Origin of the sequence: Oceanobacillus jordanicus, from assembly GCF_022095695.1 — a bacterium.
Classification (GTDB): domain Bacteria; phylum Bacillota; class Bacilli; order Bacillales; family Amphibacillaceae; genus Oceanobacillus_B; species Oceanobacillus_B jordanicus.
The window spans coordinates 57672-138878 of record NZ_JAIFZM010000011.1 but is presented as its reverse complement, the minus strand read 5'-3'; the positions used below and the strand labels follow the sequence as shown (position 1 = coordinate 138878).

Genomic DNA, 81207 nt, shown 5'->3' with positions numbered 1-81207 from the left:
GTGGAGCTGACGGATACTAATAGATCGAGGACTTAACTAACATTTTTCTTGATTCGTTGTTTACTCTTATTTAGTTTTTAGGGTATAAGTACACCTAAAGATTCGGTTTCAAACCGAGGTCTGGTAGCAATTGCGGAGAGGTCACACCTGTTCTCATGCCGAACACAGAAGTTAAGTTCTCCAGCGCCGATGGTAGTTGGGGCTTTGCCCCTGCAAGAGTAGGACGCCGCCAGGCAAATGGAAAAAGGTTATGCATTTTGTATGCATAACCTTTTTTGTATAGAAATAATAAACATGCCATAATGGCACGTTTATTATTAGCTCATTCCATACGGACCGAGCTGTTCCGTATTCTCTCCGTCCTGTATTTTGCTATTTCCACTCATCTGAGTAACCAATGGGACCATTTTTTCTATGGTTTGATTGAAGTTTTGGTTATTCTTCGTCATCGTATAATACGTTGCAGCTCCTACTCCGACGGAAGCTAATATAGGTAACCACATTCCATTTTTCTGCATGTCTAACCATCCTTTCCTTGAAGCAGATTTTTTGTCAGACATGCTTAGGTTGAACGTAATACAGTAAGTCATACAAGGTAGCTAATACCAATAATATTAATCTGCAGCATTACTTCCCGCAAGTCTTCCTGTTACTAATGCTGAGGTAATATTATACCCACCAGTATAACCATGAATATCTAATATTTCTCCACAAAAGAATAACCCATTCATTAACTTAGATTGCATAGTATTAGGGATAATCTCTTTAATGGAGACACCACCTCCTGTAACAAATGCTTTTTCAAGGGGCAAGGATCCCTGTACATTAAATGTAAAGTTTTTCATGTCGGCTATAATACTGCGAATTCCGTCATGAGATATATTTGCTCCATTTTGTTCAGGTGAAATCCCGTTAGCTTGTAAAAGATAATCCAAAAAGCGTTCTGGCACTAACCCTTTTAAAATTGTTTTTATAGAACGCTTTGGATGTTCTTTCATTGCCTTCAACGTTTCCTCTAATAAAACATGCTCTTTAGTGGAAGGAATGGCGTCCAAGTGCATTGCCACTTGATCATGACCCTTCATGAGTTCTTTTACAACAAATTGAGAACAACGAAGAACAGCAGGTCCCGAAACACCAAAATGGGTGAAAAGCATGTCCATCTGGTGTGTTATAATTGGCTTGCTTTTTTTGTTAAGTACAGAGAGCGATATATCCCGCAGCGACAAACCTTGCAAAGCTTTCTCTTGGATAAATCTTTCATTTGAAGTTAAAGCAACTTCTGTTGGATAAAGCTCTGTAATGGTATGTCCAGCTTTTTTTGCCCAGGCATAACCGTCGCCTGTCGAGCCTGTATGGGGCACTGCTTTTCCTCCAACTGCAATTACAACAGAACTTGTTGGAAAAGCTTGTTTGTCTTTCAAAATAACTTGATGTGGTTCTTCATAAGAAAAATGCACTGCTTCGACTTCAGTTTCTAACTTAACGTTTACCTTTAATTCATCTAGCTTATTTATTAATGCATTTACAACTGTTTTTGCAGAATTGGAAACAGGAAACATTCGACCATGGTCTTCTTCCTTGAGTTCTACTCCTAGTTCTTCAAAAAAAGAGATAATATCATAATTATTAAAGACAGAAAATGCACTATATAAAAACCTACCGTTACCGGGGATGTGCTTAATGACTTCATCTTCTGGCAGACGATTTGTCACATTGCAACGTCCTCCACCAGAAATTGCTAATTTTTTACCTAATTTATTTCCTTTTTCAATAAGCATGGTCTTGGCACCCTTTTCAGCAGCCGCTATCGCAGCCATTAAACCTGAAGGGCCTCCACCAATTACAATTACATCATATTTCAATTTCTTCATTCCTTTCCTATGTATCATACCACTGGTATAATGTGATCTCAACGTTCAAGGGGGCGTCTAAAAGGTATTTCAATTGATGACTTCTTGAAATTCTTGAAGGAATAAAAATTATCGTTATTAGAAACCTGTCTATTTATGATAAAATAGCAGATAGAATAGAAATTAGATGCAGGTGAAAAAATGTCGAATATAATCAGAGGCACCATGTTATTAACAGGTGCTTCCTTTTTATCAAAACTCCTTGGCATGCTTTATGTTATTCCATTTAATGCCTTGGTCGGAGAGACGGGAGGCGCGCTTTTTCAATTTGCGTACATTCCCTATAGTATATTTATTAGTATTTCAACTATTGGCGTCCCTTTAGCCGTTTCAAAGTTTGTGGCGAAGTATAATTCTGTAGGTGACTACGAAACAGGAATGAGGATGTTTAAAACAGGTATGACTATGATGGCGGTGACAGGACTGCTCTCTTTCCTGGCACTGTTTTTTAGTGCGGAATTACTTGCCGAACAAATGATTACCAGTAAGGATCCAGGAAGTATTTCCGTAGCTGATGTAACATTTGTAATTCGTATGGTGAGTGTAGCGTTGATCGTAATACCTGCAATGAGTATAGTGAGAGGGTTCTTTCAGGGGAATAATTCTATGGGCCCTACTGCGATCTCCCAGGTAGTTGAACAAATCGTTCGTATTGTCGTTTTGCTAGGTGGCGCGTTTGTAATTATGAAATTTTTAAATGGCTCCATTACGACAGCGGTTGGTTTTGCGACATTCGCTGCCTTTATTGGGGCTATAGCGTCCTGTATTGTTTTATATATATACTGGCGAAAACGAAAGTCACACTTTACAAGGCAAATGGAACAGCAGAAGTTTACGTACGATATATCGACAAAAAAACTATTAGCGGAGTTGTTTCGTTATGCAGGGCCGTTTGTGCTAGTTGGTTTAGCTATTCCATTGTATCAACTAGTTGACTCCTTTACCTTTGAACGGGCTATGGTTGCATCGGGGAGGCAAGATATATGGGAATTTTCTTTTGCTGTTATTAGCAATTATGGCCATAAACTTGTCATTATCCCGATAACATTGGCAACAGGGTTATCGCTTGCGATTATTCCTGCAATGACCAAGTCATTCACGCAAGGAAATACAGAGTTGCTTACAAAACAGATTAATCAAACCCTACAAATCGTATTGGTGCTTGTTGTTCCAGCTATTATTGGACTATCCTTGCTATCCGGCGAAGCTTATGGTTCTTTATTTGGTGCAATGAAACGGATTGATGTATCTGGCCCCTTGTTAGGGCTTTATGCACCTGTTGCTTTGTTTTTTGCATTGTACAGTGTATCTTCTGCTATATTGCAAAGTGTAAATCAACAGAATTATGCTGTAATCAGTTTGCTTATAGGGTTACTAGTGAAAATCCTGTTTAATATTCAGCTTATTCATATGTTTGGTGCTAAAGGAGCAATTATCGGTACAGCACTTGCTGCAATAATTGCAGTTGCACTTAATTTATATCGAATTAAAACATCCATCAATTTTTCCTTTAAACAAACATTCAAGCGAACGTTGCTTATTCTAATATTTGTCATCTTTATGGCAATCACGATATGGATAACCAAGTTTGTAGGAGGAATGTTTATACCTTATGAGGAAACGCGGACAGGTGCTACGATTATGCTAGCCTTAGCTGTCCTAACTGGTGGTACTGTTTATATGTGGTTTGCTTACCACTCTACATTACTTGAACGCGTGCTGGGAAACCGGATTCGTTTCCTGGATCGAATTTTTAGTAGATAGGAGAGACAAGGATGCGAGTTGATAAGTTACTGGCGAATAGTGGTTATGGCAGTCGTAAAGAAGTGAAAAGTCTATTAAAAGGGAAACAAATAACACTCAACGGCATAGTCATAAAAGATGGAAGCACCCATGTAAATCCAGATACTGACAATGTTGGAGTGAATAACAAGAAAGTAAGTTACGAAAAATATATCTATCTTATGATGAACAAGCCACAGGGATGCCTTTCTGCTACAAAGGATGCTCGGGATAAAACGGTGATAGACCTATTGGGTGACGAAGAAAAGACCTACCAGCCTTTCCCCGTAGGGCGTCTCGATAAAGACACAGAAGGGTTGCTGCTTCTTACGAATGATGGACAGCTAGCACATGAGCTGACTTCTCCAAAAAAGGATGTTAAAAAGCGCTACTATGCCAAAATTAATGGGGAAGTCCTTAATAGCCATGTAAAACTGTTCCAAGAAGGGCTCGTGTTAAAGGATGGGTACCATGCAAAGCCGGCTTGGTTGGAAATAATACAGTCAGGGAATACATCAGAGATAATCGTTACCGTAACAGAAGGAAAATATCATCAAGTGAAGCGTATGTTTGAAGCAGTAGATCGAAAGGTTCTCTACTTGAAACGTTTAGAAATGGGAGAGTTACAATTGGACAAGTCCCTTTCACTTGGTGCGTATCGACCACTTACAGAACAGGAAAAAGCGTATTGTTTCTCCATTAAACGTAAATAGAGGTGTTAACATGGGTAATCATTATTTTATCGCTGTTCCATTACCTGATCGTATCAAACAGGATTTATCGCAACTTCAGGAAAAACTAAAGAGAAATCTTACGTATAAGCAATGGCCAATCGCGGAAGATTTTCATATAACATTAAAGTTCTTTGGTGATTTACCCGATAATAAAGTACATCAACTAAAGGAACGCTTGCCTGAGATTCAAGAACAATTGGTATTTTCATTAAATGTTGGGAATATAGGTTTTTTTGGCGATTTAAGAAGACCACGGGTACTATGGGCAGGAGTAGAAAAAACGGAACACCTTCAGAGTCTTTATTCATCTGTAGAAGATATCGCTTCAGATTGCGGCATTGTTAGAGAGAATAGACCATATCGTCCTCATATCACCATAGCTAAAAACTGGATAGGTGAAGCAAAGAGAGAACAAATAGTACAACTGGATCACATGCACAATGAACAACAAACAATGAAGGTGGATAGAATAGTGCTCTATCAAATTTTTCCACAAAAGCGACCGAAGTACCATCCGGTTGCCACTTTTGAACTAAAGGGAGATGGTGATACTGGCTCAGCTGATTAAGTTACAGGATTATATAACGCGTTATGAGTGGGATACATATCGATATCCCAGTCAATATATAAGATTAAAGCAGGATAATTGGAAAAAATTATATGATCGTTGGTTAAACCCAACTGAAGAGCCCGAAAACTCGGTACTTGAGGACACGGATAGTTCTAGAATATCCAAATTAAAATCCTTTCTAAAAAAGGATGCTATCACATCAGAAGAAGTAGAACCAGAACCAGAAGAGATACTTCCCAATACTGAGGCTGAGCTCAAGCAATATTTTTTAGATCAGCTATTTGATTTTCAGCTGAAATGGGCGACATCTACAGTGACGGAGCGTTCTGTCATGCACAAGAAATATCAAGACGACTCGTTATTGAAATTCTTCCTGCAACGTTTTCCAGACTCTTATTTGCTCCTTTACTTTCCAATATTTTCAATAAAAAAAGCCCCTGTGGATGGCGAGATTCTTCTCATTGGACCATTAGGGATTGAGATAATATATATAGCAGAAACGGAAGAAGGAGCATCCTTTATTGCTGGTGAAGAAAGGACTTGGACGATCCAGGGAGAAAAAGAAAGTAGAAAGATGCTAAATCCGTTGATTGCATTAAAACGAACGGAACAAATCGTCCGAAGTATTTTACGCACGAAAGACATAGAGTTCCCAGTGCATAAAACAGTTCTTTCCAGAACCAACTTAATTATTAACCATTATGAGCCCTATCAAACAAGGATGATTGATAAACGTTCCTTCGAAGAATGGTTCCAAGAGAAACGTAGCTCTTCTTCCCCACTGAAGAGTAGTCAACTTAAGGCTGCGGGCACATTATTAATACATTGTCAGACCACTTCTGTAAAACGACCTGAATGGGATGAAGAAGCGATAACCTTTACATTTGCTGATGATGAAAAGAAATAAAATTTTAAAGTTGTATTTTTAATTCAATCCCTATAAAATAAGTAGTTGAATGCTATTTTTTGAAAGATGTGAGGAATATATGGTGAACTGGCTGAAGCAAGTTCTAGGAAAAGGCTGGGAAGTAACTCCAGCTGGTGGGCTAACTGGCGATGCATATTTAGCAACAAAAGAAAACAGGCGGTTGTTTCTTAAGCGAAACTCTTCACCTTTTTTAGCTGTACTATCAGCAGAAGGGATCGTCCCAAAATTGATTTGGACCAAGCGTATGGAGAACGGTGATGTCATCACAGCCCAGGAATGGCTGGATGGGAGAGAATTAAAACCTGCTGAGATGCAGCGTTACCAGGTAGCTGAGTTACTACGTAAGATACATGATTCCTCTGAATTACTCCATATGTTAATGCGGATTGGTAAAAAACCCGTCACTTCTGATGAAGGGTTTCTTTATATAACTGGTAGACTGCAACAGTTGGGAATTGCTGAAAAGCATGCTTCCGTTGCTACAGCAATGTCATATTTGGAACAAATGCTCCCTGTTACGAGACATCAACAGCAGGTTGTTTGTCATGGGGACTTAAATCACAACAATATTCTTTTAACCAACGAAGGTCATCTGTATTTAATCGATTGGGATAACGCAATGATTGCCGATCCTGTAATAGATTATGGGATGGTACTTAAATGGTATATTCCTCAGGCAGAGTGGGATGACTGGCTATACCAGTATGGTATATCAATGGACAAAGAGCTTGTAGAGAGAATGTTTTGGTATTTGCTTGTTGATGCATTACATTACGTATGTTGGCATAGTGAGCGAAACGAGTTCGACAAAGTTACAGAAAGACTGCGCAATCTTGATGAATTAAATAGCTATATTAAAACATCTATCTTGCTGTGAATTGATTAATTGCACCAATCCATTGTTCAATATTGTCTCGATTCGCAGTGATATGCTCAGGAACGTTAGGTGTATTTTCACCCTGCGCGCCATAATTATATATATCGGGTAAAAGTTGAACTAGTTGGGTATCTGTAATACGATTATCTGATAGCATTGACTGGACAAGTCTCTTTATTTGCTGATATTCTGATACATTTCCGCAACATTCTCCTGATTGCTCATCCAGTAAATCCAATAGAAGTACTAATTGATGATTGGTTGTTAAAGACATGTTCGATCACCTCTTATCTTATTTTCAGCATTTTTATTAATAATATACACACATTATAAACAGAGAAAGGTGCTATATATGCGTCAACGACACAAACCGTGGGCAGATACATTTTTACAAGAGAATAATCATCTAGTTGTACCACAAGCACAGCAATATAAAGGGAGATGGAAAGAACTATTTGGTAACAATAACCCTGTGCATGTTGAAATTGGCACGGGAAAAGGACAATTTCTAGTTGGGATGGCTCAGCAGCATCCTGATATCAATTTTATCGGGATAGAATTAGCTAAAAGTATAGTGGTAACAGCAGCACAAAAGGTATTGGATGCCGAGCACAAGAATATTCTATTACTAAATGAAAATGCTGCTGATTTCCGGGAAATTTTTGCTGATGGAGAAATTGCCTGTATTTATCTCAATTTTTCTGATCCATGGCCAAAAAACCGCCATGCTAAAAGAAGATTGACATATCAAAGTTTTTTAGAGCAATATCAAGAAGTTCTTGCAAGTAAGGGAGAAATCATTTTTAAAACAGATAATCGTGGTCTCTTTGAATATTCCCTTGTTAGTTTCTCCCAATTTGGTATGCTATTAAATGAAGTGAATCTTGATTTACATGCCATAGATGACCCTTTGAATGTGATGACAGAGTACGAAGAAAAGTTTTCAGCAAAAGGGCAACCAATATATCGATGCCGGGCGTTTTTCCCAGGCACTTAAGAACCTCCTAGTAGGTTCTTTTTAAATGAATAAAAATGGTAACGCTTGCAGTAATTTCGAAGCTTTTGCTACACTAAATACAGTATGGAAAGGGGAAAGGGTTATGGAGAAATTACAAGTAGGTAGAGCCACATTGACCTGGTTACGGGGCGGTGTTACGTATATGGACGGTGGAGCAATGTTCGGAGTTGTACCAAAGGCGTTATGGAGTAAAAAGTATCCAGTTAATGACAATAATCAGATAGAGCTGCGAACAGATCCAATTTTACTGCAAATTGACGATAAAAACCTTTTAATTGATAGTGGGGTTGGCATTGGAAAATTTACAGATAAGCAAAAACGAAACTATGGGGTGCTTGAAGAATCTTTCATAGAACAGTCTCTTGAAGAACTCGGCTTAACCGTTGCGGACATCGATGGGGTTCTCATGACACATATGCACTTTGATCATGCCTGTGGATTAACAGTAAAAGAAGGGGACACCTATCAATCTGTTTTTAAAAATGCAGTTATTTATACGACTGAAACAGAGTGGGCAGAAATGCGTAATCCTAATATTAGGTCTGTTAACACGTATTGGAAACAAAACTGGGAGGCCATCAAAGAACAAGTTCAGCCTTTCTCTAAACAAATGGAAATTGTGGATGGGTTACGTATGATACATACAGGTGGACATAGTGACGGTCATGCAATTGTGTATTTCCAAGACGGGGATGACAGCTTTTTACACATGGCAGATATTATGCCGACTCATGCACATCAAAACAAGCTCTGGGCACTTGCCTATGATGACTATCCTGTCACAAGTGTACATGAAAAAGAGAAATGGATGGCTACTGGGTATGCCAATAGGACGTGGTACACGTTCTATCATGATGCATTCTACAGAGCAATAAAGTATAACGAAGACGGCGAAAAGATTGATAGTGTAGAGAAACAACAATATACAGAGATTTAAATAAAAAAACCAGACTTAGTAAAGTGTCTGGTTTTTTTATTGTTTTTAGGCAGTTTGCGTGGCGCCTAGAACAGCTCCAGTATCGACGTCAACATGGAATTCATATTGCTTATTTTCTCCGTCAATGGTACGTGTTACCCCACCACGGTAAGCATTATAAAGCAATCCATCTTTTTCTATTTCCTCTGGTTTCATGTAAATCCAGGATCCGCTTATAGGTCCTTGCTTCTTAAATGTTTCTTTTGCATGTTTCAGTGCTTTTTCAGGTGTGACACTTTGATAGTTATCGAATTGTTGTTTCGCCATATAGCCGACTACTGCACCGATTCCGGCGGCAAAGACTACTCGTTTTATACTCATTCTTCATCACCTCATGCTAAATTTTGTTTGTTAATCTCGTATATTATTTTCACTTAATAGTATAACTTATCCAATTAAAAATAGAAAATAATAAAATTCATTAAGTGAAAACTTCACTAAATAGCGATTTTTTTAACCCAAGCGTAAGGATAACTAACGGCCAATCACAGAACCCATGTATCTTGGTCGTTTTCTTCCCTGCTTCCCTTCTTATTTTTGCTCCAATTTCTTGTTCCGTAAGAACTATTAGTAGTTTTACGGTGGATAAAAGTGAATAGTGGAAAGAGAACGACACTTTCCGGTATACTAATAATATTACATACTTGAAGGTGGGATAAGATGAAGCAGGATACATTGGAGCTTTTTAGAAACTTGACTGAATTACAAGGGGCACCAGGAAATGAGCATGCCGTAAGGTCTTTTATGAAACAAGAGCTAACAAAATATGCGGATGAAATTATACAAGACAACCTTGGTGGTGTCTTTGGTGTGAAAAAGGGAGACGAAAACGGACCTAAAGTAATGGTAGCAGGTCACATGGACGAAGTTGGTTTCATGGTTACACAGATTACGAAAAACGGTATGATACGGTTCCAAACACTTGGTGGCTGGTGGAGCCAGGTTCTTCTTGCACAACGGGTGCAAGTGATGACAGAAAATGGCCCAGTTGTGGGTGTGATTGGATCCATTCCGCCACATAATTTAACTGATGCGCAACGTCAAAAGCCGATGGAAATTAAAAACATGCTTATTGATATTGGAGCAGATGATAGGGAAGATGCCGAGAAAATAGGGATAAAGCCAGGACAGCAAATTGTTCCATTAACCCCGTTTACTCCTATGGCAAATGAAAAGAAGATACTGGCCAAGGCTTGGGATAATCGTTATGGTTGCGGGCTATCTATTGAATTATTAAAAGAACTGCAAGGTGAAAAACTACCGAACCAACTTTTCTCAGGGGCTACCGTTCAAGAAGAAGTTGGACTGCGTGGTGCACAAGTAGCTGCTAATATGATTAAGCCAGACATTTTTTACGCATTGGACGCGTCACCTGCAAACGATGCTTCTGGTGATAAAGAGGAATTTGGTCAGCTTGGTCAAGGGGCGCTCTTACGCATTTTTGATCGTTCTATGATTACCCACCAAGGAATGAAAGACTTTGTTCTTGATACAGCAGAATCTAATAATATACCTTATCAGTATTTCATTTCCCAAGGGGGAACAGATGCTGGACGTGTTCATCTATCCAATAATGGAGTCCCTTCGGCAGTCGTAGGGATATGCTCTCGTTATATTCATACATCTGCTTCCATTATCCACGTAGATGATTACGCAGCAGCAAAAGAATTGATTGTAAAATTAGTAAAACAAACAGATGCTAATATGGTAGAACAGATCAGAAAGGCTTAATTTTTCAATGTGCTTGATCTGATAAAGTATATCTAGTCTAATAAAATTCTTTGTTCCAGACTTTTTTGCAGACATGCTATGATATGTTGCGAGAAAGTCTGGAGTTTTTATTTTTAGAAGAGGTGAAAAGATGAATATAGTAGTAGGGTCCAAAAATCCAACAAAAGTAGAAGCGGCTCGAGCAGTGTTTACTTCCGATAGCATTGTCTCATTTGATGCTCCTTCTAATGTTTCCCCACAACCAATAACAGACGAAGAAACGAGAGAAGGGGCAATAAACAGGGCGAAACAATGTGCAAGCAATGATGAAGCAGACCTCGGCATTGGTCTTGAAGGCGGCGTGATGGAAGTGGATGGGGAGCTCTTCTTATGTAATTGGGGTGCGCTTGTCACAAAAGATGAAAAGATCTATACAGCTAGCGGTGCCCGTATCGCTTTACCAAGAGAGTTCGCTAAAGAACTTCATTCTGGCAAGGAACTAGGAAGTTTAATGGATGTTTATGCTCAAAGAGAAGGGGTCAGTAAAAAAGAAGGTGCTGTAGGTATTTTTACAAATGATCTTGTAAGTCGACAGGCGATGTTTGAACATGTATTAACATTACTAAAAGGCCAGTGGAGATTTTGGAACAAATAAAAAGCAGCGGAGTCGCTGCTTTTTTCTATGCATAGATATAGACTAGTACTTCTAGTGCTTGATCAATTGTCTCAACGGTTACGTTTGCTTTATTACTTAACTCTTTTAATGGGTGTATTAAGGAATCTGGTCTCACAATAATGGTGGGTTTGTTTAGTGCTATAGCAGTGCTTGCATCCATAGCTGTATTCCATTGCTTGTATTGCTCTCCAAATAAAGCAATGACAACATCTGCTCTATTCATTAACACTTCTGTCCGCAGATTATTGACACTTGAAGCAGCATCGTCCTTGTATAGATTACTAGGTTGTTTACCGAGAATTTGTTCCCCTATGTTGTCTGAATGCTCATGGCTTGTTTGCGGGGAGACAAAATGGAGGGGGAGCTTCTTTTCCTCCGCTTTTTGTTTTAGTTCGTTTCGCCAGTCATCGTGGATTTGTCCTGCTAAATAAACGGTTAGTTCCATCATATTCCTCCTCTATCCTTTTTTATCCCGGAGCAATCGTCCGTATGTCTCCCACTTCAAAACATGAAGTGAAACCGTTAGTTTTTAGTGGAGTAAACGGACGCTAACACCCCGATTCGTTCAACTAACAATCAGCGGGGAAGAACGAAGAACACCACTGATTGAAGCTTCACTTTATATCGTATCGAAAATGACAGCACTTGCAAAGAAATTAGACTTCCGTAGTAAAAGACACTACACTTTTGTTCCATTCGTTTTCATAGTACAATATTTTGGATTGTACATGACATAGTAGGAGTAAGATAATAGAAATTTGTTTAAGCAAGGATAGCCTTGATAATTGAATCTAACACAAAAGAAAGATATGATATGAAAGGGAGTTGATACAAATGAAAAATCTTGAAACAATTGAACAATTTAATGAATGGAAAAATAATGAAAATGTTATAATGTATTTTACTGCAGGCTGGTGTCCCGATTGTGTTGTTATTGAGCCGGTACTGCCAGAAATAGAGGAAGAATTTCCATCCTTTACGTTTATAAAAATAAACCGAGACAATTTTATTGAAATCTGCCAAGAACATGATGTATATGGAATACCAAGCTTTCTTGCATTTTCGAATGGCAAGGAAACAGGGAGATTTGTCAGCAAGGATCGAAAAACGAAAGAAGAGATAGTGGAATTTATACAGGGACTTTCGTAGTCAATATAAAATCATTCCCTGTCCTTTATGAATGAAGTATGGACTAAGGAGGATGTAAGATGAAAATGACATCATTAAAATTAAAGCAAATTTTGCAGGAACGCTTGTCAGATACACGATATCACACGTCCTACAATCGAGATAAGGACACATTTCGTGTGGAGTGGAAAGAATCAAGACAAGGTATAACCATAACATTACCTAACGTTGTTGCGAAATATAATCAGCGAGGCCAAGAAGCAATAGAAGAGCTCGTTGAACATATTACAGAGGCACTGCGGATTATGAACGAAGAACACCAATTGGCTGGAATGGAGAAAAACATTTTCCCTGTTATAAGGGCAACCTCTTTTCCTAATAAAACAAAGGCCAATAAAGAATTAATTAACAGGGAACATACTGCAGAAACCCGGGTCTACTATGCTTTGGATCTAGGAAAATCCTACCGATTAATCGACAAGGATTTGCTTGAAAGTGAAGGATGGACCGAAGATAGGATTAATGAAATTGCAACGTTTAATTTACGTTCACTCGATTGTGATTATAATAAAGATACGGTAGCGGGCAATGATTTTTATTTTATTGCTAAACAAGATGGTTATGATGCAAGCAGAATACTTAATGAAGCATTTCTAGAAGAAATGAAAGCAAATATGAAGGGTGAAATGGCCGTAGCTGTACCTCACCAAGATGTTTTTATTATTGCTGATATCCAAAATAAGACCGGCTACGATATTTTGGCACAGATGAATATGAAATTCTTTGCAGAGGGAAGAATACCGATCACATCTCTACCCTTTATTTACGAAGACAAGCAGCTGGAACCAGTATTTATTCTTGCAAAAAATAAACCAGAGAACAATTAGGGAAGGAAGAGTTAAATGGATGTATTTTATAACCCAGATGGTATTGGTGATGTACTTATCATTCCACTTAAAACCGGGGATCGTTACGAGCTAAAACATGATAAAGTAGGAGATATTACAAGAATTACGGATTCAGATGGAGCAATATTAGGCTACAACATATTTCAGGCTTCAAAACATTTCACAAAGCTAACAAATGGAAAAAATACCATGACAGAAGCGTTGCTTGATGAGATGAAGGAGTTATTTGCAGCAGAAAGCGTAATGGATTCATTAGACTTTGACCTATCACCTAAATTTGTTGTAGGTCATGTTTTAAGTAAAGAACCTCATGAAAATGCAGATAAATTAAGTGTCTGCCAAGTAGATGTAGGAAGTGAGACATTACAGATTGTCTGTGGTGCACCTAATATTGATGAAGATCAGTATGTTGTTGTTGCAAAGGTTGGCGCAACGATGCCAAGTGGTCTACAGATCAAACCGACAGAATTACGAGGTGTTCCTTCGAATGGTATGATATGTTCGCAAAAAGAGTTGGGACTACCAAATGCACCGAAGGAAAAAGGGATATATGTCTTAGAGGAATCTTATACACCTGGGGATACGTTCACATTTTAATGGGAGCCAAAGTGTAATTACTATGGTAAGCCAAGCGAGAACAACCTTTGTTAATACATGGGTTGTTTTTATTTTGAGATCTACAATCCATATAAAACCTGTTAGAATGGTAATACACGACTTATGTATGAAATGAGTGATTAAACATGTGGGATCAATGGAAGAAAAAGATAAAAACCCTCTTTGTTGAAGAGGAAGAGCAAGAACAACCAGAATTAAAACAACAACACAAACAAACACAGGATCTGCAGGCAAAGATGATGTACCAATACCCGAAAAAACCAGCTTTTCGGTTTCCTGTTATCCCAGATCAGCATGCAGATAATACTGATCCTTCAACTCCTGGGGAACGACCAAGAGAAGTTCATGTAAAACCAAAACGAACAGTTAACAAAGAAGAAAAAAACTTTCCAAGTTACGGTAATAAAATTTACAAGAAAGAAATAGATACACCATTTAAACGTACAGAGGTGCCATCCCCTATATATGGGTTCCAGCAACGGAAAAAGAATAGTCATATCGAGGATGTTCCAGCGTTCAAGCGGAAAGAGGAGAGACTTACAAACGAACTACCGATCCTGGATGAACGACAGGAAGTGGGGGATGTAACCAATACATCAAACCTTGTACATAAGGAGACCAGTGTTGAGAAAATGGCCGCTACTATCGAAGAGACACAGCCTGTGGTTAACGAACAAAGGGAGGAACCAGTAAAAGAACCGGTAGAGCAATCCTTTGCAAAAACGCACACAGAGACCAATGAAGAGCCTCAGGTAGGAACAAAAGAATCTTCGTCATATGAGAGAGAAAAGAGTAGCAGAAGCAATAGTACTGGTTCTGGAAACAGGACATCCGGCCAAGGCCCATTCAATGTCATTATGACACCAAGGGACAAGAAACAATTGTTTGAGAAACAAAAACAGCAAGAAAAGCACGTGCAAACAAGCAGTTCGCATAATAATTCTTCTATTGTGACGAGACAAGCCGAAGAAGAGATTGTAGGAAACACAAAATCAATTCCAAATCATCTCCTAAATGATCCTGTTCAAAAGGATAATGCTGATCATTTGTGGATAGAAGAACAGCAAGAATTACTGGAACAGACGTTAAAGCACTTTAATGTCCGGGCGAAAGTGGTTAACGCAACACAAGGCCCTTCTGTAACACGATTTGAAGTCCAGCCTGAGCTAGGCGTAAAGGTTAGTAAGGTGAAGAATCTAAGTGATGACTTGAAATTAAATATGGCTGCAAAAGATATTCGAATCGAAGCACCAATTCCTGGTAAAAATACCATTGGAATTGAAATCCCGAACCCTAACCCGCAAATGGTTGGTTTACAGGGGATATTTGAGTCAGAAGCTTTTAAAGGCAGTCTCTCCCCTTTAACGATTGCACTAGGATTAAGTATTGAAGGACAACCATTAATCACTAACATTCAAAAAATGCCACACGGGCTGATTGCAGGTGCGACTGGTTCTGGTAAAAGTGTTTGTATTAACACCATCTTAATCAGTCTTTTGTATAAAGCTAGTCATGAGGATGTTAAGTTTCTACTCATTGACCCGAAAATGGTTGAACTCGCACCATATAACGGTATTCCTCATCTTGTATCTCCTGTTATTACAGATGTAAAAGCAGCTACTGCTGCTCTGAAATGGGCGGTTAGTGAAATGGAATCCCGGTATGAGCGATTTGTTCAAGAGGGGGTCCGAGACCTTGAACGGTTTAACCAAAAGATATTAAAACAAGGTAGACCATCCGAAAAAATGCCATATATTGTCATCGTTATTGATGAACTGGCAGATCTAATGATGATGTCACCACAGGATGTGGAAGAAGCAATTAGCCGTATTGCACAAAAGGCAAGGGCTTGTGGAATCCACCTTCTTCTAGCGACACAACGACCTTCAGTAGATGTTATAACGGGTTTAATTAAAGCAAATATTCCCACCCGGATTGCATTCAGTGTATCCTCACAAGTAGATTCAAGGACCATTTTGGACACTGGAGGCGCTGATAAACTACTCGGTAAGGGAGATATGTTGTTTATCGAAAATGGAGCAGGTAAGAGTATCCGACTACAGGGGCCATTTGTTTCTGACGAAGAGATAGAGCGGGTTACGAGCTATGCCAGAGGGATTGCTGAGCCGAATTATTTGTTTGAGCAAGAACAGTTGCTCGAACAGATAGCAACAGATGACGAAGAGGACGAATTAATGGATGACGCCATTGAATTTGTGTTGCATCAGAACAGTGCAAGCACTTCTCTTCTGCAACGACATTTTAAAATTGGTTATAATCGTGCAGCCCGCCTAATAGATGCACTTGAAATGAAAGGAATTATTTCGGGGCAAAATGGGAGCAAGCCACGAGATGTTTTAGCAACGAAGGCACAAATAGAGGAATGGCAGCTGAACGATTAGCCTTGTTTCCCATATCTTTTTTCTATATGATAAGAGAAACAGATTATTAGATGTAAGGAGAAACAAATAATGAAGGAAATCTCACAAAAATTAGAAGGGAAAATCAACCGGTTAACGAATAAGACATTTAAATTCGATGAACGTATTAGAGAAGGTTGGTTTTCCGCAGTATATTTTTTAAAAACAAAGGAAATAGCAGAAAACAAATTACCTGATAATAGTGTTACCATGCAATTTTTTCAGAAAGAGAGTGCTGTTTTATGTGGCACAGATGAAGCTATCGCATTGCTACACACTTTTGCCAAAAATCCAGAAACTCTAGAAATCCATTCGCTTAAAGATGGCGACAAAATTAGTCCTTTCGAGTCTGTATTAACAGTGACTGGAGCCTATCAGCAGTTTGGTTTCTTAGAGGGGATAATTGATGGAATATTGGCAAGAAGAACATCTGTCGCTACAAATGTATACAATGTCGTAAAAGCAGGCAGAACCTCCGGAAAGCAAAAGCCCGTCATCTTTATGGGGGATAGGGATGATCACTATACACAGCAGGCTGGAGATGGCTATGCTGCATTCATTGGCGGATCAACTGCACAGGCTACACACGCTATGAATGAATGGTGGGGGAAAGCAGGAATGGGAACAATGCCTCATGCCATGATCCAGATGTTCCGCGGTGACCTTGTTGCAGCTTCAAGAGCCTATCATGAAATGTACCCTGATGATGACCTTGTAGCACTTGTTGATTACAATAATGATGTTATAACAGATTCCTTAAAAGTTGCACATGAATTCGGCAGGGATTTAAAAGGTGTACGCCTGGATACTTCGCGAACGCTTGTTGATAAGTACTTCTTAAGGAATCATCACGTAATGGGAACCTTTGACCCTCGTGGCGTAAACCCTGAACTTATTTTTGCACTTAGAAAGGCATTGGATGATGAAGGCTTTGATTATGTAAAAATAATGGTTAGCGGTGGTTTCACCGAAGAACGAATTACCTCTTTTGAAAAAATCGGAGTGCCTGTTGATATGTATGGTGTTGGTGGTAGCTTACTTAAGATTAACATAGGGTTTACCGGTGACAACGTATTACTAAACGGTACACCTGAAGCAAAAGAAGGTAGGCGCTATCGACCGAATCCCCGACTTGAGAAGGTAGACTTTCTAAAATTGTAAGCTCAAGCTCACGGCGCAACTTATTATTTAAATCCTTCTCTCATTTTGCTATAATAATAAAATAGGTGTAAAAATTTATCAGCTAATAGTTAAATAATCCTTTTTACGCACAATTTGGAGGTTCTTTTTATGACAACTTACCATTTTATTGGTATAAAGGGGACGGGAATGAGTGCTCTAGCTCAGATTCTTCACGATTCAGGTGAAAGAGTACAGGGCTCCGATGTGGAAAAACACTTTTTTACACAGGAAGCATTGGAGGAAAAGAACATTCCGATTCTCCCTTTTTCAGAAACAAACATTAAAGAAAATTTCACAATAATTGCAGGCAATGCTTTTTCTGATGACCATTCAGAAATCAAAGAAGCAAAAAGACAAGGTCTAACATTTTACAGGTACCATGAATTTCTTGGAGAATGGCTAAAACAGTATACGAGTATCGCAGTCACGGGTGCACATGGCAAAACGTCGACTACAGGACTATTGGCACATGTCTTAAATGAAACGTACCCTATATCCTATCTAATAGGCGATGGAACGGGCAAAGGACATGTTGACAGCCGCTATTTTGTTTTTGAAGCATGTGAATATCGCAGGCATTTTCTCAGTTATGAACCGGATTATGCAATTATGACAAACATTGATTTTGATCATCCGGATTATTTCACAAGCATTGATGATGTGTTTGAAGCCTTTCAATCTATGGCAGATCAAGTGAAAAAAGGAATTATAGCCTGTGGAGATGACGAAGAGCTTCAGAAAATCCAGGCGAAAGTACCGGTGGTTTATTATGGCTTCGCTGCTACTAATGATTTCCAAGCCCAGAATGTAGTGGAAAATGAAGCAGGCACAACTTTTGATGTTTTTGTGCGAAACACATACTATGATACATTTACTATTCCAATGTACGGTAATCATAATGTCTTAAATGCGCTATCTGTTATCGCAATTTGTCATTATGAAGAGGTTAAGGCACAGGATATTAAAAAGATGGTAACTTTCGAAGGTGTGAAACGTAGGTTTACCGAGAAAACGGTAGCCAATCAGGTATTAATTGATGATTATGCACACCATCCAAAAGAAATTACTGCTACGATTGACTCAGCAAGAAAGAAATATCCAAGTAAAGAGGTTGTCGCTATTTTTCAACCTCATACATTTACAAGAACGAAAACATTTCTTGATGAATTTGCAGAAAGTCTTTCATTGGCCGATCACGTCTATTTATGTGATATATTCGGATCTGCAAGAGAAGAAGCGGGCAAGCTGACAGTGAATGACTTGCAACAGCGGATCGATGGAAGTGAAGTGTTACAGCTTGACCATACGGATGTTTTAATGGAGTATGATGATGCTGTGCTTGTTTTCATGGGTGCAGGAGACATTCAAAAATTTCAAGAGGCTTATGAAGAAAAGAAAAACGTACGAAACTAAACAAGTAGAAAAGAATCTGTTATCAGGTTCTTTTTTGCTTTTGGGAAAATTGCTCACCGTAATGTTTTATTCCTAGGGACACATGTTAGCCCTACCACAAACCGAAATGGTGTGGTGCAACCGCGATGTAAACGGCATTCATCGCTTTTGCAAATAATATTTAAAGGGATTTTTACATATATGTCGAATTAATAATAATAGAGGTAGTTTCACGAGCATGTTTAGTTCTTTTGTGTTAGGGTATTTATAAAAAAGGATTATTGTTGGTATAATTAATACGTATAAATTATACTTAAATGACTTAATGGTTTGTCCTTTTTCATGCAAACAATGTCTAGTAGCCATACTATTGACAACAGAAGGAGTGATACTACAAAATGGAAATAATGCTTTATATTGCTGCATTGATTGTTGCGGTAGCGTTTGCAGTACTTGTTGTGTACGCAATTATGACCTTGAAAGCAACAAAACAAACAATGGACAATGTTAAAGACTCACTGGATGGTTTGAACACTCAAATGAAGGGAATAACGGATGAGACCACCCAGCTTTTAACGAAAACAAACAGACTTGCTGATGATGTACAACAGAAGTCTTCGAAACTTAATGGTGTATTTGATGGAGCGAAGGGATTAGGAGAGACAGTGAGAGATTTTAATAACTCTTTAAAACAGCTGTCTGGCAGTATATCTCGCACAGCAAATCAAAATCCTGAGAAAGCAACACAGGCAGTTAAGTGGGCCTCAACCCTAATGGAAGTATGGAAAAAGAAAAGTAAATAATAATAGTAAACATACAAGGAGGATATCGCATGGCTGAAAATAACAACATAAATACAAAAGATTTTATTATTGGTACACTGATTGGAAGTATGGTGGGTGCAGCAGCGGCATTATTGCTTGCTCCTAAATCTGGTAAGGAATTAAGAAGTGATATTAACCAGGGAGCAGGGCAAGTAAAAGACCGTGCCAATGAATGGAAAGACACTGCCCAAGAGAAAAGTGTTGACTGGAAGGATAAAGCGTATACTACTGGTGCTGAACTTAGACAAAAAGCAATGGACACAACTTCTCAGTTATCCAAAAGCGCGTCAACAAAAACGAAAGAAATGACCAGCACAGTAAAGTCAAAGCTAAATCGGAAAAAATCTAAAGAAGATCAGGCACAACAGGCAGCTAATGATGTGGCCGAAGCAATAGAAGAGGCTACAGAAGAGTTAGAAGCAGCTAAGAACCAAGGATAGTCATCATATTATGTAAATTGAGAAATATTTAAAAGTGAAATAATAATAAGTATGCCGAGCATTTATTCAAACCTTTTCGTTTGAATGATCGCTCGGCATTTTTTATGACACCTAAGATATAAGGTAAACCATTACCAGGTAATCCGAAGCTGGTCACCATGTTGAATCTCTGCGTCAAAGGAAGCTGGCATATCATTTATATATAGTTTGAAATCCCCACTTACTTTACTAATATCTATATCAATGTACCGAAAGATATCTTGAAAAATAAAGGGCTCAACTTCTTTTGCTTTCATGCTTAAGTAGTCCAGATTATTCAATTCAGTTTCTTGCCGAACTGTCTCTCCATCTCGTTTTATGGAATAACAAGACTGTTCTAATTCAATGTACTGCCCATTAAAGTAAACGGCGATGGTGTTTACAGCCTTTTTACCTAGCACAGTAAATAAATCAGATACAAGCGGGGTGCTAGCAGGTTCTATCGTCAGTTGATCGTTGTTATGAAGCACCTTGTCATCATTTGCTTGATTATTGTTAACAAAAATTCTAGTTTCTCCTATAGGGAGCTTTACTTCCTCGTCATTTACATAAACCGAGAAAGAATTAATCTGAAGTGATCCCTCTTTGTCAACATATGGCAAGAAATCTTTTACAGTTGTTTCATTTTCAAAGATAATGTTGTCTCGGTCTTTAACAACATAGGCTTTAACTTGTTTCTTTCCGTTTACGAAATAATTGGCATAACGTTTAATAGGTTGATTATTAAAATAGATTACTTTGGATGGAAGATCACCAATAAGCTCTTCTAAAGTAATTAGAGCAGGGGAGCCATCCTCGCCTTTCTCTACCTCTACATTATCGTTATTCAGTATGGATTGTTCCACCGTAGTCTTAATGCCGTTCACAGACAGTTGAGGTGCCTGACCAAATTGCCCTGGTATTGTGATTTCCTTTCCATTCACGGTCACCATTACAGCGGATCCCGGGCGACCATACATTTTTTGAATATCTAGACCAGCCTGAATGAGGGCATCTCCAACGGTTAGTTGTTTCATTTCAAACATACGAACCTTTTGCTTATTTACATTAACAGTAACATAATGAACTGGATTTTGTTTTGCGGCAATTGCGATACCAATAGGTGTCACAAAATCGGGGCCTTTTGGTAAAGCCTCTGATGACACTAAGTTTTGAATCGCGTCAATTCCTCTAACTGCTACGCGGTTCTCTGGTAATCTTAGTTTATCCGCTAGAATTTTTGTGATCTCAGGTGTTAAACTACCACCGCCTACCAACATGACGGCTTTCGGAGGATTCGCGTTTAAAAGAAGGATTTCTTCAGCTACCTTAGAAGCAAGGTACTCTACTTTAGAGCGTATTTCTCCTACTAATGCATCATAGGTAATGGTTGTTTCGAATCCGAGAATATCAGCAACCATGGCTTCTCCATCATTGACAATATCTCGTTTTGTCTGTTCAGCCAAAGGGAAGTCAAGGAGATATGCATCACTAATGGCTTCTGTAATTTCATCTCCTGCCACTGGAACCATTCCGTAGGCAGCAACTGTGCCCGCATTGGTGATGGCGATATCACTAGTTCCAGCCCCAATATCAACTAAGGCTACATTAAGCCTTCTCATTGACTCAGGAACAAGGACGTGGATAGCCGCTATTGGCTCTAAGGTAAGAGCGTCCATTTCAAGTGCTGCTCGTCCTAAGGCAGCCAACAGAGATTCCACTACGATCTTAGGGAGAAAGGTGGCAATAATTTCTACAGAAGCTTTCTCCCCACTCTGATCAATCAGAGATCCAATTCTTTCCTCATCAATTTGATAGTGTAAAATCGAGTAGCCAACACAATAATAATTATGATAATCTTCTGTTTGCTCCTCTTGAGCAAGCTTGATTTGGGCAGCTTGTACGGCACTTAACTCTAAGTGCTTGATTGTTTCCTCTTCTACAATTGGCTGTTGATTCAGCTCGATCGTAGAGGTTGCCTGAGTTGTTTTCAATGCTCTCCCGGCTGCAGCCACACAAACCTTATGTAAGCTTCCGTGTGTGTGTTCAAGCTTTTCTTTAACCTCACGAATAATATCCGATACGGCTACCACATTATGTATTTGACCATCTCGCATTGATCTTTCTGTATGTTCCTTTGTATAATAATCTATCACCTTAAATTTCGTTTCTTCTTTTTCTAAGATAATCCCTGTTACGGAGCGTGTTCCGATGTCTAAAGCAAAAATACGATCGTCCATCATAAAATAACCCTTTCCCTCATAATCTGACTCTATTATAAACTTTTAGAAACTTTTTATCGACAAAGAAATAGATATTAGCTATAATTGTCTCTAATTATTAAAAAACTGCAATCACAAGGGGAGTAGTAATATGAATGAAATGGATCAATTAAGAGAGCAAATGGACAGTGTGAATCTAGAAATCTTAAAGCTTATTAATCAGAGAGCAGAGATTGTACAACAAATCGGTCAAATTAAGGCAAAGCAAAGTATGAACCGATTTGATCCAGTACGGGAAAGAGATATGCTGAATCAGATTACTAGCAAGAATGATGGACCATTTCAAAAAAGTACAATTGAACATATCTTTAAAGAAATATTTAAGGCGAGCCTTGAATTGCAGGAAGATGACCATAGTAAAGCATTACTAGTCTCAAGGAAGAAAAAGCCTGAGGATACAGTCATTGAAATTAATGGAGCAACTATTGGGGACGGAAACACCCACTATGTGATGGGGCCATGTGCTGTAGAAAGCTATGATCAGGTAGATCAGGTTGCAGAGGCTGTTAAAAACAAAGGCATAAAGCTATTAAGAGGTGGCGCATTTAAACCACGTACATCTCCATACGATTTTCAGGGCCTTGGTATAGAAGGTTTACAAATCTTAAGAAAAGCTGCAGATAAGCATGGCTTAGCTGTTGTAAGTGAAATTGTAAATCCTGCACACCTTGAAGAAGCACTTGAATACTTAGATGTGGTTCAAATTGGAGCTCGAAACATGCAAAACTTTGAACTGTTAAAAGCAGCTGGTGACATAAATAAACCAGTTTTATTAAAACGAGGCTTGTCTGCTACGATTTCGGAATTCATTAATGCAGCAGAATATATTATCTCCCGAGGAAATGGAAATATAATTCTATGTGAGCGTGGAATTCGAACATATGAAAAAGCTACACGAAATACACTTGATATCTCAGCAGTTCCTATACTGAAGCAGGAAACACACTTACCAGTTATGGTTGATGTGACCCATTCAACAGGGAGAAGAGACATCTTGTTACCTACAGCAAAGGCTGCAATCGCAATTGGGGCTGATGGTGTGATGGCAGAAGTTCATCCAGATCCTGCTGTGGCTTTATCTGATTCTGCTCAACAGATGGATATACAGATGTTTAATTCCTTTATGGATGATATTATAGATGTAGCAAATAAATTTAATCGATAATATAACAAATCCTTATGAATGTCGATTTAAAGGCTGAGCCATCACTTTGATGATTCAGCCTTTAAATTTTTTGTAATTTTATTCATTGTGGAGTATGATAAAAAAATATAGGTTGTTTAGTTAAATAGGAGGTAAAGGAAATTGAATATTACAATATACGATGTAGCGAGAGAAGCTAATGTCTCCATGGCAACAGTATCTCGCGTAGTAAACGGAAATCCGAATGTGAAACCTACCACAAGGAAAAAAGTGCTTGCGACAATAGAACGTCTTGGCTACCGACCAAACGCTGTAGCAAGAGGGCTAGCAAGTAAAAAAACGACTACTGTCGGGGCCATTATCCCCGATATTTCAAGTATCTTCTTTGCGGAGCTGGCTAGAGGAATAGAAGATATTGCCACCATGTATAAATATAATATTATTTTGAGTAATTCCGACCAAAATAAAGACAAGGAATTAGGCTTAATTAATACCATGCTAGAGAAGCAGGTAGACGGAATTATTTTCATGGGTGGAGATATTTCGGAAGAGCATGTGCAACAATTTAAAACATCTTCTGTACCAGTAGTATTGGCTGCTACCTATGATGAAAACGACGAAATACCTTCCGTTAACATTAATTATGAAGAAGCGGCTTATGAAGCGACTAAATACTTGCTTGAACGGGACAGCCTACCAGCTTTTGTTTCTGGCCAAGAAGATTCACATATTAATCTTCTTAAATACAATGGCTACAAAAAGGCATTGAAAGAAGCTTCTGTTGAGTTAGATGAAACACTTGTTGTAAAAGGGGATTATTCCTATGACTCAGGTATTGATGCTGTTAACCAACTGCTTGAGCTGGACAAGAAGCCAACCTCTATTTTTGTAGCCTCTGATGAAATGGCGCTTGGGGTTATCCATGGTGCGCAAGATAAAGGGTATAGTGTGCCAGAAGATATTGAAGTCTTTGGGTTTGATAATACAAGACTATCTACAATGGTGAGACCAACATTATCTACAATCGTTCAACCGATGTATGATATCGGGGCTGTTGCAATGCGTCTCTTAACGAAATTTATGAACAAAGAAGAAGTAGATGATAAAAAAGTTGTGTTGCCACACCGAGTTGAAAAAAGAAACTCAACAAAGTAAAAAAGATGCCGATATAAAGAATAGAGAGAATCTTCATTCCCTTATTCCATAGTGACTTTGAGGAGAGAGAATATGAGAAAACGCGATATATTAACTCCTATCGGCATCACGTTAGGTTTTATCATGATCATGCTTGCCATAATGTCAAAAGGTGGTATAAGCGGCGCTACGTTATTCTTGGATGTTTCATCCATCTTTATTGTAATCGGCGGTTTAGTTGCTTCCATGCTGATAAATTTTAAAATGGAGGAAATTAAACTCACTAGAAAAATTATTAGTGAGGCATTTCACAAGAATGATCAGCGTCTTCCTGAGCTAATAGCGTTGTTTATCCGATTATCTGAGAGGGCTCGTCGTGAAGGCATACTTGCATTGGAAAATGAATTGGAAGATGTAGATGAGCCTTTTATAAAAAAAGGGGTCTTACTTGCAGTTGATGGGATAGAACCAGAAGTGATCAGCGATATTATGAATGCGGAAATCACGGCAACAGAGGACAGGCATTATAAAGGAAGAAATCTAATAGAAAAGGCTGGAGAATATGCTCCGGCTTGGGGAATGATTGGTACATTAGTAGGGCTTGTACTGATGCTTAATAATTTACAGGACCCGGCCAGCCTCGGGCCTAGTATGGCAGTAGCTCTTCTAACAACTTTATATGGTACGGTCCTAGCGAATCTTGTATTCGTCCCCATGGCAAATAAATTAGAGAGCAAAACAGAAGAAGAAGTATTTATTAAACAGGTTATCATCGAAGGAGTTATGGGCGTTCAGTCTGGACAAAACCCACGCATTCTTGAAGAGAAACTATCTGCTTTTCTTTCCAGTGAGATTAAAAACCAACAGACATCGGTTGAAGATGAAGGTTTTGTAGGAGAGAGAGTTAATGAAGCGTAGGAATATAAGGCGGAACAAAAACAAGGGTGCACCAAAATGGATGGTTACATATTCGGATATGGTGACCTTAATTCTCGTATTTTTTATCCTGTTGTTTTCCATGTCACAAATTGATTCGGTGAAATTTGAAGCAATCTCAGAATCATTTAAAAATCGAATGATTTTTGATTTCTACCCATCCCCAGTTCCGATGGAAAATCCAACTGAGCATACAAGGGATGAGGAAAGTGGTAAGAATTCGAATGAATTTGAGAATCCAACACAGCTGGAGAACAAACAAGATGATGACGATACAACACAGGATTCCTTGGACAACCTAATGGAAAATGTTGATCAATACTTAGATGAAAACGAGTTAAATAATGTTATTTCAGCTACCCGTACGGATCAAGGGGTCGTACTGGTGTTGCAAGAAAGTATATTGTTTGATTCAGGTGAAGCGGAAATACTGGCAAGCGGAAAACCTTTTCTATCAAAAATTGCTTCCATGTTAGACAGTTTGCCAAATAATGTTAAAGTGGAAGGGCATACGGATGATAGGCCAATAGACAGTTTTAGGTACCCTTCCAATTGGGAACTGTCAGGAGCTAGAGCAAGCAGTGTCATACGTTATATGATAGAAGAAAATAAGTTCGATGAATCACGTTTTTCTTCAGTAGGGTATGGAGATACTAGACCACTAGTTGAAAATACTTCGGAAGAAAACTGGGCAAAAAACCGACGTGTAGAGATTGTTATATTAGAAGAAAGCCAGGGAGATGATGAGTAAACGCCATCTCGCTGGCTTTTTTGTTAGGAAGGAAACTAGGTCACATAATTTTTTTTGTGTATTTTAACATGCTTTGTAATAGCTTCTCATTTTTTTCTGTTATTTCTGCTCTTCGGGGTATGGAGACAATCTCCTTTTCATCCTGCCAATACGCTGGAAGGGGAGTAGGAGCCTCCTTTTCCCACTGCTTCAACCAGGTAGGAGGGATCTTTCCTGTAAGGACGTGGCCATCATGCATAATGTTCCAGAGTTGTCCCCATGCCCTCGGGACAACTCGCCAAATATCATACCCACCGCCACCTAGTGCAATCCATTTGCCACCACAGTATTCGTGCGCTATTTCATGCGCTATCTTAGGGATATACTCAAAACTTCTCATCGTACTACATAAATGTGTTAATGGATCATAGCAATGCGCATCTGCCCCGTTCTGTGTGATAATAATGTCAGGCTTGAAAAAATCGGCAACTTCTTTGATAGCGCTGTCATAAACGGAAATAAATGAATCGTCCTCTGTAAATGCATCTAGTGGTAAATTAAAGGTATATCCATGGCCTTGTTTGAGTCCACGCTCATTTACATTTCCGGTCCCCGGGAAAAGGTATCTACCTGTTTCATGGATAGATAGGGTGCAGACATTCGGGTCATCATAGAAGGCCCATTGTACACCGTCTCCGTGGTGCGCATCCGTATCCACATATAACACCTTTAAATCATACTTTTCCCTGAGGTATTTTATTGCCACTGCTCCATCGTTATAAATACAGAAACCAGCTGCTTTTCGTTTAAATCCATGATGAAGCCCACCTCCCAAGTGGAGTGCATGCATAGTCTGCTCTTCCATAACAGCATCGACCGCTGTCAGTGTACCGCCTACTACATAACTTGCAGCCTCATGCATATTTGGAAATATAGGTGTATCTTCCGTACCCAGTCCAAATTGTGTAGCCTCACTGTCTGTTAACTGGGACTTACTCGCCTTTTTAATAGCTTGAATGTAAGCTACATCATGGAAAAGTGCGAGTTCGTCCTCTGTTGCTATCCGAGGAGCTAGCACTGCCTCTGCAGATAATTGACCTGTTGCCTCTAATAGCTCCTTTGTAAGCAATACACGTTTTTGGTTAAACGGATGATCTTTATTAAAGTGATAGTTTAACGTATTTTCTGAGAAGACGAACGCTGCGGAACATTTCATCGTTTTGGCCCCGGAATATTATTTGGCCACATTAGATCATACCCCGCATCTCTTAAATCCTGAATAATAGGGAGAGGATTCATCGTCTGGATCCGGAAAACAAGTATTTTGTAGGCGGGATCATCTTTATACGGATACACTAATACAGAAACAATATTTACTTTCCTTTTACCAAATATAGATGTAATTTCAGGAAGGATTCCTGGCCTATGTGGCACTCTTACTTCAATATGAGAGGAAGGCACATTCGTACCGGTAAGCTGAATCAATGTCTGAAGCATATCCTTTTCTGTGACAATGCCAACAAGCCTGTTATCCTTTCTCACAACAGGGAGGCAAGCAAATTCTTCATCATAAAAGATTCGAGCTATTTCTTCTACAAAATCAAGCGGATGAACGGTAACGACGGGACTACTCATAATGGTGTGAAGCTCATTTTTTAATTCTTCTGCCACTGTGTTATTTTTAAATATAGACGGAGAAGCATCGCGGATATCCCTGTCAGAGATAATTCCTATTACATCTTTATTCTTCTCTACAATTGGGATATGTCGAATACGATTTAGTTGTAAGATGTGCAATGCTTTTTCAATCGTATCTGTTGGTGCTAAAGTAATCACGTCTCGATTCATAATTTCTTCTACTAGCATTTAAAGCCCCTCCCTCATATTGCGGTATTGATATCGCTGTAAGAAGCGCAGCTTATCAAAAGTCGTGACGGAATCATCAGTGACTTCTTTGCCGATTCTAACCATTAAGCAATTTGCTGGGTGTGAAATGATTTCTGGATCATCGGTTGGAGCGGGGAGGAGGCCACCAGTAGCCATCATCTTTTCCATCACTTTCCGGTAGTCCCAAATGCTTAGTTTCGTTCCATCCAAATCCCAGTGCCAATAATACTCAGTCGAAATAATAATATAATTCTCCATATAGTCATCCATCATGGAGACTTGCAATAAACCTGAGGCTAATTTGGCTCCCCGATAGGAGGGAACTACTTCAATTGCGCCAAGTTCCATAAGTTCTTCCATCTTGAACTCGGACCAGCGTTCCAGCGGATCAGGGTGCAAATAAGTCACATAACCAATTATTGTATCTTCGGTTCGGGCAACTATAATTCTTCCTTCAGGGAAATCGGCTATACTGCGTAGTGCTTCAAATTGTTTTGGAGCGGGTCTGAATGCAGTCAGGTGTTCATGAAAATGGAAGTTTCCAAGTTCTTCACTGGACAGGGGACCTTCAATTGTTATACTGTCTCCATTATTACTTTCACGGCATAATGCATGATAAGTTTTTGTATGTTCCAACTTTTTCACCACCTAATCTGTAAAACTAATACGCTTACATTCATTATACTAGATTACCGAACATTTATCCCGCCTCAACTGGCAGTAAAACCCCCACTTCAAGAATTTGGGAAGCAATCAAGCTCTAAGTGGGGGGATCAACTGCCAGTAAAGGTCCGATTCGTTCAACTAACATTTAGTGGGGGAGGTAGGGAAACCCCACCAAATGAAGTTTCACTTTATTTAGGAATAAATGTGAAAAGGGTGAAACTTATCCTTTTTCAAAGTGTTAGGACGCTGGGAAAAAGATCTATGGATAATCCCTCTTGTGATCTTCATTCACAATTATGTGTATTTCTCTACATAAAAAAGTCGAGCGAACTCAAAACTCACCATAGAGTTTCAAAAGATCGCTCGACTTGTTCGTTTGGTACGAAACTATAGCCCAAGATATCACGAATAAGACGCGTTATTGTTCGTCTTCGCTATCATCTTTGTTACTTTCCTCATCCTGACTGCTTTCTTCATCTTGATTATTTTCTTCTTCTTCTTCTTCTTCTTGATCGTTATTGCTTTCTTCTTGTTGTTTATCTTCTTTTTCGTTATTTTCATCTGCTGTTTCTTTCTCATTATCGGTTTCCTTGTTTGAGTCAGGTGTTTCGGGCTCTGGCTTAGACGTATTACCAACCATTATTTCTTTTGAGGCAGAGGACTCTCTACCGAAATAGTCAACAGCTTTTACGTGATAGATAGCATTATTGTTTCCGATGGTATAACTTGTTTCGGTCGTACTTCCTACAAGGCTAAATTTACCACCAGCCTTCGTAGCGCGATATACTCTATATCCAACCACGTCATTGCTGCCCGATTTCTTCCAAGTTAATTTGCTTCCAGATTTGTTTAAAGATGTCGGAGCGGAAGGGTCTTTTCCATCATCCTCAATGGCATCTCCTACTTCTGCTCCAGCTCCAGGTACACCAATCCTTTGCCACTTTTCTGTTTCGGTTCTAGGATACAATTGTGTAAGGTCCGGTAGCTTATCATACCCGTTTCGTTTAAGAAACTCAGGGCTAAACATAAGGCCATCTCCTGTTACAAACTCATCAGGAGTATTAGCACCTGCAACTACTGCCTTACCATTCACGATAACAGAGCTTCCGCTCACTAAGCTGTCATCAGTTTCAGTTGGTACATATTTCGCATTAAATAAATCTGATTTTACTAGACCAGCTTTCTCGCATAATTCAGAAGGAAGCATCCCTGAAATCGCACAATAGCTTCGTTGGACAATACCGTCCGGACGTTTGAACGTTTCACTTGGTGTCACTAGCTCTGGATTAATTGCGGCAGCACTATTGATCAGCTCAGCCCATAATTTAAGGTTACGGTGACTATAATTTGTGCTCGCATTATTAATAGGACGGTTGTCATCATATCCAATCCATGTCCCGAAGGTAACGTTTGGATTTGTTGCAACGAACCAGGCATCATGATAATTATTTGATGTACCGGTTTTACCTGCCCAGTCTACACTGCCATTTGATAGCTGCGGTCTCAGGTAACCAGCTGTTCCAGAACTAATAACATCTCGCATCATATCAATCGTTAAATACGTTGTTTGCGGACTGAACACTTCAACTGGCTCTGCTTTATGTTCATAGACAACATCGCCGTCTTGATTTGTTATCTTTTCAATCATATACGCGTCAGCGAATTTCCCGTTATTACCAAAGGTAGTAAATGCATTAATATTTTCTTCGAGGGTTAGTTCTGCTACACCTATTGATAGGGAAGCAATACCATACAGATCTTCGCTTATTGAAGTAATACCCATTTTCTCAAGGTACTTTTCTGCAGGATTAATATTCATAATACGAGAATAAATATCAGCAGCAGGCACATTATACGAGTTCTGCAGAGCAGTACGAGCAGAGACGATTCCATGATAACCACCACCATAGTTTCCTGGTTTGCCAGATGGCCAGCCAGGAATTTGCTTTCTTACGTCAGCGACAGGGGTGCCTGGTTGAACTTTTCCTTCTTCCATGGCGGGGGCATAATCTAATAATGGTTTCATCGTACTACCATTTGAACGAACAACATTGTCGGAAATATAATTAATATTGTTATTTTCGTCATATCCTCGGCCACCGACAAAGCTAATGATTCTACCGGTACTGTTTTCAATGAGCATTCCACCAGTTTGGACTCTTTGCTCTACTTCTTCTGTTTCGCCAGTTTCACTATTGGTCTCTGTAACGGTCACAGTTGGACCATAGTTATCATAGTTTGTCGCAACTTCTTGAAAAGCTTCATATATGTCCTTATCAATGGTTGTATGGATATTGTAGCCGTTTTTCCGTAAGTCTCTTTCAGCCTTCACTTCATAGTCTTCCTTTAGAGCACTATCCTTCTCGAGATCCTCTTTCGAGTAACCATCTTTCTCGGCTAGTTGATACATAATAACTTCCGTGGCCTTTTTTTCTACTTCAAAAGTTAAGTACGGATATTTCTCCACAGGGGAAGGGGAAGCTTCTTTAAAATCAGCCACAATATCATAATTGATGCTTTCATCATATTCTGCTTGTGTTATGTAGCTGGATTCGAGCATCCGGTTAAGCACTGTTTTCATTCGGTTAATTCCCCGCTGTAAACCGTCCTCGTCTTTTAGATCTCCTCCGTTAAGAAAAGGGGTGTAAGCGGATGGACTTTGTGGGAGCCCCGCAAGGTATGCAGCTTGTGCAATATTGACGTCTTTTGCATCCACACCAAATATTCCCTGTGCCGCTGTTTGCACTCCCGCAATATTGTTTCCAGAAGCGTTTCTACCATAAGGGACAATATTTAAGTATGCTTCAAGAATTTCATCCTTTTCAAAGAAGCGTTCCAGCCGCAAAGCAAGTAATATTTCTTTTGCTTTTCTTTCAAACGACACTTCGTTGGTTAGGATTTGGTTTTTAATCAATTGCTGTGTAAGGGTACTACCACCTGTTTTTACTTCGGAATTTGTTACTTCCTGTAAAACTGCGCGAAGAATAGCCTTTGGCACAACTCCATGATGTTCTTCAAAGTTCTCATCTTCTGTTGCAATTACTGCATCCAGTAAGACTGGTGAGATGTTTTCTAGGGTGACCTCTTCCCGGTGTAAGTCAGACTGGACGTCGCCAAAATATTTGTCATCAGCAAAGTACAGCTTAGACGTTTCCTCATAGTTGTAAATGTCCTGTTGCATCGTTTCATAGGAGAGAACTGGCTCATCTTTTACCAATGAGGCAAAATATCCAGCCCCTACGCCACCAGCAAAAAACATGCCAATGAAGCCAATTATTAAGAAAAACAGTAATACATTCCATCCTACGTCATAGGAAATCCGGGAGGAACGTTGAACCTTTCCAGATTTCCAGATTGATTTTAGCTTTTCCATATATTGATGAAACCGTTGTTCCCAATTCATCGCAAAACCTCCTAAAATACCTTTCTTATTATAGCATAATAATAGAATGGGGAGGAATGATTTTCGGTTCAGTAATTGCTTTTTTAAATCAAATATGGTATAGATAAATACTATAAGATAATTTGTGTTGAAGGAACGAAGTAGTCGAGTAAATCCCTATTCTAGAGAACCGGCGGGTGGTGAAAGCCGGGATATATTTACTGACGAATTACATTCCGGAGCAATTTCGATCGTTTTGAGCGTTCGGAACGGTGGCAACATCGTTAACAATCCGAAGTGGCAGATTTTTAATTTGCAACAAGGGTGGTACCGCGTGTTAAACTCGTCCCTTTTTATAGGGGAGGGGTTTTTTTATTTTCCGCGCTAGAAAGTAATGACAAGGAAGTTAAAATTTTGAAGTCCCAAGTATAAGAAAAACATGCACATTCGTTTTTAGGATGAGCGAAGGCGAGTTTTTCTAATCTAGATAAAAAAATGGAGTGTGAAGAGAATGGATATTTTACAGGACCTTGAAACAAGGGGACTAATACATCAGACAACGGATCGTGAGGCACTTGAAAAGCAATTGCAAGAAAAACAGGTAACATTGTACTGTGGGTTTGATCCGACAGCAGATAGTCTGCATATAGGACATTTGCTACCAATTACAATGCTAAAACGTTTCCAAAAAGCAGGACATCGCCCGATTGCCCTTGTTGGTGGGGGGACAGGAATGATTGGTGATCCAAGCGGAAGAACAAGTGAACGCTCTCTTAACGAGAGTGAGGTCGTTAAAGGGTATAGTGAAAAAATTAAGCAACAAATTGCCGGATTACTTGATTTCGATAAGGGCGAAAATCCAGTCGTCGCTAGAAACAACCATGACTGGCTTTCAAGCATGACAGTAATTGATTTTCTTCGTGATGCTGGGAAGCATTTTGGGATCAATTATATGCTCGCAAAGGAATCCGTTTCTGCACGTATCGAACAAGGCATCACATTTACAGAGTTTAGTTATATGATCTTGCAATCCCTTGACTTTCTAAAGCTTTACGAACAGGAAAATTGTACACTACAAATCGGTGGTAGTGATCAGTGGGGGAATATTACCGCTGGTATGGAGCTAATTCGTAGGTCAAGAGAAAACCAGGAAGAGGAAATAAAAGTATTCGGCTTAACTGTACCACTTATCACAAAAGCCGATGGTACCAAGTTCGGGAAAACTGCTGGTGGAGCAATTTGGCTAGATCCAGAGAAAACTTCTCCTTATGAGTTTTACCAGTTCTGGTTAAATACAGACGACAGGGATGTTATCAAATTCCTTCGTTACTTTACTTTCATTTCAGAACAAGAGATGGAGCAGTTGGAAAAAGAAGTTAGTGATCAACCGGAAAAAAGAGAAGCTCAGAAACGTTTAGCTGAAGAAATGACAGTTATCGTTCATAGTCAAGAAGCATTGGAACAGGCGAAGAAAATTTCTGCATCTTTATTCAGTGGTGATCTAAAAGACCTCTCTGGTGCTGAAATTAAGCAGGGATTCAAGGATGTTCCAACACATGAGCGTGCAAAAGAAGAAGTTGGGCTAATAGACTTATTGGTTGAAGCAAAAATCTCTTCTTCTAAAAGACAAGCGAGAGAAGATATCCAAAATGGTGCCATTTATGTGAATGGAGAAAGAGTGCAAGACTTGCAACATACTATTGGCCAAGATGACCGAATCGAAGATGAATTTACCATTATTCGAAGAGGGAAGAAGAAATACACGTTGATTCGTTATGCCTCTTAATGAGTAGAACTTAAAAGACGGGAGTTGCTGTTGGATGCAACTCCCGTCTTTTACTAAAGTTAATAGAAATAAAAAAACCTGAAATACTTGTTAACAAGCATTTCAGGTTTTTCTTTAAGAAACGATTAACGAGAGTAGAATTCAACGATAAGTGCTTCGTTGATTTCAGCTGGAAGTTCAGAACGCTCAGGGTAGCGAGTGTACGTACCTTCCATTTTGTCAGTGTCAATTGTTACATATTCAGGTACGAAGTTGTTTACTTCCACAGCCTCTTTAACGATATCGAGGTTTTTGGATTTTTCACGTAAACCAACTACTTGACCTGGTTTTAGACGGTATGATGGAATATCAACGCGTCCGCCATCTACAGTAACGTGACCATGGTTTACAAGCTGACGAGCTTGTCTGCGAGTACGGGCAAGACCCATGCGATAAACGATGTTATCTAGACGAGAATCAAGAAGGATCATGAAGTTTTCACCATGAATACCTTTCATTTTCCCAGCTTTATCAAACAAGGTACGGAATTGACGTTCGTTCAATCCATACATGAAGCGAAGTTTTTGCTTCTCTTGTAATTGTAAGCCATATTCAGAGACTTTTCTGCGTTGGTTTGGTCCATGTTGACCAGGAGCGTAAGGACGTTTATCTAGTTCCTTACCAGTTCCAGTTAATGAAATGCCAAGACGACGTGATTTTTTCCATACTGATCCAGTAAAACGAGCCATAAGACATTTCCTCCTTTTTATTTTATTTGCATAAAATAAGCGAGCGTGTTCCTATACGTTGTCCATTATGTTTTCATGTACCATCGCTCCAGCAGCTAAGAGTTACGCGATACACCTCATTCAAGTGATGAGGAACAAAATGGTTTCAAGCGTCCGGTTCACATAGGCTACTTTATTATTTTACACAAGGAATAGTATATAATTTCTTAGCTTATAAGTCAACCTTTATTGAGAAAACGAATTTAACGGGTAATATAATAGGAAATTAGGACTAGTTCGTTTATAATGATAACTAGTCAATTAGAGCACAATTCGTTTCGACATTAAGATAATAGGTGATAACTATGAAAAACACAGAATTGCTTATGGATAAGCTACGGAGTTTATACTTTGAATTGGCATCAACCCCCCTTGAGCAAAGTGACGCGAATATGCTATGTCGTGTTGCTGAGTGTATATGTAAAGTTCTCCCTGTTTCCTATTCAGGATTTTATTTGTTTAATGAATGGCAGAGAGAATATGAACTTTGTATATCAGATAGTCTTATCAGGGAAGTTCCTTTAAAAGAACATAGATTGTCAGAGAATGTCATGATGGGGGAGGAAGTTAACCATCAAATAATTCTAGAAAAGCAGGTCACCTTACTACATATTTTACCGGAAGAAGGGCCCAAAGCCATATTATGTATTGAACAGGAATTCCCAACTCCAGTAGAAGAGTTGGCAATTTTGAAGACGGAAACGGAGAAGTTAATTTCCCTCTTACAATTAGATGGAAGAAGGATGAGAAGGAATCATGCGTATTTATTTGAATTGACTTCCCAGCTGCTGTCTCTCACCTCTCAAAAAAAGATATTAAGTGAAATTGTTCAAGGCCTTCGTAAACTATACCCGGAACTAGCATATAATCTTTTGCTTTCACAGGATACCGAGTTAGAAGCAGAACTTCCTGTCAAAACGATAGAATATAGTGATGATGTGATAAAACGTGTAAGTACTTTGGCCTTTATTTCAGGAGAAATTCAAATAGAAGAGCAATTAGATAAAACAGGCTGTTTCTTATATGCACCATTGGTAGGGAAACAAGGTGTATACGGAGTTCTACAGGTGATTAGTGATAAAGGAATGTATATTCCCGAAAAGGAAATAAACTTTATATCCCAGATTGCTAGTACTGCCGGCAAGGCCATCGAAAACGTCACGCTTTATGAAAAATCAAATCACCTTGTCTCTGACTTAAAGTTAATTAATGAAGCTACACACAAGTTGAACTCGAATCTTGAAATGAAAGAGATCATCAATCTTGTCAGAGACCAAGTAATGGATGTTTGTCATGCCTCAGAGGTCGGTTTTATTTATTACAACGGGGATAATGAAGAAAGGTTCGATGTCCTAACTGGAAGTACAACGTTTTTTAATACGAATCCTGGAAGGAGATTTGCTGAGTATTTGAAAGACCATACAGATTGTAAGGGGGAGCCATTGCTTAAAGGGGATTTTGATAGAATAGATCGATTTCCATACCGGTCTATTATTGCTATTCCGATGAGCCATTCTGACACAGTTCATGGTATTATTGCGATCTTGCACGAACAACCATATTTCTTTTCATTTAATAAATTTAAATTAATACAGTCACTCATACAGCATTCAACCTTAGCGCTGACAAATACAGTACTTAAAGATAAGTTGAAAAAGGCTGTTAAAACAGATTTTTTAACAAAACTCTATTCACGAAACTATTTAGAAGAAGAGATAATCGCTCATATGGCGACAGGTGAAATGGGAACATTAATTCTATTCGATATTGATGACTTCAAATCAATTAATGACACGTATGGGCATCATATTGGCGATAAGGTGTTGATACAGGTAGCGGACCTTGTTAAGTCAATTGTAAACAATCGTGATCTTGCAGCTAGGTGGGGAGGAGAAGAACTCGCTGTCTATGCACCTACTATCACTATTAACGAAGGTGTGCAAATAGCTGGATTAATTCGAAGTCAAGTCGAAAAGCATACAAATCCGTCTGTAACCCTTTCTTGTGGTGTGTCCTCATGGGAACATACGGTTACAGATACAGTCAGTGAACTCTTTATCAGAGCAGACAAGGCTCTGTATGAAGCCAAAAACAATGGCAAAAATAGTGTTGTTAGATACGTGAAATAATTCTTAGATTACTAAAAGCCCGACGGTTACTCGGAATTCTTCTCTAGAATACGAGTTTCATCGGGCTTTTTATATCTTAAAGAATATCTATTTAACTTTATACCGGAGCAACCGTCCGTAAGACTCCTACTTCAATACATGAGGTGAAACTGTAAGTTTTTAGTGGGAGTAAACGGACGTTAACATCCCGATTCGTTCAACTAACAATCAATGGGGGAAGAATGAAAACTCCCACTGATTGAAGTTTCACTTCATCCGGCTAAATGCTTTTCAAGTACATGGACAAACTGTTCTAAGTAAGTTTGATCCACTTCGTCAAAACGGTCTGAATTCGGGCTGTCTATATCTAGTACTCCATAAATTGTCTCGTTAAGGATAATCGGTACAACGATTTCCGAGTTTGTCGCCCCGTCGCAAGCAATGTGTCCAGGGAATGCATGAACATCCGCAATGCGTTGAGTTGCTTTTTCTTTAATAGCTGTGCCACATACTCCTTTGCCGTAGCCAATCCGGATACATGCTGGTAATCCTTGGAAGGGCCCTAATACAAGTTCATCTTCTTTCCAAACGTAAAACCCTACCCAATTTACGTCAGTGAGAAACTGATTTAATAAAGCAGACGCATTTGCAAGTAAGGCGGTATGATCATGCTCGCCTTCACTGAGTGCATCTACTTGCTTCACTAATAATTGATAGTCCTTTTCTTTTTGGCCTGAGTATGCTGTTGATTGAAACATATATGCACACTCCTTTCATTGTAATGTATGGTAAGTTTGCTAATTCGACATCGTTAATTTTTTTGTCGAGCAAAAAATGCAGGATTACCCGTCTCTTTGTCGTAAAAGACAAGTAAGGAGTTGAATAGGATGAAACCAAACACATCAAAACAAAAAGTGATTGACGCAGCCTCGTCCCTGTTCTTTCAAAAGGGTTTTCATGGTACCTCGGTACGTGATATTGCAGAGCGTGCTTCTGTTAACGTGTCGCTCATCAGCTATTATTTTAAAGGAAAGCAAGGTCTTTTAGAATACGCTGTTTCGTATTATTATGAAGCATACTTGATAGCGATAGAAGAAACTTTGCTCGAAACAGAACAGCTTTCTGCACTTGATCAATTGAAAGAGTTAATTTCAACCATTATACATTATAAACAAATGCATCATCAATTCTCCTGTTTTATTCATCGAGAACTGTCGTTGGATTCCGTGTTTGTTAGGGAAATGGCGGTAACATACTTGGCTAAAGAAAACTTCTATGTAAGCAAGGCGTTTGAAGCGGTTATTCGCGTTAATAAAAAGACAGACCCTGAGGAACGCAGTTTTTTACTCATGCAGTTTAAAGGAATGCTGACAACACCATATATATTGCATAATGAATGGAAAAATCAGGTGGTTGGACAATACTCCCACAGGCAATTTGCTGAAAAATACGTGAAGAGTATCCATCACTGGATTGATTTCGCTGCAAAAGAGCCTGCTGATAAGACTGCATCCTCTTAAAACGCAACTTTTCATACAATATGTTCAAGAAAAATAAAGCATTATATGTCGAAGCTGCAAATTATTTGTATTTTTTTAGCCAAAAACACTACGAACATGGTATTATAAGTACTATCATATTAAATAACGGTTTTTATGTTCTTCAAGAGGCTCTTCAACGTTTCATCCTCTTAAATAGGAATATAGTTAGGAGGCAATTTATGGCATACTTCATAGGAATTGTACTAGTTATCATTACATTAATTATTATCGGTCTTATTCTCAGAAAACGTGTATACGATGTCGTGGATCGTTACGAGGCTTGGAAAATGGACATTATGGGTCGGAACATTGCCTCACAGTTGGGAAGGATTAAGACATTAAATTTATCCGGAGAAACGCAGGATAAGTTTGAATCCTGGAAGGAACGCTGGGAGCATATCTTAACGAAGGAACTTCCTGATATTGAAGAGCATTTATTTGATGCAGAAGAGGCAGCGGACAAATACCGTTTTTCTAAAGCTAAAAAGACATTAAATAATGTAGAAGAGATTTTGCAAACAATCGAAGCTAACATAGAGAAGCTACTTGCAGAAGTAGACATGCTGTTAGAGTCGGAAGAGCAAAGCCGAAAAGAAATGGACACTTTAAATCCTAAAATAAAAGCAATGAAAAAAGCACTTTCCCAAAACCGCTATCAATATGGAAAAGCCGAGCGATATTTCGATAATCAACTAGATACACTACAAGAAAAGACTTTGGTGTATGAGCAATCGACAGAGGCCGGCGATTATATGGAGGCTAAACAGGTTGTCGATGAACTAACTATCGAAATTCATGAGCTTGAGGAGCAATTTGATGCATTTCCTTTCTATTATAAGAAATGCAAACATGAGCTTCCAGCACAGTTAGATCAATTATTTTCCGGTCTTAAAGAGATGAAGGATGAAGGGTATCATGTCGAGCATTTGGCATTTGAAAAAGAGATACGTACATATCAAGAACGTCTAGCAAGTACAGTTGAAGCCATGGAAAAAGGCGAGACAAAAGAAGTAGAAGCAACGATGGAAGAAATGGAAGAACGTATAAAGGAAATGTACGAGCTACTGGAAAAAGAAGCACTTGCCAAGAGCTACCTCGACACACAGGTGCCAAGCTATCAGCAGGCTGTAGCAGATATGAACCAAGCTTTTCTAGACACGAAATCTGAAGTAGAGCAATTAAAGAAAGCCTATTACTTTGAAGATGGTGATATGGAACGTTATATGGCTTTAGAAAAGTCGATTGGGAAATTAACGGTTGAGCTGGAAGAACTATCAGAAAAACTTACAAATGATAAAGCTTCGCATTCGGAACTTAGAAATCTGGTAGAAGATGGATATATCCAATTGGAGGAAATGAAGGAAAATCATGAAGCCTTCAAGGTACGGATCCGAAATCTTCGTAAAGACGAGTTGGAAGCAAAAGAGAAGTTGACGGAAATGCGCAATCAATTGTATGATATACAACGTAAATTAAAGAAGAGCAATGTACCTGGCATTCCGACCTTTATATGGAATTCCATGGAAACAGCGTCTGAGAAAAATAATCGCGTTATTAAAACACTCGAAAAGCAGCCATTGGATATGGCCGAAGTACAAAAGGCGTTAAGCGATGCTGCAACTGCCGTTGAGCAAGTAGCAGAGCAAACAGATATGATGCTTGAACAAGCGTATCTGACAGAACAGGTTATTCAATATGCTAATCGGTACCGCAGTCAATATCCATTACTTGCTGCAAAGTTAGCTGAATCAGAGCGCTTATTCCGTGCCTACGAATATGAGCTTTCATTAGAGCAAGCAGCCAAAGCAATTGAAGAAATTGAGCCAGGTGCTTTAAAACGTATAGAGGAATATCAATTGACTGCAAATTAAGCGTAATATAGGTAGCTTAAATAAATATTCATTAAAAAGAAAAGGATATTATAGAAATATCCTTTTTCTTCTGTGTTCTAATATAATAAAAGGTTCATTGCAAGGAGTCCGTATTATGATTTATTTAGATAATAGTGCAACAACAAAGCCTGATCCAGGTGTACTAACTAGTTTTGAACAAATTTCAAGCCATTATTTTGCAAATCCATCCTCCATTCATCCTTTTGGTGGGGAAGCGGAGAAGCTATTGAATATGGCAAAGAAACAAGCAGCAGAGCTGTTGAAAGTGAAACAAGAAGAAGTTGTTTTCACCTCTGGGGGGACAGAAGGTAATAATATGGCGATTAAAGGTATTGCTTTACAGCACCAGCAACGCGGTAAGCATATTATTACAACGGAAATAGAACATCCTTCCGTATTTGAAGCATGTAAAAGCTTAGAATCGCTTGGTTTTGATATTACCTATTTACCAGTTGATCAATCAGGCGTTGTTTCTGCACTTGATGTGAAAGCAGCAATTAGGAAAGATACCATTCTAATTAGCGTAATGCATGTGAATAATGAGTTAGGGAGTATACAACCGATAAAAGAGATTGCTGACCTTGTTGCGACATACCCGAAAATATTTTTTCATGTAGACGATGTACAGGGATTAGGTAAAGTGCCACTTACTTTGTCTCATTCGGGCATTAATTTATGTACGATGTCAGGGCATAAGATCAATGGACTTAAAGGCACGGGGATCTTATATGTAGACAATCGAACAACACTTTTCCCTTTATTTCACGGTGGTGAACAAGAACGAAACCTACGATCTGGTACTGAAAATGTGGCTGGTACTGTATCGATGGTAAAAGCTCTTCGTCTCATTAAAGAAAAAGAGGCTACAAGGCTTGCCAATCTATACAGTGTCCGAGACTTTCTTCTTAATTCTTTGACGGAAATACCTGAGGTAGTTATAAACACTCCAGATAATGCGGCCCCACATATTGTCAATTTCTCTGTACCGGGTACAAAACCTGAAGTAATGATTCATATACTGGCAGAGAAGGACATCTATATTTCAACCAAATCTGCTTGCTCTTCTAAACAGTCGGATGAGAGCAAAATTTTGGTGGCATGTGGCTTTCCTCGAGATCGAGCCATATCTGCATTAAGAGTGAGCTTATCGTATGAGACTACGAAAGAAGAAATTCAACAATTTATAGAAGTGCTGAAACAGGCAATACATCAATTTAAAAAAGTTATGGAGTAGATAATAATGGAATATGATCACATACTAATTCGCTACGGTGAAATGGCGTTAAAAGGGAAGAACATTAAGAAATTTATTATAAGACTGCAGGAAAACGTTCAGCACAAGCTAAGAGCCTTTCCTAATGTAAAGGTAAAACGGACCCAGGGAAGAATGTTTATCATTTTAAATGGCTCAGATCCTGCCCCAATTATCGAAAAGTGTAAAGACATATTTGGTATTCAAAGTTTAAGCCTTGCTATAAAAGTAGAAAATGAACCAGAAGCAGTGAAAGAGGCAGCTCTTTATGCTTTGAAAAACAGCGAAGAGGTTAAAAAGTTTAAAGTAACGGTGAAACGAATTAATAAAGATTTCCCTATCCGTTCCCAAGAATTTAACCAAATCCTTGGGGGACACCTTTTAAGCAATACAGAAGGATACACGGTTGATGTCCATCAACCAGATTTAGAAATAAAAGTAGAAATCAGAAATGAAGCAACGTATATTACATCAAGCGTTGTAAAAGGGCTAGGAGGCTTACCTGTAGGGACTTCCGGGAAATCCCTTCTTCTATTGTCAGGAGGGATTGACAGTCCTGTTGCAGGGTATTTGGCAATGAAACGAGGCGTTCAATTAGAAGCTATTCATTTTCATTCTCCACCGTTTACAAGTGATCGAGCAAAACAGAAGGTACTTGATTTAGCAAAACAACTTACCAGGTTTGGTGGTTCCATTAAGGTGCATATCGTTCCTTTCACAAAGCTACAACAGGAAGTATTTAAGTCAATACCTGATGGCTACGCGATGACGATTATGCGTCGTATGATGATGCGAATCAGTGAGAGGGTTTGTGAGCAAGAATCCATCTTGTCCATGACAACAGGAGAGAATCTTGGACAGGTGGCAAGTCAAACCATGGAAAGTATGAACACAATCAATGAAGTGACGAATTATCCCGTGATTCGTCCTCTCGTTACGATGGATAAATCTGATATTATTAACATCTCTCAGCAAATTGGGACATATGAGACTTCCATATTGCCGTATGAGGACTGCTGTACAATTTTTGTACCTAAAGCACCAAAAACAAAGCCAAAAAGAGAGAAAGCCAATTATTATGAATCCACAAAAGACTATACTGCCCTGATAGAGGAAGCAGTTTCTGGCATTGAAAAAGTAAAGGTTACTGCAGATACAACAATGGAACCAACGTTTGAAGATCTGTTTTAAATACAACTGAATTTTTTCTAAGATATACCAGCTTAATCCGTGCATGTTTTCCCCTAAGATAACGCATTCTATAGTTACCAAGGGAGGTGAACTAACATGGCAAGTAACAATTCTTCAAATCAATTATTAGTTCCTGGTGTTCAACAAGCATTGGACCAAATGAAGACAGAAATTGCTAGCGAGTTTGGTGTACAACTTGGTGCTGATACAACTTCTCGTGCCAACGGTTCTGTTGGAGGAGAAATTACGAAACGTCTTGTACAAATGGCTGAACAGCAATTTGGCGGACAGAAATAACAATTACAATTTTATAATTTATGGTTAGGACTGTCCGGAAACGGGCAGTCCTTAATTTTTTCCAGATTTAAGTAGAGAATAAATTTGAAAATTAAATATAAAAAGCTATATTACTTGCTAAACTGAAATATTCTTTTTAAAGTAGGACTTAATATATCTAGAGAGGAAGAGCACCTATGGGGGTACTTTGGTTTGGTGGAAACATTTACACGATGGAGAAGGAAGGAACTGCAATTGAAGCTGTCTACACAGAAGGAGGTATAATAAAGGCTGTTGGAACTTATGAAAAACTATACCATACTTATGCAGCGTCAATTGAACAAGTGGAAAACCTTCAAGGTAAGACAATGCTTCCTGGACTTGTAGATAGTCATTTACACATAATAGGCCATGGAGAAAAGCTGCTCCGGTTAGATTTATCTCAAATGAAATCAGCGACAGAAGTAGTGGAGGCGCTGAGCAATCGGACTGCCAATCTAAGTGAAGGTGAGTGGCTGATTGGGGAAGGATGGAATGAAAATCAGTGGCAAGACGCTTCCATCATACATAAAGAAGTGCTTGATAAAATTAGTCCCTATAATCCGATGATGCTATCACGTGTTTGTCGACACGCCATATTAGCAAACACCAAGGCAATGGAGCTAGCAGGCGTAATGGAAGAAAGTCCTGACCCTCAAGGTGGCATTATCGTACGAGACGATGCAGGAGAGACGACAGGGTATTTTTTAGATACAGCACAGGAACTCATTAAAAATGCCATGCCAAGTGTTTCACAAGACTATCTTGAGCAAGTTATTAATATTGCTACGGATGATCTCATGTCAAAAGGTTTAGTTGGTGGGCATAGTGAGGATTTAAACTATTATGGCGGCTTTCATAAAACATTTGGCGCATTCAAGAATGCCATTGATGGAAAGGCGAGAAAGTTTAAAGCACATTTACTTGTCCATCATGAGGTGATGTCAGACATGGTTGATGAAGGACTAGGCTATCTTGAAGGTACCGAATATGTAGAATTGGGTGCAGTTAAGATCTTTTCTGATGGCGCCCTTGGTGGCAGAACAGCATGGCTGACAGAGGAATACGCTGATGAAAAAGGGAATTACGGTGTGGCTATTCACAATGAAGAAACGCTTGAACAAATAGTGAAAGAAGCACGGCGACATGGTTTACCAATTGCAGTTCATGCAATAGGAGATCAAGCTGTTGATGCAATAACTGGAATCATAAAAAAGCACCCATTGTCTAATGGGGCAAGAGACAGAATTATTCACGGACAAATACTAAATGAACATTCTTTACAAATGTTGAAGGAACTTCCCGTAGTAGTCGACATTCAACCTTCCTTTGTTTCATCTGATTTTCCATGGGTGCTCGATAGAATAGGGGATAAACGGTTGAACTTGTCTTATGCATGGAAAACATTACTTGATGAAGGGGTAAAATGTGCGGGTGGATCAGACGCACCCATTGAGGAAGTTTCTCCATTATTAGGAATAGAGGCAGCTGTAACGAGAAAGTCACAGATTGATAATCAGGTATACCGTCCAGAAGAACGTTTGAGCGTGTTTGAAGCAGTTACATTATACACTTCAGGCAGTGCCTATGTAATTAACCAAGAGGAAACCAGAGGTAAAATCGCACCTGGATTTAGTGCAGATTTCACGGTACTAGAAGAAGATATTTTCCAAGTACAACCGGAAACCATTCATGAAATTAATGTAGCAATGACAGTTATAGATGGAAATATCGTATATAAAAACGCCCCCACTCCATTATAGGGGAGGGGGGGTTGTTTTGCTAAGACCTAACTGCAAGCTTCGATCGGAAACCTACAAAAACGTTCGTTTAACGCGATCCCAGTATGAATTGTCTTTAAGCTTCACTGTTTTAATTGCTTTGTCACTAAGTGTTACATTTAGCTCATGAATATTTCGAATAGAATAGGCTTCATTATCCAAGCCGATAATCGGATAATCATTTCCGTCCTGAATGATCTCTAATGATAATTTTCTATCACTGTTAAGTACAAAAGAGGAACCGAGTGTTCTGTATCGATTATTATTAATGGAAGCGAGCTCCGACACTTGGAAACAAGGAATTTTAGGATCAATAACCGCGCCATTCGTTGACTTGTTATAGCCTGTACTTCCAGTTGGGGTTGCTACAATTAAACCGTCACCCCGGAACGTTTCAAAATACATATCGTCAATTTTAACGTCAATTACAATTGATTTAATTAGAGTAGAACGAACACTTAATTCGTTTAGACATTCAAAGGATGTTTCACCATTAACCTCCACGTTGATTACAGGGAAGCGGCGAACCTCCATCTCTGCATGCCTCATTGTATCTAGCATGTCATCAAAGTTGTCCATATTAAAATCGCAATACAAACCAGACTCATTAGAGCGTGTAATTCCCGTGTATAGGCAATCCTCGCGAAAACCTGTTTTTCTGACTGCTTGCAAGAACATGCCATCTCCGCCAATACTGACGATTATATTTGCATTCTGTGGATCCTCTACAATGTTAAAACCGTTTTCTTTTGCAAGGTCAAATAAAGTTTCTAATTTATTCTGTAATTCCTCATCCTTCTTATAATAAAAAAAGATATTTCTACGTTGCTCCATTTCTTTCCATACCTCCAATGCTAATTAGATACAACTATATCATATCATTTTGAAAGCGATTTAACCAAAAAGAGGAATATTGTAAGAGTAGAAAATGGCAATGTGTAGCAAAATAGTAATAGCTAACCAAATGAGCGAAATGGGGCTTCTTATGATCTGGTTCACGATTCTCCTTATTCTGTTATTAATTTTTTTGCTACTCATCACTCGTGTCTACGTTACTGCTAACCTTATTTATACAACAGATAATCATTGGTTAGACCTTCGTATCCATGTGCTTCGGATTTGTGTCTTCCGCAGAAAAATACCTTTAGAAGCCGATACTTCCCAGAAGGGCTCTCACAATATATCCTTTTCCAACGTGAGAAATGTATTGAAGCGTGAATTCCATATTGTGAAGGGGCTTGGAAAGTCAATGATTAACGTGCTAAAGCGTGTTCGTTTTCATAAACTTGTCTGGCATACAGAAGGAGGTACTGGTGATGCTGGAAGCACAGGACTTGTGGCAGGTGGGGTATGGTCAATCAAAGGTGTCATCATCTGTTACTTGGTACAGCATAGTCAGATGAAATGCAAACCTGTCATTCAAGTGGTTCCTCATTTTCAGCAACCATGTTTTTATACAAGAGTAGAATGCATTGCATCCTTAAGAATTGGGCAAGCTATTTACGCTCTCGTCCATATGTTAAAAAATACTGTAATTAAGGGAGAATCGTTTCAACCTAAAACTGAGGTATAGGAGGTAGATTAATTATGGAAGAACATCCAATACAAGGATTAATGACGACAGCAATGGAAAATTTAAAGGACATGATCGAAGTAAACACCATTATCGGAGATCCAGTTGAATCACCTGATGGGAGTGTTATTATCCCAGTTTCAAAACTTGGATTTGGTTTTGCGGCGGGAGGTAGCGAATTTAATGCCGGCAAATCACAAGGTGATAGTGAAGTAGAATTGCCTTTTGGTGGAGGTAGCGGGGGTGGTGTTTCCATTACACCTGTGGCATTCCTTATTGTCAGTGAAAGAGGAATTAAAATGGTTCACCTTGATCAGCATACCCATATTTATGAAAAGATGCTTGATTTTGCTCCACAAGTGGTTGAGAAAGTGCAACAAATTATTAAAGAGTCCACACAAGGAAAAAAACCAAAAGAACAGCAATCTAGAAAATCCAAAGACTCCCCGTCTCAGTACGATATTTAAATGATGGGGCTTTCAATTTACAGAGTAGGATGAATGTAATGGGTTTCAATAATTTATTGCTGAAATAAGGCAGAAATTGTTGGACAAGGCCCAAATTTATATTCATAATACTAAGGGAATACAATTATTTAGGAGGAATGCTTCATATGGCAAATGTTACATTCCATCAAGACCCTGTCACATTAGTTGGGAAAGAAGTAAAGGTTGGAGACAAGGCTCCGGATTTTAATGTTTTGAGCAATGATCTCAACTCTGTATCCCTTGGTGATTATGACGGGAAAGTAAAACTAATCAGTGTCGTTCCCTCGATTGATACAGGGGTATGTGCTGAACAGACAAAACGGTTTAATGATGAAGCGGATAAGATAGGTAATGTCAAAGTGTTAACAGTAAGTATGGATCTCCCTTTTGCACAGAAGAGATGGGTCAACAAGCACGAAATTAACAGTCTTGATACACTATCGGATCACCGGGATGCAAATTTTGGTCAAAACTACGGTGTGTTGATAGAGGAATTACGATTGTTGGCGAGATCGATTTTTGTTGTTGATTCGAACAACAACATCACATATGTTGAATATGTCAGTGAAGTAAGTAACCACCCTGACTATGATGCTGCATTAGATGCTGCCAAGAAAGCAGAATAATCGACTCCAATCTCTCTCGCTATTTAGTTGAGAGAGATTTTTACTGTGAAAACACTTTCAGTAAATTTCATAACATATTTAGCTACCATTGCTTTGTACATAGCCATTTGTTTTGGTACAATAGAAACGCTTTAGGAACGAATGGAGGATTGTAATGGGGAAATCAAATGTAGAGCTATTATATGAATGGCTAGATCAAACAACGAACCTTATTCAACAACAACGTCATGAACCGTATTTGGATAGCCTGGCAACAACTATGGAAATTTTGTTTATGCAGGAAATACCAGAGAATCAAGATGACATAACTTCACATAAATTGCAGCAATCTATAACAGAACTTGAACTAGCGGATTTTTCAAAAGAGGATGTTCGAAAAGCGACACAGTTGGCAATGCTAAAAGGGATGAAGGATTCAACTCAACAGCAACATTTGATGACACCTGAAACCGTAGCTTTGCTTGTTGCGTATTTCGCAGAAAAGGTTATGCTTGCAAACGAAAAGGTGCGGATATTTGATCCAGCAGGTGGCACTGCTAACTTGCTATCCACAGTGCTTGATCGATTACAACAGCCGGTTGAAGCATTTGCTTCAGAAGTGGATCCTACGTTGATACAGCTTGCTGTTATGAATGCTAATTTACAAGAGAAACAAATCGAATTTTTCCATCAGGACAGCATTCGACCGTTTTTACTAGACCCAGTTGATTTGGTAGTGGCAGATTTACCAGTAGGCTATTACCCTGATGATGTTCAAGCAGCACAGTTTGAGCTGAAAGCGGATGAAGGACATTCATATGCCCATCATTTATTTATTGAACAAGGGATGAATTATACCAAACCAGGCGGCTATATGATTTATGTCGTACCTGATTTTCTGTTTGATAGTGATCAATCGGACAAACTCCACCGTTACATCCAGGAGTATGCACATATTGTTGGGGTCGTTCGTTTACCTGAAAGTGTTTTTAAATCTGAAAAGAATGTAAAAAGCATTCTCATTCTGCAGAAAAAATCGCAGGATTCTCGTCCGCCAAAACAGCCTTTGCTTGTGCAAATGCCATCATTGAAAAACACCAACGCAATGGCAGATATTTTAGGACAAATGAATAATTGGTTCCAAACGTATAATAAGGAGTGAGCAACAATGAGTAATGTATTGGCAATCAATGCTGGTAGTTCATCTTTGAAATTCCAATTAATAAAAATGCCAGATGAGGAAGTAATGGCAAAAGGATTAGTAGAACGTATTGGTCTTCCAGAAGCAGTTTTCACCATTGAAGTTAATGATAAAGAGGATAAATTTGTTGGAGACATCCCGAATCATGAAGAGGCTGTAAAGAAATTATTAGCTTCACTAACGGATACAGGCGTTATTACGTCCCTTGATGAATTAGATGCAATTGGCCACAGAGTGGTTCATGGCGGAGAAAAATTTAGTGATTCTGTCAAGTTGACAGACGAAGTAATTCAAAGTATTGAAGAGGTTTCAGAGCTTGCGCCACTTCATAACCCTGCCAATTTAACTGGAATTAATGCATTCAAAGAAATCTTGCCGAATGTGCCAATGGTAGCAGTGTTTGATACAGCATTCCATCAAACGATGCCAGAATCATCTTACCTATACAGTCTTCCATATGATTATTATGAAGATTATGGGATCCGAAAATATGGTTTCCATGGTACATCCCACAAGTACGTTTCACAACGCGCTTCTGAGCTAATGGGCGTTCCACTTGAGCAATTAAGACTAATCTCATGTCACTTGGGTAATGGTGCTAGTATTGCTGCTATACAAGGTGGAGAATCTATTGATACGTCTATGGGCTTCACCCCATTAGCTGGTGTGACGATGGGAACACGTTCTGGAAACATTGACCCGGCACTTATTCCATATATTATGGAGAAAACTGGTAAGACAGCGGAAGAAGTAATGGACGTTTTAAACAAAGAAAGTGGTATGCTTGCACTTTCTGGATTCTCTAGTGACTTGCGTGATATTGAGCAACAATCAGGAGAAAACAAGCGTGCAGAACTAGCACTTGAAGTTTTCGCTGGTCGTATTCATAAATATCTCGGTTCCTATGCTGCAAAAATGTCTGGTGTAGACGCAATTATCTTTACAGCAGGTGTCGGGGAGAATAGTGCAACAATCCGCGAAAAAGTGTTACATGGTCTGGAATTCATGGGTGTATACTGGGACCCTGCACTAAACCAGATTCGTGGAAAGGATCAGTTCATTAACTATCCGCATTCTCCAGTTAAGGTTATTGTTATTTCGACTAATGAAGAAGTTATGATCGCTCGCGACACGTTGAGATTAGCTTAGATTTTTATAAAGGTTTTGCCATTATGAAGTGGCAAAACCTTTTTTTATCGGTTGATTTGTTCCATTTGCTAATTTTAAGTAGAAATGCTGTTTTTATCTTACAACTAACACGTCACACGAGGCATATCGCGTAATACTTTCGGAAACACTTCCAATTAAAAATCGTTCAACAGCACTCATTCCAGTAGCCCCACATATAATGAGATCTGCTTCGAAATCCTGTGCAATATCTTTTGCTATTTTGACCTTTGGGGAACCATATGCTACAGAGCGAACCAGGTCCATAACTCCAGCAGTTTTTGCATTTTCAACATACGTATCAAGTAATTCTTTAGCATAGCTGTCAGCTCTTTCGGAGAGCGTACGATCATATGCCTCTGCGGAAGCAAACGTACGGGAATCCACGACATGTGCAAGAATCAAACGAGCATGATTGCGTTTTGCAATATCTAGTGACTTTTTAAAAGCTTTTTCAGACGCCTGAGAGCCATCTACAGCTACCACAATATTTTTATATTCCATGCTACATCTCCCCCTTTACTTTAAGTATATACCCATATAATTTGAATCACAATTGAAATCTTTTTTCTTATATAAATTTTCAGTACTTTTCAAATGGCGAGAAGAACTCAATTGGTTTTTCTGGAAAGAAGTATGTAAGATAACATGTCACGATTATGGACAACCTATAATTGGAGGTGATAATCTTGAGTAAACAAAAGAAAGATAATTCTCCAGAAAATATTTTTGAAGATGAGAAAGGCGTTGCTGCTGTGCAAAACCAATTAAATGAGAGTTATCAAAGTGGTGTTGTTGAACAGCTGCACAACAATAAAAACATTCATACTTTTAATAATCGCAGAAGATAATATGAAGAAATAAATCCTTCTTTTTAAAGAAGGATTTATTTCTTCTTCCCCTTTGCGTAAGAATTTGGTAATGTAGCTTTAGGTACATAATGTAGTATAATGTTAGTGTGTTGTAAGTGCTTTCATAAAAATGATTATAATTATACAGAAATTGGAGGGCGAGAGCGATGAAAATAGGGATTCCAAGAGAAATTAAAAACAATGAAAACAGAGTTGCTATGGCACCTTCCGGGGTGCATACGTTATCAGATGCAGGACACGAGGTATATGTGGAAACAGAAGCCGGGTTGGGATCTGGCTTTACGGATGAACAATATATAGAAGCCGGTGCTATTATTCTGGAATCAGCGCGGGAGGTTTGGGCGCAGGAAATGGTCATGAAAGTTAAGGAACCACAGCCTGAGGAGTATGGATATTTCTATGAAGGTCTTATCCTTTTCACTTATTTACATCTTGCAGCAGAGCCTGAGTTAACGAAGGCATTAATTGAGAAAAAAGTGGTAGGAATAGCTTATGAAACTGTACAACTGGACAATCGTTCCTTGCCATTGCTTACACCGATGAGTGAGGTAGCAGGAAGAATGGCCTCACAAATTGGCGCTCAATTTTTGGAGAAGCCGAAGGGTGGAAAAGGAATTTTATTAGCTGGTATTCCAGGCGTTAAAAGAGGGAAGGTAACGATTATTGGAGGCGGAGTCGTAGGAACAAATGCAGCAAAAATAGCTGTTGGTTTAGGTGCTGATGTCACAATCATTGATTTAAGCCCGGAACGTTTACGTCAACTTGACGATATCTTTGGCTCTAAAATTAATACGATGATATCCAATCCGCTTAATATTGGACAAGCTATTTCAGAATCGGATCTAGTTATTGGTGCAGTACTGATCCCAGGTGCCAAAGCTCCGAAGCTTGTAACAGATGAAATGGTGCAACAAATGCCCGAAGGTTCCGTGATTGTAGATGTTGCCATTGATCAGGGCGGCATTTTTGAAACGAGTGACAGAATTACAACACATGACAATCCTACTTATTCAAAACATGGTGTTCTTCATTATTCGGTGGCAAATATGCCTGGCGCTGTACCGAGAACTTCTACTATCGGTTTAACGAATGTAACGGTTCCGTATGCACTTCAACTTGCTAATAAGGGGTATATAAAAGCCTGTTTAGACAATGAAGCTTTGTGTAAAGGGGTAAATACGTTAGATGGCTACGTGACGTATGAAGCTGTCGCAGCATCACACGGACTTGAGTTTGATGATGCACATGTATTGTTAAAAAGATAAAAGTAAAGCCTGCAGAGTATCCTGCAGGCTTTTGCTTATCTCTTGTCTATTCAATAATTTGTAGATCCTTTGGATATGCGGTTAGGATCTCTGCACCTTTATCTGTCATGTATACCATGTCTTCAATTCGGACGCCACCTTGTCCTGGCACATAGATACCTGGTTCAATGGTATAGCACATTCCAGTTTTCAGTGGTAGTGTGTTATTGCTGTGCATGGACGGATATTCATGTGTTTCAATACCTAAGCCATGCCCTAGACGGTGGGTAAAATAGTCACCATAGCCCGCGGTTTCAATATGCCCTCTCGCAATTTGGTCGAGCTTTCCAACAGAGATTCCGACTTTAGAAGCCTCAATTGCTTTTTGTTCAGCCTGCAATACCGTATTGTAGATGTTTTCTTGCTCTTCGGTAATTGATTTGTAGGCCACTGTTCTGGTAATGTCTGAGCAATATCCTTCAAAAATAACACCAAGATCAAATAAAACAATATCGCCTTTTTCAATCTTTTTCATACTTGGTGTTCCATGAGGTGAAGCAGTTTTTGTTCCAGATAGAGCCATCGTATTAAAGGACATTTCCTGAATGCCTTGTTTCTTCAGCTGATATTCAATTTTTGCAATCAGTTCCAGCTCACTTACGCCCTCCTGAATTGCTTCTACTCCTGTTTTGACACCGAAATCAGCTAGTGCTGCTGCCTGCTTTAATAAAGTGTATTCTTTTTTATCTTTTACCACTCTTAAGTTGGCCAATATTTCCTTACCATCGCGAATAGCTGTATCCGATAAATACTGTTTTATTGCTTCGTAACGTTCTAATGTAATGTGGTCATGTTCCAAACCAATGGAGGCTGGGACCTGGTTGGAGTTTTTGAGCCTTTTGGAAAAAAGTTCCCATGGGTTTTCGTGATCACGGTAGCTAATAATTTCAAATTGCCAGCCTGCTTGTTTTGCATCCTCTACTTCCATTGATGGTACAATAAGAATGGGATCCATGCTGTGAGATACATACACTGCAATTAAGCGCTCATGTGGCTCCGTATAGTAATTGCTTAAATAATAAAAATTTGCTTTTGATGTTATAAACATACTATCAAGATCTTGTTCCTTCATGCTTTTTAATAATGAATCTATTCTACTTGTCATATAGGCACTCCTTCATATGTAGTGTTATACTAAAGTATAACAGAGAATCCCAAATGTAAAAAAATATTACTTTTTGAAACCAAATTCTATTTAGAACGTAATACCTAATAGCAACAAAAGATATAATGATGTGAGGTGAGTTAATGGGGCTATTATCCAAGATCTTTTCCAAAAAAAAGAATGATACAGCAGCTCCTCAAGAAAGAACAGTGCTTTCCATCAAAGTTGGCGATATTATCACCTATGACCTTAGGGACTATGAGGTTGTTGGAAAGATAACATATAGAGATGGGAGCTATGAGTGGTATAGTTATCAATTGCTGGAAGGAAATGATACCATTTGGTTAGCGGCTGAAATGGATGATGAACTGGAGTTAGGGATATATCGAAAGGTACAAATTCCGATTCAAAAGCCTTATCCGAAAGAAGTTACGTATGAAAACAGCAAATACTACCTGGAAGAGACAGGTTCAGCTAGGGTGACGGGTGAAGGAAGAAGCACCTCTTTAAATGGTTCAGAAACCCACTATGCTGAATACATGGATGAGTCAGAGCAAAGCTACCTCAGTTTTGAATCATGGGGTACGGAAATAGAAGCCAGCTACGGTTATGCCATTGAAGCTTATGAAATTAAAATATTAGCAGGATCTAAATAGGAGGAGAATATATATGTTTAAATTTTTTGGTCGAATGAAAACAGTTGTAAGTTCAGAGTTAAATGCCATGCTTGATAAGGCAGAAGACCCGGTGAAAATGCTTGATCAATTTATGAGAGATATGGCAGAAGATATTAGAGAAGTAGAAGCGGCAGTTGCCAAGCAGATTGCCAATGAAAAAATGTTGAAAAGAAAAGCCAATGATGCTCAGGCAATGGTTGAAAAAAGGCAAAAACAAGCAGAACAAGCGATAGAGGCAGGTAATGATGATCTAGCTAGACGTGCACTGGAAGATAAAAAAGATCATGAAGCTACAGCAACCACATTGAACGAATCTTGGGAGCGTGCTGAACAAGATGCTACTTCACTTCGCTCAAAGCTTGATGAAATGAAAAAAGAATATCAAGAAATGAAATTGAAAAAGGATTCATTAAAAGCACGTGCTGAATCTGCAAAAACGAGAACGAAAATGAATCGTACGATGTCTTCTATCGGTAGTGACGATTCCAAGCGCGGTTTTGAGCGTATGGAAGAGAAAGTGATGCAATTTGAAGCAGAAGCTGAAACAAGTGAAGATATGTCACAAGCTAGTCGTACACTTGATGATGAGTTTGAAGATTTGGGCAAAAACGAAGTGGATGATGAACTTGCAGAGTTAAAGAAGAAAATGGGAAAATAAATTAGTTGTTAATAGGAGCAGTACTGCTGCTCCTATTAATAATATAAAACTGTAGTAGAGAGAGGGGGATTTTATTGTACAAAAAATGGCTGTTACTTGGAATGGTAATCATTATGCTAGGCGTACTTGCAGCATGTGGACCTGGCGGTATGGAACAAGATGCCAATGTTAGTGCGGGTGATATGCCGGATGAACCGAGCAAATCTGAGCTAGCTGCCGCTATAGAATCAGACAACAGTAATGAAATTGATGATTTAGTAGAGGAACATTTCCCTCTGCTTGATGTAGTGAATGGTGATACATATGAAGCGGAAATTTTTGCCACACAGCGTTTTACTAAAGAAGAGCTCGTATCATTGTTTTCTTCCGCTATAGAGCCGGAGAATGTAAGTGAAGAAAAAGATAATCAGCAAATCATGGTTTATCCAAATGACTTTGTTACACTGAAGCATAGCGAAAGCGATGATAACGTCATCTTAATTGAAGTTGCCAGTGAGGAGTTTGTTCGAAATAATTACTCACCAAGTTTTCTGCAGACGTATTTTACCTATCGACTGCTCGACGGTTTCTTAGGGAATGGTTGGAGCAATCGTAGAGCACGTTCTTGCCAATCGGGGGATTGCTATGGTGGTTATAAAAGTGGAAGTTACGGAGCGCCAAGTCGTGGAAGTGGAACATTCCGTGGAGGCGGTCCAGGTTCCGGAAAATAAAAGGAGGGTTTTTAGATGCAACCATTTATTGATACACTAATTTATTTTGCGATATCGGTCGTAATCGTATTAATTGGACTTATTATATTTGAAAACATGACAAGAAAATATAAAGACATGGAAGAAGTAAAGAACGGCAACCAGGCCGTTGCGTTATCCATTGCCGGAAAAATTATCGGTATTTGTATTGTATTAGCTTTTGCAATTTATCACAGCATTCAGATTCAAGAAACCATTATTTGGGGACTGTTTGGCGTTGTTCTGCAAATGATTGCATATGGCATTTTCGATCTGTTTACTAGGAAATTTTCTGTAGAGGAACAATTACGCGAGAACAACCTTGCAGTTGGTATCCTTTCCATGGCTGTATCTATTGGTTTAGCATTAGTCATCGGTGCTTCCATAACCTAAATAATATGGCGATTGTTTAAAACAGATTAAAATGGCTTCCGACGTTATCTGACGCGGAAGCCACATTTATTTTCATGGAAGTAAGAAGATGGAGTGATTAAAAGTGAAAGATGCAGCTATGAAGAAAAGTACCATTATCTACTGGGCTTCAGGAATTGTATCCATTTGCGGTATTATATTTGAAGTCCTATTCGGCGCACTGGGGTCTTATATATTAGGCGATGGTGTAAAACAATACACGTTAACCATTTCTCTTTTTCTTACTGGTATGGGAATTGGGGCAAGTCTAAGTGAAAAAGTAATGAAAAACCTGATTATTTCTTTTATTTGGGTTGAGTTTGGTGTAGCAATAATTGGTGGCTTCTCAAGCTTTACCATGTTTGGAATCACCGCAATTGCACCTGAGGGGACAGATGCCTTCTATCTCTACTTTATTACCGCATTAGTCGGTGCTTTAACAGGTTTTGAATTACCTATACTTATTAGGAAAGCAAATGAGATAGGAGTATCACTTAATCGAAGTACAGCTAGAGTCTTATTTTCTGATTATGCCGGTGGTCTAGTTGGCGGTTTGCTATTTGTGTTCCTACTACGCCCTCAATTCGGTATGGTAAAATCAGCCTTTTTAGTTGGTTGTATTAACGTAACCGTTGCTTTGATTGTGTTATGGCTTTTTCGTAAAGAAATTCGCCATTTTATGGTGCATGCTGTCTGTGGTGGCGTTATCGCATTGTCGCTTATTCTCGGACTGTTTTTTGGAGAAGAACTCGCCTTTAGCTTTGAACAGAAATTATATAAGGATCCAATATTACATATGGAAGAAAGCAGCTATCAAAAAATTATCCTTACTCAAGATCAGAAAGACGTGCGTCTTTATTTGGACGGTTCGTTACAGCTTAGTTCCACAGATGAATACCGTTATCATGAAACACTTGTGCATCCAGCGATGTCCTTTATAGATGAGCCTAAAAACGTGTTAATTTTAGGCGGTGGGGACGGGGTTGCTGCAAAAGAGGTATTGAAATATGATGCCTTAGAATCGATCACTTTAGTGGATCTTGACCCTGCTGTTGTCGAATTAGCGAATACTAATAAACAGCTATTGAAATTGAATGAGGGATCTTTAAAAGACCAAAAAGTGACTGTGAAAAACATGGATGCTTTTAAGTATCTTGAAAATAGTGATGAATGGTTTGATGTTATTCTCGTTGACCTGCCAGACCCCAATAACGAAAGTTTAAACAAGCTTTATACAAAAGAGTTCTATTCGTTGGCAAGAAACCACCTAACAGCAGAAGGGGCGATGATGGTACAGGCTACAAGCCCTGTTTTTGCAAGAGAAGTTTATTGGACGATTTCTGAAACAATCGCTTCTACAGGTCTTAATACAGAGAATCTTCATGTGGATGTGCCCAGCTTCGGAAATTGGGGATTTGTTATGGCGAGCAGAGAGGAAATTGATATTGAAAACCTGACAATTGAGCCCGAAACCAGGTTCCTAGAGGAAGATATGTTAGGCAGCTTAACCGAATTTGGTAAAGATGAAGATCAAGAGATTATTGGGAAGGATGGGGAGGAAACGGTGTTAAAACCAAATACTCTAATCGATCCTCATCTAATTCAAATTTATGAACGTGCATGGGAAAATTACTAAACGGGTAAAGGAATAGAGAACTTCTTATAGAAGAATAGTAGGGAGACAATCTTTAAAAAAGGAGCGAGATAGCATGAAAGTATCTTATCATGGACATTCCGTAGTAAAAGTAGAGACCGCCACACAGACGATCCTTTTTGATCCATTTATCTCAGGTAATGAGGCATGTGATTTAAATGCAGACACAATTAAAGCAGATGTCATTCTGCTCACACATGGACACAATGATCATGTGGGAGACGCATTTGAAATTGCCAAGCGAAGCAATGCTTTAGTCGTGGCACCTAATGAGCTTGCAGAGTACTTAGGCAATAAAGGATTGAGGACACACCCCATGCATATAGGCGGGAAGCACACTTTTGAATTTGGCCAAGTAAAATTCACACAGGCATTCCACGGTTCTGCCTACACCCAAGAAGATGGATCAACCGTCTACACTGGTATGCCAGCAGGTATCTTATTAACAATTGATGGTAAGACCATTTATCATGTTGGGGATACAGGATTATTCTCAGACTTAAAATTAATTGGTGAAATGAACGACATAGATGTCGCATTTGTACCAATTGGTGATAACTTTACCATGGGACCAGAAGACGCATTGGTTGCAGCAAAATGGATAAACGCTAAGACAACAGTGCCAGTGCATTACAATACCTTCCCAGTGATCGAGCAAAATCCAGCCACATTTGCTGAGAAAGTGAGTGTAGGAGAAGGGAAAGTAATGAAAATTGGGGATGTTTTGGAGATTTAACTAGGTGCTATAAGAAAAGCCAGGGAGCAGGTGCTCTCTGGCTATTTTAGTTGATAGATATTATACCCTCCAGGAGAGAAGCATTGCTTAGCGGGGTCCAGAACTTTTAAATTAGAGTATAATGGTTTTTTAAACTCTGCCTCACCCTTAATACACATTGTACCTGCTCCCCATTCTGGGGTTATTGGACCATCAAATGTAGCATTACCTTCTACTATAATTATCGAGTTTTCTTGGAAGTGAAGCGATTTGTGGAATCGTGCGTCTCCTTTAATTTCCAATGTAGCATTCCCCATCATGTTAACATTGTTAAAAAAATCCCCATCTTTGCCTACCTTAAGGCTATTATTTTCTTGTAAGTTAAGATCCTTTTGAGACGAAAATGACCCATTAACATCCAAAGAGGCATTTCCCATAAGTTTTAAGCCGTTCTTAAAATTGGCATCTTTTCCGATTTGGGTAGTAGTGGACTCTTGTAATACCATATTTTCTTCAGCTATTAAATGACCGTCTATAGAAAGTTTACTTGCCCTCTTTATAGTTGCTGGACCACTGAGCTTAGCACTTTTCTTTACAATTAATTTGGCATTTTGTTCGAGATTTAGCGATTGGTCGGTAAACAAATTATGGTCGATTGTAAATTTTATTTTTTGAAAGATAGATATGTTGTTAATAAACCAAGCACTACCGTCATGGACGGTAGGATTTAAACAAGAATTCCATTCACCTATTTGGTAACGGCTGAATTTAGTATTACCATAATAGTCACAATCTCCCTCTTCTCCAGGTGAATAATCTTCTTCGTCATTTTCTACATCATCAATATCATCGCTGTCTTTTAGTTGAATAGCTAGATTATAAGGCTCCGATTTGTTCCAAGTCGTTTCAGTTGTATATGTTTTATCGGTCTTACTTTTGACAGTTAGTTTAACCTGCATTGCCTTTGAATTATTAGCGTTTGTAAAACAACCATTTTCCTTTATTAATTCTTGATCACCATTTGTTAAGTTAATAGAAACTACTTCTAGGTCACCGTGTCTTCCGTCATAACAAATACTACGACCTTCCGTAAACTGATTTCTCATCTCACTAAGTAAAACATTGGTATTTTGTTTCAACGATATATTAGCACTTGCCTCTTTTTCACTGCCTAATAGTTGCGTTAAGACACCAGCAGATAATGTGATGACAATTGCTAATAAACCAAGTGCAGCAAGGAGTTCAACAAGTGTAAACCCTTTTTCATTATGAAGTTGTCGAAAATTCATATTTTCACATCCAATAAAATGCTATAATAGGATAAAAGTCACATGTGAGGCGTGGTTATCAGAATGGTCAAAAAATATTTTAATAATGATCGTGGTTTTACCCTTATAGAGATTATAGCATCAATAGCGCTTCTCGCACTAGTTATTATGGTACTTCTTCCAGTATTTCCACAAATTTTTAAGTGGACTGGAAAAACGGAAAATGAACTTACTGCAAGTAATTTAGTAGGCCAAGTAGCCTATGATGTTAAAAATGATAGAGTAGAAGATTGGTATCCTACCCCTGTCAAAGAGTGTAAAGGGGAGGAAAAGGGAGTTTCATATAAGACCTACACATTAAATAATATAAATTACCAGAGTACTATAGGTCTTTGTAAAGAGGCATCAGTTAATCTGTATCGCGCAGAAATAAAGGTTTATGGGGAAAACAATAACCTTATTAGTGAGTCTTATACATATATAAAAAGTGAGGAAAAACCATGAACTTGAAAGGTGAAAGAGGCGCGGCGCTAGTCCTAACTCTTTTAATGATTACATTACTGCTCTTATTCGTAACGTTGTTGTCTGGACAAGTTATTCAAACAACAAAACAAGTTACGACAACAGAAAAACGTATTGATGCAGAGTTAGTTTCGCAAATGGGGATAGATTATGTGCAATCTGTTTTAGAAACGTATGAATATAATGAGGTCCAAGATGTAATGGATTATTTGTCAACAAAATTGGATGAGTACTTGCAAATTTCAAAAACGGGAAATCCGATCCTTATACTGGATGAAGTTAGGCAGTTCGAAATTGAACTACCAGACCCTCTTCCTGAGGTTATTGAAGGAGAAGATTTAGAAGTTACCTATAGAAGTATTGGTAGATCAATGGATCAGACTATAGAAACTAACGATACTATTACCATAACCTTTGAAAGGGATGAATAATTTGATTACGCGTAAACGTCTTGGTGACTTGCTCCGGGATGCTGGACTGGTTACAGAACAACAAATAAACGAAGCGATAGAAAATAAAAAAAGCAACCAAAAACTTGGTGATGCCCTCCTCGAGCATGGCTTTATAACAGAAAAGCAATTGATTGAAGTGCTGGAATTCCAACTAGGCATTCCACATGTGTCGCTATATCGATATCCAATCGATGAAAATGTCCTGCAATTTGTAACAAGGGAGTCTGCTCAGCAAAACTTGATTATGCCATTGCAGATTAGTGGTACGGAACTTATGGTGGCGATGAAGGATCCAATGGATTATTTTGTTATTGATGATTTGGAAATGGAAACAGGTTTTAGCATTTCACCGGTTATTGCTGCCAAGGATGATATCCTGTTTGCGATCAATAAATACTATTACAAAAACGAACCAGAAATGATCGATAACAATAAAAATGGGGAAACGGAAGCTCCGATTATTCAGTTGTTTGACCAGTTGCTTACTACTGCTGTTCAGTTAAAGGCGAGTGATATTCATATCGATCCACAGGAAGCAGCCGTTCAAGTCCGTTATCGAATTGATGGGAAGCTACAAACAGAGAAGATTGTTGCCAAGCAGATGCAAAATGCCTTGATTGCCCGGATAAAAATTTTGGCAGACTTAAATATTACCCAGACGAGGTTGCCGCAGGACGGAAGAATTAGAACGACGGTTGGTCTAACACCAGTTGACCTACGAATCTCTTGTCTACCAACAGTGTACGGAGAAAAGGTTGTTATTCGAATACTGGATTTAAATCAAGCATTAAAGAAAGTTAATGAGTTAGACTTCTCGCAAAGCAACCTCAAAAAATATGAAGATTTAATAAGCCGTCCTTCAGGTCTTGTGCTCTTAACAGGCCCTACAGGTTCTGGAAAAACTTCGACATTGTATGCTGCACTTCATCAATTGAATTCAGAAGCGGTTAATATCGTTACAGTAGAAGACCCTGTGGAGTATCAATTAGAAGGAATTAATCAGGTACAAGTGAACAGTTCTGTTGGATTATCTTTCTCAAATGGCTTGCGTTCGATTTTACGACAGGACCCGAATGTAATCATGGTAGGGGAAATTCGTGACCAAGAAACAGCAGAAATCGCAATCCGCGCTTCCCTAACAGGTCACCTTGTTTTTAGTACCCTTCACACCAACAGTGCAGTTGATGCGATTCCGCGTTTAATAGATATGGGAATTGAACCATATTTAGTTGTGTCTTCTTTATCAGGTGTCGTAGCCCAAAGGCTTGTCCGCAAGCTTTGTAGAGATTGTTTAATAGAGCGGCCTGCAACAGATATGGAAAAGGAGATCTTTGGAAACAATGGAATGAGCGTAGAACACGTCTATGATAGTGAAGGTTGTTCCGTTTGTCATCAACGCGGTTATCGTGGAAGAATTGCAGTTCAAGAGGTGCTTGTAATCGATGATGCAATTCTCGGAATGCTTTTGAATAATGGCTCTATGGCTGATTTAAGAGCCTATATGAAAACGCAGGGAACAGCATTCCTGATGCAGGATGGACTTGGAAAAATTAAAGCTGGAAAGACGTCAATGGAAGAGATTATGCAAGTTTCCATTCGGTTGTAAGGGGGAGAGAGAATGCGTAACAAAATTGAAGGATGGCTTACAGAAGCATATAACAACAATGCATCAGATGTGCATTTAACAATTGGGAAAGCCCCCGTTTTCCGAATAAATGGCAAGCTAGTTGAACAGGACAAGCCCCGGTTAAAACCAACAGAAACGACGCAAATTGTACAATCTATTATACCGGAAACTTTATGGGAAACGTTAGAGACGACGAGAGAGTTAGATTTTTCTTATGGCATTCAAGGAGTTTCCCGATTCCGGATAAATGCCTTTTATCAGCGCGGGGAGTTATCGTTAGCAATTCGAATTATTCCGAACCGTATTCCATCAATTGAGGAACTGAACCTTCCTTTAGTAACAAAGGAAATTGTTCAGGAACCACAAGGTCTTGTTCTTGTTACGGGGCCGACAGGGAGTGGTAAAAGCACGACACTTGCTTCCATGATTCATTACATTAATCAGACAATGCAAAAACATATCATTACATTGGAAGATCCGATTGAATATATGCATACTCATAATCAATCAATTATTGATCAACGTGAGGTTGGATTTGATACAAAGAGTTTTGTAAATGGCTTAAGGGCTAGCTTAAGGCAGGATCCGGATATCATTTTACTTGGAGAGATGCGTGACCTTGAAACGATCTCTACAGCTATAACAGCAGCGGAGACAGGTCATCTCGTTCTTGGAACGCTACATACAACAGATGCTGTTTCTACAATAGAGCGGATTATTGATGTGTTTCCACCAGCTCAGCAAACGCAAATACGTATTCAGCTGTCAACGATTTTAAAAGCGGTAATTTCTCAGCGTCTATTGGTCACAAAGGACCATACAGGAAGAAGGGCAGCAACAGAGGTGCTTCGAAATACTTCCGCTGTAAAGAACCTTATTCGAAATGAGAAATTGCATCAAATCCAAAATGTATTACAAACTTCAAGAGATCATGGAATGCATACATTAGATATGGAATTGAAGCGACTTCTGCAAGAAGATCAGATTTCCATGGAAGCAGCAGCACCGTTTATGCAAGGAAGGAGCTCCTAGTATGGACTTTCAATATGTCGGCAAACGGATGTCAGGTGAACGAATTAAAGGAAAAATTGACTGTGATTCGAAGCAACGAGCTCTTAGCGAATTAGAAAAACAAGGACTTTTAATTACGCGAATCGAGGAAACGAAACCGTGGAATAAAGATATTATTTTGAATAAGCGTGTTAAAAACAAAGACTTTGTTCTGTTCCTGAGACAATATTCCACACTGATTCATGCTGGGATTACCATAACGGATGCGACAAATACGATGTCAAAGCAAACCGATAATTATGCGCTTCGTACGGCCCTAGATGATATGCTAAAACAATTAGAGCAGGGTGTCTCGCTATCTACTGCAGCAGAGAAACACTCCAATGTTTTTCCTGAACTACTTGTAAATATGATTCATGCTGGAGAAGTAAGTGGGAAACTAGATGAAATTCTAAGCCAAATGGCTGATTATTACGAGAAAGAATATCGCAATAAGCAAAAAGTCGTCTCCGCATTGCTTTATCCAAGTGTGGTAGGTGTCATTACATTATTTTTAAGTGTGTTTTTACTAGTATTTATTGTCCCGCAATTTGTAACTATGTTTAATTCGTTTGGGGAAGAAATACCTCCGTACACGCAATTTATTTTAAGTCTTAGTGATTGGCTTGGCGTTTATTGGTGGAGCATTGCTCTCCTTATAGTATTACTAGTTTTTCTCGGGAAATATATGTTACGATATGATAGTTTTCGCTATCAGATAGATACATATAAGCTACGTTTTCCTTTTCTTGGGGTTCTTGCGCACAAGGGAGCATTGGTCCGGATGACGCAAACATTAAGCACATTGGTTAACAGTGCAGTTCCTATATTGGAAGCAGTAGAGATAACAGAAAAAGTTGTTGGGAACAAAGTGATACAAGAGGTATTGCATGATTCTAAGGAAAGCCTAAGTGAAGGTGAGTCGATCACAAAACCAATGAAAAACCACTGGGTGATTACTCCACTAATTATTCAAATGATGCAAATTGGTGAGAAAACAGGAACTTTGGATCAAATGCTAGCAAAAGCGGCTTCTTTTTATGAAGAAGAAGTAGAACAATTATCAAATAGAATTAAAACGTTAATAGAGCCGCTTATGATTATTGTTCTTACGTTCATAGTAGGTGGTATCATAACCGCTGTTGTTATACCGATGTTTTCTATGTTCGAAAATTTACAATAAAAATGTGGTAATTTGTAATTTTGTATAATATAATAGTACTAGGTAAATAGACGGATGCTATGAAGGATTATCTCTATTTGGGCACTTTGATAATCCGGAGCAAGTAGTGCAACCGACCTGACTGTGTTACTAAATATACATATTTAGAGAGGCGGGGATTTTTATGCTTACACGCATGAAAAAAATGTTGAAAAAAGAAAAAGGATTTACGTTGGTAGAGCTTCTAGCTGTTATTGCTATTTTAGCTATTATTGTGGCGATCGCTGTTCCTACGATTGGGAATGTGATTAGTAAGTCTAGGGATGATGCTAACATAGCAAATATAGAACTTATTGAAAATGCAGCAAGGCTTGCAGATGTTAGTGAAGATTTTACTGATGGTATGGATGTAGACGATTTAGTAAGTGCAGGTTATCTTGAGGAAAATCCAGAAGTCCCAGGCGGAAGTGGGACCTATTCAGGTACGTTAGGTAAAGAGGATGGAGTCATTACTTATACCGAATAAGAAAACATAATAAGTGTAAATAACCATGCAACGCCCTTGCCCCAAAGCAGGGCGTTTTCTTCAATTATAAACATCTATAACATGAAGGAGGACATAAATGGAAAGTGTCATGATTCTGTTATTTTTTGCTTTAGGCTTGCTCTTTGGGTCTTTTTTTAATGTGGTCGGACTGCGGGTTCCAAAGAAAATTCCTTTTGCGAATGACCGTTCCAGATGCCCAAACTGTGACCATCAACTGGCCTGGTATGATAATATACCGCTTTTTTCATTCGCCTTACAGCGGGGTAAATGCCGATACTGTAGAAAACCGATTTCCACCATTTATCCAGTTGTTGAGGCACTGACAGGCGTGCTTTTTGCACTTAGTTACATACAAATTGGATTGGACAAGGAAATCGTTACAGCATTGTTGCTCGTTTCTTTGCTTATGATCATCCTTGTGTCAGATCTTGCTTATATGCTTATACCCACTAAGGTTTTATTATTTTTCTTGCCGTTCCTCGCTATCATACGCTTTCTTGAACCTCTGGAACCGTGGTGGGATAGTCTAGTAGGCGCTATTGCTGGTATGGTAATTATTGCACTAGTTATTATGATTAGCAGGGGCGGTATGGGCGCAGGGGATATGAAGCTTTTTGGTGTGCTAGGTATTGTGCTTGGGTTACAAGGCACTCTTCTAGCTTTCTTTCTATCCTGTATCATTGGAGCAATAGTCGGGCTGTTGTTAATCGTGCTAAAAGTAATCGACCGAAAGCAGCCGGTTCCCTTTGCGCCGTATATCGTGCTGGCTTCCCTGATAACTTACTTCTATGGTGAGAGATTAATAGACTGGTATATTACAATACTCTAATAAGGGCGTGACAGTATGGGATTTATGTCGAATGGCAGGGTTAATATCGTGATTACGAACCGAAAATTACGGTATACCTATCATAAAAGCAATAAAATGGAAGGGTTGCAAAAACACGGAGAGCTAGAGCTTCCTCCATCTGTCTTAGAAGAAGGCAAGATAATGGATAAAGCTTTATTTTCTGAGCTCATCAGACAGCTTGTACATGAGCATAAATGGAAAAGAAAAAAGCTTTTATTTGCGGTACCTGATGACACGGTCGTAATCAGGCAATTAGAAGTGCCAGCAGCTTTATCAAGAGAAGAAGCGAAAGGCTATATCGAGACACAGCTGGGAAATAGTATTTATTTACCTTTTTCCAATCCTGCTATCGCGATAGATTTTCTTGAAAAACAGGATGACAAGCAACATGTTTTACTGTTTGCTTATCCAAAAGAAAAGATAACGGATTATGTTGATGTTTTTGAACAGCAAGGACTGCGTCCCGTGGTGGCAGATTTGACCTCCTTGTCTATATATCGGTATTACATGGCCACGAGGCAGGAAACAACACAACACCATATCCTTCTCGTTCACTGGAATGAAGATGCGCTTGTATTAACGGCCTTCAAAGAAAACAAGCCTGTATTTACAAGGAACATGAAAGTGGAACAAGCAACAGAGGAAGTAGATATTGAGCGAACTATTGATGAGTATTTAATTGAAATAAATCGCATCATTGATTTCTACCAATATTCCATTACAAAAGGGGATGCCCAAATAGAACTTCTTTTATTATCTGGTGATTATCCTGGTTTACCAATATTGAAACAAAGATATATAGAGTCAACCTTAGAGGTAGAGGATTTTACAAATGGCGAGCTACCTTCAAAATACACAGACGTTCTTGGTCTGGCAATGAAAAATGAGGTTTAAGCAACATGACTACGGAAATTAATTTTATTAAAAAGCAACCAAATAAGAAGCTATTCCTAATGCTTTCTACAGGTGTGTTTTTGCTTCTTGCCTGTTGTATATTGACCGCTTTATTATTCCAGAAAAATAGCGTGGAGAAAGAAATTTCTGCTTCTGAAACCTATCTAACAGGGTTGGAGATTAAAATTGCTGAGCAGCAACAAGACACTGCGGGAACAAGAGAAATGGAGCAACTGCTTAATGAGATACAAGGAATTAAAGGAGAAGCCACGCCTATAATACCTCTTTTCCACGTTGTGTACGGATTATTTGGTGGAGCCGAACAACTAGTAAGCTATGAAAATGTTTCTGCAAATTCATTTGTAGTGACAGCAAGTTATCCAAGTATGGACGATGTGGCAAAGTTTATCGCTGAGCTATCAGATTTAGCGTATGTGTCAGAAGTACAGTTAACGAGTGTCATCACATTGGAAGAAAACTATGAAGCTGTGTTAACAGTTCAATTGCAAGAAGAAATTCTAATGGAGGAGCTGGGCACACATGATGAAGTCATTGAATAAAAAGCATATATTTGCGTTGGTCGGCTCTCTAATTGTACTCGGCCTCGTATATTTATTAGGATATCAACTTATGGTTAAACCACAGAAAAGTGAAGCGGATAGTTTACATAGCCAGGTATCCATGTTTGAAAAACAAGTTACTGCCAGCAACGGTAAAACGGAAAAAGATGTAACGGAAGATTTTACGACTATTACTCAGTTGGTTCCTGATTATTTAGCAATGGATTCCTTATTACGCGAGATACAGAAGTTGGCAAATTCAAATGACATACGTATTGATTATATAGGTGCAATGAATGGAAATACGGAAGATACCGACGTTACGGAAGAAGAGACAACAGGGGTTGAGGAAGCTACCTATACGATGGAGGTCACTGGTAAAAGTGTGGAGAAAGTAAATCAGTTTTTAGATGCCTTACTTGAAGGGGAAAGATTAATTACAATCGAAACATTAAATTTGAACCAGGACGGAGATTCGTTATTTGCATCGATTTCCTTTTCTACTTACTATGCGGAATAGCCACACAGATGGCTATTTTTTTTAACCTTTTTTCACCGCTGCATCTACGATTGATCAAGTTCTGTTTTGTGGTCTTTTTTCATACATTGGTCAATAGGAGGAGATACTATGCGAAACTATGCTATTTTAAGGCTATTGTTAGCGGGATTTTTGCTTTATTTTGCTTGGCCGGTAATTCCCTATGCAAACACGACAGTGGAAACGGTGTTTTGGGGAGGATGGCTCGGCTTTCTGTTCTTAGTTGTTGGAGCTAACTTTGCAACGTTTTTACAAATGACCAAACCACCAATTATGGAACAGCAAGAATCAGGGCGGCGCAAGTCCCATAATTATTGAGTTTCACTAGGAACAACTGTATAATAAAAGTTAAATATCGTACTAGTACAGTTGAAAGTTGGTGGGACACCATTGGCAACGAAACATGAGCAGATTATTCAGCATATCCTGTCCCTATCTGTTGGCCATAAAATTTCAGTCAGGCAGATTGCAAAAGAACTAGGTGTAAGTGATGGGACAGCATATCGTGCAATTAAAGAAGCAGAGAACCAGGGGATTGTTAGTACCATAGAACGTGTGGGGACCATTCGAATTGAAAGAAAAAACAGAGAGAACTTCGAAAGGCTTTCCTTTGCAGAAGTAATTAACATTATTGATGGACAAGTTCTTGGTGGAAAGACAGGACTACACAAAACATTAAATAAATTTGTTATCGGTGCTATGCAGCTTGACGCCATGATGCGCTATACAGAGGCTAACTCCCTATTAATCATCGGGAATCGTGTCGAAGCGCATGAATTGGCATTAAATGAAGGTGCTGCAGTATTGATTACCGGTGGATTTGATACAGAGGAACATATAAAGCGACTAGCAGATGAAAAAGAATTGCCGATCATATCCACAAGTTACGATACATTTACTGTAGCTGCCATGATTAATCGGGCCATCTATGACCAACTAATCAAAAAGGAAATTGTCTTTGTTGGGGATATTTTCACCCCTTATGAAGCATCTTGGTTTCTAAAGGCAGGGGACACAGTTGGCGAATGGTATGAGTTAAATGAACAATCTGGCCATACGAGATTTCCAGTTATCGATGATAGCAATAGGGTATTAGGAATGGTTACTTCAAAAGATGTGGTAGCCAAAGAAGCTAGTCTGTTAATCGATAAGGTTATGAGCAAGAACCCACAGGTCGTGCAGGCAAAAACGTCACTTGCCTCTGTTGCGCATATGATGGTATGGGAAGGCATCGAGGTCGTCCCGGTAGTTGACCAAGCCTCTCGTTTGCAAGGGGTTATCTCCAGGCAGGACGTTCTAAAAGCACTGCAGCAAATTCAGCGGCAACCACAGGTTGGAGAGACCATTGACGATATAGTGTCACGGACGTTAATTGATTCTGAGGAAGATAAACCGGTGTACCATGCAGATGTAACTCCGCAAATGACAAATCAACTTGGAACGCTCTCTAATGGAGTGTTTACTTCCTTAATCACAGAAGCGAGCAGTCGACTGTTAATGCATTACAAAAAAGGTGATTTAGTAGTTGAAAACCTCACCGTATATTTTTTAAAGCCAATGCAAATCGACAGCAAGCTTGTGATTAAACCAAAGTTGTTAGAAGCAGGCAGAATGTATGCGAAAATAGAAGTGGAAGTATACAATGAACGGAAAATTGCAGGGAAAGGCTTAATCATGGCCCAATTGATTGATCGTTAGTAATGTCCAAATTAAAAAGCTGACTCTATTCGTCAGCTTTATGACCTGCAGGATTTAACCGCCTGTATTCATTTTTATAATGTCTTGCTTCCTTAAACCCAGTGTAAAGTTGAAAACCGCCTAGTGCGAAGAATAAGATACCGATAAAAAGAGATAATTGAGTTTGATAATACACATATTGATTAACACCAAAGAATAACACGAAGCTACCTAGGCACATACGGGATCGTGCGTTAAAATAAACCTGTGTGAGACGATCCTTTGTTTTTAAGATCGCAACCTTGTAGTACACATAGAACACAACGGATAGGATGATAATAACCGGGAAAATAAACATGAAATCACTCCTAGAAAGTATGTATACGGATAAACCGTTTTACTTATTAAAATGCGACTAAACCAGATCCAGCCCGGTGGACTGACTGATGCATCTTTATATATTGTAACTTTTTTGTATCGGTTTAGCCAGAAAGAAATGAAAACTGTGGAGGTAACAAAATGTCGATTCAGCAAATTATAGACACAATTAAGGCCTATGACACTATCATAATTCATAGACACGTCCGTCCCGACCCAGATGCGCTAGGCTCTCAAGGTGGGTTAAAAGAAATCATTCAAGCATCCTTTCCAGAAAAAAAGGTATATGCAGTAGGAGAAGTAGACGCCTCCTTGGGGTTTTTATTGCAAATGGATGTCATACCTGATGATACGTATAAGCAGGCACTTGTTATAACCTGTGATACAGCCAATACTGATAGAATAAGTGATTCCCGCTATAATCTCGGCGACAAATTAATTAAAATTGACCATCATCCTAATACAGATCCATACGGTGATCTACGCTGGATAAATACGGAAGCAAGTTCAACAAGTGAAATGATTTATGAGCTGTACCTACATGGAAAAGAGAAAGGCTTGCAACTGAATGATAAATCAGCAGCTTCTCTTTATGCTGGCATTGTAGGCGATACGGGAAGGTTCCTATTTCCGAGTACAACAAAGAAAACCTTTCAATATGCCTCTGACCTTGTAACGTATGATTTTGACAGAACGGCACTTTATGACGGAATATATAACGTTAAGCAGCATATTGCAAGACTCCGTGGCTATGTTCTCCAACGCTATGAACTATCACCAAATGGCTTAAGTACAATTAAACTAACCAAGGACATTCTAGACTCTTTTCAGGTGGAACCAGTTGAAACAGGGCAACTTGTAGGTATCCTAGGCGAAGTGGAAGGAATAAAAGCATGGGTGTTTTTTATTGAGGAAGAGGACTTAATCCGTGTAAGACTAAGATCTAAAGGGCCGATCGTAAACGAGATTGCTGCAAAATATAATGGTGGCGGTCATCCAATGGCTTCTGGGGCAACTGTATACAGCTGGGAAGAAGCAGAACAGGTTGTACAAGATTTAGAGGAAGTTTGCAAGGCATTTAAATCATAGACAGAACAATTAGGGGAAGCATATACTGCTAAGCCGAAATAAGCCAGACGAATTCGACTGTATCTGAAGTTCGAATACGTTTGGCTTTTCTTTGGAGTTTAAGTATAGTTACATTTTTCAGGGATGAGTGGAATAATCCAGCAGCCTTTTTGGGTTTCGTCATAGTGAACCCGTAGTTGTTCCTTTTCAATTCCGCGTTTTAGAATTCTAATAAGTTCGCGGGATTCAGCGTATGCAGTGTGGCCATTTCTTAATTGAGCTAGCTTTTCATCTCTCATTTTATAATAAGGCATGATGAGCATCTTATAACCATCCCCCTTTTAAGATTAGTATATGAAAAAGGATAGGTAAAAGGTGTCTCTCTCTTGATAATAAAACCAAATTGTATTCGGTGTGCTTCCTTTATCTCCAACATGAAGGTGGTTCGTCACGTTAAACTAGAGGTTAAGGCCCTGGCGTTCTTCACTTTGACTTTTAATTCACGGTTTCTGCTTCTAGAAAGACTTTGACTGTTTCAGATATAGTTAGTTTTCGAACGGTAAATTGGTAACGAAGATCATCTATGGTATATTCCTTATTTTCTATAGCTGAAATGAGGAGTTGGTCGATTTCGTCGACAATGGAGACACTTTGCCCCGTAATATGACTTATTTCATCCTTTACCAATTCTTCAAGTTTTGGAACAACTAGACTGTCCAATGAAATTTCCTCCGCATTTTCAATGGTTATATCTATCACCGAAACAGTAACGGGAGTTTTTAAGTTTTCCGTATCCTTTAAGAGTGCCTCGTTTTGATTTTTCAAGTCATTAACTTGGGAGGTAAGTTCAAGATTTTTTTTTAGCTGATTTTCATACATGGTGCCATACATAAAAATAAAAATAATGTATGCGATAATCCCGCCGACAAGTGCCCCTGCAAAGAAACGTTGCCATGTTTTCTTCTTATGGTAAGGTGGAATATGCATTAGGATACTTCCTCTTGGATGAGCCATTCAATGAGCATGACTGCAGTCTTAACGCCACCCATGGCGCATAGTATCAATACAATTTGTCGAAAGATATCCATGGTTGAACCATCAAAAATTCCTCTTTCAAAATTGCTAAGTGCATCAAATGTTCCCCCAATTGCTGCAGCGATTGCCCAAATACGCAGTTTTTTTGCAATAGTAGCGATAGCCGATAAAGGAGCATCCCCTGTAGCGAATTCCCCAATACTTCCGATAATAGATCCGCCTACCATTACACCAAAGGCGATAAAGAAGCAATGTATGGCAGTAGCGAAAAAACGTTCTTCCATGAAAACGACTCCTTCCGAAGGCATGTCCTTACCATTTTATGAGGAGATTGGAGACGTTATGATAAATAATCAGCATATACGTATGCATGTTCTATAGAGATTGTTATAATAGGAATGAGAGAATAGAAGGCGGGATACTATGTCATATACGCATTTGCAAGTTAGAAGTGGCTATAGTTTTTTTAATAGCACCATCACGATAGAAAAGTTAGTACAAAGAGCAAGTGAACTAAATTTTGATGCGATCGCGTTAACAGATGAGAATGCCCTTTATGGCACTATCCCTTTTTATAAGGCATGTAAGGAGAAGGGAATCAAGCCAATTATTGGGATGATCATACAAATAGAAGATGAAGAAAACAACCAGGAGCAATGTGTGTTGCTGGCAAAAAGTAATACGGGTTATCAATCGCTTATTAAAATAAGCACCTGGATTCAACAACAAGACAAGGAAACGATCGATGCGGAAACGCTGCGCCATCTAGCGCAAGATGTTGTTGGGATATTCACGCTAAGTAACTCCACATTTAGAACACGTGTTGAAAACGAAACGTTTGAACAATTAGAGTCCTACATAAAAAAATGGGAGAGCCTCTTTGAAAAAGAAGACTTTTATTTAGGTATACAAGATATTCGAATTTCAAATGAAGAAAAAATGCATTCTGTTCTTAAGACCCTAAATGAACGAGCTGGTGTAGCAGTTACTGCAATACATGACGTACGCTACTTACATGCACAGGATGATATTGTATTTGATTGCTTGCAGTCAATGAAAAATGGTGAGAGTTGGGAATGGGAAGGGAGCCAGAACGGTTCAGGCAACTCAGAGCGATATCTTACATCATCTGAGGAGATGGAAAAATCTTTCCATTCCTTTTGGCCAGAGGTTTTACTCGAGACAGAAGCGATAAAACAAAAATGTAATGTCTCGATACAATTTGGAAAGCCGCTGCTTCCATCGTTCCCAGTACCAGATCATACGGATGCGCAAACGTATTTAGAGACTAAATGCTTTGAAAACCTAAATAAGAAATATAACCCAGTTACAGAAGAAGTTAAAAATCGACTTGAAGATGAGTTACGCATTATTGCAGAGATGGGATTTAGTGATTATTTTCTGATCGTAGCTGATTTTATTCAATACGCCAAAGTTAATCGAATTATGGTTGGGCCGGGTAGGGGATCGGCAGCAGGTTCTTTAGTGGCCTATTTACTGGAAATTATCGATGTTGATCCGATAAAATATAACTTGCTGTTTGAAAGATTTCTAAATCCTGAAAGACGGACAATGCCAGACATCGATATTGATTTTTCAGATACGAGGAGAGATGAAGTAATTGAATATGTCCGAGGTAAATATGGAGATGACCATGTAGCACAAATTATTACATTCGGTACTTTTGCAGCAAGATCAATTCTTCGAGAAGTAATGAAGACGATGGAAATAGATCATCAGGATACAGCATATATATTAAAACATATCCCATTACAAGCTAAGTTACCGATCCCAGAACTTGTAAAGCAGTCAGCGGAGCTTGTTTCCTATATAAAACAGTCTCCTCAATTAAAAACATTGTTTTCCATAGCGGCTAGATTAGAAGGATTACCACGACATGTCTCTACACATGCTGCCGGAGTTGTCATTAGTGAAGAAGCTCTTGTGGAACATATTCCGTTAAGACCTGGGACAGGCACCACAAAGCTGACACAGTTCCCAATGAATGAGCTTGAAGAGTTAGGACTGCTTAAAATTGATTTACTAGGTTTACGAAACCTATCTCTTATCGAGCGGGTAGTCCGGAGCATTCATTTTTCCTACAAAAAGCAGGTTGACGTACATAACCTTGAACAAGGAGATGCCAAGACTTTTTCCTTGCTTAGAAATGGAAAAACAAATGGCGTCTTTCAGCTTGAGTCACAGGGAATGCAACAGGTGCTACGTAATTTGCAGCCTACTTCTTTTGAAGATATTGTTGCCGTGAACGCCCTTTATCGTCCAGGTCCGATGGAGTACATTCCAACCTATATAAAGCGTAAGAATAACAAAGAACAGATTAGTTATCCGCATCCGGATTTAGCGCCGATTTTAGCAAATACGTATGGTGTCTTAATTTATCAGGAACAGATTATGCAAATTGCCAATAAAATTGCGGGCATGTCCTTAGGCGAGGCGGATGTTTTACGGCGTGCTATTAGTAAAAAACAGGAACATGTATTACAACAGCAAAAGGAAATTTTCGTACAAGGCTGTCTGCAAAACGGCTACGACAAAGCAGTTGGTGAGGAGATTTTTGCCTGGATTGTTCGCTTTGCAAATTATGGATTTAATCGTAGCCACGCTGTGGCATACAGTATAATATCCTATCAGCTTGCCTTCTTAAAAGCACACTATCCAGCTGCCTTTTTTACCGAGTTGCTGAGTTCTGTAGCCAATCAGCAGGAGAAAATGCATCAATATATTCAAGAAATTAAAGAGCTGGGAATACAGCTCGCAGCGCCATCTATTAACTTTAGCTTTGGTCGCTTTTCTGTAGAAGGTTCTGGTATCCGTATGGGACTTTCTTCTATTAAAGGGGTTGGCAATCAAGTTGTGCAGGAGATCATTCGTGTAAGGAAGGATGCCCCGTTTAAAGACTTGTTCGATTTTTGTCTGCGTGTGTCCCATAAAATCGTGAACAGAAAGACGTTGGAACTCCTTATTATGGCTGGAGCCTTTGATGAAACAAAAGCGAATAGAGCAAGTCTTCTAGCGTCAATCGACCGTGCGCTAGAGCAAGGAGAACTGTTCAAAGAATTTCAAGACCAGCCGAGTCTGTTTCAGGATAAAATTGAACTTGAGGCAGATTATGTCGAAATAGAGGATTTTAGTCCGCTGAAAAAGTTGTCAGATGAAAAAGATCTTCTTGGAATTTATATATCCAGCCATCCTCTACATACCTACAGGGATTCGCTGAGGAGAAATGGTTATTTGTCTATTTCTGCTGCATTAGCTCTAGAAGCTAAAAAAGAAATACAGTGTACCGTGATGATTCAACGCATCAAAACAATCCGCACGAAGCGTGGAGAAAATATGGCATTTCTTACGCTTAATGATGAAACGGGCGACATGGATGCAGTTGCGTTTCCAGAGCTATATCGAAACTCTATGAAATTAATGGAAGAAGAGAATGTGGTTATGGTTAAAGGAAGAGTGGAGGAGCGGAATGGAACGAAGCAATTACTGCTAAGTAACTTAACGTCTTTCGAAGAAGTAGCATTAGAGAAAACGGAGAAAGAAGAACGACTATTTATCCGTACAACGGGCGAGGAAAATGAGGAAGACTTAAAAGCTATCCGGGAAATTGTGAAGGAGCACCCCGGTGCTGTACCCATCATTGTCTTTCGGCAAAAACAACGAAAATCTTACAAGCTTGATAGTGAATACTTTGTAGATCCCTCGTACAAATGCGTACAAGCTTTAAAACAATATTTTGGCGATGAAAATATTGTACTCGACAAATCAGCAAAATAAACTATACTTTACAGAGTTTTACCATCTGTTATAATGTAATGGTTAAGGGTGGTCTGACCACTTTACGGCAATTTCTACTGCTAACAAAGGAGCGATAATCTAATATGGCAAGCTTAAGAGACGAAGCATTGCATATGCACAAAGTGAACAAAGGGAAGCTTACTACCCAATCTAAGGTACCTGTTACAAATGCAGAGGAACTTAGTTTGGCCTATTCTCCAGGTGTAGCTGAACCTTGTAAGGAAATCTATGATCGCAAGGAAACAGTCTATGATTACACAATGAAAGGGAACATGGTTGCAGTAGTCAGTGACGGATCTGCTGTATTAGGATTGGGAAACATTGGACCAGAAGCTGCATTGCCGGTAATGGAAGGGAAATCAGTCCTTTTCAAAAGCTTTGCAGGGGTGGATTCATTTCCTATCTGCCTGGCGACACAGGATGTAGAAGAAATTGTTCAAACAGTAAAATTAATGGAGCCAACCTTTGGCGGGATTAATTTAGAAGATATCGCCGCACCGAATTGCTTTATTATTGAAGACCGGCTAAAGAAGGAAACGAACATTCCTATTTTTCATGATGATCAACACGGAACAGCAATTGTAACAGTTGCTGGATTAATTAATGCACTTAAACTAGTTGGAAAAAGTTTCTCCGATATCAAAGTCGTTGCGAACGGAGCAGGTGCTGCTGGGATTGCAATTATTAAACTTTTATATAATTTTGGTGTACGTAATATGATTATGTGTGATTCGCGTGGGGCTATATTTGAAGGGCGTTCCTATGGCATGAATGATATTAAAGAACGCGTCGCGACTTTTACAAATCAAGAAAAGAAAGAAGGCAGTCTAGAAGAAATACTAGAAGATGCCGATGTCTTTATTGGAGTCTCTGTTGCAGGAGCTTTATCAAAAGAAATGGTAAGTAAAATGAGTGATGATGCCATTATTTTTGCCATGGCAAATCCAGAGCCAGAAATTATGCCAGAAGATGCGAAAGCAGCAGGTGCTAGAGTAATTGGTACAGGCCGTTCTGATTTTCCTAACCAGGTAAATAATGTGTTGGCTTTCCCGGGGATCTTCCGTGGAGCTTTAGATGTTCGTGCGACTCGAATTAATGAGCGTATGAAAGTAGCTGCTGCTAATGCGATTGCTTCCTTGATTACCGAAGAAGAACTCAATGAAGATTATGTTATCCCTGGACCATTTGATTCCCGAGTGGCACCAATTGTTGCTAAATCAGTAGCGCAGGCTGCGATGGAGTCTGGTGTTTCCAGAATTGAAGTTGACCCAGAAGAAATAGCAGAAAAAACGAGAAGGTTAACGCAAATAGATAATAAATAGGCGGTAGAAGGAGTGGGTCAGGTCTGTGGCTATGTCATCGAAGCAAAAGGTATACCAGGGCGTGTTGCAGGAAATACGTCAATACATTGATCAACAACACTTAATGCCCGGTGATAAACTTCCTTCAGAAAGAGAGCTAGCTGATACACTGCAGGCAGGCAGATCCTCCGTAAGGGAAGCATTGCGAGCAATGGAACTGCTTGGTCTAATCGAGACAAAAAGGGGGGAAGGTACGTTTCTTAGTACGTATCGACCCTATCAAACTGTAGAGCTATTATCATCATTCATTTTAAAAGAGGCAAGAACAAGGGAGGACTTGTATCTAGCCAAGAAAATACTTGAGAAGGAAGCGGCAAAACTGGCGTTTAGCCGCATGAATGTACAGGATTTGGACAAACTCGAACAGTTACTTTATGATCCAGTCATGGGACCAAACGACCGGCATGTTGCTTTCTTTAAATATTTATTTACAAAGTCGGAGAACCTATTGCTAGCCAGGGTTTGGCAGTTAATGGAAGAATTCTCCCATACGATTAACAAGCTATATTACAGCAAAGTATTTTACATAGAGCTAGTACAGCTGTATTCAACGAAAAATTATGAGTTAATTGAGCCTTTATTCGAGTCACTCGCAGTACAAGACGACGATCAATTTGAATAATTTTATTATATTTTTTATAAACGATTTGAATTCTATTAAAGACGTTCATAAAGCTGAGCAAGCTCGGCACAAGCACTTGACAAGAAAATGGTATGATGCCAAGTGGTGTTGAAAAAGGAGGAATTACCTTGCTTAAAGATCTTTTTGGCAAGCGAAAGAAATATGCAACCATTCCAAATCACCAGGCGAAAACAGATGTGCCGGAAGGTTTAATGCAAAAATGCGATGGGTGTCATAAGATTTTTTACCGTAAAGAGATGAAGAAAAACTTAAATGTCTGCCCTAACTGCGGTCATCATCACCCACTATTAGCATGGGATAGAATTGAGTGCCTCTTTGATATGGAATCTTTTCAAGAATGGGATAAAGATTTAATTACAAGCAATCCTTTACAATTTCCAGGCTACGATGAAAAAATGGAAAAGGACCGCTTGAAAACAGGTTTGAACGAAGGCGTTATAACTGGAAAAGGTTTTATTGACGGCCAGCCAGCAGCAGTAGCTGTAATGGATTCAAGCTTTCGCATGGGAAGCATGGGTTCTGTAATAGGTGAAAAGATTGCAAGAGCGATTGAAAATGCTAGAGAAGAATCTCTTCCGTTTATCATCTTTGCTGCTTCTGGTGGGGCCAGAATGCAGGAAGGTGTTCTTAGTCTAATGCAAATGACCAAAACATCTATTGCAATCAAGCGATTCAGCGACGCAGGTGGTTTAATGATTTCCGTTATGACTCACCCGACAACAGGAGGTGTTTCAGCAAGCTTTGCCTCACTGGGAGATTATAACTTTGCTGAACCAGGTGCACTCATTGGGTTTGCCGGGAGAAGAATCATTGAACAAACGATAAGGGAGAAATTGCCAGATGACTTCCAAACGGCTGAATTCCAATTAAAGCATGGCCAGTTGGATAAGGTGGTTCATCGTCAAGAGATGAAAACCCTATTTATTACGCTACTTGACATGCATAAGGAAGGCGGCGAAATTTCGTGAAGCAAGTGATGGAATTTGAAAAACCAATTGTTAACTTAAAGGAAAAAATTGCCGAGCTAAAAAATTTCACGAAGGATAGTGAGATTGACTTATCAGAAGAAATAAGTACTTTGGAAAAAAGATTGTCCGTTCTTGAAGATGATATATATGGAAATCTTAAACCATGGCAGCGTGTACAAATGGCACGTCATCAAGACAGGCCCACAACGCTAGATTATATAGAAAAACTATTCCGTAATTTTATTGAGTTTCACGGCGATCGTTTATTTGGTGATGACGAAGCAATTGTAGCAGGTATCGCGTATTATAAGGACCGTCCTGTTACCGTCATTGGCCATCAACGAGGAAAAGATACAAAGGAAAACATAAGACGTAATTTTGGTATGCCGCATCCTGAAGGCTATAGAAAAGCACTAAGGCACATGAAGCAGGCGGAGAAATTTAACCGACCGATCATTTGCTTTATTGATACAAAAGGTGCTTATCCAGGAAAAGCTGCAGAAGAACGTGGTCAAAGTGAAGCTATCGCCAGAAACCTTATGGAGATGGCCGGGCTTAAAGTTCCGATTATATGTATTGTGATAGGTGAAGGAGGAAGTGGTGGCGCACTTGCCCTTGGGGTAGGAGATCATATCCACATGCTGGAGAATTCTACATACTCTGTGATTTCCCCAGAAGGAGCAGCCGCCCTTTTATGGAAAGATTCCGGCTTAGCACAAAAAGCTGCTGAAACAATGAAAATCACGTCCTATGATTTGAAACAGCTAAAGGTTATTGATAATATAATCCCAGAACCAAAGGGTGGGGCCCATAGAGATCTAGAACAGCAAGCAGACTATATGGACCATGTCATTGAACAATCGCTTAGCATGTTGAAAGAATACACTCCAGAGGAACTGTTAGAAAAACGCTGGGAAAAGTATAAGCAAATTGGGGACTTTACAACATTGTAAGGTTGGACTGTTCTTAGGTTATAATAATAATACTTAGAAGAGGTTGACTTTGAAGTCAACCTCTGATTACTTTCATTAGCACTGTGGAAACAGTATAATTAATTGCTATTTTTTCTATTTCCCATTATCTTTGATAGTGAAGAAATAATTAGCAGTGAGGACAGAGGTGGAACGAATATGAAAAGAATTGGTGTATTGACCAGTGGTGGAGATGCTCCAGGAATGAACGCAGCTATTCGAGCTGTCGTTAGAAAAGCCATTTACCATGATATTGAAGTATATGGCATAAAATATGGTTATCAAGGATTAATGGAAGGAAATATTGAAAAAATGGAAATCGGCTCTGTAGGAGATATTATTCACCGCGGAGGCACTATTATTTATTCAGCAAGAAGTGAAGAATTTAAAACAGATGCAGGCCAAGAAAAAGGCATTGAGCAACTTAAAAAGTTTGGAATTGAAGGATTAATCATCATAGGTGGAGATGGTAGTTTCCGGGGGGCTCAGAAGCTAACGGAGAAAGGCTATCCTTGTATTGGTATCCCAGGAACAATTGATAACGATATTGCTGGAACTGATTTTACAATTGGCTTTGATACAGCGTTAAATACCATTATTGAAGCGATTGATAAGGTTAGAGACACAGCTACTTCTCATAAACGGACTTATATCATTGAGGTAATGGGAAGAGACGCAGGAGATCTTGCTTTATGGGCGGGACTTGCTGATGGTGCAGAAAGTATTCTTATCCCAGAAGTAAAAGACGAATTTGATGAAGTGATTGAACGGCTAAAACGAGGCCATGATCGTGGGAAAAAGCACAGTATTATTGTCCTTGCAGAAGGTGTGGGCAGTGGCTTCGATTATGGAAAACGAATAGAAGAAACAACAGATTTGGAAACAAGGGTAACAGTACTAGGTTATATCCAACGTGGAGGTTCACCTACTGCTTCTGACCGTGTACTCGCAAGTCGACTTGGTGGCTATGCTGTTGATTTATTACGTAAAGGGGAAGCCGGGCGTATGGTTGGTATCCAGAATAATAAATTGGTAAACCATGATATTTTGGAAATCCTTGCACAGCCACATACTATCGATAAAGACATGTACCAGCTTTCAAAAGAATTATCTATATAGGAACATTTAGGAGGTAACTAGAATGAGAAACACAAAAATCGTATGTACAATCGGACCAGCTTCGGAGACTATTGATAAACTGGAACAGTTAATTGAATCCGGAATGAACGTGGCTAGATTAAATTTTTCCCACGGTGATTTTGAAGAGCACGGAGCACGAATTAAAAATATAAGACAAGCTGCTGAAAACACAGGGAAAACAGTAGCTATTTTATTGGATACAAAAGGACCAGAGATCCGCACTGGGAAATTCCGTGATGGAGAAGCAGAGCTTATTCAAGGAGAAGAAGTATATGTTTCCATGAATGAAGAGCTTGAAGGGACTGCTGAAAGGTTCTCGGTAACTTATGGCGGTCTGATTAATGATGTTCACGAAGGCTCTAAAATATTATTAGATGATGGACTTATTGAATTGGAAGTTTTAAGTGTTGACCATGATAATAAAGAATTAAGAACAAAAGCCTTAAATTCAGGAACAATTAAAAATAAAAAAGGTGTTAATGTTCCAAATGTATCTGTGAATTTACCAGGTATTACAGATAAAGATGCCAACGATATTACGTTTGGTATTGAGCAAGGCGTTGACTTCATCGCAGCATCTTTTGTTCGTCGCCCATCTGACATTCTTGAGATA

82 protein-coding genes, 1 rRNA gene, 1 riboswitch and 1 other annotated feature (1 of these 85 cut by a window edge) are annotated in these 81207 nt (G+C 39.0%); of the genes, 63 read left to right on the top strand and 20 right to left on the bottom strand.

The features are described from left to right. Window positions 1-119: 119 nt before the first annotated feature. Window positions 120-235 (top strand): 5S ribosomal RNA (gene rrf / locus K3T81_RS13930). Between the two features lie 82 nt (window positions 236-317). Here rrf and K3T81_RS13925 read toward each other — a convergent pair. Beyond that, the gene (locus K3T81_RS13925) at window positions 318-518 is read right to left on the bottom strand and encodes a hypothetical protein (RefSeq protein WP_106897204.1); all 201 of its coding nucleotides are present in this window, start codon (window positions 516-518) and stop codon (window positions 318-320) included. 96 nt (window positions 519-614) lie between these two features. Further along, on the bottom strand, window positions 615-1865 hold the full coding sequence (locus tag K3T81_RS13920) for a BaiN/RdsA family NAD(P)/FAD-dependent oxidoreductase (protein WP_238020583.1): 1251 nt from the start codon (window positions 1863-1865) through the stop codon (window positions 615-617). Between the two features lie 189 nt (window positions 1866-2054). Between K3T81_RS13920 and K3T81_RS13915 the strand changes: the two genes are divergently transcribed. The 5 genes from K3T81_RS13915 to K3T81_RS13895 all read left to right on the top strand — a co-directional run bounded on the left by K3T81_RS13915 (window position 2055) and on the right by K3T81_RS13895 (window position 6805). Next, window positions 2055-3677: a putative polysaccharide biosynthesis protein gene (locus K3T81_RS13915; RefSeq protein WP_238020582.1), complete on the top strand. Its 1623-nt coding sequence runs from the start codon at window positions 2055-2057 to the stop codon at window positions 3675-3677. An 11-nt stretch (window positions 3678-3688) separates the two neighbouring features. Continuing rightward, entirely contained in the window at window positions 3689-4408 is a 720-nt protein-coding gene (locus tag K3T81_RS13910) for a pseudouridine synthase (protein ID WP_238020581.1), read from the top strand. Between the two features lie 10 nt (window positions 4409-4418). Beyond that, on the top strand, window positions 4419-4997 hold the full coding sequence (gene thpR, locus K3T81_RS13905) for an RNA 2',3'-cyclic phosphodiesterase (RefSeq protein ID WP_238020580.1): 579 nt from the start codon (window positions 4419-4421) through the stop codon (window positions 4995-4997). After that, window positions 4972-5907, top strand: coding sequence for an NERD domain-containing protein (locus tag K3T81_RS13900; protein ID WP_238020579.1), 936 nt, complete (start codon window positions 4972-4974; stop codon window positions 5905-5907). The genes thpR and K3T81_RS13900 overlap by 26 nt, the downstream gene beginning before the upstream one ends. Before the next feature lie 79 nt (window positions 5908-5986). Beyond that, window positions 5987-6805: a phosphotransferase family protein gene (locus tag K3T81_RS13895; protein WP_106897198.1), complete on the top strand. Its 819-nt coding sequence runs from the start codon at window positions 5987-5989 to the stop codon at window positions 6803-6805. On the opposite strand, the gene K3T81_RS13890 is transcribed toward K3T81_RS13895, so the two are convergent. Next, the gene (locus K3T81_RS13890) at window positions 6792-7079 is read right to left on the bottom strand and encodes a YtzH-like family protein (protein WP_106897197.1); all 288 of its coding nucleotides are present in this window, start codon (window positions 7077-7079) and stop codon (window positions 6792-6794) included. The genes K3T81_RS13895 and K3T81_RS13890 overlap by 14 nt on opposite strands. A gap of 78 nt (window positions 7080-7157) precedes the next feature. Between K3T81_RS13890 and trmB the strand changes: the two genes are divergently transcribed. Together trmB and K3T81_RS13880 are read left to right on the top strand one after the other, a co-directional pair. Then, entirely contained in the window at window positions 7158-7802 is a 645-nt protein-coding gene (gene trmB, locus K3T81_RS13885) for a tRNA (guanosine(46)-N7)-methyltransferase TrmB (protein ID WP_238020578.1), read from the top strand. A 103-nt stretch (window positions 7803-7905) separates the two neighbouring features. After that, the gene (locus tag K3T81_RS13880; RefSeq protein ID WP_238020577.1) at window positions 7906-8760 is read left to right on the top strand and encodes a YtnP family quorum-quenching lactonase; all 855 of its coding nucleotides are present in this window, start codon (window positions 7906-7908) and stop codon (window positions 8758-8760) included. Between the two features lie 45 nt (window positions 8761-8805). Here the strand turns inward: K3T81_RS13880 and K3T81_RS13875 are convergent, their stop codons facing one another. Beyond that, window positions 8806-9120: a PepSY domain-containing protein gene (locus K3T81_RS13875; protein WP_238020576.1), complete on the bottom strand. Its 315-nt coding sequence runs from the start codon at window positions 9118-9120 to the stop codon at window positions 8806-8808. Between the two features lie 339 nt (window positions 9121-9459). Between K3T81_RS13875 and K3T81_RS13870 the strand changes: the two genes are divergently transcribed. Both K3T81_RS13870 and K3T81_RS13865 read left to right on the top strand, forming a co-directional pair. Beyond that, entirely contained in the window at window positions 9460-10530 is a 1071-nt protein-coding gene (locus K3T81_RS13870) for a M42 family metallopeptidase (RefSeq protein WP_238020575.1), read from the top strand. A 130-nt stretch (window positions 10531-10660) separates the two neighbouring features. Beyond that, window positions 10661-11164 carry a DUF84 family protein gene (locus K3T81_RS13865; protein ID WP_238020574.1) on the top strand — a complete coding sequence of 168 codons (504 nt, stop codon included), beginning with the start codon at window positions 10661-10663 and terminating at the stop codon, window positions 11162-11164. 25 nt (window positions 11165-11189) lie between these two features. Here the strand turns inward: K3T81_RS13865 and K3T81_RS13860 are convergent, their stop codons facing one another. Then, window positions 11190-11630: a YtoQ family protein gene (locus tag K3T81_RS13860; RefSeq protein WP_238020573.1), complete on the bottom strand. Its 441-nt coding sequence runs from the start codon at window positions 11628-11630 to the stop codon at window positions 11190-11192. Window positions 11631-12019: 389 nt separating this feature from the next. On the opposite strand from K3T81_RS13860, the gene K3T81_RS13855 reads away from it, so the two are divergent. From K3T81_RS13855 to K3T81_RS13820, 8 genes are all read left to right on the top strand, one after another. Further along, window positions 12020-12334, top strand: a complete 315-nt coding sequence (locus tag K3T81_RS13855; protein WP_106897190.1) for a thioredoxin family protein — start codon at window positions 12020-12022, stop codon at window positions 12332-12334. A gap of 59 nt (window positions 12335-12393) precedes the next feature. Then, window positions 12394-13200 carry a DUF1444 domain-containing protein gene (locus K3T81_RS13850; protein ID WP_036572034.1) on the top strand — a complete coding sequence of 269 codons (807 nt, stop codon included), beginning with the start codon at window positions 12394-12396 and terminating at the stop codon, window positions 13198-13200. A gap of 15 nt (window positions 13201-13215) precedes the next feature. Next, a complete protein-coding gene (gene ytpR, locus K3T81_RS13845) occupies window positions 13216-13818 on the top strand; it encodes a YtpR family tRNA-binding protein (protein WP_238020572.1) in 603 nt (200 codons plus the stop codon). 146 nt (window positions 13819-13964) lie between these two features. Next, a complete protein-coding gene (locus K3T81_RS13840; RefSeq protein WP_238020571.1) occupies window positions 13965-16241 on the top strand; it encodes a DNA translocase FtsK in 2277 nt (758 codons plus the stop codon). Window positions 16242-16310: 69 nt separating this feature from the next. Beyond that, window positions 16311-17420 carry a nicotinate phosphoribosyltransferase gene (locus tag K3T81_RS13835; protein ID WP_106897187.1) on the top strand — a complete coding sequence of 370 codons (1110 nt, stop codon included), beginning with the start codon at window positions 16311-16313 and terminating at the stop codon, window positions 17418-17420. A 129-nt stretch (window positions 17421-17549) separates the two neighbouring features. Further along, window positions 17550-18854 (top strand): UDP-N-acetylmuramate--L-alanine ligase, encoded by a 1305-nt coding sequence (murC, locus tag K3T81_RS13830; protein WP_106897186.1) that lies wholly within the window; start codon window positions 17550-17552, stop codon window positions 18852-18854. A 377-nt stretch (window positions 18855-19231) separates the two neighbouring features. Continuing rightward, window positions 19232-19636, top strand: coding sequence for a DUF948 domain-containing protein (locus K3T81_RS13825; protein WP_106897185.1), 405 nt, complete (start codon window positions 19232-19234; stop codon window positions 19634-19636). Between the two features lie 29 nt (window positions 19637-19665). Continuing rightward, window positions 19666-20097 (top strand): YtxH domain-containing protein, encoded by a 432-nt coding sequence (locus K3T81_RS13820; RefSeq protein WP_036572047.1) that lies wholly within the window; start codon window positions 19666-19668, stop codon window positions 20095-20097. A 131-nt stretch (window positions 20098-20228) separates the two neighbouring features. On the opposite strand, the gene K3T81_RS13815 is transcribed toward K3T81_RS13820, so the two are convergent. Beyond that, window positions 20229-22355 carry a cell division protein FtsA gene (locus tag K3T81_RS13815; RefSeq protein ID WP_238020570.1) on the bottom strand — a complete coding sequence of 709 codons (2127 nt, stop codon included), beginning with the start codon at window positions 22353-22355 and terminating at the stop codon, window positions 20229-20231. A 133-nt stretch (window positions 22356-22488) separates the two neighbouring features. On the opposite strand from K3T81_RS13815, the gene K3T81_RS13810 reads away from it, so the two are divergent. The 4 genes from K3T81_RS13810 to motS all read left to right on the top strand — a co-directional run bounded on the left by K3T81_RS13810 (window position 22489) and on the right by motS (window position 26362). Next, on the top strand, window positions 22489-23562 hold the full coding sequence (locus tag K3T81_RS13810) for a bifunctional 3-deoxy-7-phosphoheptulonate synthase/chorismate mutase (protein WP_238020569.1): 1074 nt from the start codon (window positions 22489-22491) through the stop codon (window positions 23560-23562). Window positions 23563-23703: 141 nt separating this feature from the next. After that, complete coding sequence (gene ccpA, locus K3T81_RS13805) at window positions 23704-24696, top strand: catabolite control protein A (RefSeq protein ID WP_106897183.1); 993 nt, start codon at window positions 23704-23706, stop codon at window positions 24694-24696. A gap of 72 nt (window positions 24697-24768) precedes the next feature. Next, the gene (gene motP / locus K3T81_RS13800) at window positions 24769-25593 is read left to right on the top strand and encodes a flagellar motor protein MotP (RefSeq protein ID WP_238020568.1); all 825 of its coding nucleotides are present in this window, start codon (window positions 24769-24771) and stop codon (window positions 25591-25593) included. Then, a complete protein-coding gene (motS, locus tag K3T81_RS13795; protein WP_106897182.1) occupies window positions 25583-26362 on the top strand; it encodes a flagellar motor protein MotS in 780 nt (259 codons plus the stop codon). Before motP ends, motS begins: the two co-directional genes overlap by 11 nt. Window positions 26363-26402: 40 nt before the next feature. On the opposite strand, the gene K3T81_RS13790 is transcribed toward motS, so the two are convergent. From K3T81_RS13790 to K3T81_RS13775, 4 genes are all read right to left on the bottom strand, one after another. Next, complete coding sequence (locus K3T81_RS13790) at window positions 26403-27557, bottom strand: acetoin utilization protein AcuC (RefSeq protein WP_238020567.1); 1155 nt, start codon at window positions 27555-27557, stop codon at window positions 26403-26405. Next, window positions 27554-28207 carry an acetoin utilization AcuB family protein gene (locus K3T81_RS13785; RefSeq protein WP_238020566.1) on the bottom strand — a complete coding sequence of 218 codons (654 nt, stop codon included), beginning with the start codon at window positions 28205-28207 and terminating at the stop codon, window positions 27554-27556. Before K3T81_RS13785 ends, K3T81_RS13790 begins: the two co-directional genes overlap by 4 nt. Further along, the gene (locus tag K3T81_RS13780; protein WP_238020565.1) at window positions 28208-28864 is read right to left on the bottom strand and encodes a GNAT family N-acetyltransferase; all 657 of its coding nucleotides are present in this window, start codon (window positions 28862-28864) and stop codon (window positions 28208-28210) included. Between the two features lie 448 nt (window positions 28865-29312). Continuing rightward, complete coding sequence (locus K3T81_RS13775) at window positions 29313-32297, bottom strand: transglycosylase domain-containing protein (protein ID WP_238020564.1); 2985 nt, start codon at window positions 32295-32297, stop codon at window positions 29313-29315. Between the two features lie 118 nt (window positions 32298-32415). Beyond that, window positions 32416-32630: a binding site (T-box leader), on the top strand. A gap of 157 nt (window positions 32631-32787) precedes the next feature. Here K3T81_RS13775 and tyrS point away from each other — a divergent pair. After that, window positions 32788-34062 carry a tyrosine--tRNA ligase gene (gene tyrS / locus K3T81_RS13770; protein WP_106897177.1) on the top strand — a complete coding sequence of 425 codons (1275 nt, stop codon included), beginning with the start codon at window positions 32788-32790 and terminating at the stop codon, window positions 34060-34062. A gap of 125 nt (window positions 34063-34187) precedes the next feature. On the opposite strand, the gene rpsD is transcribed toward tyrS, so the two are convergent. Beyond that, a complete protein-coding gene (rpsD, locus tag K3T81_RS13765) occupies window positions 34188-34790 on the bottom strand; it encodes a 30S ribosomal protein S4 (protein WP_036572064.1) in 603 nt (200 codons plus the stop codon). 344 nt (window positions 34791-35134) lie between these two features. Between rpsD and K3T81_RS13760 the strand changes: the two genes are divergently transcribed. After that, complete coding sequence (locus tag K3T81_RS13760) at window positions 35135-36958, top strand: sensor domain-containing diguanylate cyclase (RefSeq protein ID WP_238020563.1); 1824 nt, start codon at window positions 35135-35137, stop codon at window positions 36956-36958. A gap of 251 nt (window positions 36959-37209) precedes the next feature. Here K3T81_RS13760 and K3T81_RS13755 read toward each other — a convergent pair whose 3' ends face one another. Further along, window positions 37210-37695 (bottom strand): GAF domain-containing protein, encoded by a 486-nt coding sequence (locus tag K3T81_RS13755; protein WP_106897175.1) that lies wholly within the window; start codon window positions 37693-37695, stop codon window positions 37210-37212. A 129-nt stretch (window positions 37696-37824) separates the two neighbouring features. On the opposite strand from K3T81_RS13755, the gene refZ reads away from it, so the two are divergent. The 6 genes from refZ (at window position 37825) to K3T81_RS13725 (ending at window position 44891) form a co-directional block, all read left to right on the top strand. Further along, window positions 37825-38457 (top strand): forespore capture DNA-binding protein RefZ, encoded by a 633-nt coding sequence (refZ, locus tag K3T81_RS13750; protein WP_238020562.1) that lies wholly within the window; start codon window positions 37825-37827, stop codon window positions 38455-38457. 200 nt (window positions 38458-38657) lie between these two features. Next, window positions 38658-40349: a septation ring formation regulator EzrA gene (ezrA, locus tag K3T81_RS13745; RefSeq protein WP_106897174.1), complete on the top strand. Its 1692-nt coding sequence runs from the start codon at window positions 38658-38660 to the stop codon at window positions 40347-40349. A gap of 115 nt (window positions 40350-40464) precedes the next feature. Further along, on the top strand, window positions 40465-41604 hold the full coding sequence (locus K3T81_RS13740; protein ID WP_238020561.1) for a cysteine desulfurase family protein: 1140 nt from the start codon (window positions 40465-40467) through the stop codon (window positions 41602-41604). 6 nt (window positions 41605-41610) lie between these two features. Continuing rightward, a complete protein-coding gene (gene thiI, locus K3T81_RS13735) occupies window positions 41611-42813 on the top strand; it encodes a tRNA uracil 4-sulfurtransferase ThiI (RefSeq protein ID WP_238020560.1) in 1203 nt (400 codons plus the stop codon). Window positions 42814-42909: 96 nt separating this feature from the next. Further along, on the top strand, window positions 42910-43110 hold the full coding sequence (locus tag K3T81_RS13730) for an alpha/beta-type small acid-soluble spore protein (RefSeq protein WP_036572074.1): 201 nt from the start codon (window positions 42910-42912) through the stop codon (window positions 43108-43110). A gap of 176 nt (window positions 43111-43286) precedes the next feature. Next, window positions 43287-44891: an amidohydrolase gene (locus K3T81_RS13725; RefSeq protein ID WP_238020559.1), complete on the top strand. Its 1605-nt coding sequence runs from the start codon at window positions 43287-43289 to the stop codon at window positions 44889-44891. A gap of 51 nt (window positions 44892-44942) precedes the next feature. Here the strand turns inward: K3T81_RS13725 and K3T81_RS13720 are convergent, their stop codons facing one another. Further along, window positions 44943-45743 carry an NAD kinase gene (locus K3T81_RS13720; RefSeq protein ID WP_238020558.1) on the bottom strand — a complete coding sequence of 267 codons (801 nt, stop codon included), beginning with the start codon at window positions 45741-45743 and terminating at the stop codon, window positions 44943-44945. A gap of 94 nt (window positions 45744-45837) precedes the next feature. Between K3T81_RS13720 and K3T81_RS13715 the strand changes: the two genes are divergently transcribed. The 5 genes from K3T81_RS13715 (at window position 45838) to K3T81_RS13695 (ending at window position 49925) form a co-directional block, all read left to right on the top strand. Further along, the gene (locus K3T81_RS13715) at window positions 45838-46482 is read left to right on the top strand and encodes a DUF2953 domain-containing protein (RefSeq protein WP_238020557.1); all 645 of its coding nucleotides are present in this window, start codon (window positions 45838-45840) and stop codon (window positions 46480-46482) included. Window positions 46483-46496: 14 nt separating this feature from the next. After that, a complete protein-coding gene (gene ytfJ / locus K3T81_RS13710) occupies window positions 46497-46949 on the top strand; it encodes a GerW family sporulation protein (protein WP_106897168.1) in 453 nt (150 codons plus the stop codon). Between the two features lie 146 nt (window positions 46950-47095). Then, window positions 47096-47596 (top strand): thiol peroxidase, encoded by a 501-nt coding sequence (gene tpx / locus K3T81_RS13705; RefSeq protein WP_106897167.1) that lies wholly within the window; start codon window positions 47096-47098, stop codon window positions 47594-47596. 154 nt (window positions 47597-47750) lie between these two features. Further along, a complete protein-coding gene (locus K3T81_RS13700; protein ID WP_238020556.1) occupies window positions 47751-48737 on the top strand; it encodes a class I SAM-dependent methyltransferase in 987 nt (328 codons plus the stop codon). A gap of 6 nt (window positions 48738-48743) precedes the next feature. Beyond that, window positions 48744-49925 carry an acetate kinase gene (locus tag K3T81_RS13695; protein WP_036572085.1) on the top strand — a complete coding sequence of 394 codons (1182 nt, stop codon included), beginning with the start codon at window positions 48744-48746 and terminating at the stop codon, window positions 49923-49925. 93 nt (window positions 49926-50018) lie between these two features. Here the strand turns inward: K3T81_RS13695 and K3T81_RS13690 are convergent, their stop codons facing one another. Continuing rightward, entirely contained in the window at window positions 50019-50447 is a 429-nt protein-coding gene (locus tag K3T81_RS13690) for a universal stress protein (RefSeq protein WP_106897164.1), read from the bottom strand. Between the two features lie 185 nt (window positions 50448-50632). On the opposite strand from K3T81_RS13690, the gene K3T81_RS13685 reads away from it, so the two are divergent. Further along, complete coding sequence (locus tag K3T81_RS13685) at window positions 50633-50794, top strand: hypothetical protein (protein ID WP_182858829.1); 162 nt, start codon at window positions 50633-50635, stop codon at window positions 50792-50794. A gap of 167 nt (window positions 50795-50961) precedes the next feature. Next, window positions 50962-52080 (top strand): alanine dehydrogenase, encoded by a 1119-nt coding sequence (gene ald, locus K3T81_RS13680; protein WP_238020555.1) that lies wholly within the window; start codon window positions 50962-50964, stop codon window positions 52078-52080. Between the two features lie 46 nt (window positions 52081-52126). Here ald and K3T81_RS13675 read toward each other — a convergent pair whose 3' ends face one another. Further along, window positions 52127-53224 carry a M24 family metallopeptidase gene (locus K3T81_RS13675; RefSeq protein WP_238020554.1) on the bottom strand — a complete coding sequence of 366 codons (1098 nt, stop codon included), beginning with the start codon at window positions 53222-53224 and terminating at the stop codon, window positions 52127-52129. Window positions 53225-53367: 143 nt separating this feature from the next. Between K3T81_RS13675 and K3T81_RS13670 the strand changes: the two genes are divergently transcribed. From K3T81_RS13670 to K3T81_RS13645, 6 genes are all read left to right on the top strand, one after another. Then, the gene (locus K3T81_RS13670) at window positions 53368-53880 is read left to right on the top strand and encodes a DUF4178 domain-containing protein (protein WP_238020553.1); all 513 of its coding nucleotides are present in this window, start codon (window positions 53368-53370) and stop codon (window positions 53878-53880) included. Between the two features lie 13 nt (window positions 53881-53893). After that, window positions 53894-54559 carry a PspA/IM30 family protein gene (locus K3T81_RS13665; protein ID WP_106897160.1) on the top strand — a complete coding sequence of 222 codons (666 nt, stop codon included), beginning with the start codon at window positions 53894-53896 and terminating at the stop codon, window positions 54557-54559. A 74-nt stretch (window positions 54560-54633) separates the two neighbouring features. Then, on the top strand, window positions 54634-55269 hold the full coding sequence (locus tag K3T81_RS13660) for a DUF4247 domain-containing protein (protein ID WP_238020552.1): 636 nt from the start codon (window positions 54634-54636) through the stop codon (window positions 55267-55269). Between the two features lie 15 nt (window positions 55270-55284). Continuing rightward, window positions 55285-55680, top strand: a complete 396-nt coding sequence (locus K3T81_RS13655; protein WP_106897158.1) for a DUF350 domain-containing protein — start codon at window positions 55285-55287, stop codon at window positions 55678-55680. A 118-nt stretch (window positions 55681-55798) separates the two neighbouring features. Next, the gene (locus K3T81_RS13650; protein ID WP_106898533.1) at window positions 55799-57334 is read left to right on the top strand and encodes a polyamine aminopropyltransferase; all 1536 of its coding nucleotides are present in this window, start codon (window positions 55799-55801) and stop codon (window positions 57332-57334) included. Window positions 57335-57407: 73 nt separating this feature from the next. Continuing rightward, window positions 57408-58088, top strand: a complete 681-nt coding sequence (locus K3T81_RS13645) for a metal-dependent hydrolase (RefSeq protein WP_238020551.1) — start codon at window positions 57408-57410, stop codon at window positions 58086-58088. Window positions 58089-58129: 41 nt separating this feature from the next. On the opposite strand, the gene K3T81_RS13640 is transcribed toward K3T81_RS13645, so the two are convergent. Then, window positions 58130-59356, bottom strand: coding sequence for a prepilin-type N-terminal cleavage/methylation domain-containing protein (locus tag K3T81_RS13640; RefSeq protein ID WP_238020550.1), 1227 nt, complete (start codon window positions 59354-59356; stop codon window positions 58130-58132). Between the two features lie 63 nt (window positions 59357-59419). Here K3T81_RS13640 and K3T81_RS13635 point away from each other — a divergent pair, with 63 nt between their 5' ends. The 12 genes from K3T81_RS13635 (at window position 59420) to K3T81_RS13580 (ending at window position 69235) form a co-directional block, all read left to right on the top strand. Further along, window positions 59420-59839: a prepilin-type N-terminal cleavage/methylation domain-containing protein gene (locus K3T81_RS13635; RefSeq protein ID WP_238020549.1), complete on the top strand. Its 420-nt coding sequence runs from the start codon at window positions 59420-59422 to the stop codon at window positions 59837-59839. Beyond that, window positions 59836-60288: a hypothetical protein gene (locus K3T81_RS13630; protein WP_238020548.1), complete on the top strand. Its 453-nt coding sequence runs from the start codon at window positions 59836-59838 to the stop codon at window positions 60286-60288. Before K3T81_RS13635 ends, K3T81_RS13630 begins: the two co-directional genes overlap by 4 nt. Before the next feature lies 1 nt (window position 60289). Beyond that, entirely contained in the window at window positions 60290-61915 is a 1626-nt protein-coding gene (locus K3T81_RS13625; protein ID WP_420830837.1) for a GspE/PulE family protein, read from the top strand. A gap of 12 nt (window positions 61916-61927) precedes the next feature. Continuing rightward, a complete protein-coding gene (locus tag K3T81_RS13620; RefSeq protein ID WP_238020546.1) occupies window positions 61928-62968 on the top strand; it encodes a type IV pilus twitching motility protein PilT in 1041 nt (346 codons plus the stop codon). A gap of 1 nt (window position 62969) precedes the next feature. Next, window positions 62970-64169 carry a type II secretion system F family protein gene (locus K3T81_RS13615; protein ID WP_238020545.1) on the top strand — a complete coding sequence of 400 codons (1200 nt, stop codon included), beginning with the start codon at window positions 62970-62972 and terminating at the stop codon, window positions 64167-64169. Between the two features lie 44 nt (window positions 64170-64213). Then, a riboswitch (cyclic di-GMP riboswitch) is annotated at window positions 64214-64296 on the top strand. A 36-nt stretch (window positions 64297-64332) separates the two neighbouring features. Continuing rightward, the gene (locus K3T81_RS13610; RefSeq protein WP_238020544.1) at window positions 64333-64674 is read left to right on the top strand and encodes a prepilin-type N-terminal cleavage/methylation domain-containing protein; all 342 of its coding nucleotides are present in this window, start codon (window positions 64333-64335) and stop codon (window positions 64672-64674) included. Between the two features lie 97 nt (window positions 64675-64771). Further along, on the top strand, window positions 64772-65524 hold the full coding sequence (locus K3T81_RS13605) for a prepilin peptidase (protein WP_238020543.1): 753 nt from the start codon (window positions 64772-64774) through the stop codon (window positions 65522-65524). 15 nt (window positions 65525-65539) lie between these two features. Then, entirely contained in the window at window positions 65540-66439 is a 900-nt protein-coding gene (pilM, locus tag K3T81_RS13600) for a type IV pilus biogenesis protein PilM (RefSeq protein WP_238020542.1), read from the top strand. A 5-nt stretch (window positions 66440-66444) separates the two neighbouring features. After that, complete coding sequence (locus K3T81_RS13595; protein WP_238020541.1) at window positions 66445-66999, top strand: hypothetical protein; 555 nt, start codon at window positions 66445-66447, stop codon at window positions 66997-66999. Then, complete coding sequence (pilO, locus tag K3T81_RS13590; protein ID WP_238020540.1) at window positions 66980-67519, top strand: type 4a pilus biogenesis protein PilO; 540 nt, start codon at window positions 66980-66982, stop codon at window positions 67517-67519. The genes K3T81_RS13595 and pilO overlap by 20 nt, the downstream gene beginning before the upstream one ends. A gap of 108 nt (window positions 67520-67627) precedes the next feature. Beyond that, complete coding sequence (locus K3T81_RS13585; RefSeq protein WP_238020539.1) at window positions 67628-67855, top strand: hypothetical protein; 228 nt, start codon at window positions 67628-67630, stop codon at window positions 67853-67855. Between the two features lie 72 nt (window positions 67856-67927). Beyond that, a complete protein-coding gene (locus tag K3T81_RS13580; protein WP_238020538.1) occupies window positions 67928-69235 on the top strand; it encodes a DRTGG domain-containing protein in 1308 nt (435 codons plus the stop codon). 25 nt (window positions 69236-69260) lie between these two features. On the opposite strand, the gene K3T81_RS13575 is transcribed toward K3T81_RS13580, so the two are convergent. Then, the gene (locus K3T81_RS13575; RefSeq protein ID WP_161465009.1) at window positions 69261-69572 is read right to left on the bottom strand and encodes a YtpI family protein; all 312 of its coding nucleotides are present in this window, start codon (window positions 69570-69572) and stop codon (window positions 69261-69263) included. Window positions 69573-69733: 161 nt separating this feature from the next. Between K3T81_RS13575 and K3T81_RS13570 the strand changes: the two genes are divergently transcribed. Then, on the top strand, window positions 69734-70681 hold the full coding sequence (locus K3T81_RS13570; RefSeq protein WP_161465010.1) for a DHH family phosphoesterase: 948 nt from the start codon (window positions 69734-69736) through the stop codon (window positions 70679-70681). 98 nt (window positions 70682-70779) lie between these two features. Here the strand turns inward: K3T81_RS13570 and K3T81_RS13565 are convergent, their stop codons facing one another. The 3 genes from K3T81_RS13565 to ytrH all read right to left on the bottom strand — a co-directional run bounded on the left by K3T81_RS13565 (window position 70780) and on the right by ytrH (window position 71979). Next, a complete protein-coding gene (locus K3T81_RS13565) occupies window positions 70780-70983 on the bottom strand; it encodes a YtzJ family protein (RefSeq protein WP_161465011.1) in 204 nt (67 codons plus the stop codon). 172 nt (window positions 70984-71155) lie between these two features. After that, window positions 71156-71647: a sporulation membrane protein YtrI gene (gene ytrI, locus K3T81_RS13560; RefSeq protein WP_238020537.1), complete on the bottom strand. Its 492-nt coding sequence runs from the start codon at window positions 71645-71647 to the stop codon at window positions 71156-71158. Then, window positions 71647-71979: a sporulation membrane protein YtrH gene (ytrH, locus tag K3T81_RS13555; RefSeq protein WP_036572123.1), complete on the bottom strand. Its 333-nt coding sequence runs from the start codon at window positions 71977-71979 to the stop codon at window positions 71647-71649. The genes ytrI and ytrH overlap by 1 nt, the downstream gene beginning before the upstream one ends. A 139-nt stretch (window positions 71980-72118) precedes the next feature. Here ytrH and dnaE point away from each other — a divergent pair, with 139 nt between their 5' ends. From dnaE to pyk, 7 genes are all read left to right on the top strand, one after another. Further along, window positions 72119-75490 (top strand): DNA polymerase III subunit alpha, encoded by a 3372-nt coding sequence (gene dnaE, locus K3T81_RS13550; RefSeq protein WP_238020536.1) that lies wholly within the window; start codon window positions 72119-72121, stop codon window positions 75488-75490. Between the two features lie 104 nt (window positions 75491-75594). Next, on the top strand, window positions 75595-76833 hold the full coding sequence (gene ystJ, locus K3T81_RS13545; protein ID WP_036572126.1) for an NADP-dependent malic enzyme: 1239 nt from the start codon (window positions 75595-75597) through the stop codon (window positions 76831-76833). Between the two features lie 31 nt (window positions 76834-76864). Next, window positions 76865-77494 carry a FadR/GntR family transcriptional regulator gene (locus K3T81_RS13540; protein WP_249226163.1) on the top strand — a complete coding sequence of 210 codons (630 nt, stop codon included), beginning with the start codon at window positions 76865-76867 and terminating at the stop codon, window positions 77492-77494. Between the two features lie 128 nt (window positions 77495-77622). After that, entirely contained in the window at window positions 77623-78483 is an 861-nt protein-coding gene (accD, locus tag K3T81_RS13535; RefSeq protein ID WP_238020535.1) for an acetyl-CoA carboxylase, carboxyltransferase subunit beta, read from the top strand. Between the two features lie 8 nt (window positions 78484-78491). Continuing rightward, complete coding sequence (gene accA / locus K3T81_RS13530) at window positions 78492-79436, top strand: acetyl-CoA carboxylase carboxyl transferase subunit alpha (RefSeq protein ID WP_249226162.1); 945 nt, start codon at window positions 78492-78494, stop codon at window positions 79434-79436. A gap of 177 nt (window positions 79437-79613) precedes the next feature. Beyond that, window positions 79614-80573, top strand: a complete 960-nt coding sequence (pfkA, locus tag K3T81_RS13525) for a 6-phosphofructokinase (RefSeq protein WP_106897134.1) — start codon at window positions 79614-79616, stop codon at window positions 80571-80573. Window positions 80574-80595: 22 nt separating this feature from the next. Further along, window positions 80596-81207: the beginning of a pyruvate kinase gene (gene pyk, locus K3T81_RS13520; protein WP_106897133.1), read on the top strand. The gene runs 1152 nt beyond the window's last position; 612 of the gene's 1764 nt are visible here — the first part of the coding sequence; the start codon lies at window positions 80596-80598; its stop codon lies off the right edge, out of view.

What these genes read in the sequence shown, in the direction of transcription:
- K3T81_RS13620 (WP_238020546.1), top strand. Translation starts at nt 61,928, where the DNA reads ATGCGTAACAAAATTGAAGGATGGCTTACAGAAGCATATAACAACAAT.
- K3T81_RS13910 (WP_238020581.1), top strand. Translation starts at nt 3,689, where the DNA reads ATGCGAGTTGATAAGTTACTGGCGAATAGTGGTTATGGCAGTCGTAAA.
- trmB (WP_238020578.1), top strand. Translation starts at nt 7,158, where the DNA reads ATGCGTCAACGACACAAACCGTGGGCAGATACATTTTTACAAGAGAAT.
- K3T81_RS13775 (WP_238020564.1), bottom strand. Translation starts at nt 32,297, where the DNA reads ATGAATTGGGAACAACGGTTTCATCAATATATGGAAAAGCTAAAATCA.
- K3T81_RS13890 (WP_106897197.1), bottom strand. Translation starts at nt 7,079, where the DNA reads ATGTCTTTAACAACCAATCATCAATTAGTACTTCTATTGGATTTACTG.
- K3T81_RS13825 (WP_106897185.1), top strand. Translation starts at nt 19,232, where the DNA reads ATGGAAATAATGCTTTATATTGCTGCATTGATTGTTGCGGTAGCGTTT.
- K3T81_RS13810 (WP_238020569.1), top strand. Translation starts at nt 22,489, where the DNA reads ATGAATGAAATGGATCAATTAAGAGAGCAAATGGACAGTGTGAATCTA.
- ytrI (WP_238020537.1), bottom strand. Translation starts at nt 71,647, where the DNA reads ATGCATATTCCACCTTACCATAAGAAGAAAACATGGCAACGTTTCTTT.
- K3T81_RS13820 (WP_036572047.1), top strand. Translation starts at nt 19,666, where the DNA reads ATGGCTGAAAATAACAACATAAATACAAAAGATTTTATTATTGGTACA.
- K3T81_RS13690 (WP_106897164.1), bottom strand. Translation starts at nt 50,447, where the DNA reads ATGGAATATAAAAATATTGTGGTAGCTGTAGATGGCTCTCAGGCGTCT.
- K3T81_RS13855 (WP_106897190.1), top strand. Translation starts at nt 12,020, where the DNA reads ATGAAAAATCTTGAAACAATTGAACAATTTAATGAATGGAAAAATAAT.
- ytrH (WP_036572123.1), bottom strand. Translation starts at nt 71,979, where the DNA reads ATGGAAGAACGTTTTTTCGCTACTGCCATACATTGCTTCTTTATCGCC.
- ystJ (WP_036572126.1), top strand. Translation starts at nt 75,595, where the DNA reads ATGGCAAGCTTAAGAGACGAAGCATTGCATATGCACAAAGTGAACAAA.
- ytpR (WP_238020572.1), top strand. Translation starts at nt 13,216, where the DNA reads ATGGATGTATTTTATAACCCAGATGGTATTGGTGATGTACTTATCATT.
- K3T81_RS13575 (WP_161465009.1), bottom strand. Translation starts at nt 69,572, where the DNA reads ATGTTTATTTTCCCGGTTATTATCATCCTATCCGTTGTGTTCTATGTG.
- K3T81_RS13915 (WP_238020582.1), top strand. Translation starts at nt 2,055, where the DNA reads ATGTCGAATATAATCAGAGGCACCATGTTATTAACAGGTGCTTCCTTT.
- K3T81_RS13815 (WP_238020570.1), bottom strand. Translation starts at nt 22,355, where the DNA reads ATGGACGATCGTATTTTTGCTTTAGACATCGGAACACGCTCCGTAACA.
- K3T81_RS13925 (WP_106897204.1), bottom strand. Translation starts at nt 518, where the DNA reads ATGCAGAAAAATGGAATGTGGTTACCTATATTAGCTTCCGTCGGAGTA.
- murC (WP_106897186.1), top strand. Translation starts at nt 17,550, where the DNA reads ATGACAACTTACCATTTTATTGGTATAAAGGGGACGGGAATGAGTGCT.
- K3T81_RS13865 (WP_238020574.1), top strand. Translation starts at nt 10,661, where the DNA reads ATGAATATAGTAGTAGGGTCCAAAAATCCAACAAAAGTAGAAGCGGCT.
- motP (WP_238020568.1), top strand. Translation starts at nt 24,769, where the DNA reads ATGAGAAAACGCGATATATTAACTCCTATCGGCATCACGTTAGGTTTT.
- K3T81_RS13635 (WP_238020549.1), top strand. Translation starts at nt 59,420, where the DNA reads ATGGTCAAAAAATATTTTAATAATGATCGTGGTTTTACCCTTATAGAG.
- K3T81_RS13875 (WP_238020576.1), bottom strand. Translation starts at nt 9,120, where the DNA reads ATGAGTATAAAACGAGTAGTCTTTGCCGCCGGAATCGGTGCAGTAGTC.
- K3T81_RS13585 (WP_238020539.1), top strand. Translation starts at nt 67,628, where the DNA reads ATGCGAAACTATGCTATTTTAAGGCTATTGTTAGCGGGATTTTTGCTT.
- pilO (WP_238020540.1), top strand. Translation starts at nt 66,980, where the DNA reads ATGATGAAGTCATTGAATAAAAAGCATATATTTGCGTTGGTCGGCTCT.
- ytfJ (WP_106897168.1), top strand. Translation starts at nt 46,497, where the DNA reads ATGGAAGAACATCCAATACAAGGATTAATGACGACAGCAATGGAAAAT.
- thpR (WP_238020580.1), top strand. Translation starts at nt 4,419, where the DNA reads ATGGGTAATCATTATTTTATCGCTGTTCCATTACCTGATCGTATCAAA.
- K3T81_RS13860 (WP_238020573.1), bottom strand. Translation starts at nt 11,630, where the DNA reads ATGGAACTAACCGTTTATTTAGCAGGACAAATCCACGATGACTGGCGA.
- pfkA (WP_106897134.1), top strand. Translation starts at nt 79,614, where the DNA reads ATGAAAAGAATTGGTGTATTGACCAGTGGTGGAGATGCTCCAGGAATG.
- K3T81_RS13615 (WP_238020545.1), top strand. Translation starts at nt 62,970, where the DNA reads ATGGACTTTCAATATGTCGGCAAACGGATGTCAGGTGAACGAATTAAA.
- K3T81_RS13640 (WP_238020550.1), bottom strand. Translation starts at nt 59,356, where the DNA reads ATGAATTTTCGACAACTTCATAATGAAAAAGGGTTTACACTTGTTGAA.
- K3T81_RS13650 (WP_106898533.1), top strand. Translation starts at nt 55,799, where the DNA reads ATGAAGAAAAGTACCATTATCTACTGGGCTTCAGGAATTGTATCCATT.
- K3T81_RS13835 (WP_106897187.1), top strand. Translation starts at nt 16,311, where the DNA reads ATGAAGGAAATCTCACAAAAATTAGAAGGGAAAATCAACCGGTTAACG.
- K3T81_RS13665 (WP_106897160.1), top strand. Translation starts at nt 53,894, where the DNA reads ATGTTTAAATTTTTTGGTCGAATGAAAACAGTTGTAAGTTCAGAGTTA.
- K3T81_RS13880 (WP_238020577.1), top strand. Translation starts at nt 7,906, where the DNA reads ATGGAGAAATTACAAGTAGGTAGAGCCACATTGACCTGGTTACGGGGC.
- K3T81_RS13695 (WP_036572085.1), top strand. Translation starts at nt 48,744, where the DNA reads ATGAGTAATGTATTGGCAATCAATGCTGGTAGTTCATCTTTGAAATTC.
- K3T81_RS13760 (WP_238020563.1), top strand. Translation starts at nt 35,135, where the DNA reads ATGAAAAACACAGAATTGCTTATGGATAAGCTACGGAGTTTATACTTT.
- K3T81_RS13715 (WP_238020557.1), top strand. Translation starts at nt 45,838, where the DNA reads ATGGCAATGTGTAGCAAAATAGTAATAGCTAACCAAATGAGCGAAATG.
- K3T81_RS13630 (WP_238020548.1), top strand. Translation starts at nt 59,836, where the DNA reads ATGAACTTGAAAGGTGAAAGAGGCGCGGCGCTAGTCCTAACTCTTTTA.
- K3T81_RS13755 (WP_106897175.1), bottom strand. Translation starts at nt 37,695, where the DNA reads ATGTTTCAATCAACAGCATACTCAGGCCAAAAAGAAAAGGACTATCAA.
- motS (WP_106897182.1), top strand. Translation starts at nt 25,583, where the DNA reads ATGAAGCGTAGGAATATAAGGCGGAACAAAAACAAGGGTGCACCAAAA.
- K3T81_RS13850 (WP_036572034.1), top strand. Translation starts at nt 12,394, where the DNA reads ATGAAAATGACATCATTAAAATTAAAGCAAATTTTGCAGGAACGCTTG.
- K3T81_RS13605 (WP_238020543.1), top strand. Translation starts at nt 64,772, where the DNA reads ATGGAAAGTGTCATGATTCTGTTATTTTTTGCTTTAGGCTTGCTCTTT.
- K3T81_RS13595 (WP_238020541.1), top strand. Translation starts at nt 66,445, where the DNA reads ATGACTACGGAAATTAATTTTATTAAAAAGCAACCAAATAAGAAGCTA.
- K3T81_RS13840 (WP_238020571.1), top strand. Translation starts at nt 13,965, where the DNA reads ATGTGGGATCAATGGAAGAAAAAGATAAAAACCCTCTTTGTTGAAGAG.
- K3T81_RS13740 (WP_238020561.1), top strand. Translation starts at nt 40,465, where the DNA reads ATGATTTATTTAGATAATAGTGCAACAACAAAGCCTGATCCAGGTGTA.
- tpx (WP_106897167.1), top strand. Translation starts at nt 47,096, where the DNA reads ATGGCAAATGTTACATTCCATCAAGACCCTGTCACATTAGTTGGGAAA.
- K3T81_RS13610 (WP_238020544.1), top strand. Translation starts at nt 64,333, where the DNA reads ATGCTTACACGCATGAAAAAAATGTTGAAAAAAGAAAAAGGATTTACG.
- K3T81_RS13730 (WP_036572074.1), top strand. Translation starts at nt 42,910, where the DNA reads ATGGCAAGTAACAATTCTTCAAATCAATTATTAGTTCCTGGTGTTCAA.
- K3T81_RS13900 (WP_238020579.1), top strand. Translation starts at nt 4,972, where the DNA reads ATGGTGATACTGGCTCAGCTGATTAAGTTACAGGATTATATAACGCGT.
- tyrS (WP_106897177.1), top strand. Translation starts at nt 32,788, where the DNA reads ATGGATATTTTACAGGACCTTGAAACAAGGGGACTAATACATCAGACA.
- dnaE (WP_238020536.1), top strand. Translation starts at nt 72,119, where the DNA reads ATGTCATATACGCATTTGCAAGTTAGAAGTGGCTATAGTTTTTTTAAT.
- K3T81_RS13675 (WP_238020554.1), bottom strand. Translation starts at nt 53,224, where the DNA reads ATGACAAGTAGAATAGATTCATTATTAAAAAGCATGAAGGAACAAGAT.
- K3T81_RS13725 (WP_238020559.1), top strand. Translation starts at nt 43,287, where the DNA reads ATGGGGGTACTTTGGTTTGGTGGAAACATTTACACGATGGAGAAGGAA.
- K3T81_RS13720 (WP_238020558.1), bottom strand. Translation starts at nt 45,743, where the DNA reads ATGGAGCAACGTAGAAATATCTTTTTTTATTATAAGAAGGATGAGGAA.
- K3T81_RS13870 (WP_238020575.1), top strand. Translation starts at nt 9,460, where the DNA reads ATGAAGCAGGATACATTGGAGCTTTTTAGAAACTTGACTGAATTACAA.
- pilM (WP_238020542.1), top strand. Translation starts at nt 65,540, where the DNA reads ATGGGATTTATGTCGAATGGCAGGGTTAATATCGTGATTACGAACCGA.
- K3T81_RS13570 (WP_161465010.1), top strand. Translation starts at nt 69,734, where the DNA reads ATGTCGATTCAGCAAATTATAGACACAATTAAGGCCTATGACACTATC.
- K3T81_RS13540 (WP_249226163.1), top strand. Translation starts at nt 76,865, where the DNA reads ATGTCATCGAAGCAAAAGGTATACCAGGGCGTGTTGCAGGAAATACGT.
- thiI (WP_238020560.1), top strand. Translation starts at nt 41,611, where the DNA reads ATGGAATATGATCACATACTAATTCGCTACGGTGAAATGGCGTTAAAA.
- K3T81_RS13895 (WP_106897198.1), top strand. Translation starts at nt 5,987, where the DNA reads ATGGTGAACTGGCTGAAGCAAGTTCTAGGAAAAGGCTGGGAAGTAACT.
- refZ (WP_238020562.1), top strand. Translation starts at nt 37,825, where the DNA reads ATGAAACCAAACACATCAAAACAAAAAGTGATTGACGCAGCCTCGTCC.
- K3T81_RS13700 (WP_238020556.1), top strand. Translation starts at nt 47,751, where the DNA reads ATGGGGAAATCAAATGTAGAGCTATTATATGAATGGCTAGATCAAACA.
- K3T81_RS13670 (WP_238020553.1), top strand. Translation starts at nt 53,368, where the DNA reads ATGGGGCTATTATCCAAGATCTTTTCCAAAAAAAAGAATGATACAGCA.
- accA (WP_249226162.1), top strand. Translation starts at nt 78,492, where the DNA reads ATGGAATTTGAAAAACCAATTGTTAACTTAAAGGAAAAAATTGCCGAG.
- K3T81_RS13655 (WP_106897158.1), top strand. Translation starts at nt 55,285, where the DNA reads ATGCAACCATTTATTGATACACTAATTTATTTTGCGATATCGGTCGTA.
- K3T81_RS13790 (WP_238020567.1), bottom strand. Translation starts at nt 27,557, where the DNA reads ATGAAATGTTCCGCAGCGTTCGTCTTCTCAGAAAATACGTTAAACTAT.
- ald (WP_238020555.1), top strand. Translation starts at nt 50,962, where the DNA reads ATGAAAATAGGGATTCCAAGAGAAATTAAAAACAATGAAAACAGAGTT.
- K3T81_RS13565 (WP_161465011.1), bottom strand. Translation starts at nt 70,983, where the DNA reads ATGCTCATCATGCCTTATTATAAAATGAGAGATGAAAAGCTAGCTCAA.
- ezrA (WP_106897174.1), top strand. Translation starts at nt 38,658, where the DNA reads ATGGCATACTTCATAGGAATTGTACTAGTTATCATTACATTAATTATT.
- K3T81_RS13645 (WP_238020551.1), top strand. Translation starts at nt 57,408, where the DNA reads ATGAAAGTATCTTATCATGGACATTCCGTAGTAAAAGTAGAGACCGCC.
- rpsD (WP_036572064.1), bottom strand. Translation starts at nt 34,790, where the DNA reads ATGGCTCGTTTTACTGGATCAGTATGGAAAAAATCACGTCGTCTTGGC.
- K3T81_RS13785 (WP_238020566.1), bottom strand. Translation starts at nt 28,207, where the DNA reads ATGCTAGTAGAAGAAATTATGAATCGAGACGTGATTACTTTAGCACCA.